The following is an 88,272-nucleotide window of genomic DNA, read 5'->3' as shown; positions in this document are numbered from 1 at the left end:
GGGCGCGGGTCCCGCCGCCGCCGTGCGGGGCGCGCGCCGCGGCGCCGGCGCAGGGCCGAGCAGGACGCAGGCATTGGTCCCGCCGAAGCCGAAGGAGTTCACGCCCACCACCGGCCGCGCCGGCCCGGCCAGGGGCTCGAGCGACGTCGGCACGCGGATGTTGAGCGCGGCGAAGTCGATCTCCGGATTGGGCGAGACCTGGTGCAGCACCGGCGGCACCTGCCGCTTCTCCAGCACCAGCATCGCCTTCAGCAGCCCGGCCATGCCGGAGGCGGGTTCGAGATGGCCGATATTGGTCTTGATCGAGCCGACCGGCAGCGGCGCGTCGCGCTCCTCCGCCCGGCCGGCGGCGGTGCCGATCGCCCAGGCCTCCACCGGGTCGCCGGCGCGGGTGCCGGTGCCATGCGCCTCGAAATAGGCGAAGCGGGCGGGGGGCGTGCCGGCCTCCGCCATCACCGCGCGGATCAGCCGCGCCTGCGCATCGCGGTTCGGCAGCGACAGGCCGATGGTGCGGCCCGCGGCGTTCACCCCGCTGGCCAGCACCACGGCGCGCACCGCATCCCCGTCCCGCAATGCGTCGTCGAGGCGCTTCAGGATCACCGCGCCCGCGCCTTCCGCCCGCACATAGCCGTCCGCCGCGGCGTCGAAGACGCGGCAGCGCCCGGTGGGCGACAGCATGGCGGCGCGGGAGAAGCCGAGGAAGGCGTAGGGCGAGAGCAGCATCTGCACCCCCGCCGCGATCGCCGCGGGCATCCGCCCCTCGGCCAGCGCGCGGCAGGCCGCGTGCAGCGCGACGAGGGAGGAGGAGCAGGCGGTGTCGATCGTCTGCGCCGCGCCGCGCAGGTCGAACACGTTGGTCAGCCGGTTCGCCAGGATCGACAGCGCGTTGCCGGTCATGAAGTAGCGGTCGCCGCCGCCGGGATCGGCCGCGCGCAGCTCCGCATAGTCGGTGGAGGAGCCGCCGACGAAGACGCCGATCTCCTCCCCCGCCATGGCGGAGGGACGCCAGCCCGCATCCTCGATCGCCTCCGCCGTCACCTCCAGCAGCAGGCGCTGCTGCGGGTCCATCTCCGCCGCCTCGCGCGGGGAGATGCCGAAGGCCGCCGCGTCGAAGCCCGAGACGTCGCCGAGATGGCCGGCGGCGAAGGTGGTGCTGCGCCCGGGCTCGCCCCGGCGGGGGTGCAGGAAGGCGGCCTGGGTGAAGCGGTCGGCCGGCAGGGTGGAGACGGCGTCGGTGCCGCTGGCCAGCAGGGGCCAGAGCGCGTCGAGATCGGCCGCCCCCGGCAACCGGCAGCCGGCGCCGAGGATGGCGATGGGAACGGCCACGGGCCGGATGCGGCCGCCGGGCGATGGCGACGCAACGCGGGCCCGGCCGCGGCGGGGCGCGCCGTCTGGCATCAGCGGTCCTCGGGCCTTCAGGGCGTGGGAGGGCGGGGGGCGGCCCGGCGGGTCACGGCGCGCCATCTTCCCGGCGGGACCCGGCCGCGGGCACCCGGAAGCGCACCGGCGCGGTCCGCGGGGGCGGCGCCGGGGGGGCATCGGCGGGGCGGTCGGCCAGGGTGTCGAGCAGGCGCTCCACCTCCTCGAAATGGCGGGGCCAGCTTGGCGCCCGCCAGCCGCCGAGCCGGCCGAGCTGGGCGCGCCGGGCGGCGCTGTCGGCGCGCGCGTAGTCCAGCACCATGCTGCGCCAGGCGGCGCCGTCCAGCGGGTCGATGTAGTCCGGCACTGCGCCGCCCACTTCCCGCAGCGCCGGCAGGTCGGAGGCGAGCACGGGCACGCCGAGCGCCAGCGCCTCGGCCAGCGGCAGGCCGAAGCCCTCCGCGAAGGAGGGGAACAGCAGGGCGCGGGCACCGCGCATGAGGGAGGCGACCTCCCGGTCCGGCAGGGCGCCGGCTTCCCGCACCAGGCCGTCGAGCGCGGCGCAGCGTTCCAGCATGTCGACCACGTTCTCGTTCTCCCAGCCGCGGCGGCCGACGACGACGAGGCGCGGCGCGGCGGCGCCGAGGGTGGCGGCGAATTGCCGCCAGAGATTCAGCAGCAGAAGGTGGTTTTTGCGCGGCTCGATCGTGCCGAGCACGACGAAATAGGGCCGCAGCGCGACCGGCGGCGCATCCACCTGCGGCGGCGACACGCCGAGCGGCGCCACCGCGACCGGCGGCGCGCCACCCCGTGCGGAGAGCCAGGGGGCGAGGTCCGCGCCCGTCGCGACCGAATTCACCACGATGCCGTCGGCCAGCGCCGCGGTGGTGGCGATGCGGCGGCGGTGCTTCTCCGCCTGGCCGGCACGGGCGAATTCCGGGTGGTGCAGCGGGATCAGGTCGTGGATCAGCGGCACGAAGTGGCAGCCCCGCCGGCGCAGCGCGGCGATGCGGTTCGGCCGTTCCAGCGCCCGGTGCGACACCAGCAGGAAGGCCTTCGGGCCCGGCCGGCGCAGCACCTGCGCCAGCGCGCCGCGTCCGAAGGGCAGCGCGAGACGCGCACGGCGCGCGGCGGGCCCGGCCGTCCGCGAACCCCCATCCCAGGATGCCTCGAGCGCGGCGACGAGATCGGCGACCAGCGGCAGCGGCAGCGCCGAGAAGCCGAGAAGGGGAAGTTCCGCGACGAAGGTCACCCGCCCCGGCGCCGTGGCGGTGAAATGGCGGGCATAGGCCAGTTCCACGCGGTCGATCCCGGTCGGGGCGGCCCGGTGCGCCACCGCCAGGAGGCGGGATATGTCGAGTATGACGTGTACGCCCAACGACTTGCCGCCCCTGCTGCCCTATGGATGGCGCGCGCGGACCACCGGCCCCACGGATGCTGATTCGCGCGCCGGTGGAATGATTAAGGAAGAATGAACGTCACCCGTGAGTATGCCGACTCAGTCCTTGAGCTTCAATCACAAGTGTGTGGTGGATACCCCCCAGCGGTCAATCCAGATTTTTCGACAGCTTCGAAACATTCGCGCGAAACGTGTATCACAGGGCCGCGAGGGGCCCGCCCTCAATCGCCCTCGGGCGGGATCACATTGGTGCGCAGCCCCCGCACCAGCACGTCGCGCATCGTCTCCGCGCTCTTGGACCGGATGTCGGCCCAGGCCTGCGGCGTGTGGAAGGCGCTGTGCGGCGTGACCACCAGGCGGCCCGTCAGCCAGGGCTCGCGCGCACGGTAGGCCTGCAGCAGGGGGTGCACCGGCTCGGGCGGCGGCTCCACGGGGATGACGTCGAGCCCCGCGCCCGCGATCCGGCCGGACCGCAGCCCGGCCTCCAGCGCGTCGAGGTCGAGGCTGGTGCCGCGCGCGGTGTTCACCACCACCGCGCCTTCCGGCAGGGCGGCCAGTTCCTTCGCGCCCACCAGGCCGCGGGTCAGGCGGGTGTCCGGCACATGGATCGACAGCACGTCGGACCCCGCCATCAGCTCGGCCAGGCTGTGCGCCCGGCCGATGCCCAGCGCGCGGTCCACGCCGTTCGGCAGGAAGGGGTCGAAGAAGCGCACCTTGAAGCCGAAGGCCTTGGCGCGCAGCGCGGCCGCCGTGCCGATGCGGCCGAGGCCGAGGATGCCGAAGCCCTGCACCTCCGCCCGCCGGATCAGCGGGTGGTCGACATAGCGCCAGGGCGCGGGCGGCGTGGCGCGCTGCAGGTCGTGGTGCAGGATGATGCCGCGCCGCAGCGCGAGCGCGAGCGAGACGGCGTGGTCCGCCACCTCCATCGTGCCGTAGTCTGGCACGTTGCACACGGTGATCCCGCGCGCCGCGCAGGCGGCGCGGTCGAGCCGGTCGTAGCCGACGCCCATGCGGACCACGACCTTCAGCTTCGGGAAACGGGCGATGTGGTGGGGCTTCAGCCAGTGGCGGAAGATCAGCAGGCCGTCGATGCGGGCGCAGACCTCGTCGGACAGCATGTCGAGGGTGCCGGTGTGGGGCGCGCCGCCGCGGATGATCTCCACCTCGGGGCCGAGGATCTCCTGCTCCAGCCGCGTGTCCGGATACATCGCCTCCGGCTCGAGCACCGTCAGTCGCGCCACGCCCCGTCCCCCTTCGTGCCGGGCGCAGCATGGAAGGCGCATGGCGGGCGGGCAAGCCGGGGGGCGGCAGGTCAGGCATGCGGCGCCGCCGGGGCGCGGGACGCCCGCCCCTACAGCTGTTCCTCGATCGGCAGGCGCCGCGCGATGCCCGCCACGGCGCGCCGCCAGAAGGAGGCGACCGGTTCCGCCATCAGGGTGCGGGTCGCGCCGTTCAGCTCGTCCCGCCAGCCCAGCCGCCCGTCTTCCAGCACGACCCTCCAGCTCAGCGCCGGGTCGGACAGCCGCGCATGTTCCGCCGCCACCTGCCGCGCCAGCCCCGCCTGCTGGGCGAAGGCCCCCATCTCGGTGTTGAGCATGGCCGAGCGCGGGTCCAGGTTGAAGGAGCCGACGAAGCAGCGCAGCCCATCCACCACGAAGGCCTTGGTGTGCAGCGCGGCGCCCCTGGAGCCGAGCACGCTCGCCTCCTCGTCCACCGGGCCGGGCTTCAGCTCGAACAGCTCCACCCCGGCGCGCAGCAGGTCGCGGCGGTATTTCGAATAGCCGCCATGCACCGCGACGACGTCGGTGGCGGCCAGCGAATTGGTCACCACCGCCACATGCACGCCCCGCCCGCGCAGTTCCAGCAGCAGCGCGAGCCCCGCCCGGCCGGGGACGAAATAGGGCGAGATCAGCAGCGCCTCCCGCTTGGCGCCGCGCAGCGCGTCCGCGATCTCGGGCGCGATGCCGCCGGCCGCGCGCGCGGCGCGCCGGGCGCCGAGCCCGCGGCGCGCCTTCTCCGGCGGGTCGGCGATGACCCGCACAGCGCCGTCCGGGGCGAGGGAGAGGCCGCGCCGGATGTGCCGCCCGGGTGCCAGGCGCAGCGGCGCGAGCAGCCCGGCCGCGCCGGGCCGGTCCACCGCCTCGGCCAGTTCGCCCCGCAGCCGCGCGAGCCCGCCGCGGGCATCCGCGCTCGGCGCCACCAGGCAGGCGGGGCGGGCCAGCGGGCTTGCCCAGTAGCGGGCGAAGACCTGGCAGGCATCCTCCGCCGCCGGGCCCGCGATCACCAGGTCGAGGTCGCGGAAGCTGATCGCGCCGTCGGTGTCGAGGCCGAAATACTCGTCCCCGATGTTGCGCCCGCCGACGATCGCGACGCGCCCGTCGGCGATCCAGTTCTTGTTGTGCATCCGCCGGTTCAGGTGCCGCCCGCCCAGCAGCATCTCGAGGAAGAAGCCGAAGCGGCCGAAGGCACGCCAGCGGAAGCTGTTGAACAGCCGCACCTCGATGTTCGGATGGGTGTCGAGCGCGGCGAGCACCCTTTCGCGGCCGAGCGCATAGACGTCGTCGAGCAGCATCCGCACCGCGACGCCGCGTTCCGCCGCCGCCAGCACTTCCCGCGCAAGGAGCTGGCCGGTCACGTCGCCCCGCCAGACATAGTACTGCAGGTCGAGCGAACGGCCGGCCGCGCGCGCGGTGGCGGCGCGCACGGCGAAGGCAGCCGGGCCTTCCGTGACCAGCGCGATGCCGCTCTGCACGCCGCCCACCGCGGCGCGGGCGCCGAGGCTGGCCAGCGCCGCCTGCACGGCACGCTCCAGCCGGGTGCCCGGCGGGGGCTTGCCGGCAGCCTCGGCCGGCACGGACCGCGTCAGCTGGTCGGACATGTCTCTCCTGCCATCCTGCGCTGTCCCGGAGCAGATGGCACGCGGGACCGGCGTTTGCCGGCCCCTTCGGCTCACACTCCGGTGTGCGCCCCCCGGCCCGGCTGCGCCACAGGAGCGCAACGGCCGCGGGCGGGCAGGGTTCGCCTGCCCCGCCCTTCAGGCCGCCTGGGACAGCGCCATCGCCTGCGCGGCGGGGCCGAGCAGCACGCGGGCGGTCAGCGGCAGGTGGTCCGAGGCGGCGCGGGCGCGGGCGCTGTCATGCGCCTCCACCTCCGTCACCAGCCCCTGCGGCCAGCCGAGGATGCGGTCGAGCGCGAGGACCGGCAGCCGCGCCGGGAAGCTGGCCGGGCCGGGCACGACGGGCCCGAAGACCGGCTCCAGCGCACGGAGCGACGACCTTGCGCCGGGGCGCCATTCGTTGAGGTCGCCGAGCAGCAGGGTGGGCATCTGCTCGCCTTCCGACAGGGCCTTCAGGATGGCGTCCGCCTGGCGGGCGCGGCAGCGGCGCAGCAGGCCGAAATGCGCGGCGACCACGCGCAGGTGCCCCTCCGCCAGGTCGAGTTCCGCCACCAGCGCACCGCGCGGCTCGGCGCCCGGCAGGGCGAGGCGGCGGAAGCGGGCGCGGGTGCCGGGGCGGACCAGCAGGGCGTTGCCATGCCAGCCATGGCCGTCCGACAGGTCGGAGACGCGCAGCGGCGTCAGCCCCGTGGCGCGTTCCAGCGCGTGCAGGTCGAGCAGGCCGGTGCGGCGGCCGAACCGCTTGTCCGCCTCCTGAAGGGCGACGAGGTCGGCGCCGAGTTCGGCGATGACGGCCACCGACCGGGCAGGGTCGAAGCGGCCGTCGGCACCCACGCATTTGTGCAGGTTCCAGGAGGCGACGCGCAGTTCGCCCGGCGCGCGGTCGCCGCGCGGGCCCGGGGCGCCGCTGCGGCGCTGCCCGCCGCCCTGGCGCAGTTCCTCGATCAGGCTGCGGACGGTCTGGCTGGTGGCGCGGAAGCGTTCGGCGACGCCGGACAATTCCGGGGCGCGGAAGCGGCGCCCGGGCTGGGAGGGGAACAGGACCATCCGGCTGACTTCGGGCCTCGACCTGGGGAGGGTGGTGTCGGGGGAGGCAGGGAAGATGGGGGCTTCGCCCGGCGCTGCCAAGCGGGGGAAGGGTGGCGGCCCTGCCCCGCCCGGGGCCGACAGGACATAAACATATCCTTATGTGAAATCGCGCAGCCTTCCCCCTGCCCCGCGCCCGTGCTACGCGCCCGGCCCGGACCCCACACAGCCCAGGACACCGCCCCCATGCCCGACGCCCACGGCCAGACCCAGGATTTCGTCGTCAAGGACATCTCGCTCGCCGGCTGGGGCCGGAAGGAGATCGCCATGGCCGAGGACGAGATGCCCGGCCTGATGGCGGTGCGCGCCGAATACGGCGCCGCGCAGCCACTGAAGGGCGCGCGCGTCGCGGGCTGCCTGCACATGACGATCCAGACCGCGGTGCTGATCGAGACGCTGAAGGCGCTCGGCGCCGATGTGCGCTGGTCGTCCTGCAACATCTTCTCGACCCAGGACCACGCGGCGGCCGCCATCGCGGCGACCGGCACGCCGGTCTTCGCGGTGAAGGGCGAGACGCTGCCGGAATACTGGCAGTACGTGAAGCGCACGCTGGAATGGGGCGACGGCGGCACGCCGAACGTGCTGCTCGACGACGGCGGCGACATGACGCTGCTGGTGCATTACGGCCTGCGCGCCGAAGGGGGCGACACCGCCTTCCTCGACAAGCCGACGAACGAGGAGGAGGAGGTCTTCTTCGCCCTCATCAAGGACTGCGTGAAGACCAAGCCGGGCTGGTTCGCCGAGCTCGCGAAGAACATCGTCGGCGTGTCCGAGGAGACGACGACGGGCGTCCACCGGCTCTACGTCATGGCGAAGGAAGGCCGCCTGCTGTTCCCGGCCATCAACGTCAACGACAGCGTCACCAAGTCGAAGTTCGACAACCTCTATGGCTGCCGCGAGAGCCTCGTGGACGCCATCCGCCGCGGCACCGACGTGATGATGGCCGGCAAGATCGCGATGGTCTGCGGCTTCGGCGACGTGGGCAAGGGCTCCGCCGCCTCGCTCCGCAACGCCGGGTGCCGCGTGATGGTCAGCGAGGTCGACCCGATCTGCGCCCTGCAGGCCGCGATGGAGGGCTATGAGGTCGTGACGATGGAGCAGGCCGCGCCGAAGGCCGACATCTTCGTCACCGCGACGGGCAACGTGGACGTCATCACCGCCGACCACATGCGGGCGATGAAGCACCGCGCCATCGTCTGCAACATCGGCCACTTCGACAGCGAGATCCAGGTCGCGGCGCTGCGCAACTACAAGTGGGACAACGTGAAGCCGCAGGTCGACGAGATCGAGTTCCCGAACGGCAAGCGCATCATCCTGCTGTCCGAGGGGCGACTGGTGAACCTCGGCAACGCCACGGGCCACCCGTCCTTCGTGATGTCCGCGTCCTTCACCAACCAGACGCTGGCGCAGATCGAGCTTTGGACGAACCCGGGCAAGTACGAGAAGAAGGTCTACACGCTGCCGAAGCACCTCGACGAGAAGGTGGCGGCGCTGCACCTCGCGAAGGTCGGCGCGACGCTGACCACGCTGACGCCGCAGCAGGCGGGCTACATCGGCGTGCCGGAACAGGGCCCCTTCAAGGCCGAGCAGTACCGCTACTGATGCCGAAGGGGGGGCGGAGGCGCCGCCTTCGCCCCCCGCCGCCGGCGCCGCGCCCGGCCTTGCCGCCGCCCCGCCCGGGCGGCATCATCGGGCGCGCTGTTCAACCAGGGATCTTGCCGCGATGTGGGTCTGGATCGTCGTCGCCGGCCTGTTCCTGTTCCTCGTCGGCAAGTCGCTGAGCGACGCGATGGGCACCACCTCCTCCCGCCCGCTCGCCCTGCTCGGCACCGTGCTGGACGGGCTCGCGATGATCGCGATGGCGGTCGGCGTGTTCGGGCTGCTGATGGCCCTCGTCCTCGGCGTCTTCGCCAGCAGCGGGCCGCGGCTGGCCGGAAGCAGCCTGCGCGACGTGCTGCTGTGGTCGGGCGGGCTGATGGCGCTTGCGGTCGTGCTGCTGGCGGCCGGCACGGCGGTGCGCGGCGTCGGCGCCCGGCGGCCGGCGGAAGCCCGGCCGGTCCGCGGCGGGCATTGACGGCCGGCCCGTCGCGACGTTGACGCAACGGGCCGGCGCCGCATATCGGCCGGCATGACCGTCCTCGCGCTGATCTCGCTGTTCGCCACCGCCCTGCTGGTGGGCGGCATGGTGTTCTTCGCCGCCCTCGTCGCGCCGCTGGTCTTCCGGGTCCTGCCGGCGGAGCCGGGCGGGCGCTTCATCCGGGCGCTGTTCCCCCGCTACTACGTCTTCGTGGCCGGCACGGCCGCCGCGGCGGCGGTGGCGTTGTACCCTCTCTCGCCGCCCGATGCGGGCATCATGGCCGCGGTGGCGGGGCTCGCGGCCTGGCTGCGGCAGGTGCTGATGCCGCGGATCAACGCCGCCTCGGACCGGCTGAAGGCCGGGGAGGAAGCGGCGCGCCCGGCCTTCGACCGGGGGCACCGCCTGTCGGTGGCGGCCAACCTTGTCCAGATGGCGGCGGCGGCGGCGGTTCTGGCCGGGTTCGTTCTGTAGGCGCGATGTCGCCTATTCTCCCCGCCGGGCGGATGGATTAAGCGTCATCCCAGCAGCGGGCAGGGAGCCCGCGCCCCGCCTGGGAGGACACACCGCATGAACCGCCGTGCCATCATGGGCGCCGCCGCCGCCGCGCCGGTCGCCCTCGCCGCCCCCGCCATCGCCCAGACCCTGCCGGAGGTGCGCTGGCGCGCGCAGTCCTCCTTCCCCCGCGTCTTCGACGTGCTGTACGGCACGATGGAGAAGATCGCCGCCCGCGTCGCCCAGCTGACCGACAACCGCTTCCGCATCCAGACCTTCCCGGCGGGCGAGATCGTGGGCGGGCTGCAGGTGCTCGACGCCGTGCAGCAGGGCACGCTGGAATGCGGCCACACCGCGTCCTACTACTACATCGGCAAGGACGTCGCCTTCGCGCCCTTCACGGCCATGACCTTCGGCCTGAACACCCGGCAGATGACCAGCTGGTTCCGCTTCGGCGGCGGCAACGAGCTGGCGGCCGAGTTCTTCCGCGACTACAACATCGTCGCCCATACCGCCGGCGACACCGGCGCGCAGATGGGCGGCTGGTTCCGCAGCGAGATCACGACGGTCGAGCAGCTGCGCGGCCTGAAGTTCCGCATCACCGGCCTCGCCGGGCAGCTCTTCACCCGCCTCGGCGCCGCGCCGACGCTGATCGCCCCGGCCGACATCTACCCCTCGCTCGAACGCGGGGTGATCGACGCGGCGGAATTCGTCGGCCCGCATGACGACGAACGCGCGAACTACGTCCGCGTGGCGCGCTTCTACTACGCCCCGGGCTTCTGGGAGCCGGGCGCGCGGCTGCACTTCATGATGAACCAGCGCGCCCACGCCGCCCTGCCGGACCAGTACAAGGCCGCCATCGAGGTCGCCTGCGGCGAGGCGGATGCCGAGATGACGGCCCGCTACGACCACCTGAACCCGCAGGCGCTGCGCCGCCTGGTGGCGGCCGGCGCGCAGCTGCGCTTCTGGCCGCGCCCGATCCTGGAAGCCGCCTGGCGCGCGAACGAGGAGCTGAACGCCGACCTGGCGCGCCAGAACCCGAAATTCGCCCGCATCATGGAAAGCTACAACCGCTTCCGCACCGACAGCTACCAGTGGTTCCGCGTGTCGGAGAACAGCTTCGACAACTTCGCCTTCACCGCCGCCCAGACGGTGCGCTGAACCCCGTCCCCCTTCCCCGCATCCGCGGGGAAGGGGGATCGGCCGCCCCGGCGTGCCGCAACCTTCATCGTGTTCCCCGTGGCCACGGGGCGCGGGGCCGTCTACATCCGCTCCGTCCCGGAGCCACCCGACACGATGGATGCCAGCGCCCTGTTCCCCGCCCTCCTCATGGGCATCGTCGAGGGGCTCACCGAATTCCTGCCCATCTCCTCGACGGGCCACCTGATCCTGCTGGGCGAGCTGCTGGGGTTCCAGGGGCCGCCGGGCAAGACCTTCGAGATCTCGATCCAGCTCGGCGCCATCCTCGCGGTGGTGATCGTCTTCCGCGCCACGCTCGCGGGGCTGCTGCGCCGGGCCTGGGTGCCCGGGCCGGAACGCTTCTACGCGCAGAACCTGCTGCTGGCCTTCCTGCCGGCCGCCGCCATCGGCGCGACGCTGCACGGGCCGATCACGCGGGCGCTGTTCAACCCATGGGTCGTCTCCCTCGCCCTCATCCTCGGCGGCGTCGCCATCATCGCGATCGAACGCTGGCGCCGCCTGCCGAACATCCATTCCGTGCCGCAGATGGGGCCGCTGGCGGCGCTGCTGGTGGGCTTCGGCCAGGCGCTGGCGATGATCCCCGGCACCAGCCGGTCGGGCGCAACCATCATCACCGCGCTGCTGGTGGGGGTGGACCGGCGGACGGCCGCCGAATTCAGCTTCGTCCTGGCCATCCCCACCATGTGCGCCGCCACCGCCTTCAGCCTGTGGAAGGCGCGGGCCGATCTCGACCTGTCCGGGCTCGGGCAGATCGGCGTCGGCTTCGCGGCGGCCTTCGTGGTGGCGCTGCTGGTGGTGCGCTGGGTGCTGGCGGTGATCGGCCGCATCGGCTTCACGCCCTTCGGCTGGTACCGCATCGCGCTCGGCACGACGATGCTGGCCTGGCTGTCGCTGCGCTGAGGGTCAGCGCGCGACCACCTTCCGCAGCTCCGCCACCGCCACCTTGCCGAGAGCGGTGCGCGGCAGGGCTTCCACCGCCACCACGTCCCGCGGCTGCTTGAAGCGGGCCAGCCGCCCCTCGAAATGCGCCAGCACGCGCGCGGCCTCGAATCCCTCGGCCGGCACCACCACCGCCACCGGCACCTCGCCCCAGCGCGGATCGGGGCGGCCGACCACCGCGCCCTCGCGCACGCCCGGCGCGCCGGCCAGCACGCGCTCCACCTCGGCGGGGCTGATGTTCTCGCCCCCGGAGATGATGAGGTGCTTGAGGCGGTCGGTGAACCACCAGCGCCCATCCGCGTCGATGCGCCCGACATCGCCGGTGGCGAACCAGCCATCGTCGAGCGCGGCGCGCGTCGCCGCCGCGTCGCCCCAGTAGCCGGCCATCACGTTGGGGCCGCGGATCGCGATCTCCCCCGTACCGGGGACGAGCCGCGCCTCCACCCCCGGCACCGGCCGCCCGATGGAGCCGGGCGCGGCCAGCGCCTCCTCCCGCATCTGGGCGATGGCGATGGGGCTGGTCTCGGTCGCGCCATAGACCTGCTGCACGGGGACGCCCTTCGCATGGAAGGCCTCGATCAGGTGCAGCGGCACCTCGGACGAGCCGGCGCCGACGGCGCGGAGCGAGGAGAGGTCGGCCGTCGCCCAGCGCGGATGCGCGACCAGCGCCGCCATCACCGCGGGGACGACCAGCGACAGGGTCGGCCGGTCGCGCTCCGCCGCGTCGAGGAAGGCGTCCGCGTCGAAGCGGTCGTGCAGCAGCACCCCGGCGCCGTGCAGCAGGGCGGGGACGGTCTGGATGTTGAGGCCGCCGACATGGAACATCGGCAGCACCGTCAGCACGCGCTCGCCCGGCGCCAGGCCGAACACCGCGCGCGCGGCCGCGGCGTTGGCGGCGAAGGCGGATTGCGTCAGCACCGCGCCCTTCGGCCGCCCGGTGGTGCCCGAGGTGTAGCCGATCAGCAGCGGGTCCATCGGCCCGCCCTCCGGCGCGCCGGGCTCGGCGCGGTCCGGCAGGCCCGGGATGCCCGGCAGGGCGGCGGCGTGGGACGGGCCGCGGACCAGCAGCGCGATGCCCGCATCCCGCGCGATCCAGCGCAGCTCCTCCTCCGACAGGCGCCAGTTGAAGGGCACCATCGCCGCGCCGATCTCGGCAGCGGCGAAGAAGGCGGCGAGCATCGCGGGGTGGTTCGTGCCGATCCAGCCGAAGCGGCCGCCGCGCGCGACCCCAGCCGCGCGCAGCCGGGCGGCGAGGCTGCGCGCCTGCCCGGCCAGCGCCGCCCCGTCCAGCGTGGCGCCCGCGAAGACGAGCCGGGCGGCGGGGTGGGGCGCGATCAATCCACCTCGCCCTTCTCGTACAGCGTCTCCCGCCCCAGCCGGTCGAGGCAGAGCTCCGCCGTCCAGGGCAGCATGAGGGAGCCGCAGCGGCTGTCGCGGTAGATGCGTTCCAGCGGCAGCGACTTCAGCATGGACTGCCCGCCGCAGGTGCGGATGGCCAGCGTGGCGATGGCGTTCGCGTTCTCCATCACCGTGTGCTGCGCGGCCAGCGCGCGCAGCACCTGTTCCCTGGTCGGGTCGGGCCGCGCATCGGTGACCGCCTGGAACCACAGCGCCTTGGTGGCTTCCAGCATCACGCGCATCTGCGCCACCGCGATCTGCTTCGTCGGATACATCCGCCGCTTCACCGGCGGCGCGCCCGGCTGTTCGCCGCGCAGGTAGCGCACCGTGAAGTCGTAGGCCGCCTGGGCGAGGCCCATGTAGGTGGGCGTCAGCGTCATGAACATGTGCGGCCAGCGCGTCGCCGCCTGGAAATAGAGGCCCGGCGGCATCAGCGCCGCATCCTCCGCCACGAAGACGTCCCGGAAGACCAGGTTGCGCGAGACGGTGCCGCGCATGCCGAGCGGGTCCCACTCCCCCTCCACCGCGACGCCCGGCGCATCGGCCGGCACGCCGAGGTAGAGCGTGTCGCGCCGCGACAGCTTCTCCCCCTCCCGCTGCTCGGTGCAGAGGATGCCGTACTGGTCGGCATGGCCGGCCAGCGAGGCGAAGATCTTCCGCCCGTTCACCAGGAAGCCGCCCTCGACGCGGGTGGCAGTGGTGCCGAAGGCCGCCGTGCCCGCCGCCGCCGCGCCGCCTTCCGAGAAGGGCTGCGAATAGACCGCGCCGTCCTTCAGGATGCGGTCGTAGTGCAGGCGCCGGCGGCGGCGATGCGTCTCCCGCGTCTCCGCATCCATCTCCAGGTCGTCGGTCAGCGCGCCGGTCCAGAGCGTGGAGCAGACATGCATGTTCCAGGTCAGCGCGGTGGCGCCGCAGTACCGCCCGATCTCGGCCGCCGTCAGGCAATAGGCGCGGAAATCCGCGCCGATCCCGCCATCCTCGGCGGGGATGCAGACGCCGAGCAGCCCTTCGCGGTGCATGTCGCGGTAGTTGTCGGTGGGGAAGGCGGCGTCCCGGTCCCAGCGCGCGGCGCGCGGCGCCAGGACGCGGGCGCCGAATTCGCGGGCCTTGGCGGTCAGGTCGCGTTCCAGCGGCGTCAGGCGGAAGGCGTCGGCATCGAAGATCGCGGCATCCGCCGTCGTGCCCGTCAGCGCGTCCATGCGCGTCACTCCGCGAGGAAGGGGGCCAGCGCGGCGCGGAACGCGTCGGGCCGTTCGAGGTGCAGCAGGTGGCCGGCGCCGGGGATGACGGCGATCCGCGCGCCCGGGATCGCCTCCGCCATGCGCTGCATGGTCCTGGCCGGCGCGGCCTGGTCGCGCTCCCCCGCGATCAGCAGCGTGGGGACGGCGATGCGGGGAAGGTCGGCGCGGCGGTCGAAGGTGGTCAGGCAGCGCACCGTCTCGCGGTAGACCTCCTCCGGCACGGCGGCGATGGCGGCGGCGGCCCGCGGCATCGCCGCCGGGTCGGCGCCCTCGGCGAACATGCCCTCCAGCATGGCGGGCGCGGCCTCCTCCATCGTCCGCCCGCCCTCCAGCGGGGCGAGGCGGGCGCGCAGGAAGGCCTCGGCGAAGGCGGGGTCGCGGCCGCCGAAGGCGGGGGTGGTGGCGTAGAGCACCAGCTTCGCCACCCTTTCCGGCCAGGTGGCGACGAATTCCTGCGCCAGCATCCCGCCCATCGAGTGCCCGACCAGCGTCGCCCGCCCGATGCCGCGCGCATCCATCGTGTTGCGCAGCGCGCGGGCCAGGGCGGGGAAGGTCATGCGGTCCATCGGCGGGGCGCCGGCGAAGCCGGGCATCGGCCAGTCGACCGCGCCGGGGACCAGGTCCCCCCAGGATGGCCCGCCGATGCCGTGCAGCAGGATGGTGGTCATGCGACGGGCTGCCCTTCCTTCACGACGACCTCCCCGTCCAGCGCGATGGTGCAGCCGAAGACGGGAATGTCGAAATGGCCTTCGGTGTAGCGGCCGGCGAATTCGTTGGCGCCGGTGGAGAACAGGAAGTTGCCCGCCGCCGCGCGCAGTTCCGTCCCGTTCAGGTCGCGACGGTCGCCGAACAGCAGCGCCTCGCGCCGGGCGCGGGGGTTCAGGCCCCAGCCGACATGGCTGACCGCATGGGCCGCGCGGTCGCCCCAGGCGGCGAGGTATTCGCGCATCATCCGCGCATCCACGCCGTCGCCCTCCACCGCCGTCACATGGTCGTCGGCGAGGGTCAGGCGCACCGGCGCCTCGACATAGCGCTTGAAGGTCAGGTTGGCGTCGCCCGGCGCCAGGACCAGCGTGCCGGCCACCGTGCCCGCCCGCGGGAAGCTGACGACGACGCCGCCCGGCCAGTGGGCGACCGTGCCGGGCCGGTCGGTCCAGCCCCAGACGCCCGCCGTGGCGGCGCCCCGCATGTCCACCACCAGGTCGGTGCCGGCGGCGCTGGTCACGCGCATCGCCGCCGCGGCCCGGCAGCGCCGCACCGCGGCCTTCACCGGCGTCTCGTCCTCCGGCCGCGGGACCAGGCGTTCCAGCACCTCCGGGTGCTCGTCGCTCACCATCAGCACGCGCGCGCCGGCGGCCAGGATCTCCTTCAGTTCCGGCGCGTGCAGCAGCCCTTCCCTCGTGAGGTCGAGCACCAGCGAGGACGCCTTCAGCGCGGCCAGCGCCGAGGGATGCCCCGCGAGCGCGCGGGACGCGCCGGTGGAGCGCACCGGCACCGGCGCCACCTGCCGCGGCGTCGGCACCACGAGCCGGAAGGGCCGGCAGCCAAGGCGGTGCGCGGCGAGTTCGGCAAGGTCGAGGTTCAGCGGGCGGGACTGGGATTCGGCCAGGATGCAGACCGTCTCGCCGGGCTCCGCCCGGCACAGGCGCAGCACGGCCTCGAAGGCGTCGATCCATTGCGGCTCGATGCGGTCGTCGCGCAAGGGCCCCTCCCCGTCCGGCGTGGCAGGCGGGGCCACGCGGCCCCCCGCATCGACGCCCGCGGGCGGCAGGATAGGCGTGGCGACGCTTACATGAAAAGTCATATGTTGGCGCCATGGCCACCCCGCCCCGCTTCGTCGAGGACTACTTCCTCTACCTGCTGGCGCGCGCCTCGCACGAGGCCTCGGCGGGGTTCCATGCGCGGCTGAAGGCGCGGGGCGTCGCGGTGCCGGTCTGGCGCGTCGTCGCCACGCTGGCCGGCGCCGGGGCGGGGGAGACGGTGGGCGCGCTGGCGGCCGCCTGCCTGATGCAGCAGCCCACCATGACCAAGCTGCTCGACCGGATGGAGGCGGACGGCCTGGTGCGCCGCCGGCGCGACGGCCGCCAGACCCGCATCCGCCTGACCGCGAAGGGCGAGCGCCTGGCCGCCGAGCTCATCCCCCTCGCCCGCGCGCATGAGGCGGAACTGCTGGCGCGGCAGGATGCGGCGGCGCCGGCGCTGAAGGCGCTCTTGAAGGCGATCATCGCCCCCGCAATCTGACCGGGATGCCGCCGATCTCCACCCTCAGCCGGATCGCCCTGGTCCTGGCCGCCGTCGCCGCCCTGGTGCAGATCCTGGTGCTCGTCTTGCGCTGAGCCCCCGCCCGCCGCAGCGTGCCACCTGCACCGCGGGAGGGGACGATGAAGGTCGGCGTGATCGGGCTGGGGGCGATGGGCATGGGCGCGGCGCGGAGCTGCCTGCGCGCCGGGCTCGCGACGACGGGCTGCGACCTGTCCGGGGCCGCGCGCGCCGCCTTCGTCGCGGCCGGCGGCGACGCCTGCGCAACCGCCGCCGAACTGCCGGAGGGGGTGGAGGCGGTGGTCACGCTGGTGGTGAACGCCGCGCAGACGGAAGCCGCCGTCTTCGGACCGTCGGGCTGCGCGGCGCGGATGGCGCCGGGGGCGGTGGTGGTCTCCTCCGCCACCATGTCGCCCGACGATGCGCGGCGGCTGGCCGGGCTGGCCGCGGCGCGCGGGCTGCTCTGGCTCGATGCGCCGGTCTCGGGCGGGGCGGCGAAGGCGGCGGAAGGCGCGATGACGGTCATGGCCTCGGGCAGCCGCGACGCCTTCGCCAGGGCGCGGCCGGTGCTGGACGCGGTGGCGGCGAAGGTATGGGAACTGGGCGAGGCGCCGGGCCTCGGCGCCACGGTTAAGGTGGCGCACCAGCTCCTCGCCGGGGTGCACATCGCGGTGGCGGCGGAGGCGATGTCGCTCGCCATCCGCGCCGGGGCCGACCCGCGGCAGTTCTACGAGGTGGTGACCAGCGCCGCGGGCAGTTCCTGGATGTTCGAGAACCGGATGGCCCGCGTGCTGGAAGGCGACGACGCGCCGCGCTCGGCGGTGGACATCTTCGTGAAGGACCTGGGGCTGGTGGCGGAGATGGCGCGTGGGCTGGACCACCCGGTGCCGCTGGCCTCCCAGGCGCAGCAGCTCTTCACCGCCGCCAGCGCCATGGGCCATGGCCGCGCCGACGACGGCTTCGTCATCCGCGTCTGGCAGGCGCTGACGGGGATCGGGCTGCCGGGGAAGGCATGACGGGCCGGCGCTATGCCGCCAGCGCCGCCTCCACCGCGCCCGCCACGGCGAACAGCCTGGCATCGCCCATGTGCTCGCCCATCAGCATGAAGCCGACCGGCGCCTCACCGGGCCGGTGGCAGGGGATGCTGATGGCGCAGCGGTCGAGGAAGTTGCCGATGCTGGTGTTGCGCAGCAGCAGCATGTTGATGCGGGTGTATTCGGCCTCGTCCTCCACCGCGGCGATCGGCGGGGGGGTCAGCGGGCAGGTGGGCATCACCACCGCGTCGAAGGCGGCGGTGCGCCGCGCGATGGCGGCGATGATCCGGGCGCGGTCCTGCATCAGCGCGATGTAGTCGGCGGCCGGCATCGCCCCGCCGCGCAGGATGCGGCCGAGGATGCGCGGGTCGTAGCGGTCCTTCGCCCGCTCGATCAGGCCGCGGTGCCAGGCGAAGGCCTCGCTGGCCGCGAAGCCGCCGGTGGCGTTGGCGGCGGGAATTCGCGGCAGTTCCGGCACTTCCAGCCGCTCCACCCGCGCGCCGGCGGCGGACAGCGTGGCGCAGGCACGCTCGAAGGCGGCGGTCACGCCGGCATCCCAGCCTTCCGTCACGTAGCCCTGCAGCACGCCGAGCCTGAGCCCCGCGACCGGCAGCGGCAGGCCGGGGCTCCACGGCTCGTCGCCGGCCATGATGGCGTCGATCACCGCGCAGCAGGCCACCGACCGCGCCAGCGGGCCGAGGCTGTCGAGGGTGAAGGACAGCGGCAGCGTGCCTTCCAGCGTGACGCGCCGCGCGGTGGGCTTCCAGCCCACGATGCCGCAGAGCGCGGCGGGGATGCGGCAGGACCCGCCGGTGTCCGACCCCAACCCGGCGAAGCCCATCCCGTCCGCCGTCGCCACCGCCGCGCCGGAGGAGGAGCCGCCCGGCAGCCGCCCCGTCGCGCGGTCATGCGGCGACCGCGGCGTGCCGTGATGCGGGTTCACGCCGAGGCCGGAGAAGGCGAATTCCACCATGTTGGTGCGGCCGAGCACCACGAAGCCGGCGCGTTCCAGCCGCGCCACGGACGGCGCGGTGGCCGCCGCCGGCGCGGCATCGGCCAGCGCCACGGACCCGCCGCGGGTGACCTGCCCGGCCTCGTCGTAGAGATCCTTCACGCTGATCGGGATGCCGGCCCAGGGGCTCGGCGCGCGCCCGGCGGCGCGCAGCGCGTCCATGGCGCGGGCGGCGGCGCGGGCGCTGTCGGCGTGGACAGCCACGAAGGCCCTCGCCCCCTCCCCCGCCGGGTCGGCGATGCGGGAGAGCGCCTCCTCCACGAGCGCGAGGGAGGTGGTGCGGCCGGCCGCGAGCGCGGCGGCGGCCTCGGCGATGGTGGGGAAGGACATGCAGCGCGACTCCCGCGGTCAGACGCGCGGGATGCTGGCCGCGGCGGGCCGTGGGGGCAAGCCGGGGCCGTCCCGCCCCGGCGGGAAGGACCGGGGCGGGGGACGGCCTATCGCGCGGCCGGGGGCGGCGCGCCGATGTCGTTCGCGGGCGGGTTGGCGAGGATCAGCTGCACCGCCCAGGGATACAGCAGGAAGCCCACCGCGGCCGCGGGCACCAGCGGCACCTCGTCCGGCATCGCTTCCTCGATCTCGTTGTCCCGGTCCATGCTGCCACTCCACCTTGATGCCCCGACAGCGCATCACGGCCGCATGCGTTCCCCGCGCGAGGCGATTTGACAGCCCGCCCGCCCGCAGTCGTATGATGATCATATAACCAAGGCGGCCCGAGGCCCGCCGCCCCAGGGAGAGGAACCGACCCGATGAAGCCCTTGCGCGCCCTTCGTGCCGCGGCCCTTGCCGCCGCCGCCCTGCTGCCCTGGATGGCGGCCCCGTCCGCCGAGGCGCAGGAATGGCGCGGCTGGAACATCCATGCCGCAGACTACCCGAACGGCCGCGGCATGGACCGGTTCGGCGAACTCGTCGCGCAGCGCACCAACAACCGCATCCGCATGCGGACCTACCACTCCGCCCAGCTCGGCCAGCAGGACGAGGCGATCCAGCAGATGCGCCTCGGCTCGATCGACTTCGCGAATTTCAACCTGAGCCCCTTCAACAACCTCGCCCCCTCCACCCAGGTCGTCACCCTGCCCTTCCTGTTCCGCGACGTGGCGCACATGCAGCGCGCGATCGACGGCGTGGCGGGGGAGGAGATCGCCCGCGACCTGGAGGGCATCGGCATCATCGCGCTGTCCTGGTTCGATGCCGGGGCGCGCAGCCTCTACACCACCCGCCCGGTCCGCACGCCCGCCGACCTGCGGGGCATGAAGATCCGCGTCCAGACCTCCGACCTGTGGATCGACCTGATGCGCGCGCTCGGCGCCAACCCCACGCCGCTGCCCTTCGGCGAGGTGTTCACCAGCCTCCAGTCCGGCGTGATCGACGGCGCCGAGAACAACTGGCCGAGCTACGAGAGCACCCGCCACTTCGAGGTCGCGCGCTTCTTCACCACCACCGAGCACAGCAACGTGCCGGAGGTGCTGGCCGTGTCCCGCCAGCGCTGGCAGCGGCTGAACGAGCAGGAGCGCAACATCCTGCGCGATTCCGCGCGCGAGGCCGCGGCCTTCCAGCGCCAGGTCTGGGCGGAGCGGGAGGTCGCGTCCCGCCAGGCGGTGGAGCGCGCGGGCGTCAACGTCATCGAGATCGCCGACCGCCGTCCCTGGGCGGAGCTGATGGCGCCGGTCTACCAGAAGTACACGGGCAGCAACCCCCGCCTGTCGGGGATGGTGACCCGCATCCGCGAGTTGCAGTGACCGAAGCCCCCGCCGCCCGCCCCGTGGGGCGGGCGGCGGGGGGAAGGCGCCGCGCCGCACGTCCCGACCACCCCCGAATGAAGCCCCGCATGGCCGCCCCGCCCCGCCACGGGGCGGCGGCCACTGATGCGGGCAAGGGAGCGATCACCGCACATGGCCCTGTTCTCCCGCGCGCTCGATCTCTTCTGCCGGCTCGTCATCCTCCTCGCCGGCGCCGCGCTGGTCGGGCTGGTGGTCATGATGGGGTGGCTGGTCTTCGGCCGCTACGTGCTGAACGACACGCCCACCTGGGTGGAGCGCGCGGCAACCCTCGCCATCCTCTGCATCGCGCTGCCCGTCGCGGCGGTGGGGGTGCGGGAACGCTTCCACCTCTCCGTCCTCGGCTTCCGCGAAAGCCTGCCCATGGCGGCGCAGCGCTGGATCGCGGTGGGCTGCGACACCCTCGTCGGGCTCTTCGGCTTCGCGATGATGTGGTACTCGCAGGAACTGGTGGAGATGGTCTGGAACTTCCGCATCCCGCTGATCGGCATCAGCCAGGGCTGGACCTACGTGCCGCTGATGGTCTGCGGCGGCCTCATCACCCTTTTCGCGGTCGAGCAGGTGCTGCTCGACATCCTCCGCAAGGAAGGCCCCGAACAGCGCGGCATCAAGGCCGCCTTCCTGGAGTAGCGGCAGTGGAGTCCGGCCTGTTCCTCATCCTCTCGGTCTTCGTCCTCGGCGTCGTGGCCGGCGTGCCGGTGGCCTTCACGCTGGGCATCGGCGCGCTGGCGGGCTTCCTGTGGGAAGGCATCAACCCCGCCGTCGCCTTCCAGCAGATGACGGCGGGGATGAGCATCTTCTCGCTGCTGGCCATCCCCTTCTTCATCTTCGCGGGCGAGCTGATGCTGCATGGCGGCATCGCGCGGCGGCTGGTGGCGCTGGCCTCGGCCGCCGTGGGGTGGATGCGGGGCGGGCTCGGCATGGTGGATGTCTCCACCTCGATGCTGTTCGGCGGCATCTCCGGCTCGGCGGTGGCGGACACCTCGGCCACCGGCGTCATCCTGATCCCGGCGATGAAGGCGAAGGGCTACGGGGTGGACTACGCGGTCAGCCTGACCGTCACCTCCTCCATCGCGGGCATCCTGATCCCGCCCTCCCACAACATGATCCTGTATTCCCTGGCGGCGGGGGGCGGCATCTCGGTCAGCGCGCTGTTCATCGCGGGCATCGTGCCGGGGATCATGATGTGCCTGTTCCTCGCCGGGGCCGCCTATGTGATGGCGGTGCGGCGCGGCTACCCGGCGGATGGCTGGAAGGGGTTCCGCCATCTCGGCTGGGCCTTCGTGGACGCGCTGCCAGGCCTGTTCACCGCCTTCATCATCCTGGGCGGCGTGCTGTCCGGCATCTTCACCGTGACCGAGAGCGCGGCCTTCGGCACGATCTGGGCGCTGCTGGTCACCATCCTGGTCTACCGCGCGCTGAGCTGGGAGGGCTTCAGGGTCGCGGTCGCGGCCAGCGTCCGCACCTCGGCGGTGGTGTTCCTGCTGGTCGGCACCGCGACGGCCTTCGCCTATCTGCTCGCGCTCTACCGCCTGCCGGAGCTGCTGACGGACGGGATGCTGGCCATCAGCTCCAACCCGATCGTCATCATGCTGCTGATCAACCTGTGCCTGCTGCTGCTGGGCTGCGTCATGGACATGGCGGCGCTGATCCTGATCACCACGCCGATCTTCCTGCCGGTGGTGGTGGCGATCGGGGTGGACCCGGTGCAGTTCGGCATGGTGATGATGATGAATCTCGGCCTCGGCCTCACCACCCCCCCGGTGGGGGCGGTGCTGTTCGTGGGCTGCGCCATCGGCAAGATCCCGATCGAGGCGGTGATGCGGACCATATGGCCCTTCTGGGGCGCCATCCTGGTCGCGCTGGCGCTGACCACCTACTGGCCCGCCGTCTCCCTCACCCTGCCACGCCTGCTGCTGGGCTACGGTGCCTGACCACGCAACGCCACGGGACCCGACATGCACGACAAGCCCATCCTCCTCACCGGCGCCTCGGGCGCGCTCGGCCGCATGCTGGCGGCGGAGCTCTCGGCCGCCGGCTTCACGCTGCGGCTGACCGACATCGCCCCCTTCCCCGACCCGCTGCCCCCGCGCGCGACCTTCACCCGCGCCGACCTGAACGAGGCGCTGGCCATCGTCCGCCAGGCCGAAGGCTGCCCGGCCATCGTGCATTTCGGCGGCTGCGCGACCGAACAGCCCTACGAGGCGATCCTGGAGCCGAACATCCGCGGGCTCTACCACGTCTACGAGGCCGCCCGGCGGGAAGGCGCGCGGGTGGTCTTCGCCTCCTCCAACCACACCATCGGCTTCCATGAGCGGCCGGGGGAGGACGGGGCGAAGCTCGACTTCGACTGCGCCTTCCGCCCGGACGGCTATTACGGCCTGTCGAAGGTCTACGGGGAACTGATGGGCCGGCTCTACTGGGACAAGCACGGGGTGGAGAACGTCAACATCCGCATCGGCTCCTGCCTGCCGGAGCCGAACAACGCGCGCGGGCTGTCCACCTGGTTGTCCTATCCCGACCTGGCGCGCTGCGTGGAGCGGAGCATCCTGGCCCCGCGCACCGGCCACTGCGTCATCTGGGGCGCCTCCGCCAACCCGGCCAGCTTCTGGGGGAAGGACCACCGCGACCGCATCGGCTGGCAGCCGCAGGACAGCGCGGAAGCCTTCCGCGACCGGATCGCGGGCGTGGTGTCCGGCAACCCGGTCGAGGAACGCTACCAGGGCGGCTTCTACTGCCCGATCGAGTATTCCCGGAAAGGGGGCTTCAGCCCGCGCGATCCCTTCGCGCTGGATTGACGCCGGCGGGACATCGCGCGCCGCCTGGGCGCGGCGCCCGGGCCGTGGTCCCATCGCGCCATGCTGACGCTCTCCTCCGCCGGCTGGCAGGCCGTGCTGCTGCCCGACCGCGGCGCGGCCTTCGCGCGACTCGCCCATGGGGGGCGCGACCTGCTGGTGCCGGTGCCGCCGGGGGGCGACCCGAATGCCGGCTTCCACGGCGCCTTCCTGATGGCGCCCTGGACCAACCGGCTGGATAGCGGGCGCATCGTCGCGGGCGGACGGGAATGGCGCATGCCGGTCAACCGGCCGCTGGAAGGCAATGCGCTGCACGGGCTGGTCCGCACGCTGCCCTGGCGGGTGGAGGAGCGCGCGCCGGATGCCGCGACGCTCGCCTGCGACCTCGACCACCCGCCCTTCCGCTGCGCGGCGCGGATGCGCGTCGCGCTGTCGCCCGCGGGGATGTTGCTCTCCGTCCGGCTGTCCAATGCGGGCGGGGCGGCGACGCCGCTCGGCCTCGGATGGCATCCCTTCTTCGTGCGGCCGCGCGGCACGCGGCTGCGCTTCGCGGCGCGCACCGTCTTCGGCCGCGACGCGCGCGGCCTGCCGGTCGCGCCGCGCCCGACCGCAGGGATCGAAGGGGACGACGCCGTGCTGGACCCGCTGCACGACGCCCATTTCGCCGGCTGGGACGGCTGCGCGGAGATCGCCTTCCCCGACGGCGCGGCGCTGCGGCTCGACGCGGATGGCGCGTGGCGCGGCAACCTGCAGGTCTTCGCGCCGCGCGCCGCCGGCATCCTCTGCGTCGAGCCGGTGAGCCACGCGCCCGATGCCGCGAACCGCGCGGCTGCGGCGGCGCATGGCGCGATGCATTCCGTCGCGCCGCGCGAATCGCTTGTCGGCTCACTGATGATTCATTGGCGCCGACCACCACGATGATGGGAACAATCGCCGCGACGTGACGTTCGCCCCTGCAACCGCACGCATCCTGCGTTGCGTGCGGGAGCGGCGGAGAGGCGGTGATGGCGAGCAGCGCTGGTCGCACCCGGCACCTCCACCACACGCCGCGCCAACAGCGGCGCGATGCGCGGCGAAGTTCGCGCCGCGCCGCACGGGCCGCACCATCGCCGCGGCATGGCGATGCGGACTGACGAACCAGGGCCAGGACCCTTCAAGGAGGATGAGCGCATGAGCGACGAGACCCAGCAGCCCCCGACCGGCGGGCAGGAGAACGGCACGGAGGCCGCGCCGGCGCCGCAGGCCGAGGAAACCCCGAAGCGCCGCCGCGCCGCGACGACGCGCAAGGCGCCCGGCACCGCGCGCAAGGCCGCGTCTTCCGGCACCGCACGCAAGTCGGCCTCATCCGGCAGCACGCGCAAGACCGCCTCCTCCGGCACCGCGCGCAAGTCGGCCTCGTCCGGCAGCACGCGCAAGTCGGCCTCCTCCGGCACCGCGCGCAAGACCGCCTCCTCGGGCACGGCGCGCAAGACCGCCTCCTCGGGCACGGCACGCAAGTCGGCCTCCTCCGGCAGCGCGCGCGGCGCGGCCGGGCGCACCGCGGCCGCCGCGAAGGGCGGGCGGGCGAGCGGCACCGCCTCGCGCGCCAAGTCCGCCTCGGGCACGGCGCGCAAGGCGACGGCCACGCGCGGCAAGTCCGCCGCCGGCACCGAGCGCAAGGCGACCAGCCGCAGCACCGCGGCATCGAAGGGCGGACGGGCGGGCGCCGCATCCTCCCGCGCGAAGGCCGGCACGACGCGCAGCAAGGCCGCAGCCCCCGCCCGCAAGGCGGCCGGCAGCGCAAGCCGCGGCAAGGCCGCGTCGGCCGGCAAGATGACGCGTTCCCAGGCGGCATCGAAGGCGGGCAGCACGCGGACGCCGAAGAAGGCCGCCGCGGCGCGCGCCAACGGCGCCAAGGGCGGCGCGGCGCGGGCGGCGAAGTCCTCCGGCTCCGGCCGGTCGGCTGCCAAGCCCGCCACGGCGCGGCGCAGCAGCGCGGCGGCGAAGGGCGGGCGCGCCTCGGCCGGCAGCGGCCGCAGCACGACCAGCCGCAGCCGCGTGCACTGAGGCGGCACCGCGCCGCCCCTCCCCCTCCCCCCCCCACACGGCGGGGGAGGGCGTGGGCTGCGCGGGCGCCCCCTCCACAAGCCGCCCCGGCCGCGCGACATTGGGCGGATGCGAACCGCCCTTGTCCTCGGTGCCGGCATCATGGGCCTCTCGGCCGCCTGGGCGCTGTCGCGCGCGGGCGTCTCGGTGCGGGTGCTGGACGGGGACGAGGTGCCGAACCCGCGCGGCGCCTCGGTGGACGACCACCGGCTGATCCGCCACGCCTATGGCGCGCAGGCCGGCTACATGCGGATGATCGACCCCGCCTTCGCCGCCTGGGACCTGCTGTTCGCCGAAGGCGGCGAACGCCCCTATGTCCCGACCGGCGTGCTGGCGCTGGCCGGGGCGCCGGACGGCTGGATCGCCGACAGCCGCGCCGCGCTGCGCGGCGACGGCCATGCGGTGGAGGATCTCGGCGCCGCGCAGGTCGCGGCGCGTTTCCCCTTCCTGTCGCCGGACGGCATCGCCGATGCCTTCGCGCTGCGCCCCGGCGGCGTGCTGCTGGCGCGGCGCATCGTCGCGCTGCTCGCGCGCGTGCTGGCGGCGCGCGGCGTCGCCATCACGCGTGGCCGCGCCGCCGCGGTCGATCCCGCGCGCGCGGCGGTCACGCTGGAGGACGGGTCGCGCCAGGGCGCGGACCTGCTGGTGCTGGCCGCCGGTCCCTGGGGGCCGCGCCTGCTGCCCGCGCTTGGCGCCCGCGTGCGGCCGACGCGGCAGGTCGTCGTGCGGCTCGCCCCGCCCGCGGCGCATGAAGCGGCGTGGCGGGCGGCGCCGATGCTGCTCGACCTATCCGAGGAAGGCGGCTTCTACGCGGTGCCGCCTGTCGCGGGCACGCCGCTGAAGATCGGCGACCACCGCTTCGCCGCCACCGCCGATCCCGACGGCCCGCGCGACGCGACGGCGGAGGAGGCGGAGGCGATCCTCTCCCTCGCGCGGGGGCGCATCCGCGACCTCGACCGCTACAGCATCCTGTCGGCCGCGGCCTGCTGGTACGACGTGGAACCGGCGGAGCGTTTCGTGGTGGAGCAGGCCGGGCCTCGCTGTTTCGTGATGGGCGGGTTTTCCGGCCATGGCTTCAAGTTCGGCGCGCTGCTCGGCCTCGCCCTGGCGCGCGCGGCGGGCGACCCCATCCTGGCGGAGGGGCTGCCGGGCTGGGCCGCGGGCGAGGCGCCGCCGCCGCCCGGCCTCCTCTCCGACCTCACGCTGGACCGGACGACATGACGACGCATTCCGCCGCCGACGACCTGATCCTCGGCCTGACCCGCGTGGTGGACCTGCCCGGCCTGACCGGCGGCGCGCTGCCGGCCGCCGACATCGAGGCGCTGATCCGCGAGGCCGAACGCTTCTGCGCGGAGGTGATCGCCCCGGGCTGGCAGGAAGCCGACCGTCACGGCGCGCGCCTTGCCGACGGCACCGTCGCAACCCCGCCGCACTACCGCGACGTGATGCGCGGCTGGATCGACAGCGGCTGGCAGGGCGTGGCCGCGCCCGAGGCGCATGGCGGGCAGGGCCTGCCGCATGCCGTCTGGTTCGCGGTGACGGAACTGGCCTCCGCCGCCGACATGGCCTTCTTCCTGGCGCCCGTGCTGACGGCGGGCGCGATCGACTGCCTGGTGCAGTTCGGCTCGCCCGACCAGAAGGCGCGCTGGCTGCCGAAGCTGGTCAGCGGCGAATGGCCGGGCACGATGAACCTGACCGAGCCGCAGGCGGGCAGCGACCTGGCCGCCATCCGAACCCGCGCCGAGCCGCTGGGCGAGGGGCGCTATGCCATCCACGGCCAGAAGATCTACATCACCTGGGGCGAGCACGACACGACGGAGAACATCCTGCACCTGATCCTTGCCCGCCTGCCCGGCGCGCCGGCGGGATCGCGCGGGATCAGCCTGTTCGCCGCGCCGAAGGTCCTGCCGGACGGCCGGCGGAACGCGCTGCGTTGCGGCGGCGTCGAACGCAAGCTCGGAATCCACGCCTCCCCCACCTGCACGATGCTGTTCGAGGGCGCGGAGGCGGAACTGGTGGGAGAGCCGGGGCGCGGGCTCAACGCCATGTTCGCCATGATGAACGCGGCGCGGCTTGCGGTGGGCGTGCAGGGCGTGGGCCAGGGCGCGCGGGCGTTGCAACTGGCGGAAGCCTATGCGGCGGGGCGCGTGCAGTCCGGCCGGCCGATCGCCGAACACGCGGATGTCGCGCGGATGCTGGCGGAGATGCGCGCCACCACGCTCGCCTGCCGCCTGCTGGCGCTGGAAGCCGCCGCCGCGCTGGACCGCCACCACCTGACCGGGGATGCGGCGGCTGCCACCCGGCTCGCCCTGCTGATCCCGATCGTCAAGGCCTGGTGCACCGACCGCGGGGTCGAGACCGCGAGCACCGGCATCCAGGTGCATGGCGGCATGGGCTTCGTGGAGGACAGCGGCGCCGCGCAGGTGCTGCGCGACGCCCGCATCGCCCCGATCTACGAAGGCACCAACGGCATCCAGGCGATCGACCTGCTGACCCGCAAGCTGGCGAAGGACGAGGGCGCGGCGATGCGCGCCCTGCTGGCGGAGGTCGCGGCGACGCCGGGCATGGCCGAGGACGCGGCGCGGCTCGGCGCCGCGACGGAAGCGATGCTGGCGCTGCAGGCGCGCGACCCGGAAGCCGCGCAGTCCTACGCCGCGGCCTATCTCGATGCCTGCGGATGGACGCTCGGCGCCTGGATGCTCGCACGCGCGGCGGCGGCGGCGCCGGACCGCGCGGGGCTGCGCGACACCTTCCGCGCGCGCCTGCTGCCGCGCGCGGCCGCGCGCTGCGCCGAGATCGCGGGCGGCGCGGCGGCGCTGCCGGCCCAGATGCCGTCCGCGGCGTAATCCGCCCGCCATGCCCCTTGCGCCCGGCGCGGTCGCACGCATCTGCCTGCGGCAGCCATGAACGTCTCCCTCCCCTCCCCCGCCGTGCATCGCCCGCGGCCGCAGATCGCCATCGTGGGTGCGGGGCCGGGCGGCCTCGCCGCCGCCATGATGCTCGCCGCCTCCGGCGCGCGCGTGACGGTGTACGAGAAGGACCAGGTCGTCGGCGGCCGCACGCGGACGCTGACGACGCCGGACGGCTATTCCTTCGACCTCGGCCCCACCTTCTTCCTCTATCCACGCATCCTGCAGGAGATCTTCCGCCGCTGCGGGGCGGAGCTGGAGCGGGAGGTGGAGCTGCGCCGGCTCGAGCCGCAATACCGCCTGGTGTTCGAGGAGCCGGGCGGGTCCACGCAGATCGACGCCTCGGCCGATCTCGGCCGGATGGAGGCCGAGATCGCGAAGCTGAACGCCGCCGATGCGCGCGGCCTGCGCCCCTTCATGGCGGAGAACCGCGCCAAGCTCGACATCTTCCGCCCCGTGCTGGAACGTGCCTTCGAGACGCCGCAGGACATGGCGCGCTGGGACATGATCCGCGCCATCCCGCTGCTGCGCCCCTGGTCCACCGTGGACCGCGATCTGGCGCGCCACTTCAGCGACCCGCGGGTGCGGCTCGCCTTCTCCTTCCAGACGAAATACCTGGGGATGAGCCCGTTCCGCTGCCCCTCGCTGTTCACCATCCTCAGCTACCTCGAATACGACCACGGCATCTTCCACCCGATCGGCGGCTGCGGCGCGGTGTCGGAGGCGATGGCGCGCGTCGCGCGGCGGCTCGGCGCCGAGATCCGGCTGGGCACGCCGGTGGACCGCATCGCCTTCGAAGGCAGGCGCGCCCGCGGCGTGGAGACGGGCGGCGCGCGGCACGACGCCGACGCCGTGGTGGTGAACGCGGATTTCGCCGGCGCCGTGCCGAAGCTGATCCCGCCGGAGCTGCGGCGGGACTGGTCGGACGCGAAGATCGGCAAGGCGCGCTACTCCTGCTCGACCTTCATGCTCTATCTCGGGCTCGACCGCGAATACCCCGGCCTCGCCCACCACAACGTCATCCTGTCCGAGCAGTACCGCCAAAACATCGCGGAGATCGAGGGCGGCACCATCCCCGAGATCCCGTCGCTCTACGTGCAGCATGCCGGCGCGACGGACCCGACCATGGCGCCGAAGGGGCACACCGCGCTCTACATGCTCGTGCCCGTGCCGAACCTCATCAAGCGGCCCGACTGGTCGGCCCAGGTCGCGCGCTACCGCGAGGTGGCGCTGGACCGGCTCAGGGTGCTCGGCATGGGCGATGTGCGCCCGCATATCCGCCACGAGCGCATCGTCGCGCCGCAGGACTGGCGCGACGAGTTCGGGGTCGGCTTCGGCGCGACCTTCAACCTGTCGCACGAACTGCCGCAGATGCTCTATTTCCGCCCGGGCAACCGCTTCCGCGACGTGCAGGGCGTGTATCTGGTGGGCGGCGGCACCCATCCCGGCAGCGGCCTGCCGGTCATCTACGAAGGCGCGCGCATCACCACCGGGCTGATGGCGAAGGACCTGGGGCTGAGCGGCGAGTCGAGCCGGCTCAGCGCCGAGGGCGACTTCGCCGCCGCGCCCGCCGGGGCCTGACGGGGCCCGTCCACGCGGGCGGGGCGGCCCTCACGGCGCCACCACCGCCGCGTCGCGCAGCGCGAGCCGCCCGCCCATGCCGGCCGCATCGCCCGCGCCGGGGCAAAGGTCCAGCACGCCCCGCAGCGTCGCGACGGCGAAGGTCCCCGGCGGGCAGGGGGCCTGCACGGCCAGCACGCCGACCGGCCAGTCATGGTCGCCCCCGCAGGCCGGGCAGGGCGCGATCACGTCCTCGCCCAGCGCCAGCCAGCCCGCCGCGCCGCTCGGCACGCTGCCGACCAGGCCCGAGCAGGTGATCCGGCGCCCGGCCAGCGACCGCGCAAGCCAGGACGGCCCGCGCCCCGCCGCGTCGTACAGCGCGCGCAGCGGCGTGACGGAGGCCGGGGCCCGCACCGGCCGCCGGAAGGCAAGCACGACCCCGGCGGCGGGACAGGCGACATGACGGCCGGCGAGCTGCGCACCCATGGCATCTCCTTCCATCACGGGGCGGCCGGGATGACCGCCCGCCCTCACGCGACAGGCCGGGCCTTGGCGGCCGCGCGCTGCGGCGGCGCGGGCGCCCGGCGCCGCCCTGCCCGCGCGCCGGCCGGCGGCGCGACCGCGGGGCCGGGGTCGCGGCGGTAGCGGATCAGCAGCTCCACCCGGTCCGGCCGTTCGGCCAGCGCCTGGCGGATCATCGCGAGCAGCGTCTCGGGCGAGACGTCGAGGTCGACCGTCTGCCCCGTCTCCTCGTCGACCAGGTGGGAATGCGGGTCGCAGACCGTGTCGAAGACCGGCTCGGCCGCGGTGCTTGGCAGGCGGCGGAGCAGCCCGCGCCCGACCAGCGTGTCCAGCTGCCGCGCAAGGTCGGGGGGCGGGAGGTCGAGCCCGGCGCGCGCCGCCAGCCTGGCCACCTCCGCAAGGCCGAGATGCGTCTCCGGCGCGGCGCGCAGCAGCGCGAGCAGGCGCGCGAGCATCCCCTGCCCGGGCAGGCCGGCGCGGCGCAGGTCGTCGCGGCACACGGTGTCCACGGGGCGACCCATGGCACCTCCTCCCCGTTCGTGTTGGCGTCACGTTGGACGCAGGGCACGCGGCGCGTGCCCTGCATCGTCGGCCGGCGCGGCGCGCCGGCATGGCCGTCCGGCGCCGGCGCGGCGCATCGCCGCGCCGGGCGCGCGTCAGGCGAGGTCGAAGCGGTCTGCCTCCATTACCTTGGTCCAGGCCGCCACGAAGTCGCGGACGAACTTCTCCTGCGAGTCGCCCTGGGCGTAGACCTCGGCCAGCGCGCGCAGCTGGGAATTGGAGCCGAAGACGAGGTCCACCCGCGTCCCGGTCCACTTCACCGCACCCGTCGCGCGGTCCCGCCCCTCGAACAGCTCCGCCGCCTCGGAGACCGGCTTCCAGCTCGTGCCCATGTCGAGGAGGTTGACGAAGAAGTCGTTGGTCAGCGTGCCCGGCCGGTGGGTGAAGACGCCGTGGCGCGAGCCCCCGGCATTGGCGCCGAGCACGCGCAGCCCGCCGACCAGCACCGTCATCTCCGGCGCCGTCAGCGTCAGCAGCTGCGCGCGGTCCACCAGCAGCTCCTCGGCCGAGACCGAGTAGCGGGTCTTGAGGTAGTTGCGGAAGCCGTCCGCCGTCGGCTCCAGCACCGCGAAGGATTCGACATCCGTCTGCTCGGCGGTCGCGTCGGTGCGGCCCGGCGTGAAGGGCACCGTCACGCCGATGCCGGCCTTGCGCGCCGCTTCCTCCACCCCCGCGCAGCCGCCGAGCACGATGAGGTCGGCGAGCGAGACCTGCTTGCCGCCGGAGGCCGCGGCGTTGAACTCCGCCCCGATCGCTTCCAGCGCCGCGAGCACGGTGGCGAGCTGGGCGGGCTGGTTGACCTCCCAGTCCTTCTGGGGGGCGAGGCGGATGCGCGCGCCATTCGCCCCGCCGCGCCGGTCGGAGCCGCGATAGGTCGCGGCCGAGGCCCAGGCGGTGGAGACGAGCTGCGCGACGCTGAGGCCGGAGGCGAGGATGCGCGCCTTCAGCGCCAGGATGTCGCCGGCATCCACCAGCGCATGGGTCACCGGCGGGACCGGGTCCTGCCAGATCAGGTCCTCGGCCGGGACCATGGAGCCGAGATAGCGCGCCTTCGGCCCCATGTCGCGATGCGTCAGCTTGAACCAGGCGCGGGCGAAGGCATCGGCGAACTGGTCCGGGTTCTCGTGGAAGCGCTTCGAGATCGGGCCGTAGATGGGGTCCAGCTTCATCGCCATGTCAGCCGTCGTCATGATCGGCGCGTGGCGCTTCGCCGGGTCGTGCGCGTCGGGCACCAGGGTCGCCGCGGCGGGGTCGGTCGGGATCCACTGCCAGGCGCCGGCCGGGCTCTTCGTCAGCTGCCAGTCGAAGCCGAACAGCATGTCGAAGTAGCCGTTGTCCCACTGCGTCGGGTTCGGCGTCCAGGCGCCCTCGATCCCGCTGGTGATGGTGTGGGCGCCCTTGCCGGTGCCGAAGCTGTTCTTCCAGCCGAGGCCCTGTTCCTCGATCGCGGCGCCTTCGGGCTCGCGCCCGACATGGGTGGCGGGGCCGGCGCCGTGGCACTTGCCGAAGGTGTGGCCGCCGGCGACGAGGGCGACCGTCTCCTCGTCGTTCATCGCCATGCGGGCGAAGGTTTCGCGGATGTCGCGGCCGGAGGCGAGCGGGTCCGGCTGGCCGTTCGGGCCTTCCGGGTTCACGTAGATCAGGCCCATCTGCACGGCGGCGAGCGGGTTTTCGAGCTCACGGTCGCCGCTGTAGCGCCGGTCGCCCAGCCAGGTCTCCTCGGAGCCCCAGTAGATGTCCTCCTCCGGCTCCCAGATGTCCGCGCGGCCGCCGCCGAAGCCGAAGGGCTTCAGGCCCATCGATTCGATCGCGCAGTTGCCCGCGAAGATGAACAGGTCCGCCCAGGAGATGCGGTTGCCGTATTTCTGCTTGATCGGCCAAAGCAGGCGGCGCGCCTTGTCGAGGTTGCCGTTGTCCGGCCAGCTGTTCTCGGGCGCGAAGCGCTGCGCGCCGTTGGCGCCGCCGCCGCGCCCGTCGCCGGTGCGGTAGGTGCCGGCGGCGTGCCAGGCCATGCGGATGAAGAAGGGCCCGTAATGCCCGTAATCCGCAGGCCACCAGTCTTGCGACACGCGCATCAGCGCGAAGATGTCCTGCTTCAGCGCCTCGAGGTCGAGCTTGCGGAACTCCTCCGCATAGTCGAAGGCCTCGCCCATCGGGTTCGACAGCAGGGAATGCTGGTGGAGGATCCGCAGGTTCAGCTGGTTCGGCCACCAGTCGCGGTTGGACCTGCCGCCGGATGTCGCGTGCTTCGGCGCGCCATGCATCACCGGGCACTTGCCGGTGGTCGAGGCAACATTACCGTCCATCTTTCCCTCCGTTCGTAGCGTCAGCGACTGGCCTGGGCATCGGCACCGGGGACGACCACCGCGACGGGCGCAGGGCGCAGCCCATGCCCGACCCCCCGGTTGAATCCCCTTGCAGGATGCTAGCCGGTTCCCGAGGATAGATGGAAGCACTCCATCGCAACAAGCATGATAGACGCTGGCTATGACAAGGCAGGCCGCCACCCGATGAACCTCCGCGACCTCCGCTACCTCCTCGCCGTGGCGGGGCACGGGCATTTCGGCCGTGCGGCCGAAGCCTGCGGCGTCAGCCAGCCGACGCTGTCCATTCAGATCCGCAGGCTGGAGGAGGGGCTCGGCGTCGCGCTGTTCGAGCGGACGGCCCGCGCGGTCGTGCCGACCGAGGCCTGCGCGCGGCTGATCGGCCATGTCCGCGCGGCGGTGGCGGAGGCGGATGCGATCCTCGCCGTCGCGCGCGACCTGCGCGACCCGCTGGCCGGGCGCTTCCGGCTGGGCGTCATCCCGACGCTCGCGCCCTATCTGCTGCCGCTGGTCTTCGCCCCCCTGCGCGAGGCGCTGCCCGCGCTGGAGCTGGAGCCGTGGGAGGACCAGACCGCGGCGCTGCTGGAGCGGCTGCGCGCGCATGAGCTGGACGCCGCGCTGCTGGCGACCGAGGCGGAGGGGCAGGACCTGGCGAGCCAGGCGCTGTTCGCCGAGCCGTTCCTGGCCGCGCTGCCGCCCGACCACCCGCTGGCCGCGCGCGACGCGGTGGCGGAGGAGGACCTGGGGGCCGACATCCTGGTGCTGGCCGACGGGCATTGCCTGCGCGACCAGGCGCTGGCCGCCTGCGGGCGAAGCGGCGCGCTGGGCGGCGCGCTGCGGGCGGCGAGCCTCTCGACCCTGCTCAACATGGTGGCGGCCGGCTACGGCACGACGCTGATCCCCGGGCTTGCCGCCGGCACGGCGCAGGATGCGGGCATCGTGCTGCGGCCGCTGGCGGCACGGGCGGGGCGGGTGGTGCGGATCGCCTGGCGCGCGGGCTTCCCGCGCCGCGCCGCGGTGGAGGCGGTGGGCCGCGTCATCGCCGCGCGGCTGCGCCCCTATGCGGAGGGGGCGGCGGCCGGGACGATCTAGCGCCTGATCCGCGGAGGCGGAATCGCCGGAGCGGTGAATCAGCCGCTCAAACGGGGGGCTGAAGCGTGATCCGCGCTTCCATGAGCGCGGATCACGCTTCAGCCGCGCCCAGCGCCCCGGTGTCGGCGCTTCCGAACAACGTGTGCGGGCGCGGGCGGAACGGTGCCGCCCCTGCATCGCTTGGCGGGTTTCCCGCCCGACGGGCGCATCAGGGGAGACCGCAAGATGTCATCGCATCCGGACCGCGGCAGCGGCGCCAACACCAGCACCCCGGCCGGGCCGGGCAACCAGCCCGATCCCGGCCCGGCACCGGTGGGCCCGGCCGTGCACCCGCCCCCGCAGACCCCCGCCGAGACGCCGCAGGACCCCGGCCCCGCGCCGGTCGGCCCCGCCATCCACCCGGAGCGGACGGGAGGCTAGCCCCCCGGCGGGAACAGCGTGGCGGGGTCGGCCTGCGGCGCCCAGGCCGGCCGGTTGTCCTTGTCCACCAGCACCGCGCGCACGCCCTCGGCGAAGTCCGGATGGCGGGTCACGGTGCGGGTCAGGGCGAGTTCCATCGCCAGGCAGCCCGCCAGGTCGCGCCCTGCGCCGCGGCGCAGCAGTTCCAGCGTGACCGCCAGGCTGGTCGGCGACATGCGGGCGAGGATGGCGAGCTGCTCCCGCGCCCAGTCCGTCCCCTCCGCCTCCAGCGCGGCGCGGATGGCGGGCAGCGTGGCGTGGGCGAAGCAGCGGTCGATCGCCGGGCGCAAGGCGGCGACGGCGCCGGGCGGCACCGGCCGGGCGAAGCGGTCCACCGCCGCGGCGTCGCCCGCCATCAGCGCGGCGCGCAGCGCGGGCAGGTCCGCGCGCGGGACGAAATGGGTGGCGAGGCCCGCCTCCACCGCCTCCGCCCCCTTCAGCCGCGCGCCGGTCAGCGCCAGCCAGTTGCCGAGCCCCCCGGCCAGCCGCGGCAGCACGAAGCTGGTGCCGACATCTGGGAACAGCGCAATCGCCGTCTCCGGCATGGCCAGCAGCGCTTGTTCCGTCACCACGCGGTGGCTGCCATGGACGGACACGCCGATGCCGCCGCCCATGCAGACGCCGTCGATGAGGCTGATCCAGGGCCGGCCGAAGCCCGCGATGGCGGCGTTCACCGCGTATTCGCCGGCGAAGAAGGCCTCCACCCCCGCGGCATCGCCGGCCAGCGCCAGGTCGCGGATGCGGCGCACGTCGCCGCCCGCGCAGAAGGCGCGCCCGCCCGCCCCTTCCAGCACCACCAGCCGCACCGCCGGGTCGGCCCGGAAGTCCCGGATCGCGGCGTCGAGGGCCGCGATCATGCCGGTGTCGAGCGCGTTCAGCGCGCGCGGCCGGTTCATCAGCAGCGTCCCGGCCGCGCCTTCCCGGCGGGCGATGAGGGTGGGTTCGGCGGTGTCGGACATGCGGCGGCCCCGGGATTGCTGCCCCGGGGCTAACAAGTCACCGGCGGGAGAGCAACCCGACCGCGATGGCGGTCACCGCCGCGCCGATCAGCCCCTTCTTGGCCGTCTGGCTCTTGAGCAGCGGCGCCAGTACCACGGCGCGCGCCGCGCCGTCGCCAAGCTGGCGCAGCGCGTCCTGCCGCACGCGCTTCGCCTCGATCGCGATCGGGTCGTGCCCGGCGCGGCGCGCCAGCCAGCCGAACAGCGCCAGCAGCACCAGGTCGGCGAAGCCGACGATCAGCGCCGCCCAGACCGGCCCCTGCCCCGGCGCCAGGGCCGCGAAGGCCGCCACATGCAGCATCAGCAGCAGCAGCAGGCCGAACACCGCGGCCACCGCCGCGAAGGCCGCCTGGATGCCATGCGCCCGCGCCAGGCGGCGAAGGTGCAGGGCCTCCGCCTCCCACGCCGCGCGGGCCAGTTGGAGCAGGCGCATCGCCCCGGCTCAGCGGTGGTGGCGGTCCGGGTAGACATAGGTCGTCCCGCCCATCAGCCGGCCGAGGATGTAGCCGCCGATCGCCGCCGCCGCGATGGTCAGCAGCGGGCGTTCCCGCACCGTGTCGGCGACCGCATAGGCGTTGTCCTCGATGGTCTGGCGGGCGCGGCGGGAATAGTCCTCCACCGTGTCCGCGGCGGTGCCGAGGGCGGGCGTCACCCGGTCCTCCATCAGGCGTTCCACCTGCGCGCGCAGGCGGGCCAGCTCGGCGCGCGCATCCTCGGCGAGCCGCTGGCCGGACGCGGCGGCGTCGCGCCCGAGGCGGGCCGCGTCGTCGCGCAGGTCGCGCATGTCGTTGGCGTGCTGAGACATCGGGGGCCCCCTCGATCCGTTGCGGTGTTGCGCGACGAACGCCCGCGGACCGGTTCGGGTTGCAGCGCGCGCCGCCGTTGACAGTCCCGCGACCGGCGCGGAGCCTGGGGCGCGATGGACAGCCCGTTGCTGCGCTTCGAGCGCGTGTCGAAGACCTATCCCGTCGCGGCGCGCGGCGCCCTGCCCGCCGGCGCGGCGCTCGCCGCGCTCGACCTCGACGTAGCGCGGGGCGAGCTGCTGACGCTGCTCGGCCCGTCGGGGTCGGGCAAGACGACGACGCTGATGCTGCTGGCCGGGTTCGAGGTGCCGGATTCCGGCCGCATCCTGCTGGAAGGCCGCGACATCGCGCGGCTGCCGGCGCACCGGCGCGGCATCGGCGTGGTGTTCCAGTCCTATGCGCTGTTCCCGCACATGACGGTGGCGGAGAACGTGGCCTTCCCGCTCGAGGCGCGGGGCGTGCCGAGGGCCGAGCGCGCCGCGCGCGTGGCCCGCGCGCTGGAGATGGTGCGCCTGCCGGGGATGGCGGGGCGCCGGCCCGCGCAGCTCTCGGGCGGGCAGCAGCAGCGCGTGGCGCTGGCCCGCGCGATGGTGTTCGAGCCGCCGGTGGTCCTGCTCGACGAGCCGCTCGGCGCGCTCGACAAGGCCCTGCGGGAGGAGATGCAGTTCGAGATCCGGGCGCTGCACCAGCGGCTCGGCCTCACCATGCTCTACGTCACGCATGACCAGGCGGAGGCGCTGACCCTGTCCGACCGCATCGCGGTGCTGGCCGGCGGGCGGCTGCGGCAGCTCAGCCCGCCGCAGGCGCTCTACGACGACCCGGTGGATGCCTTCGTCGCCGGCTTCGTGGGCGAGAACAACCGCCTGCCGGGGGTGGTGGCGTCGCGCGACGGCGCGCTGTGCCGCGTGACGCTCGAGGGCGGGCAGGAGGTCGCGGCGCGCGCGGCCGATGCGGCGCCGGGCGCGCGCTGCGCGGTGATGGTGCGGCCGGAACGCGTGGCGCTGGCCGAAGCGGGGTTGCCGGCGCGGGTAGTGGACGTGCTGTTCCAGGGCGACCACCTGCGGCTGCGCCTCGCGCTCGACGGGGGGGCGGAGCTGGTGGCGAAGCGCCCGGCGGGGGAAGCGGTGCCGGCAATGGGGGAGGCGGTGCGGGTCGCCTGGCCGCCCGACCAGGCGCGCGCCTTCGCCGACGGGGCGTAGCGGCCCATCCCTTGCGCATGGGCTGCCCCCCAGTGCTAGCCTCGGCGCCTTCACCGGAGGGAACGGGAATGCGCGACGGGATGCTCGGCCTGGCCAGGCGCGCGGTGCTGGCGCTGGCGGGGATGGTGGCGATCGGCGCGGGCGGCGCGGCGGCGCAGACCCGCGACCTGACGGTGGTGTCCTGGGGCGGCGCCTACCAGGATGCGCAGCGCGAGGTCTATTTCCGTCCCTGGATGCAGGCGCGCAACGCGCGGATGCTGGAGGAGACCTGGGATGGCGGCGTCGGCGTGCTGCGCGCGCGCATCCAGTCCGGCGCCAACACCTGGGACGTGGTGCAGGTGGAGAGCGAGGAGCTGCTGATCGGCTGCGAGGAGGGGCTGTTCGAACGGCTGGACTTCGCCGCCATCGGCGGGCGCGACAACTACATCCCCCAGGCCGTCCACGAATGCGGCGTCGGCGCCATCTACTACTCCTTCGTGCTGGCCTGGGACCGCGCGCGGCTGCAGACGGCCCCCCGCGGCTGGGCCGACTTCTTCGACACCGCCCGCATCCCCGGCCGGCGCGCGCTGCGCCGCGGGCCGAAGACCACGCTCGAGATCGCGCTGCTGGCGGACGGCGTGCCGCCGGGCGAGGTCTACCGCCTGCTGGCGACCGAGGCCGGGGCGGACCGCGCCTTCCGCAAGCTCGACAGCATCCGCCGCGACCTCGCCTGGTGGGAACGCGGGTCGCAGCCGCCGCAGTGGCTCGCCTCGGGCGAGGTGGCGATGACCAACGCCTACAACGGGCGCATCGCGGCGGCGAACGCGACGGACGGGCGGGACTTCGGCATCGCCTGGGACGGCAACCTCTACACGCTCGACAGCTGGGTGGTGATGCGCGGCAGCCCGAACCGGCAGCGCGCGCTGGACTTCCTGAACTTCGTCGGCCAGGCGCAGCAGCAGGCCGGGCTGCCGCCGCGCATCCCCTATGGCGTCACCGCGCGCGGGGCGAATGCGCTGCTGCCGCAGGCCGTGCTGGCGCAACTGCCGACGGCGCCGCAGAACGCCGCCGCGGCGCTGCAGATCGACGACCGCTTCTGGCTCGACCACCTCGACCGGCTGAGCCAGCGGTTCAATTCCTGGGTGAGCCGCTGAGCGCGGCGGTCCCGGCAGGGGCGCCGCCGCGCCGCCCCGCATGACCACCCGCCGCGCCGCGCTGCTGCTCGTCGCGCCGCTGTTCCTCGCGCTGCTGGTCGGCTTCGTCGCGCCGATCGGCGGCTTCCTCTGGCGCGCCGTGGCGGATGCGGAGGTGGCCGCCGCCCTGCCGCGCACGCTCGCCGCGCTGCGGGGCTGGCAGGAGGCCGCGCCGCCCGAAGCCGCCTTCGCCGCGCTGGCCGAGGACCTGCGGGAAGCCCGCGCGCGGGACATGGAGACGGGCGCGGGCGGGCTGGCGCGGGCGGCCGCGCGGCTGAACGCCGAACTGCCGGGGATGCGGAGCCTGCTGACCCTCACCGCGCGCCGCGTCGCGGGGGAAGGGGAGGACCGCGCGCGCATCCTCGCGGCCGGCGAGGCCTGGTCCACCCCCGCGCCCTGGGCCGCGATCCGCCGCGCGGGCGGGCCGGTGACGGATCTCAACCTGCTGGCCGCGCTCGACCTGCGGCGCGATGCGGCGGGCGGCATCGCGCCGGTGCCGGAGGGGGAGAGGGTCTTCCGCGCGGTGCTGGCGCGCACGCTGTGGATCTCCGCCATGGCGACCGCCCTCTGCCTGCTGCTGGGCTATCCGCTGGCCTGGCTGATCGCCACCGCGCCGGCCCGCGCCGTGCCCTGGCTGCTGGGGGCGGTGCTGCTGCCCTTCTGGACCAGCCTGATCGTGCGCACCGCCGCCTGGATGGTGCTGCTGCAGAAGGAAGGGGTGGTGAACGCCGCGCTGCTGCGGCTGCACCTGGTGGACGCGCCCCTGCCGCTGCTGATGAACCGCTTCGCGGTGCTGGTGGCGATGGTCCACATCCTGCTGCCCTTCATGGTTCTGCCGATCCTGGCGAGCCTGCGCGAGATCGACCCCCGCCTGCCGCGCGCGGCGGCCTCGCTCGGCGCGGGGCGGGCGCGGGTGTTCCGCCGGGTGGTGCTGCCGCTGTCGCTGCCGGGGGTGGGGGCGGGCTGCCTGCTGGTCTTCGTGCAGGCGCTGGGCTTCTACGTCACGCCCGCGCTGCTGGGCGGGCCGGACGACCAGATGCTGGCCTATTTCGTCGGCTTCTACGCCAACCGCACGGTGAACTGGGGGCTGGCGGCGGCGCTGTCGGTGCTGCTGCTGGGGGCGGTGGCGGTGCTGGTCGGGCTGTATGGCCGGCTGGTCGGCTTCGACAGGGTGCGGACGGCATGAGGGCGGCGCTGTGGGCCTTCGGGCTGCTGGTCACCGCCTTCCTGCTGCTGCCGATCCTGGCGGTGCTGCCGCTGTCCTTCTCCTCCGGCGGGTTCCTGCACTACCCGCTGCCGGGGCTGTCGCTGCGCTGGTACGGGGTGGTGCTGACCTCGGAATTCTGGCTGCCGGCGCTGCGCAACTCGCTCGTGCTGGGCGTGGCGGCAGCGGCGGCGGCGGCGCTGCTCGGCACGCCGGCGGCCTTCGGGCTGTGGCGCTGGCGCGGGGCGGGGCGGGGCCTGGTGCTGGCGGTGCTGCTGGCGCCGATGGTGGTGCCGTCCATCATCGTGGCGGTGGCGCTGCTGCTGGCCTTCGGCCCGCGCGGGCTGGCCGGCACCTTCGCGGGGCTGGTCATCGCGCACGCCATGCTGGGCGTGCCCTTCGTGGTGGTGACCGTCCTCGCGTCCCTCGCGCGGTTCGACCCGGTGCTGCTGCGCGCGGCGGCGGCCTGCGGCGCGACGCCGCTGCGCGGCTTCTTCCGCGTCTGCCTGCCGCGGATCATGCCGGGCGTCGCGGCGGGGGCCGTCTTCGCCTTCGCCACCTCGCTCGACGAGGTGGTGGTGGTGCTGTTCCTGGCGGGCCCGGGACAGCGCACCCTGCCGCGGCAGATGTTCGCGGGGCTGAACGACGAGATCAGCCTGGCGGTGACGGCGGCGGCGGTGCTGATGGTGGGGCTGTCGGTGCTGCTGCTCGGCGCCGTGGCCTGGCTGCAGCGGCCGGGACGGGGCTGAGGGGCTTCCCCCGGCGGCATCCTTCCCCATGTGACGGGTCCGACACGTCGCCAGGGAGAATGCCAGAATGACCGTCCTGCACCGCCGCGGGCTGTTCGGCGCCGCCGCCGGCCTCGCCGCCGCGGCCCTTCCCTGGGCCACGCCGCGCCGGGCCTTCGCGCAGGCCGCCGCCCCCGCGGGCCCGCATGCCCTGCCCGCCCTGCCCTACGCCTTCGACGCCAACGAGGCGGCGATCGACGCGCGCACGATGGAGCTGCACTGGCGCTTCCACCACGGCGCGCAGGTGAACAACCTGAACGCCGCCATCCGCGAGCACACGGCGCTGCACGACATGCCGCTCGACCGGCTGCTGATGAACCTCGCCCAGGTGCCGGAAGGCGTGCGCACCGCGGTCCGCAACAACGGCGGCGGCCATGCCAACCACAGCATGTTCTGGCAGATCATGGGCGGCCGCGGCGGCGACCCGGCGGGGGAGCTGGCGCAGGCCATCGCGCAGGACTTCGGCGACGTCGCCACCTTCCGCAACCGCTTCAACGCGGCCGCCAACGGCGTCTTCGGCAGCGGCTGGGCCTTCGTGACGGTGAACCGCGAAGGGCGGCTGGCCATCGTCACCAAGGGCGGGCAGGACAACCCGCTGATGGACGGCGCCCGCGTGCTGATGGGCAACGACGTGTGGGAACACGCCTACTACCTGCGCTACCAGAACCGCCGCGCCGAATACACGGCGAACTGGTGGAACGTGCTGGACTGGACGCGGATCGGCGAACGCTACGCGGCGGCGAAGGCCGGCACGCTCGGCACCTGACCGCGGCGCGGGGCGCGCGGGCGGAACCCCCGCCGCGCCCCGCTGTTGCTGCGGTCCGAACCCCCCGGGAAGCGCAGCGACATGACCTTCCGCCTCAAGCCGCTGGCGCGGCAGACCATCCTCATCACCGGCGCCTCCTCGGGCATCGGGCTCGCCACCGCCCGGATGGCCGCGGCGCGGGGGGCGGCCGTGGTGCTGGTGGCGCGCGACGAGCCGAGCCTGGACGGGGCCGTGCTCGGCATCCGCGACAGCGGCGGGCGGGCGGAGTACCGCGTGGCCGACGTGGCGGACCGCGACGCGCTCGAAGCCGCGGCCGCCTTCGCCGAGGAACGGTTCGGCGGCATCGATTCCTGGGTGAACGACGCCGGCACCAGCGTCTACGGCACGCTCGAGGACACGCCGGTCGAGGACCAGCGCCGCCTGTTCGAGACGAACTACTGGGGCACCGTCCATGGCAGCCTGATCGCGGCGGGGCGGCTGCGGGCGCGGGGCGGCGCCATCGTCAATCTCGGCTCGGTGCTGTCGGACCGTTCGGTGATCTTCCAGGGCACCTACTGCGCCACCAAGCATGCGGTGAAGGCCTTCACCGACGCGCTGCGGATGGAGCTGGAGGCGGCGCGCGCGCCGGTTTCCGTCACCCTGATCAAGCCGGCGGGCATCGACACCACCTTCCAGGAACATGCCCGCATCCTGATGGACACGCAGGGCGTGAAGGTGCCGGCGCCGGTCTACGACCCCCGGCTGGTGGCCCGCGCCATCCTGCATGCCTGCGAACACCCGAAGCGCGACATCGTGGTGGGCGGCGGCGGGGCGGCGGTCTCGGTCCTCGGCAACCTGTTCCCCCGCACCACCGACCTGGTGATGGAGGCGGTGGGCCGACGCATGCAGGTGACAGGGCATGACGGCCGGCCGGAGATGCGCGACAACCTCTACGAGGGCCGGCCCGGCGGCCACGAACGCTCCTCCATCCCCACCCAGCCGCATCGGCGCACCAGCCTGCTGCTGGAAGCGCAACTGCATCCCGCGGCGACGCTGGCGGTGGCGGCGGGGCTCGGCGCGCTGGTGCTGGGCGCGATGGCGGCGCGGCGGATGGGCGATGGCGCCATGCGCCGGATGCTGCCGCCGCTGGCCGGGCACCTGCTGGCGCGGGCGGCGGGGCACCACCGGCCGCGCTGGCGCTGAAGCGGGCCGCTTAAGCGGCCCTTCACCAGGGCAGGCGCAGGATGCCGCCACGGCCGGGCGCGCGCGTCCCGGGCCGCGGAGCCCAGGATGGCCGCACCGACGCCGAACGCCGCCGCCGATCCCGGCCTGGCGGACAGCATCTTCACCTTCACCTTCACCGCCACTTCCGGCGACGCCTGGGGCGGCTGGTTCGTCGCCGACAGCGCCGCCTTCGCGGCGGGATTCGTCCTGACCACCGCCGCCGGCCGCTACGCCGTCACGGCGGAGCAGGAAGCCGGCCTCGACCTCGGCCCGCAGGGGCTGGAGGAGAGGCAGGTCTTCGTCGAATGGTACCGCGACGCCGGCAGCGGCCTGTTCCTGCCCACCCGCAACGGCGCCGCGACCGCGGCGGGGCTCGCGGGCCTCGGCAGCGAAAGGGACGCGGCCTGGACGGGGCTCGGCTGGGACGGCTTCGGCGCGGGCGGCGCCGACCAGGCCGATGCCGCCTCGATCCCCGCCGACAGCCTGTTCACCTGGAGCTTCACCGCCCGGTCCGGCGACCGCTGGACTGGCGTGCTCTACGACGCCGCCGCGGCCTTCCAGCCGGGCGACACGGTGCCGACGGCCGAAGGCAGCTACCGCATCCTCGACGAACGCCGCATCGCCGGCGGGGAGGAGACGGCGGAGCGCGGCACGGTGCGGCTGACCGGCGGGTATTTCGATGCCGCCAGCGGCACGACCCTGGCGGTGCAGGATGCGGATGCCGCGGTGGATGCCGGCGCCGGGGGCCTGGGCAGCGAGACGGGCGCGGCCTGGACCGGGGAGGGCTGGGTCGCCTTCGGCGCGGGCGGCGCCTTCCAGGCCGATGCGGACCGCGATGCCTCCTACTACTGGACCTACTGGCATCCCTGGACCGGCGATGCCTATGGCGGCTGGCTGATCGACGATGCCGGCCGCTACGCCGCGGACCAGCGCATCCCGGCGAATGGCGGCGAGTACCGCATCTGGTCGGCCACCCCCCTCGACGGGTCGAGCGGCTTCGCCGACGGCACGATGTGGATGACCTTCTACTACGACGCCGGCAGCGGCCGCTGGCTGGAACCGCTGGCCTGGGCGAGCGGGCAGCAGCCGCTGCCGATGCGCGGCCTCGGGCTCGAAGCCGACTGGATCTGGGACGGCGACAACCACGACTGGGCCGGACGCGGCGAGACCTGGTGGGTGACGGTGGAGCAGGACAGCGTCTATCGCTGGTCCTTCTGGTCGCCGCAGACCGGCGATGCCTATGGCGGAACGCTGGTGGCCGATGCAGGGGCCTACAGCCCCGGCGACACGGTCTGGGCCAATGGCGTGCCCTACCGCATCGAGGCGGAGGAGGAACTTGGCCGCCGCGCCGACGACCCCTGGGGCACCGTCCGCATCGACTACTACTACGACGGCGGCAGCGGGCGCTGGCTGTGGAACGCCACGCGCGACACCGGCGCCCCCGTGACGCGCGACGGCCTCGGCACCGAGACGGACTGGGTCTGGGCCGGCGATGGCTGGGACTGGTTCGGCCGCGGCGAGACCTGGTGGGTCACCTTCGAGCAGGACAGCCTCTATCGCTGGTCCTTCTGGTCGCCGCAGACCGGCGATGCCTATGGCGGAACGCTGGTGGCCGATGCGAGGGCCTACACCCCCGGCGACACGGTCTGGGCCAATGGCGTGCCCTACCGCATCGAGGCGGAGGAGGAACTTGGCCGCCGCGCCGACGACCCCTGGGGCACCGTCCGCATCGACTACTACTACGACGGCGGCAGCGGGCGCTGGCTGTGGAACGCCACGCGCGACAGCGCCACCCCCGCCACGCGCGACGGCCTGGGGGCCGAGACGGACTGGGTGTGGGACGGCGACAACTGGGACTGGTTCGGCCGCGGCCAGACCTGGTGGGCAGGGGTGGAGTAGGGCGCGCCCCGCGGCGGCGGGTCAGCCCCGGACCAGCCGCCGCACCAGGGCGTAGAGGCGCTGCACCGGCCGCAGCATCTTGCGCTGCCAGGACGCCACCAGGCGAAGCTCCGCCATCCACTCCCGGATCTCGCCCACCTCCCGCTCCAGCCGCGCGAGGCGCCATTCGGGGATCGTCTCGACAGGCGGCGGAGGAGGCGGGGGCGGGGGCGGGGGCGGGGGCGCGGGCGGCGGCGGGGCCGGGATGGACTTCGCCGCCTGCTCCACCGCATGCAGGGCATGCAGCAGCGGCTGGAGCAGGCCCAGCATCTCCGGCCGGCCGGACAGCGCGGCGCGCACCATGCCGTTGCGCAGCCGCACGTTCAGCGCCTCGTGCATCGCGTTGCCGTCGATGACGGTGTTGCTGTAGGCCGAACTCGTGCCCTTCTCGCGGTGGCAGTAGTAGGCCAGCGGCTTCGCGACATAGCCGATGTCGCCCAGCAGCATCAGGCGCAGGTTGAACTCCCAGTCGCCCAGCACCGGCAATTCGCCGTTGTAGCCGCCCACCAGCTCCACGGCGCGGCGGCGGAACAGCATGCAGATCGGCGGGAACTGGTTCTCCACCAGCATCCGGCGGAAGTCGATCGTGCCGCGGCCCAGCAGCCAGGTCTCGCGCCCGGTCTCGCGCACCTCGCCGCCTTCCATCCTCTCCCGCACCACCACGCAGCCGGTGGCCACGGCGACGTAGTGGCGGTTGGCGGGCGAGGCGAGGAAGGCGGTGGTGGTCGCCAGGAAATCCGGGTGCCAGGCGTCGTCGTCGTCATGGATGACGACCAGTTCCTCCGTTGCGCGGGACAGCGCGGCGTTGGAGGCACGCTCCATCCCCAGGCTCTCGGGGTGGTGGATCACCGTCACCCGGTCGCCGAGCGCGGGGCGGTAGTGGCGCAGCATCGCCTCCACCTCCGCCGGGTCGCCGCCGTCGTTGACGATGTAGAGATGCCATGCGGCGTGGCGCTGCGTCAGCACCGAGGAGACGGCGCGGTGCAGCAGCAGCACGCGGTTCTTGGTGCGCATGACGATGGCGACGGTGGGGGAGGCCGGGGCCGGCGCGGTCGCCTGCGGATGGGCGGCCGGGTAGTATTGCGGCCGCGGCGCCAGGTCCGGCGGCGCGGGCTGCGGGGCGGGCGCGTCGGTCATGTGAACTGCCTGAGGGTTCGGTGCCCGGACTGCTCCAGCGCGGCCCGCATGCGTGCGGCGAATTCGCCGCGTTCCGGCCGGCCCCGCAACTGGGCGAGCCAGCTTCGCGCGGCGCCGACGGCCCAGTCCGTCTCGCCCGGCAGACCGTCGGGGGTGGTGCCCATGCAGGGCGGCAGCGCATCGGGCACCAGGGGCACGTAGTCGGTGTGGTCGAAGTCGCGCGCATGGCGGATGCGGCCGAGCACCGCGAGCTCCGTCTCCGTCGGGCTCAGCGCCACGCGGGAGATGGCGGCGAGCCCGGCCTCCCGCGTCAGCTCCGCCAGCGTCAGCGTGCCGCTGCGCCCGGTCGCGAAGATCTCCCGCAGGGCGGCGACGGTTGCGTCCTGGAAGGGCTGGATCAGGGCGGCCTGCTGCGCGCGCTCCACCCGGCTGTCCTGCAGGACGGGGCGCCAGCGGCCATCCTCCTGCCGGTATCCGGTGGTGGTGCCGTCATCGGCCAGGTGCAGGTTCTCGAGCAGGGCGACGGCGTTCACCAGGCCGGGCTGTTCGTCGAAGGACAGGAAGTCGTTGCCGAAGCAGCCCTCCATCCAGCCCGCAACCGGCCGGCGCCGCTGCGCCGCCGGCCAGAGCCCGTAGTAGAGCCCGGTCAGCCGCGGCTCCGTCCCGCCGTCCCGCAGCAGCCGCGCGATCGCCGCCTGCAGCGTGCCGTGCCAGCCGATGTCGACGATGGCCTGCCGCCGCCCGTCCATCCCTTCCTGCGCGAGGTAGCCGACCACGGCCTGGCGCATCGGCGCGAGCGCGGCGAGGATGGCGCGGTCGTGCCGGCGCAGCACTTCCCGCAGGCGGGGCCAGTCCTGCCAGGGGACGACCGTGTCGAGCCCGCCGAACTCCGCCCCCGCCTCCTCCACCAGCGCCGCGCAGCCCATCAGCCCGGCGCGCGACAGCAGCCGCCCGACCGGCGCGCGGGCGTGGCAGAGCGTGTCGAGCGCGCCCTCGGCCAGCCGCCCGTCCGGCGTCGGCATGGCGGCCTCCGCCAGGTTCAGCGTGCGGCGCGACACATGCAGGTAGGTGGCGGGGATGCGGGTCCGCGCGCCGCAGCCCGCTTCCTCCCAGGCGCGCTTCACCAGCCAGCCATCGCGCGCGCAGAACACCACGCGTTCGATGCCGAGCTGCTGCACCCGGCTCTCCACCCAGCGGAGGAAGCTGCCGACGACGACGGCGCCCCAGCTCGCGCCGAAGCCGCGCATGAAGCCGGCGGGGTCGGTCTGCGGCGGTTCCGGCAGCACGGCGCGGCGCGCGGCGAAGGAGAAGGGCAGCACCGCGGGGTTCAGCGGCGCGCCCGGCCGGCGGTCGGACCGCGCGCGGGCGAAGTGCAGCGCGTCGATGCCGACGCGCTTCGGGCTCTCCACGTCGCTCCAGGCGTCGTCGCCGATGTGCAGGATGCGCGCGGCGTCGCCGAAGCGTTCCCGCAGCAGGGCCCAGACGCGGCCCGACCCCTTGCTGCGCCGCGTCTCCGACGAGACGGTGAGGTCGAGCGGCCCGGCATAGCCCGAGATCTCCAGCAGGCGGCGGATCTCGGCGCCCGGCAGGTACATGTCGGACACGAAGACGACAGGCTTGCCGGCTTCCTGCGCGAGCCGCACCGCCTCCTGGATCTCCGGCACGCCGAAGACCAGCGACCGCTCGGCCTCCAGCTCCGCCTCCCGCATCGCCGGCAGGTGGGCGCCCAGCGCCGGCACGCGGCGGGCCAGGGCGGCCAGGATCTCGTCGAGGGTGATGTCGTCATGCCCCCGCGCATGCGCCAGCGCGCGGGCATCGGATTCCGCCAGTTCGCGCTCCTCGGCGAAGCCGCGCGCGGCCTCGCCGATCGTCGCGACCAGCCGCGCCTCGGTCATGGCGAAGGCGTCCACCGGCGCGTCGCAGCGGCGGCTGAGCGCGGTGTCGAAGACATCGAGGGACAGCAGGTCCGCGCCGGCGAGGTGGCGGCGGAAGGTGGCCATCCACTCGGCATCGAGGGACCAGGCCGGCCGGGGCGGCCAGCCCTGCGGCGCCTGCCCGCCCACGATCGGGTGCTCGGTCTGCTGCATGGCTCTCCCTTGGCGCACCGGCGGGTCCGGCGCCGGCCGCGGCGTTCCAAACACAGTTTCCCGCCCGTGGGAAGCCGGCGGGGGCCGCGCCCCCGGCCGCCCGCGTCAGCCGCCGCCGCGCAGCAGCCGCATGCCCGCGCGCAGCGGCGCGGTCGCGCGCCAGGAGGTGCTGCCCAGCATGCGGTCGCGCAGCGCGGCGAGTTCCGCGGCCTCGGCCCGGCGCGCGGCGGCCTCGGCCTCCAGCCGGCCCGCTTCCGCGGCCAGCCGCGCCACCTCCCCTTCCAGCCCCGCCACCTGCCCTTCCAGCCGCGCCGCCTGCGCGCGGGCTGCCGCCGTCTCGTTGCGGGCGGCGGTCAGGCTGGCGGTGACGTCCTGGAGGGTGGCGGCGGCGCGGGCCAGCGCCGCGTCGCGCTCCGCGATCTCGCGCTCGCGCCCGGCGATCGCCTCCTCCCGCGCGGCGAGGCGCAGGTCGCGCTCGGTCGCGGCGCGGCGCGCGGCTTCCACCATGCGGCGGCCCGATTCCTCGTCGAAGGCCGCCGGGCCGGACAGGCCGAGCCGCGCGGCGTCGATGGAGATCAGGTTCACCTCGGTCCGCGCCACCACCACGTAGCCGACGCTGCCGAGGAAGCGGGCGATGGCTTCCGTGTTGCCGGGGTGGTGGTGGTCGGAGGGTTCCGCCTGCACCACCAGCGGGCGGAAGCGGGCGAAGTCCAGGTCGCGCAGCACGGCGAGGTCCAGCCCCTCGATGTCGATCGACACGAAGGCGGGCGGGCGGTCCGGGAAGTGGCGGGCCAGCAGGTCGTCCACGCGGATGGCGGGGACCGTCACCACCTCCCGCTCGCCCACCACGCCGTCGCGCCACTGCAAGACGAAGTCGCGGTCGAGCGAGCTGAGCTCGTTCTGGTTCGAGACGTAGAGCTCGATGCTGTCGCCCTCGCCCACATGCACGGCGGCGTGCAGGATCTCGTCCCCCGGGCGATGGGCGCGCAGCGGGCCGAGCAGCCGCGGATTGGCCTCCACCAGCACGCCGGTCATGCCGAGCGCGCGGTGCAGCAGCCAGGTGGCGTTGGTGGCGACCGGGTGGTTGGCGCCGATCTCGAGGTAGCGCTCGCGCGAGAGGTCGAGGCCCTCGCGCAGGGCGACGGCGCGCAGCAGCGCGAGCACGATCACATCCTCGCCGCATTGCGCGTAGTATTCGATGGAGCGCACCGGGATGTCGGGCGCCTGCATGCCGGCGGCGGCGATCGCCTCGTACACATTGTGGTTGAGCGGCGGCATCGTCACCTGGTGGTCACTCCCAACTCCGCCGCGGTGCGCCCGGGCGCCCTGCCGGCCATGCGGCGCGGCGGCGGATCAACCTGCCGGGGAACTAGCGTGATTTCGCAGCCGAGGCCAGCGCCCGCGCCAGCGGGCCGAAGGCCTGCGCCAGCACCTCGTAGATCGGGCGCTTGAAGGACACCGCCAGCGCCGGCAGCTCCTCGATCCCCGCCCAGCGCCAGGCGTCGAATTCCGGATGCGAGTCGGCGTCCAGCCGGATATCCGCGTCCCGCCCGGTGAAGCGCAGCGCGAACCACCGCTGCCGCTGCCCGCGGTAGCGCTGCGCGATGCGGAAGCCGCGCCCCGCCAGTTCGGGGGGGAAGTCGTAGGTCAGCCATTCGGGGTGTTCGGCGATGATCTCGGCGCGGTCGGTGCCGATCTCCTCGGCAAGCTCGCGCAGCACCGCCGCGCGCAGGTCCTCGCCCGGATCGACGCCGCCCTGCGGCAGCTGCCAGCCGCCCGCCGCGCCTTCCGCATCCGGCATGTCCGCCCGCCGCGCGACCAGCACCAGCCCCGCGCCGTTGAACAGCAGCGCGCCCACGTTGTCGCGGTAGGGTTTCAGCTCCACAGCGCCCGGATCTCCCCAACCATCGCCGCCGTCGCGGCATCCGCCGCCGGCTCGCCGCCTTCCAGCGCCGGCAGGATGCCGCCCGCCAGCTGCTTGCCCAGCTCCACCCCCCACTGGTCGAAGGGGTTGATGCCCCAGAAGGCGCCGAGGCAGGCGACCTTGTGCTCGTAGAGCGCGACCAGCGCGCCGAGGCTGCGCGGCGTCAGCGCGGGCAGCAGCAGCGTGACGCTCGGCCGGTCGCCCGGGAAGGCGCGGTGCGGCGCCAGGCGGTCGATCTCGGCCTGCGGCAGCCCGGCCTCCGCCATCCCCGCCCGCGCCTCCGCCTCCGTCCGGCCGCGGGCCAGCGCCTCGGCCTGCGCCAGCGCATTGGCCAGCAGGATGCGGTGGCTCGCCGCATGGGGGTGGTCGGGGCGCGCGACCAGCACGAAGTCCACCGGCACCTTCGCCGTGCCCTGGTGGATGAGCTGCAGGAAGGAATGCTGCGCGTTCGTCCCTGGCTCGCCGAACACCACCGGCCCGGTGGCCGAGCGCACGGGCCGCCCATCCGCCGTCACGCGCTTGCCGAGGCTTTCCATCTCCAGCTGCTGCAGATGCGCGGCGAAGCGGGCCAGCCGCTCGTCATAGGGCAGCACGGCGCGCGCGGGCAGGCCGAGGAAGTTGACATGCCAGACCTCGAGCGCGGCGAGCAGCAGGGGCAGGTTCGCGGCGTCCGGCGCGGCCAGGAAATGCTCGTCCATCTCCCGCGCGCCGGCCAGCAGCTCCGCGAAAGCGTCCATCCCGCAGGCGAGCGCGACGGAAAGCCCGACCGCCGACCACAGCGAGAAGCGCCCCCCCACCCAGTCGCGGAAGCCGAAGACGCGGTCGGGGGCGATGCCGAAGGCGGCGGTCGCGGGCAGGTTGGTGGACAGCGCCGCCAGATGCGCCGACGCCGCGGCCCCGCCCAGCGCACGGCCCAGCCAGGCCTTCGCCAGCCCGGCATTCGCCATCGTCTCCTGCGTCGTGAAGGTCTTCGAGGCCACCAGCACCAGCGTCCTGCGCGGGTCGAGCGAGGGGCGCAGCGCCTCCCACGCATGGGCGTCCACATTGGCCAGGTAATGCGCGCGCATCGGCATCCCCGGCCGCCACAGCGCGCGTGCCACCATCGCGGGACCGAGGTCGGAGCCGCCGATGCCGATGTTCACCACGTCGGTGAAGGCTTCGCCCGTGGCCCCCGCGATGGTGCCGCGATGCACGTCGCGCACGAAGCCCGCCATGGCCGACAGCGTGCCATGCACGGCGGCCGAGGCATCCTCCGCGCCCGCGGCGAAGGTGCCGGGAGGCGCGCGCAGCGCCATGTGCAGCGCGGCGCGGCGTTCCGTCCCGTTCACCGCCACGCCCGCCGCCATGGCATCCCGGAACGCCGCCACACCCCTCTCCCGCGAGAGGTCGAGCAGCGCGCCCAGCACCTCCTCCGTCAGGGATGTGCGGGACAGGTCCATCAGCAGGCCCGCGCCGCGCCTTGCGAATCGGGCGGCGCGGCCGGGATCGGCGTCCAGCAGGGGGCGGATGGCGCCCGCGCCGGGCGCGCGCGCAAGGGCCGACAGCCTGTCCCACGCCGTCTCGCCCGGAATCGCCATGTCGTTCCTCCTGCGGCACCTTCCGCTTCCATGCCGGCGTCCGATCCGGCAATGATGAGCAGTGCCCGAACCTAGATACCGGGCCGGGGAAGGACTGCGAAGGGATGGGCAGGCAGGCCGGGCGACTGGCGGCAATGGGGGGCGGCCGTCCCGGGCGATGGCTCGTCCTCAGCCTCGGCGCCTTCGCCCTGCTCGCGACCGCACTCTTCGTCGCCAGCACCCTGTCCGACCGGCGGGCGACGCTCGACCAGGGCCGCATCGACGCCGAGAACACCGCCGCCCTGCTGGCCGAACAGGCGGACCGGGCGCTGCGGGTGGCCGAGATCACGACCGCGCGCGTCGCGGCCATCGCGGCGGAGCGGGGGCTCGGCTGGCTGCGCGGCCCGGGCTGGGCGGAGTTCAGCGGCCTCGACGCGGCAGCGCCCGAGATCGGGTCGCTCTGGGTCTTCGATGCGGACGGGCGGCTCTTCACCAACAGCCTTTCGCGCGAGCCGCCGCCGGCGGACTTCTCGGACCGGGACTTCCTCGCGCCGCTCCGCGCCGGCGGGCAGGAACACCTCTCGGGCCTTGCCTACGGGCGGATCAGCGGGCTGTGGTTCTATTCCTGGAACCGGGCCATCCGGGCGGAGGGGCGGTTCCTCGGCGTCGCCCAGGCCTCGATCCATGGCGAGGAATTCGCCCGCGTGGCGGAATCGCTCGCCCTCGGGCCGGGCGCGGTGCTGCGCGTGGCGCGGGCAGATGGCGCGCCGCTGATGCGCTGGCCCCTGCCCGACCGCGGCACCCTGCCCGACGACCCGCCCCCGCCCGGCCCGCGCGGCCATGCGGAGGAGACGGGGCCGGATGGCCTGGTGCGGCTGGTCGCCTGGCGCCGGGCGCCGACCATGCCGGTGGTGGCGGTCGCCGCCATCTCCCGCGACCATGTGCTGGAACCCTTCCGCCGGCGGCTGCTGCGCAACGGGCTGCTGTTCGGCCTGTCGCTGGCGCTGGCAGGCAGTCTCGCCGCCGCCGCGCTGCGCGCCGGCCGCCGCGAGGCCGCGGCGCGCCTTGCGGCGGAGGAACGCGGCGCCGCGCTGACCGCGGCGCTTGCGGGGCGGGAGGCGCTGCTCGCCTCGGTGCAGGAGGGGGAGGCGCGGCTGCGCCTGGCCGAGCAGGCCGGCGGCATCGGCGCCTGGGACTGGGACCTGCGCGACCGGCGCCTGACGGTGGTGGGCGACATCTTCGCCGGCTGGGGCCTGCCGCCGGGCCTGCCGGCCGGGCCGCGCGGCTTCCGCATCCTGCCGCTGCGCGCCGCGCTGCGCGCCATCCACCCCGCCGACCGGCGCGCCGCCCGCGCCACGCTCGCCGCCGCGCTGCGCGACGGGACGGCGGTGGAGGTGGAGGTCCGCCTGGCGCGTCCGGGTGCGCAGCGCTGGATCGCGCTGCGGGCGGAACCGCGGCCCGACCCGGATGGCTGGCCGCGCCGCCTGCTCGGCGTCGCGCTCGACGTCACGGCGCGGCGGCGGCAGGCGATGGCGCTGGCCGAGGCCAACGCGACGCTGGAACGCCGGGTCGCCGAGCGCACGGGCGCCCTGGCCGAGGCCAATGCCCGCCTGCGCGAGGGCGAGGCCCGCTTCCGCGGCATCTTCAACGGCACCTTCCAGTTCATCGGCCTGCTGTCCCCCGACGGCACGCTGCTGGAGGCGAACGAGGCGATGCTGCGGCTTGGCGGCGTCGCCGCGCCGCAGGTGATCGGCCGCCCCTACTGGGACGCGCCGTGGTGGCCGGACGACCCGGCCCTGCGCGCCCTGGTGCGCGACGGCGTCGCCGCCGCCGCCGCGGGCCTGTTCTTCCGGCGCGAGACGGCGATGCGCGACGCCGCGGGCCGGACGATCTCGATCGACTTCTCGGTGACGCCGGTGCGCGACGAGGACGGCCTCGTCTCCCTCCTCGTGCCCGAGGCGCGCGACATCTCCGACCTGAAGGCCGCGCAGGCGCTGCTGCACGAGGCGGCGAAGATGGACACGCTCGGCCACCTCACCGGCAGCGTCGCGCACGACTTCAACAACCTGCTGATGGCCGTGCTCGGCAACCTGGCGCTGGCGCGGCGGCGGCTCGGCCCCGGCGCGCCGGAGGTGCTGCGCCACCTCGACGCCGCCACGCAGAGCGCGGAGCGCGGCGCGATGCTGACGCAGCGCCTGCTGGCCTTCGCGCGGCGGCAGGACCTCCGGCCCGCCGCCGTGGACCTCGCCGCGCTGCTCGCCGGGATGAAGGACCTGCTGCGCCGCTCGGCCGGGCCGCTGGCGACCGTCGTCGTCGAGGTGCCGCCCGGCCTGCCGCCGGCGCAGGTGGACCCGCACGCGCTCGAACTCGCGCTGATGAACCTGGCGGTGAACGCGCGCGACGCCATGCCGGGGGGCGGGCGCCTGACCGTGGCGGTGGACCTGGCCGCGGGCGACCCGCCACCCGGCCTCGCCCCCGGCCGCTGGCTGGCCATCGCCGTCACCGACACCGGGCAGGGCATGGACGAGGCGACGCTGAGGCGCGCGGTCGAGCCCTTCTTCTCCACCAAGGCGCCGGGCCAGGGCACCGGGCTCGGCCTGTCCATGGTGCATGGGCTTGCGGCGCAGTCGGGCGGCGCGCTCGAGATCCGCAGCGTCCCGGGGGAGGGCACGACCGCGACGCTCTGGCTGCCGGTCGCCGGCCGCCCCGCCGCGGCGCCGCAGCCCCGGCAGGACGCCGCGCCCATCCTTGGCAGCGGCGCCGTGCTGCTGGTGGATGACGAGGCGCTTGTGCTGGAGAGCACGGCCGCGATGCTGGAGGAACTGGGCTACGACGTCATCCGCGCCGCCTCGGGGGAGGAGGCGCTCGGCGCGCTCGCCCGGCATCCGCATCTCGGCCTGGTGGTGACCGACTACGCCATGCCGGGCATGACCGGGGCGACGCTGGCGCAGCGCGTCGCGGAACGCCGGCCGGGGCTGCCGGTGATCCTTGCCACCGGCCATGCCGGCCCCTGGCCCGACACGCCCGGCGCGCCCGCCCGGCTCGCCAAGCCCTATTCGCTCACCGAGCTGTCGGAGGCGGTCGCAGCCGCGCTGCGCGGGAATGGGGCAGCGGCGACGCGGGGGGAGGCCCAGGCGCCTTCCTGATCCCCGCACCGCCCTGGGCGCTACACCCCTTCCGGCTGCCCCGCGACGGCGATGGACAGCCGGTCGGGCTGCAGCAGTCGGCGGGCCACCGCAGCCGTCGCGGCCGGCGTCAGGGCGCGCAGCCGGTCGGCGCGGTCGTTCAGCCAGCCGATCGGGCGGTCGTTGCGGCGCAGCGCCAGCAGCGTGCCGGCGATGCGGCGGCTGTCGGTGAACTGCAGCGGCAGGTTGCCGGTCAGGAAGGCCACCGCGTCATCCAGTTCCGCCGCGGTCGGCCCTTCCGCCGCCATGCGCGCCCATTCCTCCCGCACCACCGCCAGCGCCTCGCCCACCTTCGCGTTGTCGGTGGCGGAGGAGCCGACGACGACGCCCTGGCCGAACATCGAATCGAGCCCCGCGCCGATGCCGTAGGCAAGCCCCCGCCGCACCCGCACCGCTTCCATCAGGCGGGAGGAGAAGCCGCCGCCGGCCAGCACGCGCAGCACCACCTGGAAGGCTTCCCAGTCCGGGTCGGAAACCGGCAGGCCGGGCTGGCCGAACAGGATCGCCGATTGCGGCGCCGGCACCTGCACGACCAGGCGGGCGAAGCTGCGGAACTCCGGCAGGGGCGGCGGCGCCGGCGGCTCGCCTTCCGGCAGGCCCTCGAACAGCGCCGGGACCATGCCGGCGAGTTCGGCGGGCGTGATGGCGCCGGCCGCGGCGAGGATCAGGCCGCCGCCGCGGATCTGCCGCGCCAGGCCGTCCCGGATCGCCGCTTCCGGCAGGGAGGTCAGCGTCTCCACCGTGCCGCCGGTGGGGCGGCCGGCGGGGTGGTCCGGATAGGCGGCCGCCCAGAAGGCGCGCCCGACCTGGCCGCGCGGCGTCTCCAGCGCGGCGCGCGCGCCGGCCACCGCGCGGGCGCGCACCCGCGTCAGCGCCGCGGGGTCGAGCCGGGGGGCGCGCATCGCCAGGTTCGCCAGCCGCACCGCCTCCGGCAGCACGGGGCGCAGCGCGCGGAAGCTGCCCTCGAACCCGTCGCGCTGGGCGTCGAAGCCGAGCCCGATGCCCTCGTCGCGCAGCGCGTCGGCGAAGGCGACGTTGTCGAGCCCGCCCGCGCCCTCGGTCAGCAGCGCCGCGCCCATGGCGAGCGCGCCGGCATGTTCCGGCGCATCCAGCGCCGCGCCGCCGCGCCAGGCCCAGGCGAGTGAGACGACCGGGACGGAGTGGTCCTCGATGAGCCACGCCGTGCGGGCGCCGGCGGTGACCTGCTGGATGTCGAGACGGAAGGTCACAGCCGCACCTCCGCCGGGGCGTCGACACCTTCGGGCAGCAGCCATCCCGACCCGCTGGGCGCGCGGCCGAGCACCGCTGCCGCCGCCTCCGCCACCTGCGTGCGGGTGACGGCGCGCAGGCGCCGCGGCCAGAACTCCACCGTCTCGATCGGCAGGCCGATGGCCAGCGCGTTGCCGATCATCCGCGGCGCGGCGCCGAGGCCGTCGAGCGCGAGCAGCGCGCCCGCGGTCATCTGCCGTATGCTGCGCGCCACCTCCGCCTCGGTCGGCCCGCCTTCGTCCAGCAGGCGCTTCATCACGGCGATCGCGGCCTCCTCCAGCCGGTCCGGCGGAACGTCGCGGCGGGGCGTCGCGGACAGTTCGAACTCGCCCGCTCCCGCCACGTCGCCGTCATAGGAACAGCCGGCCGCGAGGGCGAGCCCGCCTTCCACCAGCGCCCGGTGCAGGCGCGACCCCGCGCCACCGCCGAGGATGTGGCGCAGCACCTCCAGCGGTTCGGAATGCCGGCTCTCCCCCGCCGTCATGGAGGGGGCCTGCCAGGCGCGGATGAAGTTCGCCTCGCCCCGCAGGCGCGGGTCGTTGCGGGTGTAGCGCGGCGTGGGCGGCGCGGCGGGCGGGGGGGCGCGGTCGCGCGGCACGGCGGGGCCGGGGGGCAGCGCGCCCCATTCGGCCTCGATCGCCGGCCAGAACTCCTCCGCCCCCACCGCGCCGGCCACCACCAGCACGGCGTTGCCCGGCGCGTAGCGGGCGCGGAAGAAGGCCAGCAGGTCCTCGTGCTGGATGGCGCGGATCTCCTCCTCCCATCCGATGATGGGGCGGCCGCGCCAGTGCTGCCGGCCCCACATCGCGGCGTCGAAGGCCTCGTAGAACAGCGCGCGGGGGGAGGAGCCGGTGCGCTGGGCGCGTTCCTCCAGGATCACCAGCCGCTCGCTCTCGGTCTCGGCGGCGGGGATCCGCGCGGCGGCGAAGCGGTCGGCCTCCATCATGGCGACGAGGCCGAGGCGGCTCGCCTCGACATGCTGGAAGTAGCCGGTGACGTCGCGGGAGGTGAAGGCGTTGTCGTTCCCGCCTTCCCGGGCCACGCGGCGGGAGAATTCGCCCGAGGCGACGCGCGGGCTGCCCTTGAACAGCATGTGTTCGAGGAAGTGGGCGATGCCCGACAGGCCGGGCGGGTCCTCTCCCCCCCCGGCCGAGACATAGGCGTATTGCGCGACCACGGGCGCGCGCCGTTGCTCGACATGCGCGACGCGCAGCCCGTTGGGCAGGGTGCGCAACGTGGCGCCGAACAGCGGGCGGTCCGCCGGGGCGGGGGTGGCGGGGGCGGCCTGGGCGAGGGCCTCTGCCGGCAGGGTGCCGGCGGCGGCGGCGCAGGCGGCCGCCTGGAGGGCGGCGCGGCGGGTGATGGCGGTCATGCCGCCAAGTTGGCCCCGCCGGCCCGATCGGCCAAGGGTGCGGCCGGTGACGATCCGTTACGCCGCGCCGAGCGCCCAGAGCAGCACGCCCTTCTGGGCGTGCAGGCGGTTCTCGGCCTCGTCGAAGACCACGCTCTGGGGACCGTCCATCACCTCGTCGGTGATCTCCTCGCCGCGATGGGCGGGCAGGCAGTGCATGACGATGGCGTCGGGCGCCGCGCCCCGCAGCAGGGCGGCGTTCAGCTGGTAGGGGGCGAGCAGGTTGTGGCGGCTGATCTTCGCCTCGTCCTTCTCGTCCGACATGCTCACCCAGGTGTCGGTCACGACGCATCGCGCGCCGGCCACGGCGGCGTGGGGGTCCGAGGTCAGCTCGATCCGCGCGCCCTCGCGCCGCGCCCAGTCGATCAGCTGCGCGGGGGGGGCGAGTTCGGGCGGCGTCGCGATCCGCAGCGTGAAGCCGAAGCGCGCGGCGGCCTGGATGAAGCTCTGCGCGACGTTGTTGCCATCCCCCGTCCAGGCGACGACCTGGCCGGCGATGGCGCCGCGATGCTCCTCGAAGGTCAGCACGTCGGCCATGATCTGGCAGGGATGCGACACGTCGGTCAGGCCGTTGATGACCGGCACCGTCGCGTGTTCCGCAAGCTCGCGGATCTTCGCCACGTTGTCGGTCCGCAGCATGATGGCGTCCACGTAGCGCGACAGCACGCGCGCCGTGTCCGCCGGCGTCTCCCCCCGGCCGAGCTGCATGTCGCGCGAGGACAGCACCACCACGTCGCCGCCGAGCTGGCGGATGCCGACCTCGAAGGAGACGCGGGTGCGGGTGGACGGCTTCTCGAAGATCAGCGCGACTGTCCGCCCGGCCAGCGGCTTGCCCGCCACCGCCCCGCGCTTGGCCTGCACGGCGAGGTCGAGCATCCGGCGCAGCGTCGCCGCGTCATGGTCCATGATCTCGAGGAAGTGGCGGGGCGCCGCCCGCGCCGCCCCGCCTTCCACCTTCAGCGCCGCGCTCACTTCGCGGCGGCCCGCGCCGCGCTCGGCGTCACGCGGCGGCAGGTGCGGTCGAGCAGGTCGAGCGCCGCCTCCACCTCCGCCTGCCCGATGACGAGCGGCGGCGCGAGGCGCAGCACGTTCATCCCCGCCGCCACCGTCAGCAGGCCTTCCGCCGCGGCGGCGGCCTGCATGTCGCCGTTCACCACCTCCGGCCGCAGCCGGAGGCCGAGCAGCAGCCCCGCGCCCTGCACGCCCTCGACCACGGAGGGATGCCGCGCCGCGAGTTCCAGCAGCCCGCGCCACAGCGCGCGCGCCACGCGGTCGACGCCGTCGAGGAAGCCGGGCGCCATCACCACGTCCATCACGGCATTCCCCGCCGCGCAGGCCAGCGGGTTGCCGCCATAGGTCGTGCCGTGCGTGCCGGGCTTCAGGTGCTTCGCCACCTTCTCCCTCGCGAGGATCGCGCCGAGCGGGAAGCCGCCGCCGATGCCCTTGGCGGAGGACATCACGTCCGGCTCGATCCCCGCCCACTGGTGCGCCCAGAGCCGGCCGGACCGCCCCATGCCGGTCTGCACCTCGTCGAGGGCGAGCAGCAGGCCGAACTCGTCGCAGACCGCGCGCAGTTCGCGCAGGAAGCGCAGGTCCGCGGGGCGCACGCCGCCCTCGCCCTGGACCGGCTCGATCATGATGCCCGCGGTGCCGGGCCCGATCGCGTCGCGCACCGCGTTCATGTTGCCGAAGGGCACGTGGTCGAAGCCATCCACCGGCGGGCCGAAGCCGGCGAGGTATTTGGCGTTCCCCGTCGCGCTCAGCATCGCCAGCGTGCGGCCGTGGAAGGCGCCCTCGAAGCAGATCATGCGGAAGCGTTCGGGATGGCCGTTCTCCGCATGGTATTTGCGGACGGCCTTCACCATGCCCTCGTTCGCCTCGGCGCCCGAGTTGCAGAAGAACACGCTGTCGGCGAAGGACGCGGCGACGTGGCGCGCGGCCAGTTCCTCGGCCTGCGGCACGCGGTACAGGTTCGACACGTGCATGACGCGCGCCGCCTGTTCGGCGATGGCGCGCACCAGATGCGGGTGGCCGTGGCCGAGGGAGGAGGTGGCGATTCCCGCGCCGAAATCGAGGAATCGTCGCCCGTCCGACGTCCACAGCCAGGCGCCCTCTCCCCGCTCGAAGGCGAGGTCGGCGCGGTTGTAGGTCGGCATCAGGGCGGGGATCACGATGTTCCTCGCTTCCTCCGGTTCCGCGCGGCCCCGGGCCCCATGCCCGGGAAGGCGCGGAAGCCGCCGAAAATGCCCGAAGACGCGGGCGCGGTCAAAACGAGACGGGGCGGAGAGGCATGCACGCCCCTCCGCCCCGCCATGTCGTGATGCCGGACGGAGCCCGCCCGGCCGCACGCGGCCGCGGCTACCGGCTGCGCCCGCCGCTGCCGGACGGATTGGCACCCGAGGTGTTCGACCCCGTCGCGCGGTCGAAGGCGCGTTCGACGGCCGTGCCGGGCGGGTTCGCTGCCGTGCCGTCGCGCTGCGACGGGTAGGCGCCCGAGGTGTTGGTGCCCGCCGCCCGATCCAGCGCGCGTTCGGCCGCCGTGCCGCGCGGGTTGTTGCCCGTGCCGTCGGCGCTGGTGGGGGGGCTGCCCGTTGCGCGGTCATAGGCGCGCTGCGTGGCGGTGGAAGGCGGGTTGCCGGCGGTGCCGTCGCGCCCGGTCGCCATGTTGCCGCAGGCGACCAGCGGCAGCCCGGCGGCAAGCGCCAGGAGGAGCTTCATGCGCATCTTCGTCTCTCCGTGTCGGGGAGGGAGGGGCGGGGCGCCCTTCGCCCCGTCCCTCCCTCCATGAGGCCATGCCCGGCCGCGCGCGGCGGCCGCGCCGGTCAGCCGCGCCGGCTGCCGTTGCCGTCGTAGTTGAAGGCCGGCAGGCTCTGCAGGCTGTCCTTGGTCGCGCCCTGCAGCATCCAGCGGTTGCGGTCGGAATTGTGCTGCAGCCGCTCATAGGGCACCGCGACAAGGCGGGCGCCGATGCCGAGGAAGCCGCCCACCGAGATGATCGCGACCGGCTGGCCGCCGGCGGTCGGCACGATGAGGTCGTCGACCTCGCCGATGCTCTCGTTGTTCTCGTTGTAGACGGTGGAGCCGATGACCTGGCTGGCGCGGCGGCCGTCGCGCAGGCGCATGCTGTCCACCGCCATCCCCGGCGTGGTCGCGCCGGTGGCGGCCGAGCCCGCCGCGGCGCCCGCGGCCCCCGCCGTCGCACCCGCCGCGCCGCCGAGCGCCCGGCCGAGCGCGGTGCCGGGCGGGTTGTTGCCCGTGCCATCCGGGTCGGTGCGGTTGCCGGTCACCGCATCCGCCGCGCGGCCGGTGGCGGTGGAGGGCGGGTTGCCCGGCGTGCCGTCGCGCGTGTTGGCGGTGCCGGGCGCGGTGGATGCGGTGCCGTCCGTCGCGCGGTCCAGCGCGCGGCCCACCGCGGTGCCGGGCGGGTTGTTGCCGGTGCCGTCGGGGCTGGTGCGGTTGCCCGTCACGCTGTCGATCGCACGCTGCGTCGCGGTGGAGGGCGGGTTGCCCGGCGTGCCGTCGCGCGTGTTGGCGGTGCCGGGCGCGCCCTGCGCCAGCACGCCGCCGCGCGCGTCGTTGCCCGTGGTGTTGCCGGGGTTCTGGCGCATGTTGTCGAGCTGCGCCTGCGACGGGCCGGGATTGCCCTGCGGGCTGGCGCCCGGCGCGCCGGTGGCCGCGGCGCGGCCGCCATCGGTCTGCAGCGGCTGGCCGGTGGCGTTGCCCGCGGGGTTGGTGGTGCGGCCCTGCGCGCCCTGCGCGGTGGAAGCCGTGCCGCCCGTGTTCGGCGCCATCCCGGTGGTCGCGCCGCCGCTGGTCGCCGCGCCGCGCGCGCCCGCATCGCTGCCGAGCGCGCCCTGCTGCGGCGTCGTCTGCGTCGTGCCCTGCATCTGGCTGCTGCCGCCGGTGTTCGCCTGGCCGAAGGCCAGGACGGGGGCCGCGCAGAGCGCGGCGGCGGTCGTCATCGTCAGGATGGTCTTGCGGGTGAGCATGTGGCGTCTCCGGGGGGGGGTATTGCCGTGCCCGCGGAGAACGCCCTCACCGCCAGTTTGGTTGCGGAACCGGGGATTCCGTGAACGCTCCCCGCCTTCAGGCCCGCAGCCGCCAGCCCCGCCGCACCGCCACCAGCGCCGCCCACCACAGCAGCAGGTTGGCCGCCGCCAGCCCCGCGAGCCCGAGCGCCGTGCTGCCTTCCGCATGGCCCGCCAGCCCGGCGCGGAAGCCGTCGATCATCCAGAACAGCGGGTCGGCATGGGCGACGGCGAGGATCGGCTCCGGCAGGCGCTCCACCGAGTAGAAGGTGCCGGACAGGAAGGCGAGCGGGGTGACGACGAAGTTCGTCACCGTCGCCAGCTGGTCGAACTTCTGCGCCCACAGCCCCGCCAGCACGCCGAGCGTCGCCATCAGCGTCGAGCCCAGCACGGCGAAGGCCAGCGCGGTGAAGGGCGCAGGGACGGGGAAGCCCACCAGCGGCCACATCGCCGCCAGCACCGCCACGGCCACCGCAAGCCCGCGCAGCGCACCCCCCGCGACCATGCCCCCCAGCAGCGCCGCCGGCGGCAGCGGCGCCATCAGCAGGTCCACGATGTTGCCCTGCACCTTCATGATGACGAGCGACGAGGACGAATTGGCGAAGGCGTTCTGCGCCAGCGCCATCATCACCAGCCCCGCGCCGAGGAACTGCAGGTAGGGGATGCCCCCCACCTCCTTCTTCGTCTCGCCGAGCGCGAGGACGAAGACGGCCAGGAACAGCAGCGTGGTGATGACCGGCGCGCCGAGCGTCTGCGCCCAGACCTTGAGGAAGCGCCGCGTCTCCCGCGCCGCGAGCGCGAGGAAGCCGCGGAAGGCGGAAGGCGCGCGGCCGGTCCCCGCAAGGGCGCGGCCGGGTGGGATGGGGGGACGGGTCGCCATGGCCGGGCGGACCATGGCAGAAAGCCCCCATGAGACAAGAGAGGCGGCCGCGCGAGCAGCGGCCCGCCGGCAACCCGCCCGATGCGGCGCGCCTGGCGGAAGCCGCGGTCGCGCACCTGGCCCGCTTCGCGGCGACCGAGGCAGGGCTGCGGCGCGTCCTGGCCCGGCGGATCGACCGCTGGGCGCGCAAGGCGGAAGCCGAGGGCCAGCCCGACGTCGCCGCCCGCGCCGCCGCGGCGAAGGGGGCGGCGGCGGAGGTCGCGCGGCGCATGGTGGCGCAGGGCGCGGTGGACGATGCCGCCTTCGCCGCCAGCCGCGCGCGCCGCCTGCTGCGCACCGGCCGGTCCCGCCGCGCCACCCTGGCCCATCTGGCGCAGAAGGGCGTCGATGCCGAGACGGCGGCCGGCGCCGTGCCGGAGGGGGAGGAGGCGGAACTGGACGCCGCCATCGCCTTCTGCCGCCGCCGCCGCATCGGCCCCTTCGCGCCCGACGCCGCGGAGCCGGACCCCGAGACGCGGCGGAAATGGCTTGCGGCGCTGGCCCGCGCCGGCTTCGCCCACGGCGTGGCGGCGGCGGCGCTGCGGCTCGACCCCGCCGCGGCGGAGGACCGGCTGCTCGCCGTGCGGCGGTCCTGATGGCGGCGGGGCGCGTCACCTTCACCGCCGCGGGCGTACGGCGCGGCGCGGTGGAGAGCCTGCCGCTCTGGATCGGCATGGTGCCCTTCGGCCTGGTGATCGGCGTGCTGGCCGACGCCAAGGGGCTGTCCTTCGCCGAGACGGTGCTGATGAGCGCGGTCGTCTATGCCGGCGCGGCGCAGCTGCTGGCGCTGGAACTCTGGACCGACCCGGCGCCGGTGCTGGCGGCGGTCGTCGCGGCGGCGGTGGTGAACATCCGCATGGCGCCGCAGGGCGCGGCGCTGGCACCCTGGCTGGACCGGCTGCGCGGGATCAGGCTGTGGGGGACGCTGGCGACGCTGGTCGACCATTCCTTCGCCATGTCGGTGCAGGACCAGCGGGCGGGCGGGCGCGATGCCGGCTACCTGCTGGGCGTCGGCGGCGGGCTCTGGGTATCCTGGGTGGCCTTCACCGCGGCCGGGCACCTGGCCGGCAGCGTGGTGCGGGTGCCGCCGGGGCATCCGCTGTTCTTCGCCTCGGTCGCCGCCTTCCTGTCCATCCTGGTGGGGCTGTGGCGCGGGCCGCGGGTGGACCTGGCGCCCTGGGCCGTGGCGGGGCTGGTCGCGCTGGCGGCGCATCGCGGCGGCCTGCCGGTGCCGCTGCCCCTGCTGATGGGCAGCTTCGCGGGCGCCGCGCTCGGCGCCTGGATCGAGCTGCGGGGGCGGTCCCTGCCGCCCCGCGCGCCGGACGGGGCGGCGCGGCGATGACGCTCCGCCCCGATGTCCTGCTGGCGATCCTCGGGATGGCGGCCGTGACCTATGCCTGCCGGGCGGGCGGCTATGCCGTGCTGCGCGCGGTGCGCCCGCCGCCCTTCGTGGAGGCGATGCTGCGCCACCTGCCGGGCGCGCTGTTCATGGCCTATGTCACGCCGCCGCTGGTCGCGGGCTCGGTCCCGGCCTGGGCGGGGGCGGCGGTGGTGGTGGGCGTGCAGCTGGCCACCCGCAACCTCGGCATCGCCATCTGCGCGGGGGTCGCGGCCGTGTGGGGCGTGCAGGCGGCGCTGGGATGAGGGGCCGCGTCCCGGCGCTTGACCCCCGCCCCCGCGCCTCCGCATATGTGGTCCATGTTCCGGCTGCGCGGTCTCGCCTTGCGGGCCGATTCCGACCTTCGCGCCCCCGGGCGCTCCGGTCATCGGGCCGCGGTTCGAATTACCCCCCCGGCCTTCGCCTGAAGGCCGGGACACCGACGCGCGCCACCCGCTGACCCCGCGGCCCCCTGCCGGCCGCCCGAGACCCGCACCCATGAACGACGCCACGACCAACGCCCCGGCCGGCCGCGACTACCGCGGCACCGTCCTGTTGCCGAAGACCGACTTCCCCATGCGCGGCGACCTGCCGAAGCGCGAGCCCGGATGGCTTGCCCGGTGGGAGGGGATGGAGCTTTGGGCGAAGCTCCGCGAAAGGTCGCGGGGCCGGCCGAAATTCGTCCTGCATGACGGCCCGCCCTATGCCAACGGCCCGCTGCACATCGGCACGGCGCTGAACAAGATCCTGAAGGACGTCATCAACCGCGCCGCCCAGATGGCCGGCCACGACGCCGACTACGTCCCGGGCTGGGACTGCCACGGCCTGCCGATCGAGTGGAAGGTCGAGGAGGAGTACCGGGCGAGGAAGAAGAACAAGGACGAGGTCCCGATCCTCGACTTCCGCGCCGAATGCCGCCGCTACGCCGAACACTGGCTGGGCGTGCAGCGGGAGGAGTTCAAGCGCCTCGGCGTGCTCGGCGACTGGGGCGGGCGCTACGCGACGATGGACTTCGCCTCGGAGGCGGTGATCGCGGAGGAGATCGGGCGCTTCCTGATGAATGGCGGCCTCTACCGCGGCCTGCGCCCGGTGATGTGGAGCCCGGTCGAGAAGACCGCGCTGGCCGAGGCCGAGATCGAGTACCACGACCACGTCTCCCCCACGCTCTGGGCGCGCTTCCGCCTCGACCGGGCGGGGGCGGAGGACCTGCGCAGGGCGTCGGTGGTGATCTGGACCACCACGCCCTGGACCATCCCCGGCAACCGTGCCGTCGCCTATGGCGAGGAGATCGACTACGCGCTGGTGCATGTGGAGGGCGTGGCCGAGGGCAGCCACCTGGAGGTGGGGGAATTCCTGCTCGTCGCCCTGCCGCTGCTGCCGGCGTTCGAGAAGGATGCCGGGCTCGGCGCGCACACCGTCAGGCGCGTGCTGAAGGGCGCGGAGCTGGCCGGGGCCGTCGCCGCGCATCCGCTGCGCGGCATGCCGGAGGCGAAGGGCGGCTACGACTTCCCCGTCCCCCTGCTGGCCGGCGACTTCGTCACCACCGAGGCCGGCACCGGCTTCGTCCACATCGCGCCCGGCCATGGCGAGGACGACTTCAACCTCGGCCGCGCGCACGGCATCCCGGTGACCGAGACGGTGGCCGACGACGGCACCTTCACGCAGCACGCGCCGGGCTTCACGGGGCTGCACGTCTTCAAGGCGCATGACGCGGTCTACGCGGCGGCGGAAGCCTGCGGGACGCTGGTGGCGAAGTCCCGGCTGACGCACAGCTACCCGCATAGCTGGCGGTCCAAGAAGCCGGTGATCTTCCGCGCGACGCCGCAGTGGTTCATCGGGCTCGACATCCCGGTCGCCTCCGGCGACGGGGAGGAGGATGCGCGCACGATCCGCGCCAAGGCCCTCGACGCCATCGCGAAGACGCATTTCGTCCCGGACATGGGACGCAACCGCATCGGCAGCATGGTCGCCGCCCGCCCCGACTGGTGCATCAGCCGCCAGCGCGCCTGGGGCGTGCCGATCCCGGTCTTCGTCTCGAAGCAGTCGGGCGAGCCGCTGCGCGACCAGGCGATCGTCGACCGCGTGGTGGAGGCCTTCCGCGCCGAGGGGGCGGATGCCTGGTACAAGCCCGGCGCCGCGCAGCGCTTCCTCGGCCCCGACCGCAGGGCGGAGGACTACGACCAGGTGATGGACATCGTCGATGTCTGGTTCGAATCGGGCTCGACCCATGCCTTCGTGCTGACCCCCGAACGCGGCCTGCCCTTCCCGGCCGACCTCTACCTCGAAGGCTCGGACCAGCATCGCGGCTGGTTCCATTCCTCGCTGCTGGAATCGGTCGGCACGCGCGGCGTCGCGCCCTTCAAGGCGATCCTGACGCATGGCTTCGTGCTGGACGAGCAGGGGCGGAAGATGTCGAAGTCGCTCGGCAACGTCGTGGCGCCGCAGGAGGTGGTCGGCAAGTCCGGCGCGGACATCCTGCGGCTCTGGGTGATGAACACCGACGTCACCGAGGACCAGCGCATCGGCCCGAAGATCCTGGAGCAGCAGGCGGAGCTGTACCGGCGCATCCGCAACACGCTGCGCTGGCTGCTCGGCAGCCTCGACGGCTTCACGGAGGCCGAGACGGTCGCGCATGACGCGCTGCCGGAGCTGGAACGCTGGGTGCTGCACCGGCTGGCGGAGCTGGATGCCAGGCTGCGGGACGCCGTGCGGACGCATGACTGGACCGGCGTCTACCCCGAGATCCACGCCTTCTGCGCCGCCGACCTGTCGGCCTTCTACTTCGACATCCGCAAGGACAGCCTCTACTGCGACGCGCCGGACAGCCCGCGCCGCCGCGCCGCGCGCACGGTGATCGACCGGCTGCACCGCTGCCTGACCGCCTGGCTGGCGCCGGTGCTGATCTTCACGGCGGAGGAGGCCTGGCTGGCCCGCTTCCCGGACGAGGCGGACAGCATCCACCTGCGCGACTGGCCGGAGATCCCGCCCGAGTGGCGGGACGAGGCGCTGGCGGCCAAGTGGCGGAAGCTGCGCGAGATCCGCGGCGACGTCACCGCGACGCTGGAGGCCGCGCGCGCCGCCCGGACCATCGGCGCCTCGCTGCAGGCCGCGCCAAGGCTGGAACTGCCGGCCGAGGAAGCGGCGCTGCTGGGCGCCGAGGGCTGGGCCGAGATCGCCATCACCTCTGCCGCCGAGGTGGTGCCGGCCGAGGCGCGGCGCGTGACCTTCGCCCCCGCCCCCGGCACGAAGTGCGACCGCTGCTGGCGCATCCTGCCCGAGGTCGGGCAGTCCCACGCCCACCCGACGCTCTGCCGCCGCTGCGAGGCGGTGGTGGAAGGCCGGCGCGGCTGATGCTCCGCATCGGGCTCACGCTCGCCGCCGCCATCCTCGTCGCCGACCAGGCGACGAAGTGGTTCATGCTCGACGTGCTGCGGCTCGCGGAGGTGCGGCACATCCCGCTGCTGGCGCTCGGCCCCTTCGGCTTCGACCTGACGATGGTCTGGAACCGCGGCGTCACCTTCGGGCTGCTGGCGGGCGACAGCCCTTGGTCGCAGGCGGCGCTCGGCGCGGTGGCGCTGGCCATCGCGGGCGTGCTGCTGCGCTGGCTGGCGCGGGCGGAGAACCGGACGACCGCGCTCGCCCTCGGCGCCGTGGTCGGCGGCGCGGTCGGCAACGTGATCGACCGGGTGCGCTTCGGGGCGGTCGCGGATTTCCTCGACGCCCATGCCTTCGGCTGGCATTGGTACGTCTTCAACGTGGCGGATGCCGCGATCGTCGTGGGCGTGCTCACCCTGGTCGCGGATGCCTTGTTGCGGCCATCCCCGAAGGCTAAGGATCAGAGGCCATGACCCCGTCCCGCCCCTCCCTCCTCGCCCTGCCGCTCATGCTGGCGCTGGCCGGCTGCGGCGGCGACACCGCCCGCAACCTCGGCTTCCTGCGCGACCCGCCGGACGAGTTCCAGGTGACGACGCGCGCCCCCCTCTCGGTCCCGCCGAGCCTGGGGGACCTGCCGCCCCCCACCCCCGGCGCCCCCCGCCCGCAGGAGTCGCGGAGCGCGGGCCCCCTTCTCGGCGCCCGCGGCGCCACCGCCGCCGCGCCGTCCGGGGCGGAACGCGCCCTGGTCGCGCAGGCCGGCGGCCCGGTCGGCGGCAACATCCGCCGCCAGGTCGATGAGGAGAGCCTCCGCCTCGACCGGCCGGACCCCTCGGTGGTGGACCGGCTGATGTTCTGGCAATCCGCCCCGCCGCCCGGCATCGCCGTGGACCCGACGCGCGAGGCGCAGCGCCTGCGGGAGAATGCGGCGCTGGGCCGCGAGACGACGGAAGGCGAGACACCGATCGTCCAGCCGACGCAGCGCAACGCGCTGCAACGCCTGCTCGGCAACTGAGGGCTGCCGCACGGAGGCCTCGCCTCCGTGCCCCCGGCGCCTACGGCAGCGCCTGCAACTGCCGCTCCACCACGGCGCGCCAGGGCGCGTCGCGCGGCGCATCGGCCAGCAGGGCCTGCCAGACGCTGCGGGCATTGCCCGCCCGCCCGGCCCGCGCCTCGGCCAGGCCGCTCAGGAAGCGCAGGCGCGGGTCGGCGGGCTCCGACCCCAGGGCGCGCGCCAGCAGGGCGGCGGCCGCCGCCGCGTCGCCGCGCTCGATCTCCAGCTCCGCGAGGTTGCCGGCCAGCTGCGCGTCGAAGCGCACCGCCAGCGCGGCGCGCCACGCCTCCGCCGCCGCGTCCAGCCGGCCCCGGTTGCGCTCGGCATTGCCGAGCAGGAGCTGGCCCTGCCGCGCCGGCTCGCTCGCCGGGTCCACCGCGGCGATGCGCGCGCGCAGCGCCGACAGCAGCTGTTCCTCCGCCTCGGCCTGCTGGCGGCGCTGGTCGTAGGGCGCACTCGGCATGTCCGGCACGCCGCGCAGCAGGTAGAGGCCGAAGGCTGCGGCCGGCAGCAGGAACAGCAGCGCGGCCAGCACCGCCCCGCTGCGCGCGCCGGCGGCAGGCGTCGCATCCTGCGGGGCGGCGAGGATGCGGCGCTGCACCTCGAGCGTGGCGGCGGCATGGGCGACGGGGTCGATCCGCCCCGCCTCCCTCTCCCGATCCAGTTCCGCAAGCTGGGCGCGGTAGAGCGCGAGGTCGGCCTCCGCTCGGCCGCGCGCCCGGGCCGGGCGCAACAGGACGAGCGCGAGCGGCGCGAGGGCGAGCACCGCCAGGGCGCAGAGCAGAAGCCAGATCACGCGCGGGTGGTGTCCTTGGTGTCGTCGATCGCGTCCAGGCGCCGGCGCTCCTCCTCCGTCAGCGGGGGGGGCATGGCGGGCGCGGCGGCGCTGCGGCGGCGGGCGAGCATGATGAAGAACAGGCCGCCCAGCAGCGCCACCACGGGCGTCGCCCAGAGCACGGCGGTGGACCAGGCGAAGGGCGGCTTCAGCAGCACGAAGTCGCCGTAGCGCGCATGCAGGAAGGCGCGGATCTGCCCGTCGCTGTCGCCGGCCGTGATGCGTTCGCGCACGATCAGCCGCAGGTCGCGGGCAAGCGAGACCTCGCTGTCCTCGATCGACTGGTTCTGGCAGACCATGCAGCGGATCTCCCGCCCCAGCGCGCGGGCGCGCTCCTCCTGCGCCGCGTCGGGCAGCATGTCGGCGGGGTTGGAGACGGCGAGCGCGGGCTGCGCCAGCAGCAGCGCCAGCAGCAGGAGGCGGAGGAAGGCGGGGCGCATCACGCGTGGCGCCTCAGCAGCGGGCGGATGTCCTGCTCCAGGACCTCGGGCGTGATGGGGCCGGCGAAGCGCCAGCGGATGATGCCCCCGCGGTCCAGCAGGTAGGTCTCCGGCACGCCATAGACCCCCCAGTCGATCGCGACGCGGCCCGGCTCGTCCTTCGCCAGGCGGCGGAACGGGTTGCCGTGCTGGCGCAGGAACCGCAGGCTGTCCGCGGGGCGGTCCTTGTAGGCGATGCCGAAGACCGGCACGCCTTCGCGGTGCAGGCGCATCAGCTGCGGATGCTCGATGATGCAGGGCACGCACCAGCTGGCCCAGAAATTCACCAGCACAGGGCCGGGCAGGCCGCGCAGGTCGGCGGAGGACAGGGCCGGCACGCCCGCCTCCTCCAGCTCCGGCAGGGCGAAGTCCGGCGCGGCCTGGCCGATCAGGGCGGAGGGCACGCCGCGCGGGTTGTACTCGCCCGTCCGCATCCCCTGCAGCATGCCATAGAAGGCCGCGCCACCCGCCGCGGCCAGGGCGAAGGGCGTGAACAGCAGCGTGCGGCGGACCAGCGGGCTCATGCCGGCTGCGTCCCCTTCGGCACGGCGCGCCGGCTGGGGGCGGAGACGCGCACGCGCCGGTCCGCCAGCGATAGCGCGCCCCCCAGCGCCATGATCGCGGCGCCGAGCCACAGCCAGGGCGCCAGCAGGTTGTAGTGGATGCGGATCACCGCCTTGCCGGTGGCCGCGTCCTCCTCGCCGATCACGGCGTAGAGGTCGTAGACCAGGTTGGTGCGGATCGCGACCTCGGTGGTGTTCTGCCGGCCGATCGGGAACCACCGGCGGGACGGCTGCATGACGTGCAGCACCTCATCCCCGCGCAGCACGGTGATGGTGGCGCGGCGGGCGGTGAAGTTGGGGCCCGGCGTGTCGCGCACGCCGTCCAGCCGCCATGTGTAGCCGGCCAGCTGCGTCGTGTCGCCCGGCGCCATCGCCACCAGCTTCTCCTGCGCGAGGCCCATGCCCGCGATGCCCGCGGCCACGATGCCGATGCCGGCATGGGCGATGGCCGCGCCCCAGGCGGCGCGCGGCAGGCCGCGCGCGCGCGCCCAGGAATTGGCAAGGCCCGCGCGGAAGCCGGCGCCGCGGGCGCGCCGGAACAGCGCCGTGCGGTCGGCGATGTCGGCCACCGCCGCACCCACCACCCAGATCGCGAAGGCGAAGCCGACGGCAGGCAGCACCCGTTCCCCGGTCAGCAACAGCGCCAGGAAGAAGCCCAGCAGCGCGACGACGGCGCACCACCACAGCCGCTGCACCACCGGCCAGAGTTGCGCGCGCTTCCACGGCATCAGCGGCCCCGCCGCCATGGCCAGCAGCAGCGGCACGACCAGCGGGAAGGACGCCATGTTGAAGAAGGGCGGGCCCACCGACACCTTCGCGCCGAACAGCGCATCGGCGAACATCGGCCACAGCGTGCCCACGAAGACCACCGCGCTGATCGAGCAGACCAGCAGGTTGTTAAGCACGATCGCCCCTTCGCGCGAGACGGGGGCGAAAATGCCGGTCGGGACCATCACATGCGCGCGGATCGCGAACAGCAGGAAGGCGCCGCCCATGTAGAACAGCAGCAGCGCCAGGATGAACATCCCGCGTTCCGGGTCGTTGGCGAAGGAATGGACGGAGTTCAGCACGCCCGACCGCACCAGGAAGGTGCCCAGCAGCGACATGCCGAAGGCGATGATCGCCAGCAGCACGGTCCAGGTCTTCAGGGCTTCGCGCTTCTCCACCACGATCGCCGAATGCAGCAGCGCGGTGCCGATCAGCCAGGGCAGCAGCGACGCGTTCTCGACCGGGTCCCAGAACCAGTAGCCGCCCCAGCCGAGTTCGTAATAGGCCCACCAAGACCCGAGTGCGATGCCGAGCGTCAGGAAGGACCACGCCGCCAGCGACCACGGCCGCACCCAGCGTCCCCAGGCGGCATCCACCCGTCCCTCGATCAGGGCTGCGATGGCGAAGGCGAAGGTGACCGCATAGCCGACATAGCCGAGATAGAGCAGCGGCGGGTGCATCGCGAGCCCGATGTCCTGCAGCACCGGGTTCAGCCCCTGCCCGTCCGGCGGCGGCGGCCACATCCGCTCGAACGGGTTCGAGGTCTTCAGGATGAACAGCAGGAACCCCACCGAGACGAGGCCGAGCACGCCGAGCACGCGGGCGCGGAGCGAGGTGGGCAGTTCCCGCCCGAACCCCGCCACCGCCGCGCCGCAGAGCGCGAGGATCATCACCCAGAGGATCAGCGAGCCTTCGTGGTTGCCCCAGGTCCCGGTGATCTTGAACAGCATCGGCTTGGCCGAATGGCTGTTCTGCACGACGTTCAGCACCGTCGTGTCGTTCACCGCGTAGGACCACATGAGGCAGCCGAAAGCGGCCGCGATGGCGATGCACTGCCCGACCGCGAGCGGCGCGCCCGCCGCCATCAGCCGCGCATCCCGCCCCTCCGCCCCGATCAGGGTCAGCACCGACTGCCCGAAGGCGAGGATGAGCGCGAGGGCAAGGGCGAAATGGCCGAGTTCGGCGATCATGATCCGGTCCTGCCCTGCGGCCGCCCCTGATCGGGGCTGAGGGTGTTCCAGGTGGCCGGCGGCGGCGGCGCACCCTGCTCGGGCTGCCAATGGCCCGCGCGCTTCAGCGCGTCCGCGACCTCGGGCGGCATGTAGGTCTCGTCATGGCGGGCCAGCACCTCGGACGCGCGGAAGACGCCGTCGGGGCCGAGCCGCCCCATCGTGACCACGCCCTGCCCCTCGCGGAACAGGTCGGGCAGCACGCCCTGGTAGGTCACGCGGATCGCGTTGGCGCCGTCCGTCACGCGGAAATGCACCACCGGCCGCTGCCCGGCCACCGCGGGCTCGCGCTCCACGCTGCCGGATTCGACGAGGCCGCCGAGGCGGAAGGCGCGGTCCGGCCCCGGCCGTTCCTGCGCGATGTCGGAAGGCGAGCGGAAGAAGACCAGGTTGTCCTGGAAGGCGGTGAGGGTCAGCGCCGTGGCGCTGCCGAGCCCGATGGCGCAGAGCAGCAGGATCCACATGCGCCGACGCTTGCGGGAGGTCATTGTACTGGGCCCTCAGACGCCGGGCGCGCGCATCCGCGCGCCCGGCTTCGCGCCGACGCGCTGGCGCGCCCGGCAACATGGTCGGTCTGCGCGCGGGATCCGGCCATCGTCATGCTCCGTCCTTCGCGCGCGGGTCGAGCTGGCGCAGCCGCGCCGCGGCGGCGCGGTGGCGCAGCGCCGCGGCCACGCCCATCGCACCGAAGACGCCGAGCGACAGCGCCCAGGAGATGACGACATGCAGCAGATGCGTGCTCATGCGACGATGTCCAGCCGACGGGCACGCGCCGTCTCCAGCGCGCGGATGCGCCGCTCCATCACCGCCGCCCGCGTGCGCGCCAGCACCACCGCGCCGAACAGCAGCGAGAAGCCGGCCGCGCAGGTCAGCAGCGGATAGAGCATGTCCACATGCATCGCCGGGGCATCCAGCCGCGTCACCGTCGCGGGCTGGTGCAGCGTGTTCCACCAGTCCACCGAGAACTTGACGATCGGCAGGTTCAGCAGCCCGACCAGCGCCAGGATGGCGCCCGCCCGCGCGCCGCGCTCCATGTCGTCGAAGGCGCGCACCAGCGCGGCATGGCCGAGCCACAGGAAGAACAGCACCAGCACGCTGGTCAGCCGCGCATCCCACACCCACCACGCGCCCCACATCGGCTTGCCCCACAGGCTGCCGGTCGCCAGGCACAGCGCGGTGGCCGCGGCGCCCACCGGCGACAATTCCCGCGCCGTCAGGTCGGCCAGCGGGTGGCGCCAGATCAGCGACATGGCCGACAGGATGCCGAGCCCGGTGTACCCCCCCATCGCCAGCCAGGCCATCGGGACATGCACGTACATGATCCGCACCGTCTCCCCCTGCTGCCAGTCGGCGGGCGAGAGGAACAGCGCCCAGGCCACGCCCGCGGCGGTGACCGCGACCGCGGCCGCCCAGAGCCAGGGCATCAGCGCATCGGTCAGGCGCAGGAAGCGTCCGGGATTGGCGAATCGGTGCAGGGACCGCGCCGCCACGGGGGCGGGCGGGTCCGTCCGGGTCCCGGCGGGGCGGGTCGGGGCTGAGGGGGTGGCGTCCACCCCGCTAAGGTAGTGGCGTATCGCGCCGGATTGAAGCGGGAGGCCAGGGGCGTTACGTCCGGGAATGCAACCGCCACCCGGGCATGCGCCCGCCGATACGCCCGAAGGAGCCGCCGCAAGGATGTTGTTCGCCATCGCCTGCACCGACAAGCCCGCCTCCCTCGACCTGCGGATGGCGAATCGCCCGGCCCATGTCGAGCACCTGAAGGCGCATGAGAAGAGCCTCGTGCTGGTCGGCCCCGTGCTGGACCCGGAAGGCCGCCCCTGCGGCAGCCTGCTGGTGGTGGAGGCCGCCGACCGCGCCGCCGCCGAGGCCTTCGCCGCCGCCGACCCCTATGTCAGGGCGGGCGTCTTCGAGAGCGTCGTGGTGCGCCCCTTCCGCACCGTCTTCAAGGACGGGGCGCAGGTCTGACCATGGCGGCGAAGCCGCAGGGCCGCGCGGCGGCCGCGCCGGCCCCAGCGGCGGAACCCGTGGCGGAACCCGTGGCGGAACCCGCGCCGCGCCGCCACTGGCTGGTGAAGTCGGAGCCCGACGCCTTCTCCTGGCAGCAGCAGGTGGAACGCGGGGTCGAGCCCTGGACCGGCGTGCGCAACCACATGGCCAAGGCCAACCTGATGGCCATGCGGGCCGGCGACCTCGCCTTCTTCTACCATTCCAACATCGGCAAGGAGATCGTCGGCGTGGTGGAGGTGGTGCGGGAAGCCTATCCCGACCCCACCGTCGGCCCGGACGACCCGAAGGGGGACTGGGTCTGCGTCGACGTGAAGGCGCTGGCGCCGATGCCCCGTCCGGTGACGCTCGCCGCCATCAAGGCGGCGCCGGGGCTGGCCGACATCGCGCTGGTGCGGATGTCGCGCCTGTCGGTCATGCCGATCTCGGCGGAACACTGGGCGGCGCTCTGCGCCATGGGCGGATGGGTGGAATGACGGTGGATGCCGGGGCCAACGAACGCGTGCTCTGCCGGGTGGAGGACATCGCGGACGGCGACAGCCGCGGCTTCCCCCCCGCGCCGGGCGGCTTCACCGGGCTTTTCGCGGTGCGGCGGGGGGCGCAGGTCTTCGTCTACGTCAATTCCTGCCCGCATGTCGGCCTTCCGCTGGACCCGGCGCCGCACCGCTTCCTGGACGCGAAGCGCGCACACATCGTCTGTTCCGCCCATGGCGCGCGCTTCCGGATCGAGGACGGGGAATGTTTCTCCGGCCCCTGTTACGGCGAGAGCCTGGAGTCGGTGGCCGCGCGGGTCGACCCGGAAGGCCGGGTGATCGTCCCGGCGGATGCCGGGATGTAGGCGGCGCCTTCCTTCCGCCACGGGCGCCACCGCGCCGCCCTTCCCGCCCCGAAAGGACCTTGCGGCCGCCGAAGCGGCGCCACCGGCGCCGGCCATCCTCCTCCTTGCGCTCAACCCAAGGAGGGACCGATGCGCTTCACCAACCGCCTCCCGCTCGCCGCCGCGCTGCTGCTGTTCGGCGCCGCCCCCGTCCTCGCCCAGACGGCCCCGGCCACGGCCCCAGCCCCGGCCGGCAGCCAGCGGCCCGCCGCGGCGGCCACGCCCGCCAATCCCGGCGGCAGCGTGACCAGCCAGGCGCCGCGCCCCGCGGCCGGCGCCGTGCCCGCCGCGCCCCGCGCCGCCGCCACCGCCCCGGCCGGGACCACCGGTTCCGCCACGGCCGGGGCTACCCGCCCCGCCGCCCCCGCGCAGCCGGCCGCCCCGGCGCCGCGCGCAACCAACTGACGCCACCAGCCCGAACGGCCCCTCCCCGCCCGGCGGGGAGGGGTTCTTGCGTACGCGCGCGGGCGGGTGATGCACTCGCTGGCCGACGGAAACGGAGAGACACGCCCTTGCGTCCACGCGCGGGCAGGTGATGCGGCAGCCCCGAAGGACCGATGGCATGACAGGCAGCCTGCCGCGTCCTTAAACCCCCTCAAGACCTATGCTGCACCGCAATAAGCGATTGACGCATCCCGGGACGCCATGCCCCATAGATTCGGCACACGACAACGCCAGTTGCCGAACAGAAGAATCACTGGGAGCGCGCGCATGACCGACAGCCTGATCGCCGTGAAGCCCGAGATCGCGGCCAGGGCCCATATCGACGCGGCCAGGTACAAGGCGATGTACGAGACGGCCGAGAAGGATCCCGACGCCTTCTGGGCGAAGGAGGCGCAGCGCATCGCCTGGATCAAGGCGCCGACCCGCATCAAGGACGTCGATTTCGGCGCCACCTCCGGCAAGGTGTCCATCAGGTGGTTCGAGGACGGGGTGCTCAACGCCTCCGTCTCCTGCCTCGACCGGCACCTGGCCACGCGCGGCGACCAGGTGGCGATCATCTGGGAAGGCGACGACCCCGGCAGCGACGCGAAGGTCACCTACCGCGAACTCCACGCGCGGGTCTGCCGGCTGACCAACGCGCTCCGCCGGCTCGGCGTGAAGAAGGGCGACCGCGTCTGCATCTACCTGCCGATGATCGTGGAGGCGGCGGTCGCGATGCTGGCCTGCGCCCGCGTCGGCGCGATCCACTCCATCGTCTTCGGCGGCTTCTCGCCCGACAGCCTGGCCAGCCGCATCCAGGATTCCGAATGCTCGGTCCTCATCACCGCCGACGAGGGGCGGCGCGGCGGGCGCAAGGTGCCGCTGAAGACCAACGCGGACGAGGCGCTGAAGGCCTGCCCCTCCATCCGCCACGTCATCGTCGCGCGGAACACCGGCGGCGCCGTGCCGATGCAGCCCGGCCGCGACCTGACCTGGGACGAAGCCTGCGCCGGCCTGCCCGACACCGCCGAGCCCGAGCCGATGGGAGCCGAGGACCCGCTGTTCATCCTCTACACCAGCGGCTCCACCGGCAAGCCGAAGGGCGTGCTGCACACCACCGGCGGCTACATGGTCTGGGCGTCCTTCACCCACCAATACGTGTTCGACTACAAGGACGGCGAGACCTACTGGTGCACCGCCGATGTCGGCTGGGTGACGGGCCACACCTACATCGTCTACGGCCCGCTCGCGAATGGCGCGACCACGCTGATGTTCGAGGGCGTGCCCAACTACCCCTCCGTCTCCCGCTTCTGGGAGGTGATCGACAAGCACGCGGTCAACATCTTCTACACCGCCCCCACCGCCATCCGCGCGCTGATGCGCGACGGCGAGGCGCCGGTGAGGAAGACCAGCCGCAGGTCGCTGCGGATCCTGGGTTCGGTGGGCGAGCCGATCAACCCGGAAGCCTGGCTCTGGTACTACCGCAACGTGGGCGACGAACGCTGCCCGATCGTCGACACCTGGTGGCAGACCGAGACGGGCGGCATCCTCATCTCCCCCCTGCCCGGCGCCATCGCGCAGAAGCCGGGTTCCGCCACGCTGCCGCTGCCGGGCGTGAAGCCGGCGCTGGTGGATGGCGAAGGGCGGATCATCGAGGGCGCGGCCGAAGGCAACCTCGTGCTGCTGGATTCCTGGCCCGGCCAGATGCGCACGATCTACGGCGACCATGACCGCTTCGGGCAGACCTACTTCTCCACCTTCAAGGGCATGTATTTCACCGGCGACGGCGCGCGGCGCGATGCGGATGGCTACTACTGGATCACCGGCCGCGTGGACGACGTGATCAACGTCTCCGGCCACCGCATGGGCACCGCCGAGATCGAAAGCGCGCTGGTCGCCCACCCCAAGGTGGCGGAAGCCGCCGTGGTCGGCATGCCGCACGACCTGAAGGGCCAGGGCATCTACTGCTACGTGACGCTGAAGACCGGCGAGGAGCCGTCGGAGGCGTTGCGGAAGGAACTGGTGGCCTGGGTCCGCAAGGAGATCGGCCCGATCGCGGCGCCCGACGCCATCCAGTGGGCGCCGGGCCTGCCCAAGACCCGGTCGGGCAAGATCATGCGGCGCATCCTCCGAAAGATCGCGGCGAACGAGACGGACGGGCTGGGCGACACCTCCACCCTCGCGGATCCGGCGGTGGTGGACGAACTGGTGGAGAACCGCATCCGCTGATCCGCCGCCGCGGCCGCCCGCAAGCGCGGGCGGCCGCGCCTATCCCTCCGCCACCTCCACCCCCCGCAGCCCGGCGGCGAGCACCGCGCGCAGGTCGCGCGCGTCGAGCGCGACGCATCCCTCGGTCGGCGGGAAGCCGGGGCGGGCCAGGTGCAGGAAGATCGCGCTGCCGCGGCCACGCTCCACCGGGTCGTCGTTCCATCCGAGCACGCCGACCAGGTCATAGACATGGTCGTCCCGCCACAGCGCCTCGTGCGAGGCGTCGAAGGGCAGGGTGACGCGGCGGTTGTAGGCGCGATGGGCGGGATCGTCGCACCAGCCATCGGTGGGGGCGATCGGCTCCACCGGCACCGCGCAGCGCGGCGCGGCGCGGCGATCCGCCCGGAAGAACAGGCGGCGCAGCGGCATGCGCGCCGCCGGCGTCGCGCCATCGCCTTCCCGCTTCAGCGCCGCCGGCCGGACCCCGCCCTTGCCGAGCGCGCAGCGCAGCACCTGCCCGCCCAGCACCAGCCGGCCATCGGGGAAGACGCGGGCGAAGCCGTCCTCATGCATCGCCGCTCATCCGCTCCTGCGAGATCGAGGCGGCGTAGACCGGCGCGTCCGGCGCGCCGCGGAACTCGTCGATCGCCGCCATCACCGCCGCCGACAGCATGCCGAGCGGCCCGCCGAGCAGCCCGCCGCCGAGCACGCGCATCACCGGCGGGATGCTCTCCCCCGTCGCCGCCCGGTAGATGGTGCCGACCACCGGCAGATGGTGCAGCGGGTTCAGGCCCGACAGGAAGTCCGCGAAGGTCATGGTCTGCGGCTGCGGCTCCTGCGCGACACCCGGCGCGGAGGTCCCCGAAGCGGAGCCCCCCGGCATCGCGGGGCGCGGCGTGGCGCCCGCGGTCTGGGCGGGCAGGGCGGCGAGGGTCATGGCGCGGCGCGCTCCGGATGGTGGCGCAGGATCAGCAAGCCCCGTGCCGCCGCGTCACACCAGCAGATGCCCGAACCGCGCCGCCTTGGTCCGGAGATACTCGTCGTTCACGCCATTGGCCTCGAACTGGTGCGCCTCCCGCCCCGCCACGGCGATGCCGCAGGCGGCGAGGCCGGCGAGCTTGTCGGGGTTGTTGGTCAGCAGCCGCACGCGGCCGATGCCGACGGCGCGCAGCATCTCTCCCGCCACCCAGAAGTTGCGCTCATCCGCGCCGTAGCCGAGCGCGCGGTTGGCATCGAGCGTGTCGAGCCCGGCATCCTGCAGCGTGTAGGCGCGCAGCTTGTTCACCAGCCCGATGCCGCGACCTTCCTGCGCCAGGTACAGCAGCACGCCGCCGGCCGGGTCCGCGGCCATGCGCCGGATCGCGCCCCGAAGCTGCGGCCCGCAGTCGCAGCGGAGCGAGCCCAGCAGGTCCCCGGTGAAGCATTCGGAATGGATCCGCGCGAGCGGCGCCCGCCCTTCCCCCTGCGCGTCCTCGGGCCGGCCGACCAGGATGGCCAGGTGCTCGATCCCGCCATCGGCCGCGCGGAAGGCGACGATCCGCGCGTCCGGCGCGTCCTCCAGCGGCACCCGGGCCTCGGCCACCCGCGCCAGGCTGGCGGCCATGCCGGCGGGATGGCCGAGCACGTCCGACGCGGCGACCGACAGCAGGCCGAGCCGGCCGGCCGCGGCCTCGGCCGCCGGGGCGGCGACGAGGGCGGGCAGCAGCCGGGCGAGCTTCGCGAGCCGCATGGCCACCGCCGCACCGGCCGGCACCGCCGCGCGCTCCGGCTCGGCGGGCAGCAGGCGCTCCGCAGTCGGGTCGGCCAGGCTGCGGAGTGCCGCGGGGCTCAGCAGCAGGGGCGGCAGGCGGAGCGCGGCGACCTCGGCCTCGGTCCCCATGGGCGAGGGAGCCGCATGGGGGACGGGACGCTGGAGCACCGCGGCGGCGCGGACCGGCGCCAGCAGCAGCACGGCCGGGCCATGCGCCGCCGCGACGATCTCCGCCAGGCCACGCGCCGACACGACCTCGGCCGCGGCAACCACCAGCGTGCCTTCCGGGGTGCGGAGCAGGACGGGGGTGCCGCGACGCAGGTCGGACGCGGCGCGATGGACCGCGCGCAGCGCCAGCGCCCCGGCCATGGCCGTCCCGTCGGGCGACGGAACGGCGTCCTGGGTAGGCGACGCGAGATGGCCCATGGTGGTCATGTCCTGACATTCCGTCATGCACGCATATCCGCGCTTCAATGTGGCGTGGGCAAGGCGTTTGGGAGGGGGCGGTCGGCTAGAAAAACGTTCCGACAGTCAAGCGACAGTGATCGTGTCGGAAGGATCGCAACACTTGCTAGCGCCGTGATCCGTGAGGCAGAGTCCGTGTGGTTGCAGCAGCGCCGAGACCTTCGACTTAAAGGGATTCGGCGCACGGCTGCGTGACATCGCCGCCGTGCATGCCCACATCTGCATGGCACCACAGTTGCGTGAAACCGACGTCCCCACCCGTCGTTTCGGTGTGGACCTCACAGAAGCGGGAGCGATCATGGCCGGTCCTCGTCCCATCCTCGTCGTGGACGACGATGAAGCCCTGCGTCAGACGCTCGCGGAGCAGCTGGCGCATGAGGGCGAATTCATTCCCTCCGAGGCTGGCAGCGCCGGGGAGGCGCTGGCCAGGCTCGGCAGCGAGGATGCGCGCTTCGACGCCATCGTCCTCGACATCGGGCTGCCCGACGGTGACGGTCGGGAGCTTTGCGCGAAGCTCCGGAAGCAGGGCCTGCGGATGCCCATCCTGATGCTGACCGGCGCGGATGGCGAGCAGGACATCGTCCGCGGCCTCGACAGCGGCGCGAACGACTACATCGCCAAGCCCTTCCGCGTGTCGGAGCTGATGGCCCGGCTGCGCGCCCAGCTGCGCGTGTTCGACAATTCCGAGGACGCGGTCTTCACCGTCGGGCCCTACACCTTCCGCCCCTCCGCCAAGCTCCTGCTCGAGCCGGCGCGGAACCGGAAGATCCGCCTGACGGAGAAGGAGGCGGCGATCCTGAAATACCTCTACCGCGCCGGCGGCCGGCCGGTGGGGCGGCAGATCCTGCTGAACGAGGTGTGGGGCTACAACAGCGCCGTCACCACCCACACGCTGGAGACGCATATCTACCGCCTGCGCCAGAAGATCGAGCCGGATCCGGGCCAGGCGCGGCTGCTGCTGACCGAGGGCGGCGGCTACCGCCTCGACCCCCATGCGGGGCGGACCCAGCAGGCGGCGTGACCGAAGCCGCTGCCCTCCCCCACCATGGGGGGAGGGCAGCGGGGCCGCGCCTATTCCAGGCGGCAAGCCTCGTCGAAGCTCAGGCGCGGGCTGCGCGGGAACAGGCCCGTGGGGTCGCCGTAGCCGAGATTGACCAGGAAGTTCGACTTCCAGCCCGTGCCGGAGAAGAACAGCTGGTCCAGGCGGTGGTTGTCGAAGCCGCTCATCGCCCCGACATCCAGCCCCACCGCGCGCGCCGCCAGCATCAGGTAGGCGCCCTGCAGTGTGCCGTTGCGGAAGGCGGTGGTGTCGGCCAGCGCGGGGTTGTCGGCGAACCAGGCGCGCGCATCCGCATGCGGGAACAGGAAGGGCAGCTTGTCGTAGAAGGCGGCGTCATGCGCCACGATGACGGTGACAGGCGCGGTCATCGTCTTCTCGACATTGCCGGGGCTCAGCGCCTCCTTCAGCCGCGCCTTGCCTTCGGCGGTGCGCACGAAGACGAAGCGCGCGGGGGACGCATTGGCCGAGGTGGGGGCGAATTTGAGGAGGTTGTAGACCTCCTCCAGCTTCGCGTCGGGGACCTTGCGGTCCTGCCACTTGTTCTGGGTCCGCGCCTCCCGGAACAGCTGGTCGAGGGCGGTGTCGTCGAGGGTGGCGGGATCTGACAGCACGGGCGGCACTCCGGTCGGTTGAACTCCACCCCCGAGATAATCGCCGCCGGCCCGACCGCCAGCCGTCCCTGCGCGATGAGGATCATCCATGCCGTGAATGGCAGACGGGGCCGGGGCCCCGCCCGCCAGCGGGGATCAAGCCTCGACCTGCTCCACCCGGACCACTTCCGGCACGTAGTGGCGCAGCATTGTCTCCACCCCATGCTTCAGCGTGGCGCGGGAGGACGGGCAGCCGCTGCAGGCGCCCTGCATCCGCAGCCGCACCACGCCGTCGCGGAAGCCGCGGAAGACGATGTCGCCGCCATCGCCGGCCACGGCGGGACGGACGCGGGTGTCCAGCAGTTCCTTGATCTGGGCCACCACCTCGCCGTCGGCAGCCTCGAAATCCTCATCCTCGGGCGCCTGGTCGGCGCCTTCCACGGCCGGCAAGCCGCTGAGGTAGTGTTCCATGACGGCGCCGAGCACGCGCGGCTTCAGGCGCTGCCAATCGGCATCCTCGGCCTTCGTGACCGTGACGAAATCGTTGCCGAGGAAGACGCGTGCGACATCGCCCACAGCGAAGATGCGGCTGGCGAGCGAGCTGCGCCCCTCAGCCTCGGCGGCCGCGGTGAAGTCGGCAGTGCCGCTTCCGCCCATCACGTCCCGGCCGGGCAGGAACTTCAGGGTGGCGGGGTTGGGGGTGGCTTCGGTTTCGATGAACATGTGACCTGTCCGGGACTGGCGCCAATACCTGACCTATGTGGTCCGGCTTCGATCGCGACGCAAGCGACCCGATAGGGTCCGGAGGTGGAAGCCGCGGCACGACCGGCATCGGTGCCGGGCCGGTGCCCCCCGCCCCGCCGGTCGCAGCGGATCAGAAGCGGCGTGGGCCGCGGCTGCCGTGCCGCCCTGCGGTCTTCTTCGCGCGCATGATGGTCATCCAGGTCTCCAGGCGAACGGGTCTTCAAACGAATCGAAACGTGCCGCGGCCCGCATGGTAACCGGGCGGCAGCGACATGGCTATTCGCAATTCGGTTTCCAGATCACGACGCAGGCAATGCCCGGAAGCATCCAACTGCTTGTCGTGACCTCGGCATCACGACCATCGATCCTCGCCGAGCCAACGGGGGGACGCCGGCCGGGTTCCCATTCGAAGTCCTCGATCGAGGCATGGCACTGGTCGATGTGGTAGCCGGGCGGGACCTTGAACCAGAACTTCATCCCATGGACCGGGCTGTAGGCTGACAGGACGTATTCCGTGTCGGTCTTGAGGAGGAAGCTCTTCTCGACCGTCGTCACCACGACTTCCTCGAGATCGACGCTGATCTCCTCCTCGAAGCGGAAGACGAGGGTGCCTTTCGCGTAGCGGAACAGGAAGGGCGGCGCCGCCCACTCGCCTCCCGCGGCCAGCGCCGCGGCGGCCTGCTCGCGCAGCTCGGGGGAGAGGTCGATCGTGCGGTCGGCGGTCCCCGACACCGAGCAGCGGAACGCGAACTGCCGGACCATCGGCCCGACATCCTCCGGCAGCGCCTCCGTCACCGAGCTTGCCTTCACGAGATAGGGCACGGGCCCGGGTCCGGCCCGGACGAGGCGATAGCTCCGTTTCTCGTCCCACAGGAAGTAGCGGTCCCGGAGGCCGGCGGTGGAAAGGTCCTCGATCAGCACGTTGGAGGTGTAGTCGGACCGCCAGACGGCGTAGCGCCGGGCGCAGACGCCATCATGGACGAAGCGCCCGAATTCGCGGCCCAGCCTCTCGTGGTGGCCGGTCGAGTGCGAGAAGATCTTCTCGCAAAGCTCCTTGATGTCCTCACGCGACATGCGGCCGTTGTCGATGTGGTCGACCGCGATCCTCTTGATGTGGATCGCCGAATCCACCACCCGCTCGAACAGGCCGCGCAGGAAGCCGGCCAGCCAGTCGTAGAGCACGAGGTAGAAGAGGCCGCTCGCGAAGAGTGCCGCCCAGATGCTGCCGAGCCCGACCTTGACCAGCCCCAGGTCCGCCAGGCTGCACCAGCCGGGCTTCGGGTCGGGCCTGCAGGCATCCGTCATCCACAGCGCGACCCAGGCATCGAAGGTCTGCACGAGGATGGACAGGCCGAACAGCAGCAGTCCCAGCAGGAGCCGTGCCGTGGGCCCGCGCGAAGGCGCGAGGGAGAGGGCGCCCACCCTCGACGACAGCCTGCTCAAGAGGCGGGCTCTCCCCTGCGGGAGAGGCCCGGCCGTCACGTCACCCGCTCCAGCTCCGCGTCGCTCATGCTGCCGGGCACGATGGTCATCGGCACCGCGAGCTTGGCGGCGTAGCGCCCGGCGAGCGCCGAGATCAGCGGGCCGGGCCCGGACCCGCCGATGGCGCTGGCCAGCACCAGGATGGAGATGCGCGGGTCCTCCTCCAGCAGGGCCAGCAGCTCGTCGCGCGGGTCGCCTTCCCGGATCAGCAGGATGGGCAGGCCGCCGGTGATCTCGTTCACCTCGGCCGCCAGGGCGGAGAGCATCTTCTCCGCCTCCTCCCGCCGTTCCTCGGCCAGCATGGCGCCGACGCCGGCCCATTCCACCTGGCCCGCCGGCTCGATCACCCGCAGCAGGGCCACGCGCCCGCCGCTCTTGCGGGCACGGAGCGCGGCGTAGCGCAGCGCGACGCGGCGTTCCGGGCTGTCGTCCACCACCACCAGGAAGACGCGGTCCCGCCGGGCCTGCGCCGCCGCTTCCGTCTCGCCCATGCCTGCCATCCCCTCACCCACGCCGGAACAGCACGCTGCCCAGCCAGCCGGCGAAGCCCGCCAGCAGGATGCAGGCGATGCCATACAGCACCGGCTGGCCGCGCGCGATGTCGGCGATCCAGGCGGCACTGCCGGTGCGCACCACCGCCAGCGACAATTCCTGCCGCGCCACCACCCGCCGGTCGCGCACCAGCATCACCTGCACCCGGTACTCGCCGGTCGCCACCGTCGCCGGCACCGGCAGCCGCGCATGGAACAGGCGCCCGCCCGACACCTCGACCGGCCGGACCTGGTCCACCCAGAGCCCGGCATTCTGCTTGCCGCCCGCCAGCGCCCCGCGGAAGCGCGCCCCCTGCGCGCCGAGCTGCACCAGCGGCAGCAGGTCGAGCCCGAGGCGGAGGTCGGTGCGGTCGGTCGCATCCAGCATCTCCGTCACCGGCCGCGTGCCGGCCAGCGCCCAGTAGGAGGGCACGCGGTTGAAGCGCGCCGCGGGACCGTTGATCCAGAAGCCCAGCCTCTCGACCTTCTCCCGCACCACCATGGAGGTCATCGGCCCGCTGGCCAGCACCACCACCTGGTCGCCCCCTTCGTGGATCAGCCGCTCGGTCGCGCCGAAGACCAGGATCTCGCCGCCCGCGAAGGCGGTCGTCACCTCGATCCGCCGGACCGAGAGGTCGGCCGCCAGCGGGGGCGGCGCGACCTGCTGCGCGGGGGCGGGCGCGGCGAAGCCCGCCAGCGCCGCCAGCAGCGCGGCCAGCCCCGGCAGGCTTCGCCGCCCACCCGCCGTCATGGCGCCGGCCCGATGACGAAGAGCTGTTCCGGCACCCGCAGCAGGTCCCACAGCAGCGCCCCGGCGACCGCCAGAACCAGCGCGCCGAGCAGGGCGCGCGTCTCCTCGCCGCGCAGCCGCGTGCCCATCGCCGCGCCGAACTGCGCCCCGGCCACGCCGCCCGCCAGCAGCAGCAGCGTCAGCACGATGTCCACGCTGCCCACCTGGATCGCCTGGAGGAAGGTGACGTTGGCGGTGACGAAGACCACCTGGAACAGCGAGGTGCCGATCACCACCGCCGTCGGCATGCCGAGGAGGTAGATCATCGCCGGCACCAGCATGAACCCGCCGCCCACCCCCATCACCGCCGACAGCAAGCCGATGGCGAAGCCGATCAGCAGCGGCGGGATGACCGAGATGTAGAGCCGCGACTTGCGGAAGCGCATCTTGAAGGGCAGCCCGTGCATCCAGAGATGCTCGTGCAGCCTGGCCGCCCGCTTCCTGCGGCGGCGCAGGATGGCGCCGACGCTCTCCCGCACCATCAGCGCGCCGACGGTGCCGAGCACGACGACGTAGAAGACCGCCACCGCCAGGTCCACCTGCCCCGCCCGGCGCAGCCAGGCGAAGAGCTGGACGCCGAGCGCCGAGCCCAGGAAGCCGCCGACCAGCAGCACCGTGCCCATCCGCACATCCACGTTGCCGCGCCGCCACTGCGCGATGAGGCCGGAGACGGAGGCGCCGAGCGTCTGGTTCGCGCCCGAACCGACCGCGACGGGCGAGGGGATGCCGATCAGGATCAGCACCGGCGTCAGCAGGAAGCCGCCGCCCACGCCGAACAGGCCCGACAGCCACCCCACGCCGAAGCCGATGCCCAGCAGCAGCAGGGCATCCACCGACATCTCGGCGATCGGCAGATAGACCTGCATCGTGTTCCCGAGTCGTGTTCCCGCGGCGCCTTGGCGCGCCGCGGCCCCGAACATGGCGCGGGGTCGTGGCGCGATTGCGGCCGAATGCGGTTTGGACCCGAACCGGATGCGCGGCAAGGACCGGCCCGGAAAATTTCCGCCCGCTGCACGCGCAGTTCCGCCCCGCGCGAACTGCCCGCGCAACCGCGCGTTGGGCCGGCCACGACCTCACGAGGAAGGAGAGCCGAGATGCAGACAAGGACCGCCACCGCAGACGGGATGGGAATGGCCACCGGCCCGGCGATTGCCGCGGCCGAAGGCGCCCCGTCGCTGCCGCCCCGGGTGTCCTGGGGGGCCGTCTTCGCGGGCGGCGTCGTCGCCGTGACCGTCGGCGCCATGCTGAACATCCTCGGCCTCGCCATCGGCGCCACCACGATCGACCCGATCGCGCCCGGCGAGACGCCCTCCGCCTCCACCCTCGGCATCGCGGGCGGCATCTGGCTGCTGGTGGCGAACCTGGTCGGGCTCGCGGTCGGCGGCTATGTCGCGGCGCGGCTGTCGGGCACGTCTGACGACACGGATGGCGTGCTGCACGGCCTGTCGGTCTGGGCGGTGGGCTTCCTGCTCTCGGCCGTGCTGCTCGGCAACGTGATCGCGGGCACGGCGAGCACGGCCTTCAGCGGCGCCTCCTCCATCCTCGGCGGCGCGGCGCAGGGCGCGGGCCAGGCGGTGCAGGCGGCGGCCCCGGCGGTGGCGAACAACGTCAACCCGCAGGCGCTGGCCGACCGGCTGCAGAGCGCGCTGCAGACCGGCGGCGACCCGGCGGCGATGACCTCCGACCAGCGGCGGGCGGAGATGACGCGGATCGTCACCGGCCGCGTCACCTCCGGCAGCTTCGAAGGCAATGCCCGCGACCGGCTGACCCGGCTGGTGGCGGCCGAGTACAACGTCACCCCGCAGCAGGCCGGCGAGCGCATCACCCAGCTCGAGAGCGAGGCGCAGCGCGTCGCGACCGAGACGGAGGCGCGGGCCCGCCAGGCGGCCGAGACCGCGTCCAACGCGGCGGCCACCAGCGCCTACTGGCTGTTCGCGGCGATGCTGCTCGGCGCGGTCGCGGCCGTGCTCGGCGCCCGCACCGGCACGCGGCGCGCGGTGGTCCTGTCCTCGCAGCGCGCCTACGGCTGACCCGACCTGCTGCCCCTCCCCGCTGCCGCGGGGAGGGGTTCGCGCGCCCGGCGCCGGGGGGGAATTGTCCCGGCGCCCCGGAGCCGCCATCTAGGCGGCATGTCCCCCACACAACACGACCCCCTCGGGTGGCACGGCACCACCATCCTCTGCGTGCGCAAGGATGGCCGTGTCGCCATGGCCGGCGACGGCCAGGTCTCGCTCGGCCAGACCGTCGTCAAGGGCAATGCCCGCAAGGTGCGGCGCATCGCCCAGGGCCGCGTGCTCGCCGGCTTCGCTGGCGCCACCGCCGACGCCTTCACCCTGCTCGAGCGGCTGGAAGCCAAGCTCGAACGCTTCCCAGACCAGCTGGAACGCGCCTGCGTGGAGCTGGCGAAGGACTGGCGCACCGACCGCTACCTGCGCCGGCTCGAAGCCCTGCTCGCGGTGGCCGACGGCAGGCGGTCCCTGCTGCTGACCGGCCAGGGCGACGTGCTGGAGCCGGAGGATGCGGTCATCGGCATCGGGTCGGGCGGCAACTTCGCGCTCGCCGCCGCGCGCGCGCTGCTGCCGGTGGAAGGGCTCGACGCGCAGGAGATCTGCCGCCGCGCCATGAAGATCGCCGGCGACATCTGCGTCTACACCAACGGCAACATCGTGCTTGAAAGCCTGGAATCGTGAGCGAGGCCGTGAACCTCTCGCCCCGGGAGATCGTCTCGGAGCTGGACCGCCACATCGTCGGCCAGGGCGACGCCAAGCGCGCCGTCGCCATCGCGCTGCGCAACCGCTGGCGCCGCCAGCAGCTGGCCGCCGGCCTGCGCGAGGAGGTGGTGCCGAAGAACATCCTGATGATCGGCCCGACCGGCTGCGGCAAGACCGAGATCGCCCGCCGCCTGGCGAAGCTCGCCAACGCGCCCTTCCTGAAGGTGGAGGCGACGAAGTTCACCGAGGTCGGCTATGTCGGCCGCGACGTGGAGAGCATCGTCCGCGACCTGGTCGAAGTATCGATCACGCTGGCGCGCGACACCGCGCGGAAGAACGTGCAGGCCAAGGCGGAACTCGCCGCCGAGGAGCGGCTGGTCAGCGCGCTGGTCGGCGAAGGCGCGTCCGGCGAGACGCGGATGAAGTTCCGCCGCATGCTGCGCGACGGCCAGCTCGAATCGCGCGAGGTGGAGGTGCAGCTCGCCGACCAGGGCGGCGGCATGCCGATCGGCATGATGGACCTGCCGGGCGCGCAGGGCATCCAGATGCAGAACATGCAGGAGATGCTCGGCAAGATGTTCGGCGGCCGCACCCGGCCGCGGAAGATGTCGGTGGCCGACGCCCGCATCGCCCTGGCGAAGGACGAGGCCGACAAGCTGCTGGACCAGGAGGCGCTGACGCGCGACGCCGTCGCCAACGCCGAGAACAACGGCATCGTCTTCATCGACGAGATCGACAAGGTCTGCGCCCGCACCGGCGAAGGCGGGTTCCGCGGCGGCGACGTCTCGCGCGAGGGCGTGCAGCGCGACCTGCTGCCGCTGATCGAGGGCACGACCGTCACCACCAAGCACGGGCCGGTGAGGACGGACCACATCCTGTTCATCACCTCCGGCGCC

General features: G+C 74.0%; 86 protein-coding genes (1 of these 86 cut by a window edge). 41 read left to right on the top strand and 45 right to left on the bottom strand.

The genetic code is table 11. The annotated features are described in order from the left end of the window. The 5 genes from ACK8OX_RS11595 to ACK8OX_RS11575 form a co-directional block, all read right to left on the bottom strand. Nucleotides 1–1,326: polyketide synthase (locus tag ACK8OX_RS11595; RefSeq protein ID WP_430664246.1), on the bottom strand; the 1,326-nt coding region annotated here is incomplete at its 3' end. 124 nt (nt 1,327–1,450) lie between these two features. Next, complete coding sequence (locus tag ACK8OX_RS11590; RefSeq protein ID WP_430664245.1) at nt 1,451–2,695, bottom strand: glycosyltransferase family 4 protein; 1,245 nt, start codon at nt 2,693–2,695, stop codon at nt 1,451–1,453. A 284-nt stretch (nt 2,696–2,979) separates the two neighbouring features. Beyond that, complete coding sequence (locus tag ACK8OX_RS11585; RefSeq protein ID WP_430664244.1) at nt 2,980–3,999, bottom strand: C-terminal binding protein; 1,020 nt, start codon at nt 3,997–3,999, stop codon at nt 2,980–2,982. A 110-nt stretch (nt 4,000–4,109) separates the two neighbouring features. Continuing rightward, nucleotides 4,110–5,636 carry a phospholipase D family protein gene (locus ACK8OX_RS11580; RefSeq protein ID WP_430664243.1) on the bottom strand — a complete coding sequence of 509 codons (1,527 nt, stop codon included), beginning with the start codon at nt 5,634–5,636 and terminating at the stop codon, nt 4,110–4,112. A 156-nt stretch (nt 5,637–5,792) separates the two neighbouring features. After that, on the bottom strand, nt 5,793–6,701 hold the full coding sequence (locus ACK8OX_RS11575; protein WP_430664242.1) for an endonuclease/exonuclease/phosphatase family protein: 909 nt from the start codon (nt 6,699–6,701) through the stop codon (nt 5,793–5,795). A 225-nt stretch (nt 6,702–6,926) separates the two neighbouring features. Here ACK8OX_RS11575 and ahcY point away from each other — a divergent pair, with 225 nt between their 5' ends. The 5 genes from ahcY (at nt 6,927) to ACK8OX_RS11550 (ending at nt 11,409) form a co-directional block, all read left to right on the top strand. After that, nucleotides 6,927–8,342: an adenosylhomocysteinase gene (ahcY, locus tag ACK8OX_RS11570; protein ID WP_430664241.1), complete on the top strand. Its 1,416-nt coding sequence runs from the start codon at nt 6,927–6,929 to the stop codon at nt 8,340–8,342. A gap of 121 nt (nt 8,343–8,463) precedes the next feature. After that, nucleotides 8,464–8,814 (top strand): hypothetical protein, encoded by a 351-nt coding sequence (locus tag ACK8OX_RS11565; protein WP_430664240.1) that lies wholly within the window; start codon nt 8,464–8,466, stop codon nt 8,812–8,814. A 54-nt stretch (nt 8,815–8,868) separates the two neighbouring features. Next, nucleotides 8,869–9,288: a DUF4149 domain-containing protein gene (locus ACK8OX_RS11560; protein ID WP_430664239.1), complete on the top strand. Its 420-nt coding sequence runs from the start codon at nt 8,869–8,871 to the stop codon at nt 9,286–9,288. 96 nt (nt 9,289–9,384) lie between these two features. Then, nucleotides 9,385–10,470 carry a TRAP transporter substrate-binding protein gene (locus ACK8OX_RS11555; protein ID WP_430664238.1) on the top strand — a complete coding sequence of 362 codons (1,086 nt, stop codon included), beginning with the start codon at nt 9,385–9,387 and terminating at the stop codon, nt 10,468–10,470. Between the two features lie 78 nt (nt 10,471–10,548). After that, entirely contained in the window at nt 10,549–11,409 is an 861-nt protein-coding gene (locus ACK8OX_RS11550; protein ID WP_430664237.1) for an undecaprenyl-diphosphate phosphatase, read from the top strand. A gap of 3 nt (nt 11,410–11,412) precedes the next feature. On the opposite strand, the gene ACK8OX_RS11545 is transcribed toward ACK8OX_RS11550, so the two are convergent. From ACK8OX_RS11545 to ACK8OX_RS11530, 4 genes are read right to left on the bottom strand one after another with little or no spacing between them, the layout of a single operon-like run. After that, nucleotides 11,413–12,786, bottom strand: coding sequence for a class I adenylate-forming enzyme family protein (locus ACK8OX_RS11545; RefSeq protein ID WP_430664236.1), 1,374 nt, complete (start codon nt 12,784–12,786; stop codon nt 11,413–11,415). After that, the gene (locus tag ACK8OX_RS11540) at nt 12,783–14,045 is read right to left on the bottom strand and encodes an acyl-CoA dehydrogenase family protein (protein ID WP_430664235.1); all 1,263 of its coding nucleotides are present in this window, start codon (nt 14,043–14,045) and stop codon (nt 12,783–12,785) included. Before ACK8OX_RS11540 ends, ACK8OX_RS11545 begins: the two co-directional genes overlap by 4 nt. Nucleotides 14,046–14,050: 5 nt before the next feature. Beyond that, the gene (locus ACK8OX_RS11535; RefSeq protein WP_430664234.1) at nt 14,051–14,755 is read right to left on the bottom strand and encodes an alpha/beta fold hydrolase; all 705 of its coding nucleotides are present in this window, start codon (nt 14,753–14,755) and stop codon (nt 14,051–14,053) included. Further along, on the bottom strand, nt 14,752–15,789 hold the full coding sequence (locus ACK8OX_RS11530; RefSeq protein ID WP_430664233.1) for a 2,5-dihydroxypyridine 5,6-dioxygenase: 1,038 nt from the start codon (nt 15,787–15,789) through the stop codon (nt 14,752–14,754). The genes ACK8OX_RS11535 and ACK8OX_RS11530 overlap by 4 nt, the downstream gene beginning before the upstream one ends. A 113-nt stretch (nt 15,790–15,902) precedes the next feature. Between ACK8OX_RS11530 and ACK8OX_RS11525 the strand changes: the two genes are divergently transcribed. Together ACK8OX_RS11525 and ltnD are read left to right on the top strand one after the other, a co-directional pair. After that, a complete protein-coding gene (locus ACK8OX_RS11525; protein WP_430664232.1) occupies nt 15,903–16,328 on the top strand; it encodes a MarR family winged helix-turn-helix transcriptional regulator in 426 nt (141 codons plus the stop codon). A gap of 140 nt (nt 16,329–16,468) precedes the next feature. Next, on the top strand, nt 16,469–17,362 hold the full coding sequence (gene ltnD / locus ACK8OX_RS11520) for an L-threonate dehydrogenase (RefSeq protein ID WP_430664231.1): 894 nt from the start codon (nt 16,469–16,471) through the stop codon (nt 17,360–17,362). A 10-nt stretch (nt 17,363–17,372) separates the two neighbouring features. On the opposite strand, the gene ACK8OX_RS11515 is transcribed toward ltnD, so the two are convergent. After that, complete coding sequence (locus ACK8OX_RS11515) at nt 17,373–18,722, bottom strand: amidase (protein WP_430664230.1); 1,350 nt, start codon at nt 18,720–18,722, stop codon at nt 17,373–17,375. 107 nt (nt 18,723–18,829) lie between these two features. Continuing rightward, entirely contained in the window at nt 18,830–18,988 is a 159-nt protein-coding gene (locus tag ACK8OX_RS11510) for a hypothetical protein (protein ID WP_430664229.1), read from the bottom strand. Between the two features lie 153 nt (nt 18,989–19,141). On the opposite strand from ACK8OX_RS11510, the gene ACK8OX_RS11505 reads away from it, so the two are divergent. The 9 genes from ACK8OX_RS11505 (at nt 19,142) to crtI (ending at nt 29,540) form a co-directional block, all read left to right on the top strand. Then, nucleotides 19,142–20,131, top strand: a complete 990-nt coding sequence (locus tag ACK8OX_RS11505) for a TRAP transporter substrate-binding protein (protein ID WP_430664228.1) — start codon at nt 19,142–19,144, stop codon at nt 20,129–20,131. Nucleotides 20,132–20,284: 153 nt separating this feature from the next. Next, nucleotides 20,285–20,800, top strand: a complete 516-nt coding sequence (locus ACK8OX_RS11500; protein WP_430664227.1) for a TRAP transporter small permease — start codon at nt 20,285–20,287, stop codon at nt 20,798–20,800. A gap of 5 nt (nt 20,801–20,805) precedes the next feature. Then, nucleotides 20,806–22,104, top strand: coding sequence for a TRAP transporter large permease (locus ACK8OX_RS11495; protein WP_430664226.1), 1,299 nt, complete (start codon nt 20,806–20,808; stop codon nt 22,102–22,104). Nucleotides 22,105–22,128: 24 nt separating this feature from the next. Then, the gene (locus ACK8OX_RS11490; protein ID WP_430664225.1) at nt 22,129–22,968 is read left to right on the top strand and encodes an NAD-dependent epimerase/dehydratase family protein; all 840 of its coding nucleotides are present in this window, start codon (nt 22,129–22,131) and stop codon (nt 22,966–22,968) included. 60 nt (nt 22,969–23,028) lie between these two features. Beyond that, on the top strand, nt 23,029–23,886 hold the full coding sequence (locus ACK8OX_RS11485) for an aldose epimerase (protein WP_430664224.1): 858 nt from the start codon (nt 23,029–23,031) through the stop codon (nt 23,884–23,886). A gap of 249 nt (nt 23,887–24,135) precedes the next feature. After that, a complete protein-coding gene (locus ACK8OX_RS11480) occupies nt 24,136–25,011 on the top strand; it encodes a hypothetical protein (protein WP_430664223.1) in 876 nt (291 codons plus the stop codon). 108 nt (nt 25,012–25,119) lie between these two features. Further along, on the top strand, nt 25,120–26,271 hold the full coding sequence (locus ACK8OX_RS11475) for an FAD-dependent oxidoreductase (protein ID WP_430664222.1): 1,152 nt from the start codon (nt 25,120–25,122) through the stop codon (nt 26,269–26,271). Further along, on the top strand, nt 26,268–27,896 hold the full coding sequence (locus ACK8OX_RS11470) for an acyl-CoA dehydrogenase (protein WP_430664221.1): 1,629 nt from the start codon (nt 26,268–26,270) through the stop codon (nt 27,894–27,896). The genes ACK8OX_RS11475 and ACK8OX_RS11470 overlap by 4 nt, the downstream gene beginning before the upstream one ends. Nucleotides 27,897–27,953: 57 nt before the next feature. Continuing rightward, entirely contained in the window at nt 27,954–29,540 is a 1,587-nt protein-coding gene (gene crtI, locus ACK8OX_RS11465) for a phytoene desaturase family protein (RefSeq protein ID WP_430664220.1), read from the top strand. A 30-nt stretch (nt 29,541–29,570) separates the two neighbouring features. Here crtI and ACK8OX_RS11460 read toward each other — a convergent pair whose 3' ends face one another. From ACK8OX_RS11460 to katG, 3 genes are all read right to left on the bottom strand, one after another. Continuing rightward, entirely contained in the window at nt 29,571–30,005 is a 435-nt protein-coding gene (locus ACK8OX_RS11460) for a hypothetical protein (protein ID WP_430664219.1), read from the bottom strand. A 44-nt stretch (nt 30,006–30,049) separates the two neighbouring features. Then, nucleotides 30,050–30,562, bottom strand: coding sequence for a hypothetical protein (locus tag ACK8OX_RS11455; protein ID WP_430664218.1), 513 nt, complete (start codon nt 30,560–30,562; stop codon nt 30,050–30,052). 135 nt (nt 30,563–30,697) lie between these two features. Next, complete coding sequence (gene katG / locus ACK8OX_RS11450; protein WP_430664217.1) at nt 30,698–32,908, bottom strand: catalase/peroxidase HPI; 2,211 nt, start codon at nt 32,906–32,908, stop codon at nt 30,698–30,700. 165 nt (nt 32,909–33,073) lie between these two features. Here katG and ACK8OX_RS11445 point away from each other — a divergent pair, with 165 nt between their 5' ends. Then, on the top strand, nt 33,074–34,018 hold the full coding sequence (locus tag ACK8OX_RS11445; RefSeq protein ID WP_430664216.1) for a LysR substrate-binding domain-containing protein: 945 nt from the start codon (nt 33,074–33,076) through the stop codon (nt 34,016–34,018). A gap of 225 nt (nt 34,019–34,243) precedes the next feature. Further along, nucleotides 34,244–34,438 (top strand): hypothetical protein, encoded by a 195-nt coding sequence (locus ACK8OX_RS11440; protein WP_430664215.1) that lies wholly within the window; start codon nt 34,244–34,246, stop codon nt 34,436–34,438. On the opposite strand, the gene ACK8OX_RS11435 is transcribed toward ACK8OX_RS11440, so the two are convergent. Genes ACK8OX_RS11435 through ACK8OX_RS11425 form a run of 3 tightly spaced genes read right to left on the bottom strand, consistent with a single transcriptional unit; the run spans nt 34,435 to nt 36,280 of the window. After that, nucleotides 34,435–35,436 (bottom strand): enoyl-CoA hydratase/isomerase family protein, encoded by a 1,002-nt coding sequence (locus ACK8OX_RS11435; RefSeq protein ID WP_430664214.1) that lies wholly within the window; start codon nt 35,434–35,436, stop codon nt 34,435–34,437. The genes ACK8OX_RS11440 and ACK8OX_RS11435 overlap by 4 nt on opposite strands. Nucleotides 35,437–35,473: 37 nt before the next feature. Beyond that, nucleotides 35,474–35,908 carry a hypothetical protein gene (locus tag ACK8OX_RS11430; protein WP_430664212.1) on the bottom strand — a complete coding sequence of 145 codons (435 nt, stop codon included), beginning with the start codon at nt 35,906–35,908 and terminating at the stop codon, nt 35,474–35,476. Nucleotides 35,909–35,917: 9 nt separating this feature from the next. Next, a complete protein-coding gene (locus tag ACK8OX_RS11425; protein ID WP_430664211.1) occupies nt 35,918–36,280 on the bottom strand; it encodes a hypothetical protein in 363 nt (120 codons plus the stop codon). Between the two features lie 114 nt (nt 36,281–36,394). Here ACK8OX_RS11425 and ACK8OX_RS11420 point away from each other — a divergent pair, with 114 nt between their 5' ends. The 7 genes from ACK8OX_RS11420 (at nt 36,395) to ACK8OX_RS11390 (ending at nt 44,509) form a co-directional block, all read left to right on the top strand. Then, nucleotides 36,395–37,477, top strand: a complete 1,083-nt coding sequence (locus tag ACK8OX_RS11420) for an ABC transporter ATP-binding protein (RefSeq protein WP_430664210.1) — start codon at nt 36,395–36,397, stop codon at nt 37,475–37,477. A gap of 68 nt (nt 37,478–37,545) precedes the next feature. Continuing rightward, on the top strand, nt 37,546–38,610 hold the full coding sequence (locus tag ACK8OX_RS11415) for an ABC transporter substrate-binding protein (protein ID WP_430664209.1): 1,065 nt from the start codon (nt 37,546–37,548) through the stop codon (nt 38,608–38,610). 40 nt (nt 38,611–38,650) lie between these two features. Then, complete coding sequence (locus ACK8OX_RS11410; RefSeq protein ID WP_430664208.1) at nt 38,651–39,835, top strand: ABC transporter permease; 1,185 nt, start codon at nt 38,651–38,653, stop codon at nt 39,833–39,835. Further along, complete coding sequence (locus ACK8OX_RS11405; protein ID WP_430664207.1) at nt 39,832–40,602, top strand: ABC transporter permease; 771 nt, start codon at nt 39,832–39,834, stop codon at nt 40,600–40,602. Before ACK8OX_RS11410 ends, ACK8OX_RS11405 begins: the two co-directional genes overlap by 4 nt. Nucleotides 40,603–40,669: 67 nt before the next feature. Next, a complete protein-coding gene (locus ACK8OX_RS11400; protein ID WP_430664206.1) occupies nt 40,670–41,407 on the top strand; it encodes a superoxide dismutase in 738 nt (245 codons plus the stop codon). An 81-nt stretch (nt 41,408–41,488) separates the two neighbouring features. Then, a complete protein-coding gene (locus ACK8OX_RS11395) occupies nt 41,489–42,589 on the top strand; it encodes an SDR family oxidoreductase (protein ID WP_430664205.1) in 1,101 nt (366 codons plus the stop codon). An 87-nt stretch (nt 42,590–42,676) separates the two neighbouring features. Then, nucleotides 42,677–44,509, top strand: a complete 1,833-nt coding sequence (locus ACK8OX_RS11390; protein WP_430664204.1) for a hypothetical protein — start codon at nt 42,677–42,679, stop codon at nt 44,507–44,509. A 21-nt stretch (nt 44,510–44,530) separates the two neighbouring features. Here ACK8OX_RS11390 and ACK8OX_RS11385 read toward each other — a convergent pair whose 3' ends face one another. The 5 genes from ACK8OX_RS11385 to pgi all read right to left on the bottom strand — a co-directional run bounded on the left by ACK8OX_RS11385 (nt 44,531) and on the right by pgi (nt 51,273). After that, entirely contained in the window at nt 44,531–45,685 is a 1,155-nt protein-coding gene (locus ACK8OX_RS11385) for a glycosyltransferase family 2 protein (RefSeq protein ID WP_430664203.1), read from the bottom strand. After that, on the bottom strand, nt 45,682–47,772 hold the full coding sequence (locus ACK8OX_RS11380) for an HAD family hydrolase (RefSeq protein WP_430664202.1): 2,091 nt from the start codon (nt 47,770–47,772) through the stop codon (nt 45,682–45,684). Before ACK8OX_RS11380 ends, ACK8OX_RS11385 begins: the two co-directional genes overlap by 4 nt. Nucleotides 47,773–47,877: 105 nt before the next feature. Continuing rightward, nucleotides 47,878–49,050: an FkbM family methyltransferase gene (locus ACK8OX_RS11375; RefSeq protein WP_430664248.1), complete on the bottom strand. Its 1,173-nt coding sequence runs from the start codon at nt 49,048–49,050 to the stop codon at nt 47,878–47,880. Nucleotides 49,051–49,141: 91 nt separating this feature from the next. Further along, nucleotides 49,142–49,657, bottom strand: coding sequence for an RNA pyrophosphohydrolase (locus ACK8OX_RS11370; protein WP_430664201.1), 516 nt, complete (start codon nt 49,655–49,657; stop codon nt 49,142–49,144). After that, nucleotides 49,648–51,273: a glucose-6-phosphate isomerase gene (pgi, locus tag ACK8OX_RS11365; protein WP_430664199.1), complete on the bottom strand. Its 1,626-nt coding sequence runs from the start codon at nt 51,271–51,273 to the stop codon at nt 49,648–49,650. Before pgi ends, ACK8OX_RS11370 begins: the two co-directional genes overlap by 10 nt. A 104-nt stretch (nt 51,274–51,377) precedes the next feature. Here pgi and ACK8OX_RS11360 point away from each other — a divergent pair, with 104 nt between their 5' ends. Then, nucleotides 51,378–54,398, top strand: a complete 3,021-nt coding sequence (locus ACK8OX_RS11360) for a PAS domain-containing protein (RefSeq protein ID WP_430664198.1) — start codon at nt 51,378–51,380, stop codon at nt 54,396–54,398. A gap of 20 nt (nt 54,399–54,418) precedes the next feature. Here the strand turns inward: ACK8OX_RS11360 and ACK8OX_RS11355 are convergent, their stop codons facing one another. The 7 genes from ACK8OX_RS11355 to ACK8OX_RS11325 form a co-directional block, all read right to left on the bottom strand. Then, a complete protein-coding gene (locus ACK8OX_RS11355) occupies nt 54,419–55,666 on the bottom strand; it encodes a M16 family metallopeptidase (protein ID WP_430664196.1) in 1,248 nt (415 codons plus the stop codon). After that, on the bottom strand, nt 55,663–57,078 hold the full coding sequence (locus ACK8OX_RS11350; protein WP_430664195.1) for a M16 family metallopeptidase: 1,416 nt from the start codon (nt 57,076–57,078) through the stop codon (nt 55,663–55,665). Before ACK8OX_RS11350 ends, ACK8OX_RS11355 begins: the two co-directional genes overlap by 4 nt. Before the next feature lie 57 nt (nt 57,079–57,135). Then, nucleotides 57,136–58,089: an ornithine carbamoyltransferase gene (argF, locus tag ACK8OX_RS11345; RefSeq protein WP_430664194.1), complete on the bottom strand. Its 954-nt coding sequence runs from the start codon at nt 58,087–58,089 to the stop codon at nt 57,136–57,138. Further along, nucleotides 58,086–59,288 carry an aspartate aminotransferase family protein gene (locus ACK8OX_RS11340; protein WP_430664193.1) on the bottom strand — a complete coding sequence of 401 codons (1,203 nt, stop codon included), beginning with the start codon at nt 59,286–59,288 and terminating at the stop codon, nt 58,086–58,088. The genes argF and ACK8OX_RS11340 overlap by 4 nt, the downstream gene beginning before the upstream one ends. Before the next feature lie 187 nt (nt 59,289–59,475). Next, entirely contained in the window at nt 59,476–59,841 is a 366-nt protein-coding gene (locus ACK8OX_RS11335; RefSeq protein ID WP_430664192.1) for a hypothetical protein, read from the bottom strand. A gap of 98 nt (nt 59,842–59,939) precedes the next feature. Continuing rightward, a complete protein-coding gene (locus tag ACK8OX_RS11330) occupies nt 59,940–61,106 on the bottom strand; it encodes a PRC-barrel domain-containing protein (protein WP_430664191.1) in 1,167 nt (388 codons plus the stop codon). Between the two features lie 97 nt (nt 61,107–61,203). Continuing rightward, nucleotides 61,204–62,025 (bottom strand): ABC transporter permease, encoded by an 822-nt coding sequence (locus ACK8OX_RS11325; protein WP_430664190.1) that lies wholly within the window; start codon nt 62,023–62,025, stop codon nt 61,204–61,206. Nucleotides 62,026–62,054: 29 nt separating this feature from the next. On the opposite strand from ACK8OX_RS11325, the gene ACK8OX_RS11320 reads away from it, so the two are divergent. From ACK8OX_RS11320 to ACK8OX_RS11295, 6 genes are all read left to right on the top strand, one after another. Next, on the top strand, nt 62,055–62,660 hold the full coding sequence (locus tag ACK8OX_RS11320; RefSeq protein ID WP_430664189.1) for a RecX family transcriptional regulator: 606 nt from the start codon (nt 62,055–62,057) through the stop codon (nt 62,658–62,660). Continuing rightward, nucleotides 62,660–63,406: an AzlC family ABC transporter permease gene (locus tag ACK8OX_RS11315; protein WP_430664188.1), complete on the top strand. Its 747-nt coding sequence runs from the start codon at nt 62,660–62,662 to the stop codon at nt 63,404–63,406. The genes ACK8OX_RS11320 and ACK8OX_RS11315 overlap by 1 nt, the downstream gene beginning before the upstream one ends. Further along, nucleotides 63,403–63,708, top strand: a complete 306-nt coding sequence (locus ACK8OX_RS11310; protein WP_430664187.1) for an AzlD family protein — start codon at nt 63,403–63,405, stop codon at nt 63,706–63,708. The genes ACK8OX_RS11315 and ACK8OX_RS11310 overlap by 4 nt, the downstream gene beginning before the upstream one ends. A 232-nt stretch (nt 63,709–63,940) precedes the next feature. After that, complete coding sequence (gene ileS, locus ACK8OX_RS11305; protein ID WP_430664186.1) at nt 63,941–66,793, top strand: isoleucine--tRNA ligase; 2,853 nt, start codon at nt 63,941–63,943, stop codon at nt 66,791–66,793. Continuing rightward, complete coding sequence (gene lspA, locus ACK8OX_RS11300; protein ID WP_430664185.1) at nt 66,793–67,290, top strand: signal peptidase II; 498 nt, start codon at nt 66,793–66,795, stop codon at nt 67,288–67,290. Before ileS ends, lspA begins: the two co-directional genes overlap by 1 nt. Beyond that, nucleotides 67,287–67,829, top strand: a complete 543-nt coding sequence (locus tag ACK8OX_RS11295; RefSeq protein WP_430664184.1) for a DUF3035 domain-containing protein — start codon at nt 67,287–67,289, stop codon at nt 67,827–67,829. Before lspA ends, ACK8OX_RS11295 begins: the two co-directional genes overlap by 4 nt. Nucleotides 67,830–67,869: 40 nt before the next feature. Here the strand turns inward: ACK8OX_RS11295 and ccmI are convergent, their stop codons facing one another. From ccmI to ACK8OX_RS11260, 7 genes are all read right to left on the bottom strand, one after another. Continuing rightward, nucleotides 67,870–68,664 (bottom strand): c-type cytochrome biogenesis protein CcmI, encoded by a 795-nt coding sequence (ccmI, locus tag ACK8OX_RS11290; protein ID WP_430664183.1) that lies wholly within the window; start codon nt 68,662–68,664, stop codon nt 67,870–67,872. After that, nucleotides 68,661–69,143 (bottom strand): cytochrome c-type biogenesis protein, encoded by a 483-nt coding sequence (locus ACK8OX_RS11285; RefSeq protein ID WP_430664182.1) that lies wholly within the window; start codon nt 69,141–69,143, stop codon nt 68,661–68,663. Before ACK8OX_RS11285 ends, ccmI begins: the two co-directional genes overlap by 4 nt. Beyond that, a complete protein-coding gene (locus tag ACK8OX_RS11280; protein ID WP_430664181.1) occupies nt 69,143–69,706 on the bottom strand; it encodes a DsbE family thiol:disulfide interchange protein in 564 nt (187 codons plus the stop codon). The genes ACK8OX_RS11285 and ACK8OX_RS11280 overlap by 1 nt, the downstream gene beginning before the upstream one ends. Next, the gene (locus ACK8OX_RS11275) at nt 69,703–71,703 is read right to left on the bottom strand and encodes a heme lyase CcmF/NrfE family subunit (RefSeq protein ID WP_430664180.1); all 2,001 of its coding nucleotides are present in this window, start codon (nt 71,701–71,703) and stop codon (nt 69,703–69,705) included. The genes ACK8OX_RS11280 and ACK8OX_RS11275 overlap by 4 nt, the downstream gene beginning before the upstream one ends. Next, nucleotides 71,700–72,230, bottom strand: a complete 531-nt coding sequence (gene ccmE, locus ACK8OX_RS11270) for a cytochrome c maturation protein CcmE (RefSeq protein ID WP_430664179.1) — start codon at nt 72,228–72,230, stop codon at nt 71,700–71,702. The genes ACK8OX_RS11275 and ccmE overlap by 4 nt, the downstream gene beginning before the upstream one ends. 109 nt (nt 72,231–72,339) lie before the next feature. Continuing rightward, nucleotides 72,340–72,486, bottom strand: a complete 147-nt coding sequence (locus ACK8OX_RS11265) for a hypothetical protein (protein ID WP_430664178.1) — start codon at nt 72,484–72,486, stop codon at nt 72,340–72,342. Further along, nucleotides 72,483–73,232, bottom strand: coding sequence for a heme ABC transporter permease (locus tag ACK8OX_RS11260; RefSeq protein WP_430664247.1), 750 nt, complete (start codon nt 73,230–73,232; stop codon nt 72,483–72,485). The genes ACK8OX_RS11265 and ACK8OX_RS11260 overlap by 4 nt, the downstream gene beginning before the upstream one ends. 184 nt (nt 73,233–73,416) lie before the next feature. On the opposite strand from ACK8OX_RS11260, the gene ACK8OX_RS11255 reads away from it, so the two are divergent. The 5 genes from ACK8OX_RS11255 to acs all read left to right on the top strand — a co-directional run bounded on the left by ACK8OX_RS11255 (nt 73,417) and on the right by acs (nt 77,275). Then, nucleotides 73,417–73,707 carry a YciI family protein gene (locus tag ACK8OX_RS11255; RefSeq protein ID WP_430664177.1) on the top strand — a complete coding sequence of 97 codons (291 nt, stop codon included), beginning with the start codon at nt 73,417–73,419 and terminating at the stop codon, nt 73,705–73,707. Nucleotides 73,708–73,709: 2 nt separating this feature from the next. Next, nucleotides 73,710–74,222, top strand: a complete 513-nt coding sequence (locus ACK8OX_RS11250) for an EVE domain-containing protein (protein WP_430664176.1) — start codon at nt 73,710–73,712, stop codon at nt 74,220–74,222. Then, on the top strand, nt 74,219–74,584 hold the full coding sequence (locus ACK8OX_RS11245; RefSeq protein WP_430664175.1) for a Rieske (2Fe-2S) protein: 366 nt from the start codon (nt 74,219–74,221) through the stop codon (nt 74,582–74,584). Before ACK8OX_RS11250 ends, ACK8OX_RS11245 begins: the two co-directional genes overlap by 4 nt. Before the next feature lie 129 nt (nt 74,585–74,713). Continuing rightward, nucleotides 74,714–75,028 carry a hypothetical protein gene (locus tag ACK8OX_RS11240; RefSeq protein ID WP_430664174.1) on the top strand — a complete coding sequence of 105 codons (315 nt, stop codon included), beginning with the start codon at nt 74,714–74,716 and terminating at the stop codon, nt 75,026–75,028. Nucleotides 75,029–75,334: 306 nt separating this feature from the next. Continuing rightward, nucleotides 75,335–77,275 (top strand): acetate--CoA ligase, encoded by a 1,941-nt coding sequence (acs, locus tag ACK8OX_RS11235; protein ID WP_430664173.1) that lies wholly within the window; start codon nt 75,335–75,337, stop codon nt 77,273–77,275. A gap of 39 nt (nt 77,276–77,314) precedes the next feature. Here the strand turns inward: acs and ACK8OX_RS11230 are convergent, their stop codons facing one another. From ACK8OX_RS11230 to ACK8OX_RS11220, 3 genes are read right to left on the bottom strand one after another with little or no spacing between them, the layout of a single operon-like run. After that, nucleotides 77,315–77,827 (bottom strand): L,D-transpeptidase family protein, encoded by a 513-nt coding sequence (locus ACK8OX_RS11230; RefSeq protein ID WP_430664172.1) that lies wholly within the window; start codon nt 77,825–77,827, stop codon nt 77,315–77,317. Continuing rightward, on the bottom strand, nt 77,820–78,191 hold the full coding sequence (locus tag ACK8OX_RS11225) for a hypothetical protein (RefSeq protein ID WP_430664171.1): 372 nt from the start codon (nt 78,189–78,191) through the stop codon (nt 77,820–77,822). The genes ACK8OX_RS11230 and ACK8OX_RS11225 overlap by 8 nt, the downstream gene beginning before the upstream one ends. Before the next feature lie 54 nt (nt 78,192–78,245). After that, a complete protein-coding gene (locus tag ACK8OX_RS11220) occupies nt 78,246–79,457 on the bottom strand; it encodes a GTP cyclohydrolase II (RefSeq protein WP_430664170.1) in 1,212 nt (403 codons plus the stop codon). Between the two features lie 310 nt (nt 79,458–79,767). On the opposite strand from ACK8OX_RS11220, the gene ACK8OX_RS11215 reads away from it, so the two are divergent. Then, on the top strand, nt 79,768–80,490 hold the full coding sequence (locus tag ACK8OX_RS11215) for a response regulator transcription factor (RefSeq protein WP_430664169.1): 723 nt from the start codon (nt 79,768–79,770) through the stop codon (nt 80,488–80,490). 50 nt (nt 80,491–80,540) lie between these two features. Here the strand turns inward: ACK8OX_RS11215 and ACK8OX_RS11210 are convergent, their stop codons facing one another. The 6 genes from ACK8OX_RS11210 to ACK8OX_RS11185 form a co-directional block, all read right to left on the bottom strand. After that, entirely contained in the window at nt 80,541–81,140 is a 600-nt protein-coding gene (locus ACK8OX_RS11210; protein WP_430664167.1) for a malonic semialdehyde reductase, read from the bottom strand. 135 nt (nt 81,141–81,275) lie between these two features. Next, on the bottom strand, nt 81,276–81,842 hold the full coding sequence (locus tag ACK8OX_RS11205; RefSeq protein WP_430664166.1) for a NifU family protein: 567 nt from the start codon (nt 81,840–81,842) through the stop codon (nt 81,276–81,278). Between the two features lie 297 nt (nt 81,843–82,139). Continuing rightward, entirely contained in the window at nt 82,140–83,306 is a 1,167-nt protein-coding gene (locus ACK8OX_RS11200; RefSeq protein WP_430664164.1) for a hypothetical protein, read from the bottom strand. A gap of 35 nt (nt 83,307–83,341) precedes the next feature. Beyond that, on the bottom strand, nt 83,342–83,836 hold the full coding sequence (locus ACK8OX_RS11195) for a universal stress protein (RefSeq protein ID WP_430664162.1): 495 nt from the start codon (nt 83,834–83,836) through the stop codon (nt 83,342–83,344). A 13-nt stretch (nt 83,837–83,849) separates the two neighbouring features. Next, complete coding sequence (locus ACK8OX_RS11190; protein ID WP_430664160.1) at nt 83,850–84,626, bottom strand: TIGR02186 family protein; 777 nt, start codon at nt 84,624–84,626, stop codon at nt 83,850–83,852. Continuing rightward, nucleotides 84,623–85,531, bottom strand: a complete 909-nt coding sequence (locus tag ACK8OX_RS11185; protein ID WP_430664158.1) for a sulfite exporter TauE/SafE family protein — start codon at nt 85,529–85,531, stop codon at nt 84,623–84,625. The genes ACK8OX_RS11190 and ACK8OX_RS11185 overlap by 4 nt, the downstream gene beginning before the upstream one ends. A gap of 228 nt (nt 85,532–85,759) precedes the next feature. Here ACK8OX_RS11185 and ACK8OX_RS11180 point away from each other — a divergent pair, with 228 nt between their 5' ends. The 3 genes from ACK8OX_RS11180 to hslU form a co-directional block, all read left to right on the top strand. Then, on the top strand, nt 85,760–86,695 hold the full coding sequence (locus ACK8OX_RS11180; RefSeq protein WP_430664156.1) for a hypothetical protein: 936 nt from the start codon (nt 85,760–85,762) through the stop codon (nt 86,693–86,695). Between the two features lie 99 nt (nt 86,696–86,794). Continuing rightward, complete coding sequence (gene hslV / locus ACK8OX_RS11175) at nt 86,795–87,355, top strand: ATP-dependent protease subunit HslV (protein ID WP_430664154.1); 561 nt, start codon at nt 86,795–86,797, stop codon at nt 87,353–87,355. Then, a protein-coding gene (gene hslU, locus ACK8OX_RS11170) for an ATP-dependent protease ATPase subunit HslU (RefSeq protein WP_430664152.1) crosses the window boundary here: on the top strand, nt 87,352–88,272 show its 5' portion. Its footprint extends 405 nt past the window's final position; only the first 921 of its 1,326 coding nucleotides appear in the window; its start codon is at nt 87,352–87,354; its stop codon lies beyond the right edge, outside the window. Before hslV ends, hslU begins: the two co-directional genes overlap by 4 nt.

The organism is Falsiroseomonas sp. CW058 (assembly GCF_050563535.1).
Classification (GTDB): Bacteria; Pseudomonadota; Alphaproteobacteria; order Acetobacterales; family Acetobacteraceae; genus Falsiroseomonas.
This window is presented reverse-complemented; position numbering and strand designations above follow the sequence as displayed.

What these genes read in the sequence shown, in the direction of transcription:
- lspA (WP_430664185.1), top strand. Translation starts at nt 66,793, where the DNA reads ATGCTCCGCATCGGGCTCACGCTCGCCGCCGCCATCCTCGTCGCCGAC.
- ACK8OX_RS11275 (WP_430664180.1), bottom strand. Translation starts at nt 71,703, where the DNA reads ATGATCGCCGAACTCGGCCATTTCGCCCTTGCCCTCGCGCTCATCCTC.
- ACK8OX_RS11510 (WP_430664229.1), bottom strand. Translation starts at nt 18,988, where the DNA reads ATGGACCGGGACAACGAGATCGAGGAAGCGATGCCGGACGAGGTGCCG.
- ACK8OX_RS11245 (WP_430664175.1), top strand. Translation starts at nt 74,219, where the DNA reads ATGACGGTGGATGCCGGGGCCAACGAACGCGTGCTCTGCCGGGTGGAG.
- ACK8OX_RS11575 (WP_430664242.1), bottom strand. Translation starts at nt 6,701, where the DNA reads ATGGTCCTGTTCCCCTCCCAGCCCGGGCGCCGCTTCCGCGCCCCGGAA.
- ACK8OX_RS11515 (WP_430664230.1), bottom strand. Translation starts at nt 18,722, where the DNA reads ATGTCCTTCCCCACCATCGCCGAGGCCGCCGCCGCGCTCGCGGCCGGC.
- ACK8OX_RS11525 (WP_430664232.1), top strand. Translation starts at nt 15,903, where the DNA reads ATGGCCACCCCGCCCCGCTTCGTCGAGGACTACTTCCTCTACCTGCTG.
- ACK8OX_RS11280 (WP_430664181.1), bottom strand. Translation starts at nt 69,706, where the DNA reads ATGAGCCCGCTGGTCCGCCGCACGCTGCTGTTCACGCCCTTCGCCCTG.
- ACK8OX_RS11195 (WP_430664162.1), bottom strand. Translation starts at nt 83,836, where the DNA reads ATGGGCGAGACGGAAGCGGCGGCGCAGGCCCGGCGGGACCGCGTCTTC.
- ACK8OX_RS11505 (WP_430664228.1), top strand. Translation starts at nt 19,142, where the DNA reads ATGAAGCCCTTGCGCGCCCTTCGTGCCGCGGCCCTTGCCGCCGCCGCC.
- ACK8OX_RS11230 (WP_430664172.1), bottom strand. Translation starts at nt 77,827, where the DNA reads ATGCATGAGGACGGCTTCGCCCGCGTCTTCCCCGATGGCCGGCTGGTG.
- hslV (WP_430664154.1), top strand. Translation starts at nt 86,795, where the DNA reads ATGTCCCCCACACAACACGACCCCCTCGGGTGGCACGGCACCACCATC.
- ACK8OX_RS11435 (WP_430664214.1), bottom strand. Translation starts at nt 35,436, where the DNA reads ATGTCCGACACCGCCGAACCCACCCTCATCGCCCGCCGGGAAGGCGCG.
- ACK8OX_RS11420 (WP_430664210.1), top strand. Translation starts at nt 36,395, where the DNA reads ATGGACAGCCCGTTGCTGCGCTTCGAGCGCGTGTCGAAGACCTATCCC.
- ACK8OX_RS11580 (WP_430664243.1), bottom strand. Translation starts at nt 5,636, where the DNA reads ATGTCCGACCAGCTGACGCGGTCCGTGCCGGCCGAGGCTGCCGGCAAG.
- ACK8OX_RS11395 (WP_430664205.1), top strand. Translation starts at nt 41,489, where the DNA reads ATGACCTTCCGCCTCAAGCCGCTGGCGCGGCAGACCATCCTCATCACC.
- ACK8OX_RS11180 (WP_430664156.1), top strand. Translation starts at nt 85,760, where the DNA reads ATGCAGACAAGGACCGCCACCGCAGACGGGATGGGAATGGCCACCGGC.
- acs (WP_430664173.1), top strand. Translation starts at nt 75,335, where the DNA reads ATGACCGACAGCCTGATCGCCGTGAAGCCCGAGATCGCGGCCAGGGCC.
- ACK8OX_RS11490 (WP_430664225.1), top strand. Translation starts at nt 22,129, where the DNA reads ATGCACGACAAGCCCATCCTCCTCACCGGCGCCTCGGGCGCGCTCGGC.
- ACK8OX_RS11285 (WP_430664182.1), bottom strand. Translation starts at nt 69,143, where the DNA reads ATGCGCCCCGCCTTCCTCCGCCTCCTGCTGCTGGCGCTGCTGCTGGCG.
- ltnD (WP_430664231.1), top strand. Translation starts at nt 16,469, where the DNA reads ATGAAGGTCGGCGTGATCGGGCTGGGGGCGATGGGCATGGGCGCGGCG.
- ACK8OX_RS11255 (WP_430664177.1), top strand. Translation starts at nt 73,417, where the DNA reads ATGTTGTTCGCCATCGCCTGCACCGACAAGCCCGCCTCCCTCGACCTG.
- ACK8OX_RS11555 (WP_430664238.1), top strand. Translation starts at nt 9,385, where the DNA reads ATGAACCGCCGTGCCATCATGGGCGCCGCCGCCGCCGCGCCGGTCGCC.
- ACK8OX_RS11410 (WP_430664208.1), top strand. Translation starts at nt 38,651, where the DNA reads ATGACCACCCGCCGCGCCGCGCTGCTGCTCGTCGCGCCGCTGTTCCTC.
- ACK8OX_RS11470 (WP_430664221.1), top strand. Translation starts at nt 26,268, where the DNA reads ATGACGACGCATTCCGCCGCCGACGACCTGATCCTCGGCCTGACCCGC.
- ACK8OX_RS11190 (WP_430664160.1), bottom strand. Translation starts at nt 84,626, where the DNA reads ATGACGGCGGGTGGGCGGCGAAGCCTGCCGGGGCTGGCCGCGCTGCTG.
- ACK8OX_RS11330 (WP_430664191.1), bottom strand. Translation starts at nt 61,106, where the DNA reads ATGCTCACCCGCAAGACCATCCTGACGATGACGACCGCCGCCGCGCTC.
- ACK8OX_RS11215 (WP_430664169.1), top strand. Translation starts at nt 79,768, where the DNA reads ATGGCCGGTCCTCGTCCCATCCTCGTCGTGGACGACGATGAAGCCCTG.
- ACK8OX_RS11565 (WP_430664240.1), top strand. Translation starts at nt 8,464, where the DNA reads ATGTGGGTCTGGATCGTCGTCGCCGGCCTGTTCCTGTTCCTCGTCGGC.
- ACK8OX_RS11240 (WP_430664174.1), top strand. Translation starts at nt 74,714, where the DNA reads ATGCGCTTCACCAACCGCCTCCCGCTCGCCGCCGCGCTGCTGCTGTTC.
- ACK8OX_RS11380 (WP_430664202.1), bottom strand. Translation starts at nt 47,772, where the DNA reads ATGCAGCAGACCGAGCACCCGATCGTGGGCGGGCAGGCGCCGCAGGGC.
- ACK8OX_RS11445 (WP_430664216.1), top strand. Translation starts at nt 33,074, where the DNA reads ATGATAGACGCTGGCTATGACAAGGCAGGCCGCCACCCGATGAACCTC.
- ACK8OX_RS11425 (WP_430664211.1), bottom strand. Translation starts at nt 36,280, where the DNA reads ATGTCTCAGCACGCCAACGACATGCGCGACCTGCGCGACGACGCGGCC.
- ACK8OX_RS11350 (WP_430664195.1), bottom strand. Translation starts at nt 57,078, where the DNA reads ATGACCGCCATCACCCGCCGCGCCGCCCTCCAGGCGGCCGCCTGCGCC.
- crtI (WP_430664220.1), top strand. Translation starts at nt 27,954, where the DNA reads ATGAACGTCTCCCTCCCCTCCCCCGCCGTGCATCGCCCGCGGCCGCAG.
- ACK8OX_RS11310 (WP_430664187.1), top strand. Translation starts at nt 63,403, where the DNA reads ATGACGCTCCGCCCCGATGTCCTGCTGGCGATCCTCGGGATGGCGGCC.
- ACK8OX_RS11315 (WP_430664188.1), top strand. Translation starts at nt 62,660, where the DNA reads ATGGCGGCGGGGCGCGTCACCTTCACCGCCGCGGGCGTACGGCGCGGC.
- ACK8OX_RS11415 (WP_430664209.1), top strand. Translation starts at nt 37,546, where the DNA reads ATGCGCGACGGGATGCTCGGCCTGGCCAGGCGCGCGGTGCTGGCGCTG.
- ACK8OX_RS11325 (WP_430664190.1), bottom strand. Translation starts at nt 62,025, where the DNA reads ATGGCGACCCGTCCCCCCATCCCACCCGGCCGCGCCCTTGCGGGGACC.
- ACK8OX_RS11295 (WP_430664184.1), top strand. Translation starts at nt 67,287, where the DNA reads ATGACCCCGTCCCGCCCCTCCCTCCTCGCCCTGCCGCTCATGCTGGCG.
- ACK8OX_RS11400 (WP_430664206.1), top strand. Translation starts at nt 40,670, where the DNA reads ATGACCGTCCTGCACCGCCGCGGGCTGTTCGGCGCCGCCGCCGGCCTC.
- ACK8OX_RS11375 (WP_430664248.1), bottom strand. Translation starts at nt 49,050, where the DNA reads ATGCCGCCGCTCAACCACAATGTGTACGAGGCGATCGCCGCCGCCGGC.
- ACK8OX_RS11560 (WP_430664239.1), top strand. Translation starts at nt 8,869, where the DNA reads ATGACCGTCCTCGCGCTGATCTCGCTGTTCGCCACCGCCCTGCTGGTG.
- ACK8OX_RS11455 (WP_430664218.1), bottom strand. Translation starts at nt 30,562, where the DNA reads ATGGGTCGCCCCGTGGACACCGTGTGCCGCGACGACCTGCGCCGCGCC.
- ACK8OX_RS11220 (WP_430664170.1), bottom strand. Translation starts at nt 79,457, where the DNA reads ATGACGGAATGTCAGGACATGACCACCATGGGCCATCTCGCGTCGCCT.
- ACK8OX_RS11335 (WP_430664192.1), bottom strand. Translation starts at nt 59,841, where the DNA reads ATGCGCATGAAGCTCCTCCTGGCGCTTGCCGCCGGGCTGCCGCTGGTC.
- ACK8OX_RS11500 (WP_430664227.1), top strand. Translation starts at nt 20,285, where the DNA reads ATGGCCCTGTTCTCCCGCGCGCTCGATCTCTTCTGCCGGCTCGTCATC.
- ACK8OX_RS11430 (WP_430664212.1), bottom strand. Translation starts at nt 35,908, where the DNA reads ATGCGCCTGCTCCAACTGGCCCGCGCGGCGTGGGAGGCGGAGGCCCTG.
- ACK8OX_RS11485 (WP_430664224.1), top strand. Translation starts at nt 23,029, where the DNA reads ATGCTGACGCTCTCCTCCGCCGGCTGGCAGGCCGTGCTGCTGCCCGAC.
- pgi (WP_430664199.1), bottom strand. Translation starts at nt 51,273, where the DNA reads ATGGCGATTCCGGGCGAGACGGCGTGGGACAGGCTGTCGGCCCTTGCG.
- ACK8OX_RS11405 (WP_430664207.1), top strand. Translation starts at nt 39,832, where the DNA reads ATGAGGGCGGCGCTGTGGGCCTTCGGGCTGCTGGTCACCGCCTTCCTG.
- ACK8OX_RS11320 (WP_430664189.1), top strand. Translation starts at nt 62,055, where the DNA reads ATGAGACAAGAGAGGCGGCCGCGCGAGCAGCGGCCCGCCGGCAACCCG.
- ACK8OX_RS11475 (WP_430664222.1), top strand. Translation starts at nt 25,120, where the DNA reads ATGCGAACCGCCCTTGTCCTCGGTGCCGGCATCATGGGCCTCTCGGCC.
- ccmE (WP_430664179.1), bottom strand. Translation starts at nt 72,230, where the DNA reads ATGACCTCCCGCAAGCGTCGGCGCATGTGGATCCTGCTGCTCTGCGCC.
- katG (WP_430664217.1), bottom strand. Translation starts at nt 32,908, where the DNA reads ATGGACGGTAATGTTGCCTCGACCACCGGCAAGTGCCCGGTGATGCAT.
- ACK8OX_RS11205 (WP_430664166.1), bottom strand. Translation starts at nt 81,842, where the DNA reads ATGTTCATCGAAACCGAAGCCACCCCCAACCCCGCCACCCTGAAGTTC.
- ileS (WP_430664186.1), top strand. Translation starts at nt 63,941, where the DNA reads ATGAACGACGCCACGACCAACGCCCCGGCCGGCCGCGACTACCGCGGC.
- ACK8OX_RS11250 (WP_430664176.1), top strand. Translation starts at nt 73,710, where the DNA reads ATGGCGGCGAAGCCGCAGGGCCGCGCGGCGGCCGCGCCGGCCCCAGCG.
- ACK8OX_RS11440 (WP_430664215.1), top strand. Translation starts at nt 34,244, where the DNA reads ATGTCATCGCATCCGGACCGCGGCAGCGGCGCCAACACCAGCACCCCG.
- ACK8OX_RS11185 (WP_430664158.1), bottom strand. Translation starts at nt 85,531, where the DNA reads ATGCAGGTCTATCTGCCGATCGCCGAGATGTCGGTGGATGCCCTGCTG.
- ACK8OX_RS11535 (WP_430664234.1), bottom strand. Translation starts at nt 14,755, where the DNA reads ATGACCACCATCCTGCTGCACGGCATCGGCGGGCCATCCTGGGGGGAC.
- ACK8OX_RS11225 (WP_430664171.1), bottom strand. Translation starts at nt 78,191, where the DNA reads ATGACCCTCGCCGCCCTGCCCGCCCAGACCGCGGGCGCCACGCCGCGC.
- ACK8OX_RS11360 (WP_430664198.1), top strand. Translation starts at nt 51,378, where the DNA reads ATGGGCAGGCAGGCCGGGCGACTGGCGGCAATGGGGGGCGGCCGTCCC.
- ACK8OX_RS11390 (WP_430664204.1), top strand. Translation starts at nt 42,677, where the DNA reads ATGGCCGCACCGACGCCGAACGCCGCCGCCGATCCCGGCCTGGCGGAC.
- ACK8OX_RS11460 (WP_430664219.1), bottom strand. Translation starts at nt 30,005, where the DNA reads ATGGGTGCGCAGCTCGCCGGCCGTCATGTCGCCTGTCCCGCCGCCGGG.
- ACK8OX_RS11265 (WP_430664178.1), bottom strand. Translation starts at nt 72,486, where the DNA reads ATGAGCACGCATCTGCTGCATGTCGTCATCTCCTGGGCGCTGTCGCTC.
- ACK8OX_RS11480 (WP_430664223.1), top strand. Translation starts at nt 24,136, where the DNA reads ATGAGCGACGAGACCCAGCAGCCCCCGACCGGCGGGCAGGAGAACGGC.
- ACK8OX_RS11540 (WP_430664235.1), bottom strand. Translation starts at nt 14,045, where the DNA reads ATGGACGCGCTGACGGGCACGACGGCGGATGCCGCGATCTTCGATGCC.
- ahcY (WP_430664241.1), top strand. Translation starts at nt 6,927, where the DNA reads ATGCCCGACGCCCACGGCCAGACCCAGGATTTCGTCGTCAAGGACATC.
- ACK8OX_RS11385 (WP_430664203.1), bottom strand. Translation starts at nt 45,685, where the DNA reads ATGACCGACGCGCCCGCCCCGCAGCCCGCGCCGCCGGACCTGGCGCCG.